The sequence below is a fragment of the Arthrobacter sp. LAPM80 genome, assembly GCF_046736435.1.
Classification (GTDB): domain Bacteria; phylum Actinomycetota; class Actinomycetes; order Actinomycetales; family Micrococcaceae; genus Specibacter.
Map to the genome: position 1 here is coordinate 228,425 of NZ_JBCHVD010000002.1, position 115,343 is coordinate 343,767.

Sequence of the window (115,343 nt, forward strand, 5' to 3'; positions counted from 1 at the left end):
CAAGCGTCGGCCTGTTCACCTACCCTGTGCTTATGGCTGCAGACATCCTGCTGTACCGCCCCGAGGGGGTCCCGGTGGGCGACGACCAGCGCCAGCACGTTGAACTCGCCCGGGATCTTGCCAAGCGCTTCAACCACCGCTTTGGCGACACCTTCACCGTGCCGGAGGCCTTCATCCAGAAGGAAGGCGCGCGCATTTATGACCTGCAAAATCCGACGTCGAAAATGTCCAAGTCCGCGTCGGGCCCCAACGGGCTGATCAACATCCTCGATGATCCCAAGGTCACGGCCAAACGCATCAAGTCGGCCGTCACCGACGCCGGAACCGTCGTTGCGCACGACAGGGAGAACAAGCCGGGCGTCACGAACCTGCTTGAAATCCTGTCCACCCTGACGGACAAGCCCGTTGACGCCCTGGTGGCTGACTACGACGGCAAAATGTACGGCCACCTTAAGGTCGATGTTGCAGAGGCGGTTGTGGCCAGGCTTGAGCCCATCCGCACACGCACCCTTGAACTGCTTGACGACCCGGCGGAACTTGATTCGCTGCTGGCCCGTGGGGCGGAAAAGGCGCGGGAGATTGCCTCCGTCACCCTTGCCGACGTTTACGCAAAGGTTGGTTTCCTGCCTCCCCTTGGGACGGTCCGATAGCCATGCCGGGCATTGGTCAAAGCGGGGGGTCCCCCGCCCCGCACGCCGACAGCCTTGGCGTCATCATCTCCCTTCCGGCTGACCTCGCAGCCGAGCTCAGCGCACGCCGTGACCGTTTCGCAGGCCCGGATGCCGCCGTCGTGCCTCCGCACATCACACTGGTGTCGGGCCGTGCAACGGACTCTTGGGAGGAGGCTGCCGAGCATGTTCGCAAGGTCGCCGCGGCGGGGGAGCCGTTCACGATTTCGCTGCGCGGCACGGGTACTTTTGAGCCCTTGTCGCCCGTTGTCTATCTGAATGTGGAGGACGGCGCCGAGACCTGTTCCCATCTTCACCAGGAATTGGTGGCAGGACCCGTGGAACACCTGCTGGAATATGATTTCCACCCGCACCTGACGATGGCCCATAACCTGGATCCGGAATCCATGGAGCTGGCGAAAGCGGACATGGCAGGTTTCGAGGCCGACTTTGAAGTCACAAGCATTGGGCTTTTTGACTATCTTGCAGACGCCTGGGCCCTGCGTGAGGAGCTGGAACTTGGGGGAGCACGAGAGCAGTAGGCAGGCACAGGCGGTGCACCTGCCCGGGCCGACCGCGCCGGGAGTGATAGCAAGGAAGCCCATGGCTGCGCCGCTGAAGGCACCGCCAAGCCCGTCGTACCTCGACATCTGTGTAGCAGTTGTTGGCCCAAAAACATCGAAAAACACCCAAATCGTTCCAATATCTGCCACACAGATTTCCAATATCTGCCACACAGATTATGAAAAGGGGCAACGGGAACGTAAAAGCGCGGCACCCGCAGCAGGACCTGCCCCGAGTGGTCCGGGGCATCCAAGACCTTGACAGGGGAACTGCCCAAGATGTAAACCGAGAGTGACCTGCGGTCTGTTGGGGCGGCCAGGGCGGCATTCAGTCCGTCCGTGCGGGCCATCGTGCAACACGTACGGAGGTTGGCATGAAATCTCGTACAGGAGTCCGACTACTGTCCATGGCCGGGGGTGCGGCCCTGCTGGCGGCCACCTGCGTGGCCGCTTTTCCCACGCCCCCGGCGCCCCGGGCGGAGTATCCCGCAGTGGTTCCAGCGGTGAGCAACTTTGTTCAGGTCAACAGCTCCGCGACACCGCCCACCCAGGCCCAATGCGCCTCCGTCGGCCGGCGCTGTTTCACCCCGCAGTCCACCAGGGCGGCTTACAACGTGAACCCGCTATATGCCGACGGCCACGACGGCACAGGGATTACCATCGCGATCGTTGACTCATACGGCAGCGACACGATGGCTCACGACCTGCACGTTTACAATCAAGCCTTCAATCTCCGGCCGATGTGCGGTGAGGAAGCAGTGACGTGCACGCCCGGCATGCCAACTTTCAGCCAGCTGCACCTCCAGGGCTCGCCCGCCACGAAGGCGCCGCCGCCCAAGAGCAAGGGAACGGGACAGGAAAACAAGTCGGCATGGGCGCTGGAAGTTGCCCTTGACGTGGAAACCGCCCATTCAATGGCACCGGGGGCGAACATCTTGCTGGTCACCACCCCCACCGCTGAGACACTCGGGGTTCAGGGTTTCCCACTGATGATGGCCGCCGAGCAGTATGTTGTGGACCACCACCTGGCCCAGGTGATCTCCCAGAGCTTCGCCTCGGCTGAGGATGCTTTCGGCAGTGCCAAGTCGCTGCAAAACCTGCGCCACGCCTTCATTGCAGCCGCACAGAATGGCGTTACCGTGTTGGGTTCCTCCGGTGACGGGGGAACAGCCAACGGAGGCAAGTCCCCTGTGCGCGGCCCCAACGCTGGGCAGCCTTTCCCTTTCCCGACCGTTGAGTGGCCGGCGTCGGACCCGCTCGTCACAGGTGTAGGCGGAACGTACCTGTGCACCGATCCCACCGCGACCGCTACTCGTGTTGTGGACAGCGCCAGCCCGCCAGCCAAGTGCCAAGCCAACCCCGGTGTTGCCGAAGTTGGGTGGACGTTCTCCGGTGGTGGATTCAGCCATATCTTTGCCCGCCCCGACTACCAGGTAACGCTGCCGTCCGGGAGTACACCGATCGGGGCCATGCGCGGCGTTCCGGACATAGCCCTGCAGGCGAGTGCCGGCACTGGGGCACTTGTGTACTTGACGCTGCCACCAGATGGACTCAGCGGACTGCGCTGCGGGGACGTGCCCTGCAGCACCGGCTGGTATGACATCGGCGGAACATCGCTGTCTTGCCCGCAATGGGCCGGGCTGGTGGCCATCGCCGCGCAAATGAACGGCGGCGGCCTGGGCCCCATCAACCCTGCACTGTACAAGATCGGGGCGGATTCCGCGGCGTATGCCAACGACTTCTACGACGTCACCACTGGCAACAACACGGCCGACCCAACCATCGCCGGCTACCCGGCAACCACCGGGTGGGATCCGGTCACCGGCCTCGGCACCCCGAATGCGGCGAAATTGCTCCCTGACCTTGTCGCAGCGGTGCGCGCCGGCTGACAGTCAAACTGCCCCACAAGAAATGGGGGAGTGGCCAACGCGGCAGAGCTTAACGTAAAAGCGCCGCCCCCACAAGGGGAGCGGCGCTATCGCGAACAGGAACGACTAGATCTGGCGGGCCAGGATGGCCTGCTTGACCTCTGCGATTGCCTGCGTGACCTGGATGCCGCGGGGGCATGCTTCGGTGCAGTTGAAGGTGGTGCGGCAACGCCACACGCCTTCCTTGTCGTTGAGGATCTCAAGGCGCATGTCGCCTGCATCATCGCGTGAATCGAAGATGAAGCGGTGTGCGTTCACGATCGCGGCCGGGCCGAAGTACTGCCCGTCGGTCCAGAACACGGGGCAGGAAGACGTGCACGCGGCACACAGGATGCACTTGGTGGTGTCGTCAAAACGCGCACGGTCCTCGGCGGACTGCAGGCGCTCCTTGGTGGGGGCGTGATCACGGTTGACCAGGAACGGCATGACCTCGCGGAAGGACTGGAAGAACGGCTCCATGTCCACGATCAGGTCCTTCTCAACCGGCAGGCCCTTGATGGGCTCAACGGTGATGGGCTTGGTCGTGTCGAGGTCCTTCAGCAGCGTCTTGCAGGCAAGGCGGTTGCGGCCGTTGATGCGCATGGCATCTGAACCACAAACACCGTGTGCGCATGAGCGGCGGAAGGACAGCGAGCCGTCCTGCTCCCACTTGACCTTGTGCAGGGCATCCAACACGCGGTCTGTGCCGTACATGGTCATCGTGAAGTCTTCCCACGTGGACTCTTCCGAGACCTCGGGGTTGTATCGACGGACACGCAGCGTGACGTCGAAGGTGGGGATTTCTCCGCCGCCGCCGAGGTGTGCTGGCAGTTCAATCTTTGATGCCGGCTCCGGCAGTTCAGTTTCGGCGCTCATTAGTACTTCCTCACCATCGGCTGGTAACGGGTAACGACAACGGGCTTGGTTTCCAGACGGATACCGGCAATGTGCTCTTCCGAGCTAGCTGCGGTGACACCCGAGTCAAGGTAGGCCATGGAGTGCTTCATGAAGTTCTCATCGTCGCGGTCCGGGAAGTCCTCGCGGTAGTGTCCACCGCGTGACTCCTGGCGGTGCAGTGCCGCAACTGTCATGACCTTGGCCAGTTCAAGCAGGAAGCCAAGCTCAACGGCCTCGAGCAGGTCAAGGTTGAAGCGCTTGCCCTTGTCCTGGACAGTGATGCGGCTGTAGCGCTCCTCGAAGGAGGCGATGTCGGCCAGCACCTTGTCAATTGACGTGGCGGTGCGGAACACCTGCATGTTGGCGTCCATGGTGTCCTGCAGATCCTTGCGGATCAGGGCAACCTTTTCGCCGCCGTCGGAGTTGCGGACGTGGTCAAGCAGCGCGCGGGTGTCTGCTTCGGGGTTCTCCGGGAGCTCAACCCAGTCGGCACCCTTGGCGTATTCGGCAGCGGCCACACCGGCGCGCTTGCCAAAGACGTTGATGTCGAGCAGAGAGTTGGTGCCCAAACGGTTTGAACCGTGGACGGAGACACAGGCAACCTCACCGGCGGCGTACAGGCCGGGAATGATGGTGTCGTTGTCCTGGAGGACCTCGGTGGTGATGTTCGTGGGAACACCGCCCATGGCGTAGTGGGCCGTGGGGAACACCGGAACCGGCTCCGTGTACGGCTCGACGCCGAGGTAGGTGCGGGCGAACTCGGTGATGTCCGGGAGCTTGGCATCGATGTGAGCCGGCTCCAGGTGCGTCAGGTCAAGGAGCACGTAGTCCTTGTTGGGGCCGCAACCGCGGCCTTCGCGGACCTCGTTGGCCATGGAACGGGCGACGATGTCGCGCGGTGCCAGGTCTTTGATGGTGGGGGCGTAACGCTCCATGAAGCGCTCACCGTCCGAGTTGCGCAGGATTGCGCCCTCACCGCGGGCTGCCTCGGAGAGCAGGATGCCCAAACCGGCAAGGCCTGTCGGATGGAACTGGAAGAATTCCATGTCTTCCAGGGGGATGCCCTTGCGGAACGCGATGCCCATGCCGTCACCAGTGAGGGTGTGTGCGTTGGAGGTGGTCTTGAAGACCTTGCCTGCACCACCTGTGGCCAGAATGACGGACTTGGCCTGGAAGATGTGCAGTTCGCCGGTGGCGAGGTCGTAGGAGACGACGCCGGCAATCTTCTTCTGCAGGTAGATGGTGCCATCCTCGCGGGTGGCTTCCTCTTCAACCGTCAGCAGGTCAAGTACGTAGTACTCGTTGTAGAACTCAACGTTGTGCTTGACGCAGTTTTGGTACAGGGTCTGCAGAATCATGTGGCCGGTGCGGTCGGCGGCGTAGCATGCGCGGCGTACCGGCGCCTTGCCGTGGTCGCGGGTGTGGCCACCGAAGCGGCGCTGGTCAATGCGGCCTTCGGGCGTGCGGTTGAACGGCAGGCCCATCTTTTCCAGGTCGATGACGGCGTCGATGGCTTCCTTGGCCATGACCTCCGCGGCATCCTGGTCGACCAGGTAGTCGCCGCCCTTGACCGTGTCAAAGGTGTGCCACTCCCAGTTGTCCTCTTCCACGTTGGCCAGTGCGGCACACATGCCGCCCTGGGCTGCACCTGTGTGGGAGCGGGTGGGGTAGAGCTTGGTCAGGACAGCGGTGTGGGCACGCTGGCCGGATTCAATGGCGGCACGCATTCCTGCGCCACCGGCCCCGACGATTACGACGTCGTATTTGTGGACCTGCATACTGGATGCTCTTTCTCTCATTTACTGCATTAAAAGCTTGTGTTCACTTCGTGCAACCCCGGGCCTAAGCCCCAGAGGATTCCCCTGAAAAAAGTTAGGGAACGGGGCAGAAGGACGGTAGGTCAATGACAGCGCCAGGAGGGCAGGGGTCAAAGGTGAAGATGACCAGGGTGCCCAGGATGATGATGACGGCGGAGGCGATGTACAGGACCGTCTTGAGCGTCATTCGCGTACCGGCACGCTCGGCGTAGTCGTTGATGATGGTGCGGACACCGTTGGTGCCGTGCAACATGGCGAGCCACAGCATGGCCAGATCCCAGAACTGCCAGAACGGATCGGCCCACTTGCCGGCAACGAAGCCGAAGTCGATGGCGTGGATGCCTTCGCCAACCATCAGGTTCACGAACAGGTGCCCGAAGATCAAAACGATCAGGACAACCCCGGAGAGGCGCATGAAGAGCCAGGCAACCATCTCAAAGCTTGAGTTGGAGCCCTTGCCGCGCTTGTACTTGGGTGACTGCGCGCTGTTGGAGCGCGGTGCAGCGATGGAGTCGGTACTCAATTTAGTGACCCCCGAAGAAATTGGAGAAGACAATGGTGAGGTGACGGATCAAGAACGGAATCATGGTCACGGCCCACAGGGCGAGAACACCCCACAGCATTTGACGCTGGTACTTGGGGCCCTTCTTCCAGAAGTCGATCGCAATGATGCGCAGGCCGTTGAAGGCGTGGAACACGATTGCTGCGACAAGGGCGGCTTCGCCCAAGCCCATGATGGGGTTTTTATACGCCCCAATAACTGCTGTGTACGCTTCGGGGGACACGCGCACCAGTGAGGTGTCCAAAACGTGCACCAACAAGAATATAAAGATAACTACACCGGTAATCCGGTGTCCCACCCAGGACCACATGCCTTCTCGGCCGCGGTACAGAGTGCCAGCTGGTTTTGTCGGCACTAGTAAACCTTCCCTGCGTCACCGTTGCGCTAGCGTGGTTCCACGCGGGGAAACGCACACGGCGTGAGCACTCATACTTGAGCCTAAATTTAGGCTTAGCTAACAGCATATTCAACTTAGGCACTCCTTGCTCTATGCGGCAAATCACAGCCGTGTCACAAAAGGCCGGTGTATGGGGGTTTTCGCGGCAGTTTTGGCTGCATTGTTCAAAGTACGACGGCGTGTCCCCGGCCTCCACCTGTGGGTGGAACTTTTTGCTGTCCCCACTTGCGCCGTCGCCGTTCTGACGGGGGCATCGATTATGGTGGAGAGGATGAATACGCAAAATTTGGTTGACCCCGGTCAATTCGCAACGGATCCACTGGACCGCTTTTATGCAGTGATCCCGGCAGGCGGAGTCGGCACCAGGCTGTGGCCGCTGTCCCGTGCCGCCGCGCCGAAGTTTCTCCATGACCTCACGGGCAGCGGCAGCACACTGATCCGTGCCACCTATGACCGGCTCGAACCGCTCAGCGGCGAAAAGGTCCTCCTTGTCACAGGGGAGGCGCATCGGGAAGCCGTGTGCCGCCAGATTCCCGAGATTCTCGACGCGAACCTTGTCCTGGAAACCGAGCCCAAGGATTCAGGCGCCGCCATCGGCCTGGCCGCTGCCATCCTGTTCACCCGGGATCCGGCCACGATCATGGGGTCCTTCGCCGCCGACCAGGTGATCAGCCCGGTGGAGAAGTTCCAGGACGCCGTGCGCGAGGCGATTTACACTGCCGCCACGGGCAAGATTGTGACGATCGGCATCAAGCCGACGCACGCTTCGACAGGATTTGGCTACATCCGTATCGGGGAGCCTTTGACCGTGGATGGGGCACCGCGCGCGCACACGGTGGCGAAGTTCGTTGAAAAGCCCAATGAGGAAATCGCCGAACAGTACCTTGCAAGCGGGGAATACAGCTGGAACGCCGGCATGTTCGTCGCCCCTGTCGAATTGATGCTGCACCACCTCAAGGCCAACGAGTCTCTCCTCTATGAGGGCTTGATGGAAATCGCGCTGGCCTGGGACACCCCTGACCGGATTGCCGTGAAGAACCGCGTCTGGCCCACCCTGCCCAAGATCGCCATCGACTACGTTGTGGCCGAGCCCGCAGCGGACGCGGGCGACGTCGCCGTCATTCCGGCCGACTTCAGCTGGGACGACGTAGGTGACTTTGCCGCGATTGCGCGGCTGAGCAGTGCCAAGGAAAACAAGAACGTCAAGGTCATCGGCGAAGGCGCCCGCGTGTTCACCGAGGACAGCACGGGCATCGTTGTCACGGACACCACGCGCGTGATCGCGTTGATCGGTATCCAGGACGTGGTTGTCGTGGACACTCCCGACGCGTTGCTTGTGACGACCCGCGCCCACTCTCAACTGGTCAAGAAGGCCGTCGACGGGCTCAAGGCGCAGGGCGAAACCGGAGTCCTGTAATCCCCGCCCCTCCCGAAGTGAAGCCGCTGGCGCGTCTTCACTTCGGGCCCCTCGGGCGCGTGGGCCCCGTGGCGGCGCCGCAGCCACGGCGCATTGTGTAATGCGACGCCGTCAATGCCGCCCGGGCGCGCCGACATGGTTAGAGTTTGAACTGTGCGCAATTACTCGCTGGAAACAGAACCGACTGAGCTGGTGGGCCCCTGGCTCGAACCGTTGTTGGAAGAGGTCATCGAATTCCGCCGTGACCTTCACGCCCACCCGGAACTGTCCTTCCAGGAGTTCCGCACCACAGGCAGGATCTACGACAAGCTCGTGGAGGCTGGCCTTTCCCCGCGCCGACTGGAGGGTACCGGCGTCATTGTCGATGTTGGCGAGGGCCCCATTGCAACGGCGTTGCGCGGGGACATCGACGCCCTCCCCATCCTCGAGGAGACAGGACTGCCCTTCGCCTCTCGCAACCACGGGGTGACCCACGGCTGCGGCCACGATTTCCACACAGCCTCCATGCTCGGCATCGCCCTGGTGCTGGCTAAGATGCACCAGGACACCCCGCTGGGCGGCCGCGTGCGGATCATTTTTCAGCCTGCCGAGGAGACCATGCCCGGCGGCGCACTGTCCTGCATCGACCAGGGCGCGCTCGACGGCGTCCCGCGCATCCTTGCCCTGCACTGCGACCCCCGCATCGAGGTGGGCAAGATCGGCACCCGCATCGGGCCGATCACGAGCGCTTCGGACACCATCAAGATTGAACTTTCAGGCCGTGGGGGCCACACCTCGCGCCCGCACCTGACAGAGGACCTTGTGTTCGCGCTGGCCCAAATCGCCATTAACGTCCCTGCCGTGCTGTCCCGGCGCGTGGATGTCCGCAGCGGCGTTTCGGTGGTGTGGGGCCAGATCAACGCCGGTTCGGCACCCAACGCGATCCCGGGCCACGGCGTCATGAGCGGCACCATGCGCTGCCTTGACCGCGAGGCCTGGCACGCGGCAGGGGAACTGCTCGACGACGTGGTGCAGCAAGTTGCCGCGCCCTATGGTGTTGATGTGCACCTGGAGCACACCCGCGGCGTTCCGCCCGTGGTCAACTCCGAACACGAAACAGCCGTGATCGAGGCCGCAGCCCGCGCCGAACTGGGCGAGGACACCGTGGTGCTCGCGCCGCAGTCCATGGGCGGGGAGGATTTTGCCTGGTTCCTGCAGGGCGTCCCCGGTTCTCTCATGCGTCTTGGCACCCACGCCCCCGGCGGTGAGGAGTACGACCTCCACCGTGGCGACTACATTGTCGACGAGCGCGCCCTGTCCGTGGGCATCCGCGTGCTGTGCGCCGCGGCACTGCGCACCTTGCGCGTGGCGCCGGAAGGGGATGCCCGGCAGTAAGGCACACCGCCCATGGGTCCGGCCAGGGAGCGGGGCCTGGGCGGCTCCCCGCGGCACCCGGTGCACCTTTTAGGTAACGGTTCCTCAACGATGACCCCTGCGTGCCCCCGTTAGCTACCCGCTGGTAGTTCGGGCACACTAGGGTGATTAGCAGCACCGCAATGTTGGGGTGCGCCAAGGTATTCGGGTTCGCCTGAGCAGTCGGAGCAACAACGCTCCTCTAACTGCCCAGGCAGGCCCGAGTTTGTGTTTGGCGCCCTTCTGCCACTGCAGCCAAATACCTTATGGAGGAACCTTGAAAAGTTTGTTTCTGAATACCGTCAGGCGCGGAGCCATTGTCGGAACCGTTTCCGCCAGCGCCCTTGCGCTGCTCCTGTCAGGCTGCGGAGCCGCTCCGCCAGCCGCTGGCGGTTCAGGCACCGGATCGGCGAACCCGGCCGCTGCCAACTACCTGAACTGCATCGTCTCGGACTCCGGCGGATTCGACGACCAGTCCTTCAACCAGTCCTCCTATGAGGGCCTCGTGAAGGCCACGAAGGACCTGGGCACCAAGATGAAGGAAGCCCAGTCAACGAGCACCTCGGACTTTGTGCCGAACCTGAGCCAGATGGCCAGCGCAGGCTGCAACCTCACCATCACCGTGGGCTTCCTGCTGGCCGAGGCCACCGCTTCGGCGGCCAAGGCCAACCCGGACCTGCACTACGCCATCATCGATGACAACAGCATCAAGGCACCCAACGTCAAGCCTGTTGTCTACGACACAGCCCAGGCCGCGTTCCTCGCCGGCTACGCTGCAGCGGCGGTATCCAAGACCGGCAAGGTTGGCACCTTTGGTGGCATCAACATCCCCACCGTCACGATCTTCATGGACGGCTTCGCCGACGGCGTGGCGTACTACAACGAAAAGCAGGGCAAGAAGGTGCAGCTCCTGGGCTGGAACGCCGCAACCCAGCAGGGGTCCTTCGCCAACACCTTTGAAATCATCCAGGAAGGCACCAAGATCACCAACAACTTGATCTCGGAAGGCGCCGACGTCATCATGCCCGTAGCCGGCCCGCTCGGCAAGGGTGCAGGCGATGCCATTCTGGCTGCCAACAAGGGAGGCAAGGACGTCAAGCTCGTGTGGGTCGACTCCGATGGATTCCTCAGCGCACCCACCTACAAGTCAATCCTGCTGACCTCGGTCATCAAGACCATGGGCGAGGCCGTGGAGACCATCGTCAAGGACGACCTCAATGGCAAGTTTGATCCGGCACCGTACATCGGCACCCTTGACAACGCCGGCGTGGCACTGGCCCCGTTCCATGACCTGGACAGTTCCGTCAGTGCCGACACCAAGAGCCAGCTCGATGCCATCAAGAAGGGCATCATCGACGGTTCCATCAAGGTCGAATCCAAGGCCAGCCCGAAGTAGTCCCACCCTGTGCCGGGACGCAGGCAGGAAATCTGCCCGCGTCCTGGCACTGGCGTGCAATATCTCGGCTTGAACCTGAAACACCGGCAAAGCCAGCAACTCGCAGACGACTTTAACAGACAGGTCCAACGTTGAAACTAGAACTTCGGGGCATCACCAAAAGCTTTGGTGCCCTGGTGGCCAACGACCACATCGACCTGGTGGTGGAATCCGGTGAGATTCACAGCCTGCTCGGTGAAAATGGGGCCGGAAAATCCACCCTCATGAATGTCCTGTACGGCCTTTACGAGCCAACCTCCGGGGAGATCCTCGTTGATGATAAGCCCGTGAAGTTCTCCGGCCCGGCTGATGCCATGGCCGCAGGCATCGGCATGGTGCACCAGCACTTCATGCTTGTCCCGGTCTTCACAGTGGCCGAGAACGTGGCCCTCGGCGCCGAATCCACAACGTTCGGTGGAATCCTGAACCTCGAGGACACTCGGCGGAAAATCCGCGAAATTTCCGCCAAGTTCGGTTTTGACGTGGACCCTGACGCGCTCGTTCAGGACCTCCCCGTTGGCGTGCAGCAGCGGGTGGAAATCATCAAGGCCCTGGTCCGCAACTCAAAGATCCTCATCCTTGACGAGCCCACCGCCGTGCTCACTCCCCAGGAAACCGATGAACTCATGGACATCATGGGGCAGCTGCGTGACGGCGGAACCTCGATCGTGTTTATCTCGCACAAGCTGCGCGAGGTCAAGGCAATCTCGGACACCATCACGGTGATCCGCCGCGGCAAGGTGGTCGGTTCGGCGCCGCCGTCGACCCCCACCACGGAACTGGCCGCCATGATGGTTGGCCGCGCCGTGAACCTGACCCTTGACAAGGCCGACGCCGAACCTGGCGAGGTGACCTTCAAGGTCTCGAACCTGACAGTCATGAACGACGCCGGGCACCGCCTTCTTGACAACGTCACCTTGGAAGTTGCCAAGGGTGAGATCCTCGCCGTCGCCGGCGTGCAGGGCAACGGCCAGACGGAGCTCACCGAGGCTGTGCTTGGCCTGCACAAGCACGTGCTGGGCTCCATCACCCTGGAAGGGAAGGAACTGGTCGGGCGGAGCGTGCGCCAGATCCTTGATTCCGGCGTCGGGTTTGTGCCCGAGGACAGGCAGGATGACGGTCTGGTGGGGGAGTTCTCCATCGCCGAAAACCTTATCCTCGACCTGTACAAGAAGACACCCTTCTCACGCCGGGGAACCCTGAACCGGGCTGTCATCGCCAAGAACGCGGTTGGAAAGGTCGATGAATACGACGTCAGGGCGCAATCGGAGCAGGACGCGGCTGACACGCTCTCCGGTGGAAACCAGCAAAAGGTGGTGATGGCTCGCGAGCTCTCCCGCCCGCTGAAACTTTTCATTGCCTCACAGCCAACCCGCGGCGTCGATGTGGGTTCCATTGAGTTCCTGCACAAGCGCATCGTGGCCGAACGCGACGCCGGCACGCCCGTCGTCATTGTTTCCACTGAACTTGACGAAGTCCTTGAACTTGCCGATCGCATCGCCGTCCTCTTTGCCGGGCGGCTCATGGGGATCGTGCCCGGAAAATCCAGCCGCGCACTGCTTGGCCTGATGATGGCCGGGCTGGGCGCAGAAGAAGCACAGGAACAAATGAAATCACTGGACACCGGGAATTCCGGCGGTCAACCAGGCGAATCCGAAGGAGGCCGGCCATGAGCGTGGACGTGAACGGGCCGGCCGGCAAGCCGGCAGGAACACCTGAAACCCCTCCGAAGGAAAACAACGGCACCCAGCTGGTGCGCGAGATCATGAGCGGGAACGCGGTGATCTCCTTACTGGCAGTGGTGGTTGCCCTCGTCATTGGCGGCATCCTCATTGCCGTCACCGACGTCCGGGTGACGACCGCGTTTGGGTACTTCTTCAGCGATCCCGGGGCCACATTCCGGGCCATCTGGGCTGCAGTTTCCGACGCGTACGGCGCCCTGTGGCGCGGTGCCACGTACGATCCCGGCGCCCGCACCTGGCAGGGCCGGCTTGGCATCTTTGAAACACTGACGTTCGCCACGCCACTGATCCTTTCGGGCCTTGCCGTGACACTGGCCTTCAGGGTTGGCCTGTTCAACATTGGCGCCCAGGGCCAGATCATCCTTGGTGCCACGTTTGCCGGCGTTGTGGGGTTCATGATGGAACTGCCCCCGGGCATCCATCTGCTCGCCGTTGTTCTGGCAGGCGCCATCGGCGGTGCGCTGTGGGGCGGCATCGCCGGTTTCCTGAAGGCCAAGACAGGCGCACATGAGGTGATCGTGACGATCATGCTCAACTACATCGCCATATCCCTTGTCTTGTACCTGCTCAAGAACCAGCTGCAGGATCCCTCCAGCAGCAACCCGATCAGCCCGTCCATGCACCCGACGGCGATGTTCCCGCTGTTGCTGGGCCCCAACTACCGCGTGCACGCAGGCCTGATTCTTGCCGTGCTGGCCGTGGTCGTGGTGGCCTGGATCCTGAACCGCTCCACGCTTGGCTTTGAATACCGGGCCATCGGCGCCAACCCCCGCGCGGCCCGCACGGCAGGGATGGTCGTCTCCCGCGGGTACATCAGCGTCATGCTCATTTCCGGCGCACTTGCCGGCTTGGCGGGAGTGACCCAACTGGCCGGGACGGAGAAGACCCTTGACTCCAACATCGCCGGAAGCATTGGCTTTGACGCCATCACCGTTGCCCTGCTGGGCCGCTCCAAACCCTGGGGCACGTTCTTCGCAGCACTCTTGTTTGGTGCCTTCAAGGCAGGCGGCACATCCATGGCCATCAACGCCGACGTCTCCATTGACATCGTCGCCGTTGTGCAGTCGCTGATTGTGCTGTTCATTGCCGCCCCTCCCCTCATCCGGTCCATGTTCCGGATCAGGGAAGTCCGCCGTGAAGGAGTTCGAGCATGAGCATCACCGCCAAGGGCGCACCGTCAAAGGTGGCCGACGCCGTCGCAGTCCGCAGTTGGAAAATGCCGATCCTGCTGGGAGCCCTGGCTCTTTTCACCGTCGTGGTCTTCATTGTGCTTGGCCCCAGCGGCACAGCAACCTTCAGGATTTCCCAGGACGGCGACGCCTGGCGGATCCCCAACCTTGTGCTTCCCGCCAAGGCCATGGGCGTCATCGTATCTGTGCTCTGCCTGGCACTGGCCTACATGGCCTACAGCCAAACAAAGGCCACCGGCAAGGCCGCCAAATGGGTTGTCATGACATTCACAGTGGTGTTTGTGGTGGGCCTGATGGTGTGGATCATCGGTGGAACCACCTCGCAAAACATCACCCTTGTGGGCCTGTTTACTGGCGCCATGCTCATTACGACGCCGTTGGTGTTCGGCTCCATGTCCGGTGTCCTCTCCGAACGCGCAGGCGTGGTGAACATTGCCATTGAGGGCCAGCTGCTGGCCGGTGCTTTTACCGCCGCCCTTGTCTCCTCCCTGACCCACAACGCCTTCGCCGGACTGTTTGCAGCCGCCGTGGCCGGTGTGCTGGTTTCGGTGCTGCTAGCCGTATTCAGCATCAAGTATGTGGTGAACCAGATCATCGTCGGCGTGGTGCTGAACGTGCTGGTGTCGGGCCTGACCGGCTTCCTGTTTGAAAAGATCATGAAGACCAAGGTGGACGGGGTGACCATCTACAACCAGCCGGCGCACCTGCCCAACCTGCCCATCCCGTTGCTGTCCGAGATCCCGATCATCGGGCCAACCCTGTTCAGGCAGTCGCTCATCGGCTACTTCATGCTGGTCCTGGTGGTGGCGCTCTGGTACGGGCTGTTCCGCACCCGCTGGGGACTGCGCGTGCGGGCCGTGGGCGAGCACCCCAAGGCAGCGGACACCGTGGGCATCAACGTCAACCGCACCCGCGTGCTGAACGTTCTGGCGGGCGGGGCGGTGGCCGGAATCGGCGGCGCCTACTTCACGCTCGTAGCCGTGAGCAGTTTCAGCAAGGACATGACGGGCGGGTTGGGCTTCATCGCCCTGGCGGCGCTGATCTTTGGCCGGTGGAATCCGATCGGTGCGGCCCTTGCCGCCTTGTTGTTTGGCGTGGCCGGCAACCTGCAAAGCATCCTGTCCCTCGCCGGAACCCCCATCGACGGCCAGTTCCTTGCCATGCTGCCGTACGCGCTGACCATCCTTGCCGTGTCAGGTTTCGTGGGCAAGGCCATGGCCCCCGCCGCCGACGGCGAACCGTACATCAAGGAGTGAGCATGTCCGAGGTCGTTTGGGAACCGCTGCGCGAAGCCGCCACCGCGGCGCTAGCCAGCGCCTACGTGCCGTATTCGAAGTTCCCCGTGGGGGCTGCCGCGAGGCTGGCTGACGGCAGCATCGTCACGGGCTGCAATGTTGAAAACGCCAGCTACGGGCTGACCCTGTGCGCCGAGTGCACCATGATTGGTGCCGCCCGCATGAACGGCGGCGGGCTCATCACCCACTTCTATTGCGTGGACGGCACCGGCGGCATCCTCATGCCGTGCGGGCGCTGCCGGCAGATCCTGTTTGAGTTCAGCACGGCGGAGACGCTGCTGATGACCTCATCCGGGGCGAAAACGATGGACGAGGTCCTCCCGGACGCCTTTGGGCCGCGGGACCTTGACCGGATTGCAGCAGGCACAGACGACAGGACGGACGCACCATGAACAACCAAGCGTATTCAGGCCCGGCGTATGACGCGGTTGACATCATCCGCACCAAGCGGGACAGGGGTGTGCTCAGCGCAGACCAGATTGCCTGGACCATCGACGCCTACACCCGCGGCACCATTGCGGATGAACAAATGGCGGCGCTGAACATGGCCATCCTGCTCAACGGCATGAACCGGGCGGAGATTGCCCAATGGACGGCGGCCATGATCGACTCGGGGGAGCGGATGGACTTCTCCGGCCTGCGCACGCCCTCCGGGGCGTCAATGCCCACTACCGACAAGCACTCAACCGGCGGGGTGGGGGACAAGATCACCCTCCCGCTGGCGCCACTTGTCGCCGTGTTTGGTGCAGCCGTGCCACAGCTTTCCGGCAGGGGGTTGGGGCATACAGGCGGCACACTTGACAAGCTCGAGGCCATCCCGGGTTGGCGCGCAAACCTCAGCAATGAGGAGATGATGCGCCAGTTGTCCCAGGTCGGCGCCGTGATCTGCGCTGCGGGTGCGGGCCTGGCCCCGGCCGACAAGAAGCTGTACGCCCTGCGCGATGTCACGGGGACGGTGGAAGCCATACCGCTGATCGCCTCCTCCATCATGAGCAAGAAGATTGCCGAAGGGACAGGGGCGCTCGTGCTCGATGTGAAGGTTGGCTCCGGCGCGTTCATGAAGAGCGTGGAGATGGCGCGGGAACTGGCCGAGACCATGGTGGCACTTGGCAAGGACGCGGGTGTGAATACCGTGGCCCTGCTCACTGACATGTCAACGCCGCTTGGCCTGACGGCCGGAAACGCCATCGAGGTCCAGGAGTCCGTGGAGGTCCTGGCCGGCGGCGGTCCGGAAGACGTAATCGAACTGACAGTGACGTTGGCGCAGGAAATGCTTGCCGCGGCAGGCATCCGCGACGCCGACCCTGCCGCTGCGCTGAAGGACGGGCGGGCCATGGACGTGTGGCGCCGGATGATTTCGGCCCAGGGCGGGGACCCGGACGCGGCGCTGCCCGTGGCCCGTGAGTCCGAAACCATCCTCGCACCGGCCGACGGCGTGCTTGTAGGTCTGGATGCCATGGCCGTGGGTGTCGCTGCCTGGCGCCTCGGGGCTGGGCGGGCGCGCAAGGAGGACATCGTCCAGGCGGGAGCCGGTGTGCGCATGCATGCCAAGCCTGGCGCGCTGGTGCGGGCAGGCGAGCCGCTCATGACGCTGCTGACCGACACCCCGGAGAAGTTCGAGCGGGCCAGGGAAGCGCTCGCGGGCGCCGTGACCATCGCGCCGGAAGGCTCACGCCCGGCAACGAAGCTCATTATTGACCGTATCGCCTGAGACGCAACGCCGGATTACCCGCCCAAAGCAGCACGGCGGGAGGGAACGCCACCCCGAAGTTCCCTGAATGTTTCGCCCAGGCCGGCTGAAAGCTTCCAGTCAAGAGTCGGGACGAAAAAGCGCGTTATTGCGCGGTGTTCCGAACGCCGGAGCCGTCGGTTGGGTCGAGTCTGTGGATATCCTTCCCAAGATGGATGCCTGGGGCTCCGTGACGTGGGAAACTTAGTGAGTCAACGACCACAGGAGAGGACCCGGCAGCTGTGGACATTTTGCACGTTGTCGGTCAAATCAATAATTTGATCGAACATTCTGCAGCCCAATGGTGGATCATTCCATTGGTCAGCCTCTTTTGCCTGATCGACGGCTTCTTCCTTTTCCTCCCCAGCGAGACGGCGATCGTGGCCCTGGCCGCTATCTCCGCCCGGACCGGGGATCCGAATATTTGGCTCCTGATCATCGGTGCCACCCTTGGTGCAATGATCGGCGACAACATCGCCTACTTCATGGGCAGGACGCTTGGCACCACCCGGTTCAAATGGATGCGCAGGCCGCGCGGGGCCAAGGCCTTTGCCTGGGCGGGCCGGGAACTGGAAAAACGCGGGGCCATCCTGATCTTCACCGCCCGCTACATTCCCGTGGGCAGAATCGCCGTGAACTTCACCGCCGGCGCCACACACTTCCCGTGGCGCCGCTTCGTAGTCCTTGACGGCATCGCCGTGGTGACCTGGGCCGGTTATTCGGTGGCTGTGGGCACCTTTGCCGGCCGCTGGGTCCACCACAACCCCCTGCTGGGTATTGGAATTGCCATCGCCTTCGCCATAGTCATCGGGTTCCTCGTTGACCACGCCATGAAATTCCTGCACAACTACCTGGAAAAACGTGGGAAGGTTGCGCCCCGGGCGGAGCCGGGCCTGGCCGCTGCAACGTTGGCCGCACAGGTTCGCGCCCATGCCCGGGCCGAACAAGAGGCCAAATTTGCCGCGGCCGTCGCGGCAGGCTCCATGGTGGGTCCGCTGGCCGAGGCAGGCAGTCACGATGCCGGAGGTGATGCCGGAGGTGATGCCGGGGGTGATCCGACCGGAGCGGTCCCCGCGTCACGGCAGGGCACGACGTCGGACACCCCCGCCGAAGGCACCCCTGGTGCCAAGACGTCCCCCAAGACGGCGGGCCGCCTTCCGGGCAGTATCCGCAGTTGAGAATAGTGCCGCACGGGAACCAACTACGCCCATAGCGCACCCGGCACCCCTTGACTGGCGCGGGCGGGCCCCGGCTCCCTAGAGTGTTGCTTGTGACTAACCCAACTTCAGAGCACGAAGGCACGTCCATCCCCGTGGTGGACCTCAAATCGTTGCCAAAGGTATCCCTGCACGACCACTTGGACGGCGGCTTGCGTCCGGAGACCATTATCGAGTTGGCGGGCGAAGCAGGACATTCACTGCCCGCCACCGACCCCGAGGAACTGCGCCAATGGTTCCTTGACTCGGCTGATTCCGGCTCGCTCGAACGCTACCTCCAGACTTTTGAGCACACCATCGCCGTCATGCAGACCCACGACTCCCTCGTCCGCGTGGCCCGCGAATTCGTCGAGGACCTTGCCGATGACGGAGTTGTCTACGGCGAAGTCCGCTGGGCACCCGAGCAGCACCTCAAGGGCGGGCTGAGCCTCGACGAGGTGGTCGAAGCCGTCCAGGAAGGCCTTGAGGAAGGCATGGACGCCGTCGACGAAGCCGGCGGCTACATCGAGGTTGGCCAGATCGTCACCGCGATGCGCCATGCGGATCGCGGCGCCGAGATCGCCCAGTTGGCCGTGCGCCACCGCGACAACGGCGTCGTCGGCTTCGACATCGCCGGGGCCGAGGAAGGCTTCCTGCCCTCACGCTTCACCGAGGCCTTCACCTACCTGGCCGAAAACAATTTCCCGGCAACGGTGCACGCAGGCGAGGCAGCAGGCCTGGACAGCATCCAGGACGCGCTTGTCCACGGCCGGGCCCTGCGCCTTGGCCACGGCGTGCGCATCGCCGAGGACATCCACCTCGATGTCGAGGAAGTTGACGGGCACGACGTCGGCACCGTCACCCTGGGCGATTTGGCCCAGTGGGTGCGCGACCGCCAGATCCCGCTTGAGCTGTGCCCGTCCTCGAACCTGCAGACAGGCGCCATCGCACCCTTTGGCACCACGATCGGCGAACACCCGATCGACCTGCTGCACCAACTCGGCTTCAATGTCACCGTCAACACCGACAACCGCCTCATGAGCGGTGTCACCCTGACGGGTGAATTCGGCCTGCTGGTGGAAACTTTCGGCTACGGACTGGACACCGTGCTTGAAATGACGCTGAACGCCGTGCACGCATCGTTCCTGCCGCTTGAATCACGCGAGCAGCTGGCGGATTACATCATCGAACACTTCGAGGATGCCATGGATGCCATCGATGGCTTCAAGGACTCCGAGGGTTTTGAGACGTTTGACGAGGACGATCTCGAGCTTGACGACTGACACACCGCACGAAAACGACAGGCCGGCCATTTCAACCTCGGTGGAGACCACCGAGGTTGAAATGGCCCGCCTTGTCGGCGTGGTCGCGGCCCTGCGCGAACACTGCCCGTGGACCGCGGCCCTGACCCACGACTCGCTCACAACATATTTGCTGGAGGAGTCCTACGAATTCATTGAGGCTATCGAGGGCGGGCACACCCGGGAGGTGGCCAACGAGCTTGGCGACATCCTCCTGCAGGTGGTGCTCCACGCACGCCTCGCCCAGGAGCAGGGCGGGTTCGACCTGGCAGAAGTTGCCCGCGGGATCAGCAGCAAGATGATCCGCCGCAGCCCCCACGTGTTCCACTCCGACGGCACGCTCCGGGACAGTTTCCCTGCGACCATTGCCGAGATCGAGGAGACTTGGGAGCGCGTCAAGGCCGCAGAGCGTGCCGCCGCCGATGCCGCCGGTGATGCCACCGGCACCGTCCGCCCCGTTCCCGGGGACAATCCCTTCGCCGGCATTCCGGGCACCTTGCCCGCCCTCGCCATGGCCCAAAAAACCGTGGAAAGGGCCGCCAGGGCAGGCCTTGACCTGCCAGTTTCAACCGGCGGCCCGCCCGGCCACAGCCACACGGAAGCGGAACTGGGAAAGGTGCTGTTAGACGTGGTCCTTGACGCGCAAAAGCGCGGGCTCAACGCAGAACGTGCACTGCGCGCGGCCGTGCGGGAATTTCAGGGACGCACGGATCGCTGAGCCCGGTATCGGTTCAAGACGCTAGGCTGTTCCTACGGGTTCAACGAGAAAATGAGGGGCGGCACCGATGGCTCCAGCACATCGTGCGTGCATCCTTGGGGACAGCACGCCTGAAAAGGGGTCACCTCTATCTTTGAGGACTTCTTGCTGTGGAAAAAGCGCAGGGTCCTGTGTGAACTGTGCCGCGACCTCTACTCCGAGGCGGATGTGTACCTCTGGGAGAGCAAGCGGGCCGGCCGCTCGGGCCGTGACGGAAATTTGCCGGGTACGCTGATCTGCACCGAGTTCCTGTGCTCCGCCAACGTCAGCAAGGATCCGGCCGCCAATGAGATCCAGCCGGACCCGGCCGTCGTCCTAGAACGCCCGCTCCAGGGGCTGCGTGAGCGAACCTGAAAGTTCGTGGCCCGGGTCATGGGCTAAGGGGTCCGTTAGTTCGCCTGACGGCCAGTGAGTTAGGGACAATAAAGGACCCATGAAGGGAGCGGGTTCCAGTGGTGGATCCTGCCCCCTTCATGGGTTGACTGGCCAAGGTGGTGTGTCGGCCGGCGAGCAGCTTGTAAATTGCGCGGCGGGCGGTGTCGAGGGCCTCTGCGGCACTGTTGATTTGCTCCTCGGTGTCTGCCCTGGCAATCTGCTGGACGGCGCCACCGAGCTTGCCCATGCCCAGCCGAAACTAGATTCCCGCGCCTGGACGTCTTTCGTAACGAGGGCTTCAGTGGAAATCACGGCGCCATGGCCGATGCGTACCCCTGGCATGATCGTTGCGTTCGCGCCGATCCAGACATCGTTGCCGATTACCGTGTCACCGCGCGAGGGTAAATTTGTGACCAGATCACGATATTCGCCCCAAGCGCCTCCCATGATGAACGTCGTTCCGGTGGCAATGGCGCAGAACTCCCCAACCTCAATCAGTGGGCTCTGAATAAGCGGTTTAAGGAAAACCACTCGGTCCTGCCCTGCGATTGGATGGATTTGCATGGGGTCAGGAGCGCCGTCGGAAGACATCCTTTAGCTGAGCCCCAGGTCTGGATCTAGCCATCTGGGAGCCGAAACGATTCAACTTTGACACTTAGCATCGGAACCATCCCGCGAGCAGTAACAGGAATCCAGTCACGATGGGCGATTAGAACGGTTTGGTGGGCAGGTATTTTCCGTCGAGGGTGATCACTGCGCGTGAACCGCCATCGGGGTCTTCGACCTTTTTGATATCCAGTTTGAAGTTGATGGCACTGATGATGCCATCACCGAATTGTTCGTGGACCAGAGCCTTCAGAGTTGAGCCGTAGACCTGCAGCATTTCGTAGAACCGGTAAATAGTCGGGTCGGTGGGGATGCCGCCGGGGATGCTGCCGCGCAGCGGAATGGTCTGCAGCAGCATGACGGCGTCCTCGCCCAGTCCGAGCCGTTCAGCGACGACTTCCGCAGCGGTTTCAGGCAGTGGATGTTGCCCCAGCAAGGCGGCGGTGACGAAGGCAAGACTCAGGCCTGTTCCGTCGGTTAGTTCCTGCCAGGAGAGGTTCTTGCGCATCTTGGCATCGATGATGGCGGCGGTCAGTTCTTCGCGTGGAGCCTGGGTGTTCTGGGAATGAATCATGATGGTTTCCTTTTTTCGGTGGTATCAGATGGTTGGTTTAGGCGGCGAGAGTGGTTGTGACCGGCGTGGCGCAGACTTGCGGGTTCTCTGCCAAGGGGACAAAACGGCCGGTGGTGCCATCAAGGGTGTCGATGGAGCCGGTCTCGATGTCGTAGACCCAGCCGTGGAGGTTTAGCCGGCCTTGATCCAGCGCCAGGGCGACACAGGGATGGGTTTTGATGTTGGTCAGCTGGGCCATGACGTTCCCGCGGACCATAGCCTCAAGGCGCCCTTGAGCCGATACATGGGTGCGGGCGGCGTTGACGGCCTTGGCGGCGTCGGCATGCGCCAGCCAGCTGGCCACGGCTGGCAAGTGGTCCAGGTTCGTGTCGGTCGAGATTGCGGTCATCGCTCCGCAGTCGGAGTGGCCGCAGAGGATGACGTCTGTGACGCCTAGGACTGCCACCGCGTACTCGACGGTCGCGGACACACCCCCGGGCTCCGGGCCGTACGCCGGCACAATATTGCCGGCGTTGCGGATCACGAACAGGTCACCGGGCTCCTGCTGGGTCAGCAACTCAGGCACGATCCGACTGTCCGAGCAGCCAATGAACAGGGCCTTGGGGTTTTGCGCGGTGGCCAGTTCCTTGAAGAGCCCCGATCGCTTGGGGAAGGCCTCCTGTTGGAATTTCAGGAAGCCGTCGATGATGTCTTGCATGTGAGTCTCCTGTGATGTTTTCGGGGATATCTCAAGGATGACGGAAATTAACTATAGTGTCCAATACCTAGATACAATGAATTCAATAGTTAATTCCTATAGTTGGAGAATCGCGATGCTACGCCACATTCGTTACCTGACCGCGGTCGCGGAACACCAAAACTTCACCCGCGCAGCCGAGGCCCTCCATATCTCCCAGCCGACCCTCTCGCAACAGATCAAGCAACTGGAAAAATCGCTGGATGTCCAACTCTTGGACAGATCGGGCAGGACGGTGCGGCTGACCGACGCCGGTGAAACCTACCTGAGGTATGCCCGCCGCGCACTGCGGGAGCTCGACGCCGGAACGCGGGCGATCCATGACGTGCAGGATCTGAGCCGCGGATCACTCCGGCTGGCGATGACGCCCACCTTTACCGCCTACATAATCGGTCCGCTGGTGGAACGCTTCAGTACCCGGTATCCGGGCATTACCTTGAGCGTGCAGGAGATGACACAGGACCGCATCGAGGCGGCGCTGGCCGAGGATACCCTGGATGTTGGTATCGCTTTCGTCGAGGCGCATTCATCCGAAGTCCACGCCCAGGCACTATTCGTGGAAACCCTCAACCTGGTCGTCGGCAGCAACCACCCCCGCGCCGCGGCGCAGGTACCGATGGGACTTCAGGAGTTGGAACAAGAAAGGCTTGTGCTCCTCAGCAGCGACTTTGCTACCCGGCGCCACATCAACAGGCATTTCCATGACCACGGCATCGCCCCCCACATCGCGATTGAAGCCGACTCCATCAGCGCCATCGTCGAAATCATCCGCCGGGGCCAACTCGCCACCGTGCTGCCCGAAGCCATTGCCCGCGAACAACTTGGGCTCCATCCAGTTGAGCTCACCCCGGCTATTCCCCACCGCACAGCAGCTCTCCTGCGAAGGAAAGGCTCCTACATGAGCGCGGCCAGCCAAGCGTTCACCGAGCTGGCATCGGCGTGGAGCTAGTCCCCTGATGCGCCTGCGGCCACCACGGCCAGCCGTAAAAGACCCGCACAACGCCATCCGTGCGTCGTGCACGAAACCTGTCGTGTTGGAAACCATCGCCGCAACCCGGTGGGGCGGAAGCGTGGCCTTGGACTCGTCATTCCTGACGGCTTGCAAAATTAGACGTAGCGGTATCAGCAGCGGTGCTTCTCTGAGCCGTAACTACCGCGGTCATTCCCCGCATAGGCAACGGTGAGTGGGACCTCTGGTCCCAGGGCTAGCATGTGCCGTTCGGAATGCTCGAGCTGGTTTGCGGTTCCTGCTACATTCGTGGTTACAAAGGTGATCGTTCTATGAGGGATTTATATGTCGGAATCACAGGTACTCATGCCAAACACGCTTGAAATTGTGGCGGCATTGGGGTGGATTGCTTCAACAATTCTGTTTGTGTGGGCTCTTATAAGTCTGAGCCGACACGGCAAGGAACTATCGACCAACACAACGGCCCTATGGGCGATAGGGATTATTGTTTTCCCGTTTGTTGGAGCCATCGCATGGTTGATTACTGGCTGCAGATCAGCTCGACGGGACTACGCGGCGGTGACGTTTCCGGACTCCGAAGGTGAAACGGTTTCCCGCTAGGGCTGCTGCACCCTCGCGTCAGGGTGTCCCGCATCGACGCAGCCGAAGTCCCGCAAGAGGGGCCGCCACGGGACGAACATGGCTATGACCACCCGTAACACCCCTCCGGTGATCGGACCTTGTACGGGAAGGCGGACCGTATTCGGGGCCAGCTGGGACCCATTGCATTGCTTTGAGAAGCGTAGTCTGAGCCACTGCCAGATCCCGTTGGAGTTCCGTTGATTTGGTAGCCAGGCCTGGAAAGGCGTGCGCCGATTGATTCGTGCGTCTGCAGGCCGTAAGGCGGTTGAATCAGTGTCGGCAGGCGGTGTGCAGCGCCACAATGCCGCTATGAGCGTAGTAATGAGTGCCCCGTCACGGCGTCGGATAGGATTGAGGCGACAGCGTGGTCGACCTTTAAACTACAAAGCTGACTATCAAGGAGCAACACGTGGCACTTATTGAAGCCATTCATGCACGCGAAATTTTGGATTCCCGTGGAAACCCGACCGTTGAGGTCGAAGTTCTCCTCAGCGATGGAGCAATGGGCCGCGCCGGCGTCCCCTCCGGCGCATCCACCGGTGCCTTCGAGGCAGCTGAACTCCGTGACGGCGACAAGAGCCGTTACCAGGGCAAGGGTGTCCTGCAGGCAGTCGAGGCTGTCCTGGAAGTCATCGCCCCCGAAATCGAGGGTGTTGACGCAACTGACCAGCGCCTGATCGACTCCATGATGTTGGAGCTCGACGGCACCCCGAACAAGGCCAAGCTTGGCGCCAACGCCATCCTCGGCGTTTCCCTCGCCGTGGCAAGCGCCGCAGCCGAGTCCGCAGGCCTGCCGCTGTACCGCTACCTGGGTGGCCCGAACGCCCACGTACTGCCGGTTCCGCTGATGAACATCCTCAACGGTGGCTCACACGCAGACTCCGACGTCGACATCCAGGAATTCATGGTTGTGCCGCTTGGCGCCTCCACGTTCTCCGAAGGCCTGCGCTGGGGCGTTGAGGTCTACCACAACCTCAAGGCAGTCCTGCAGGAAAAGGGCCTCTCCACCGGCCTGGGCGACGAGGGCGGCTTCGCCCCGAACCTGCCCTCCAACCGTGCAGCCCTGGACCTGATCCTTGAAGCCATCACCCGCGCCGGCTACACGCCCGGCAAGGATGTTGCACTGGCCCTGGATGTCGCCTCCTCCGAATTCTTCAAGGACGGCGCCTACCAGTTCGAGGGCAAGGCACTCTCCGCTGCCGAGATGAGCGCCTACTACGCAGAGCTCGTTGCCGACTACCCGCTCGTTTCGATCGAGGATCCCCTGGATGAAGACGACTGGGAAGGCTGGAAGACCCTGACCGACGCCATCGGCGATAAGGTTCAGATTGTTGGCGATGACCTGTTCGTCACCAACCCCGAGCGCCTGGCCCGCGGTGTTGAAAGCCAGACCGCCAACTCGCTGCTGGTGAAGGTCAACCAGATCGGTTCACTGACCGAGACCCTGGACGCCGTCTCCATGGCCCAGCGTGCCGGTTACACCACCATCACCTCGCACCGCTCAGGCGAGACCGAGGACACCACCATTGCCGACATCTGCGTTGCTACCAACGCAGGCCAGATCAAGACCGGTGCCCCGGCCCGTTCCGAGCGCGTTGCCAAGTACAACCAGCTCCTGCGCATCGAAGAGGAACTCGACGACGCCGCACGCTACGCCGGCCGCAGCGCGTTCCCGCGTTTCAAGGGCTAAATAGCAGCAAGGGCCGCGGCGGCTGGCTAAGGTGGAACACACACCTTGGTTGGCCGTCGCGGCCTTGATCGTTTCCGGCCATGTTTTTTCGGAAGCAGGCACCCGCGAACCAACCGCGAACGCAACACTTGATCTGCAGCAGCACCCAAGGAGAAGCATGGCCACGCGACGGCCCTCAGTGCCCAAAGCACAGTTCCCCACCGGAATTGGCAGTGCGCCGGGAAAACCGGCACCCAAACCCGCCGTTGAAAGCGCGACGCCGGGTCCCGGCCACAATGCCACCCCCGCCGAGGGCGGGGGTTCCCCGAGCGCCGAGAAGTCAGGTTCAGCCAAGGCGGCAAGAGCAAAGTCAGGCAAGGGAAAGGCCGCCGGACGGGAACGCCAGCTCGCTTCCGGACCCAACCGCCGCAGCCACCAGGACGGGGTGGTCCACGCAGCCGCCGACAGGCCTGTGCCCGCCCGTTCCTTCTCCGGACGTCTCCTGGTCCTGGGTCTAGTCATGGGTGTTGTCACGTTGTTGCTGGCCCCTAACGTGCACACGTTCTTGGAGCAGCGGGCCGAGATCACCGCCCTGCGTAATGACATCGTCGCGAAGGAAGCCCAACAGAGTGCGAACCAGGCCGAGCTAGCCCGCTGGGACGACCCGGCCTACATCAAGCAGCAGGCACGCGACAGGGTGAGCATGCTCATGCCGGGTGAGACGGGCTACTGGGTCTACGGTTCAAACGGCGTGATGGCCATTGATGGCGCCGCTGCAGCCGGCAAGCAGGCAACTGCCAAGAGCGCCACCGAAATCACCGTCGTTCCGTGGGTTGACAGCCTCTGGTCGGCGGTCCAGGAATCCGCCAAGGTCAAGGCGCCCGCACCGGCCCCGGCAGGCTAAAATAATTGGTTGAACACCCCGAAAATGTTTCATGAAAGGCCCACCGTGTCCACAACTGCAAGCTCCGCCTCAGGCGGGCGCGTACCAACCCAGCTGGACCTTGACACGCTCAGCCGCCAGCTGCACCGCCCCGTGCGCGACGTCGTGGAGATCCCTGCCCGCTGCATCTGCGGCAACCCGCTGGTCGCCGCAACGGCCCCGCGCCTGAGCAACGGGATCCCTTTCCCCACCACGTACTACCTGACACACCCCATCCTCACCGCCGCGGCCTCACGCCTTGAGGCAGCCGGACTGATGAATGAGATGACCGAGCGCCTGGGTTCCGACACGGAGCTCGCCGCCGCCTACCACAAGGCCCACGAGAGCTACATTGCCGCACGCGAGGCCATTGGCGAACGCGCCGGAACCGGTCCCGTGCCCGAAATTGCCGGTATTTCCGCCGGTGGCATGCCCACCCGCGTGAAGTGCCTGCACGTCTTGATCGGCCACTCCCTGGCCGCAGGTCCCGGCGTCAACCCGCTGGGCGATGAGGCACTCGCCGGCGTGGCCGAGTGGTGGACCGCCGACAAGTGCTACTGCACCGGAGCATGGGACAACGAGGCACCCGTGCCCAACAAGGACCTGAGCCGCCACGTCAAGCACCTGAACAAGCAGGAGAGCTAAATCCATGCGCGTTGCAGCCATCGACTGCGGAACGAACTCCATCCGCCTGCTCATTGCCGACGTCGTGGAACTCGACGGGGGAGGGCAGCGGCTGACGGACGTGCATCGGGAGATGCGTGTTGTCCGGCTGGGCCAGGGCGTTGACGTCACTGGCATGCTGGCGGAGGAAGCACTTGAGCGCACCTTCGCGGCGACCGAGGACTACGCCGCACTGATCCGTTCCTCCTCCGTAGAGCGGGTCCGCTTTGTCGCCACCAGCGCCACCCGTGACGCCGGAAACCGGGACGTCTTTGTTGCCGGGATCAGGGACCGCCTGGGCATTGCCCCCGAGGTTGTCAGCGGAGCCGAGGAAGCGGGTCTGTCCTTTGCCGGGGCCGTCAGCGTCCTTCCCGTCCTTGAAGACCACAACGTCCTGGTTGTGGACCTTGGCGGCGGCAGCACCGAGTTTGTCATGGGCAATTCGGTGGGCGTTACAGGCGCCTTGAGCACGGACATGGGCTGTGTCCGCTTCACCGAACGGTACCTGCAATGCGATCCGCCCACCGCAGGGGAAATTGCCTCCGCCGAAGCCGCCATTGAGGACAAGCTCGCCGACGTCCTGGCCGTGCTTCCGCTCGGCGGGGTTGATAGCATCGTCGGCGTCGCGGGGTCCATCACCACCATCACGGCCCACGCCCTCGGGTTGGCGAGTTATCAGAGCGAGGCGGTCCATGGTGCCGTCGTGCCCCTTGAAAAGATCGACGCCGCGGCCACCTCGTTACTTGGCATGACGCGCACCGAACGCGCTGCCCTCGGCTTCATGCACCCGGGCCGCGTTGACGTCATCGGGGCAGGTGCCCTGATCTGGCGCACAGTGCTGCGGCGGTTGGCGCAGCTCAGCGGCGGACGGCTGGAATCGGCAACGAGCAGCGAACACGATATTCTGGATGGAATAGCACTGGGTGCAGCCCGCAGCTGACACCGCCACCTCACGAATCGAGCCTTGATGGAGTTTGTCCCACGGTTGCGTTCCATCGCCGCCGCGCTGATGACCCTTGCCCTGGCCGGTTCGCTCGCCGTCGTGGGCGCCCCCGCGGCCTCCGCCGATGATATCCGCAACCGCGAGTACTGGCTGGAACAAAGCGGCGTGCAAAAGGCGTGGGACGTCTCCCAGGGTGAAGGCGTCAAGGTTGCCATCATCGACAGCGGCATCGACAAGTCCCACCCCGACCTCACGGGTGCAGTGGTGGGCGGCATTGACATGTCAGGTGCCGGCAATTCCGACGGCACCAAGGGAATCGGCGCCGAACCCGAGCACGGCACCCTGGTGGCCACCATGCTGGCCGGCCGCGGACACAATGCAAGCACCGCCAAGACCCAGGCGTCCCCCTCGACAACATCAAGCTCGACGGCGTCGCCCGCCCCCGTGGTCGGTGCAGGACCCGATGGTGTCATCGGTGTGGCTCCCAAGGCCGAGCTGCTGAGCATTTCGGTGTGGCTGGGCAGCGAGAACCCGGCGGGGAAGAACATTGACGACCAGATTCCGGCCGCCGTGACATGGGCCGTGGACCACGGCGCCAAGGTCATCAACATGTCTCTGGGCAGCACCTCGACCGCCTGGCCGCAGAGCTGGGACGATGCCTTCGCCTACGCCGAAGCCAAGGACGTGGTGATCGTCGCGGCCGCAGGAAACCGCAAGTCAGGCAGCGAGCAGGTCGGCGCGCCCGCCACCATCCCGGGGATCCTTGCCGTTGGCGGGCTGGACAAGGACGGAACGGCAAGCGTCGACTCGTCCTCGCAGGGCATCAGCATCGGCGTCAGCGCCCCCGCCGAAGACCTGGCCGGGGGACTGCCCGACGGCGGCTATGCGCGGTGGAACGGCACAAGCGGGGCGGCACCCATCGTCTCAGGCGTTGCCGCACTGATCCGCTCAAAGTACCCGGAAATGAGCGCCGCCCAGGTCATCAACCGCATCATTTCCACCGCCAAGCCCAAGGGCGAGGGCGTTCCCAATGCCATCTACGGGTATGGGATTCTCGACGCCGAAGCGGCCTTGAGTGCTAACGTCCCCGCGGTGACGGCGAACCCCCTGGGCAGCATCTCGGACTGGATCCGCGTGCACCGCCGCGGCGCCGTGACCCCGCCGCCCAACAAGGGCACCCCTGCCACGAACGTGCCGCAGCCGAAACCGACCCGCCTTGATGCCGCGGTCCCTGCCGCCATCCCTGCCGCACAGAGCGCCAGTGCCCTGCCGCAGGCCCTGGTGCTGGGATCCCTTGGCGTCCTGGTGCTGATCCTCGCCGGCGGGTCCACCCACCTGGTCCTGGTCCGCCGTCGTGTGTCAGCCGCCGCCACCCCGGAAGAGCCGCCCACCCGGAGTACAACGCACCACAAGCACTGAAAACCCGGCGGTGCCCGCTCTTTACCTACCCCTGTAAACACCCCTGTAAACCGGCTAGTGAATATTTTCACAAAGAGCTGTATTATGGAGATATGGCAATCACTCCCACGTTTTCAGCTCGTCCGCGCGTCCTTGTAGTTGGTGGCGGTTACGTCGGCCTCTACACGGCATTTAACCTGCAGAAGAAGATCGCGAAGTCAGGTGGCATCGTCACCCTCGTTGATCCCCTGCCCTACATGACGTACCAGCCGTTTTTGCCCGAGGTTGCCGGCGGCAACATCGAGGCGCGCCACGCGGTCGTTTCCTACCGCAGGCACCTGAAGGAGACCGAGCTCATTCAGGGCTCCGTCACCAGCGTCGACCACGAGAACCGCACGGCAGTCATTGCCCCGGCCGACGGTGGCGCCACCTTCGAGTTGCCCTACCACGATGTAGTTATCGCTGCCGGTGCTGTCACCCGCACCTTCCCGATCAAGGGCCTGGCAGAGTCCGGCATTGGCTTGAAGACCATTGAAGAAGCCGTTGCACTGCGCAACCAGGTTCTCTCCCTGATCGAAATGGCCTCCACGGAGACCGACCCCGAGACCCGCAAGCGCCACCTGACGTTCGTCGTGGTCGGCGGCGGCTTTGCCGGCATTGAGACCATCGCCGAGCTCGAGGACATGGCCCGCGCAGCCGTCAAGCTCAACAACCGTGTTGAACAGTCCGAACTGCGCTTTGTGCTCGTCGAGGCCATGGGCCGCATCATGCCTGAGGTCACCGAGAAGCAGGCACTGTGGGTCGTCGAGCACCTGCGCAGCCGCGGCATCGAGGTCCTCTTGAACACCTCGCTGGACAACGCCGAGGAGAAGAACCTCAAGCTCATCAACCTGCCGGACAAGAGTGTTGCCCAACAGTTCGATGCAGACACCCTCATCTGGACCGCAGGCGTCATGGCCAACCCCATGGTCCGCTCCACCGATTTCCCGATCGAGCCCCGCGGCCGCGTTTCGGTGAACGTCAACCTGCAGATCACCGGCGAATTCGGCGTTATCCCCAACGCCTGGGCTGCCGGCGACGTTGCAGCCGTGCCCGATGTCACCGGCGGCCTGCCCGACGGCACCTGTGTGCCCAACGCCCAGCACGCCCTGCGTCAGGCCAAGCGTCTCGCGAAGAACCTGTGGGCCAGCCGCTTCAACAAGTCGCTGACGGGCTATAAGCACAAGAACCTGGGCGCTGTTGCAGGCTTCGGCGAGTGGAAGGGTGTCGCCAAGATCATGGGCATCCAGCTCAAGGGCCCGCTGGCCTGGTTGGCGCACCGCGGCTACCACGGGCTGGCCATGCCCACGGTCGAACGCAAGCTCCGCGTCATCATGGACTGGGTCGTCGCCTTCTTCGCAGGACGCGACCTGGCCCAGCTGGAATTCCTTGACAACCCGCGCAAGGCATTCGTCGCCGCAGCCACCCCGGCACCGAAGCCTGCTGCAAAGCCGGTCGACGCCGCACCGGCAGCACCCGCAGTAGCCGCAGTTGCCAAGGAAGAAGCGGCCGCCAAGTAGCCTGCACTCCCGAACCGCCTACGACGGCGGCCCTCCCCTCAGCTTGCATCAGGCTGACAGCTTGAATCAGGCTGACAGCCTGGTTTCAGGCCAAGGGGAGGGCCGCCGTCGTTTTTTGCTGGCGGGGTCCGCAGTCCCGCCGTAGCTGCGGCACTAGACTGGCCCCATGATCATTCGCCGCGAAGGGCCCGGGGACAGGCCCGAGATACTTGCCGTGGTCGAGGCGGCCTTCCCCGAACCCGTGGAGGCGAAGCTTCTGCGGGAACTTTTTGCCTCGCGGGAATACATTCCGGCGCTTTCCCTGGTGGCGGAGGCTGCCAACGGTGAAATCTTAGGTCACGTGATCACCACCCGGGGATGGATTGGCAAGGCGAATTCACTGGGTTTGGGACCGATCGCCGTCGCCCCCGGATACCAACGCCAGGGTGTTGGCTCGGCCCTGATGCACGCCACCATTGCCGCGGCCAACGGGATGGGGGAGCCCTCGCTCGTCGTGCTCGGCAGCACAGAGTACTATCCGAGGTTCGGCTTCGTGCCCGCGGACTCGATGGGCATCAACCCGCCGGACCCGTCGTGGGGATCGCACTTCATGGCCCTCGCGCTGGATGCGTACGCACCGGGCGTGCACGGCCAATTCAAATACTCGGAGCCCTTCAACCACCTCTGATGCCGGATTCTTCCACCGGCGATCCATCCAGTATTGTTGAGTTCGCGGCGGAGTACATCCGTCGAGCCCCAGTAGCCCAATGGCAGAGGCACCAGACTTAAAATCTGTTCAGTGTCGGTTCGAGTCCGACCTGGGGTACCAATCAGCGCTCAGCCGCCATTCCGCTGTCAGCGGAGAGTGTGTTCGCCGTTACGGCGGCGCCAAGTTTAGACCGGCCCAGGGCCTGTTAGTTCAGAGTTAAGCGAACAGCAGGTGAACGTTTGCTGGGAATGGGCTGTCAATCATGGCCTGCGGGAACAATCCGCGCACTGCCAGCTAGCTACTTGGTACAGTGGATGAACTCATATACCCCCTATTTTGGAGGATTTAGCATCATGGCACTTGGCGGCAATCCGGTTTTTGCGAACAACAAGAACTTTAAGGACACCCCGTCGTCGCAGCGTGGTGGCGCCTACGGCTCTACGGACACCATGCCCGGACAGGCCCAGCTCTCTGCCCAGCAGTTGCAGGAGCTGTACACCAAGCCCTCGGCAGGCCCCGCGCAGACAGGCCGGATGACCTACGACGACGTCATCATGAAGACAGTCCTCACGCTCACGCTCGTGCTTGTCGGTGCTGCACTTGGTTGGATGGTGCCCGTCCTGATGTGGCCAGGCATGATCCTTGGCCTGATCCTTGGCCTGGTGAACTCCTTCAAGAAGCAGCCCTCGCCGGCACTGATCCTTTGCTACGCCGGGTTTGAGGGCATGTTCCTCGGCGGTATCTCGGGCCTGCTTGAGCGGATCTACCCGGGCATCGTCGTGCAGGCCGTCCTTGGCACGCTCAGCGTCTTTATCGTGACCCTGGTGCTGTTCCGCAACGCCAAGATCCGTGCCACACCGAAGATGACCCGCTTCTTCATCATCGCCCTTGCCGGGTACGCGCTGTTCTCGATGATCAACTTCTTCCTCATGATGTTCAACGTCACAAGCACCCCCTGGGGCGTCAACGGCATGGATATCCCGGGCACCAACATCCCCTTCGGCGTTGTCATTGGCCTGCTGGCCATCGGCCTGGCCGCGTTCTCGCTGATTGTTGACTTCACCTCCATTGAAAAGGGTGTCCAGAACGGCCTGCCCGCCAGGTACTCCTGGACGGCCGCGTTTGGCCTGACGGTGACCCTGGTGTGGCTGTACATGGAGATCCTGCGTCTGCTCGCCATCCTGCGCGGCAACGACTAGACCCCTCCCCAGCCCACGACCCCACATTTTCAACTGCGCCCGGCCCTGTAAGGACCGGGCGTTTTTGCCATAGCCACAATCAAGCTCGACCAATTGTTTGAAACTAGCGAAAGCAGCTCATGAACGTTTCCCCTCTGATCTGGGGCATTACCATTGTCGTCATCCTCGGCCTGCTGGCCTTTGATTACTTCTTCCACATCCGCAAGGCGCACATCCCCACCTTGCGCGAGGCTGCCATCTGGTCCTCGATTTATGTTGGCCTGGCCATCGTGTTCGGCATCGTCGTCTTCATCTTCGGTGGAGCCACGATGGGCGGGGAGTATTTCGCCGGCTACATCACCGAGAAGGCGCTAAGCGTTGACAACCTGTTTGTCTTCCTCGTCATCATGGGCAGCTTCAAGGTTCCCCGCGAGGACCAGCAGAAGGTTCTGCTGTTCGGCATCGTCTTCGCCCTGATCGCCCGCACAGGCTTCATCTTCGCCGGCGCCGCGCTGATCAACACCTGGTCCTGGATGTTCTACATCTTCGGCATCATCTTGCTTATCACGGCAGGGAACCTGCTTAAGGAGGAGGACAGCGAGGGCGACGACGCTGACAACTTCATCATCAAGCTTGCCAAGCGCCTGTTCAACACGTCCGAGAAGTACGACGGCGACAAGCTCTTCACCACGATCGACGGCAAGCGAGTTCTGACCCCGATGCTGCTGGTCATGGTCGCCATTGGCGGCACCGACCTGCTCTTCGCACTTGACTCGATCCCGGCCATCTTCGGCCTGACGCAGAACGTGTACATCGTGTTCACCGCGACGGCGTTCTCGCTCATGGGTCTGCGCCAGCTGTACTTCCTCCTTGACGGCCTCCTTGACCGCCTCATCTACCTCTCCTACGGTCTTGCAGCGATCCTGGCGTTCATCGGCGTCAAGCTGGTCCTGCACGCCCTGCATGAGAACAACCTGCCGTTCATCAACGGCGGTGAGCACGTGCCTGTCTTTGAGATCTCCACCGGGCTCTCCCTGACGGTGATCATCGGCGTCCTGGCCCTGACGGTCATTGCCTCCCTTATCAGCAAGTCGGGCAAGGCGCAGACGGTGTTGAACAACGCCCGCCGCCACGCCGAGAACTACCTGGACCTGGACTACACGGCCGATTCCACCGAGCGTGAGCGCGTGTACAGCATGCTCATGGTTGAGGAAAAGACCATCGCCTCTATGGATCCGAAGTACCGTGACAAGCACAAGGACTCCGCGGAGATCCTCGAGCAGGTTGCCCGTGCGCGCACGGCGCACAAGGACTTCCAGGGCTAAAGACCCGCAAGCAATAAATGACCCGCAGTAAACGTCGAAAAACACGTAAAAATCGTGATATTTCGCCGTTTGCTGCGGGTCAGATGCTTAAGATATGCGCCGGGCACCAGGGGCGGGGGAGACGGCGAAGATGTCAGGTGCGCCGAACCCTGCCGCTGCGAAGGCACGCACGACGGCGTCGCCCACCGCGGCTTCCTGGGCTGCCGGGATGAGGGCGATGGCGGATCCGCCGAAGCCGCCGCCTGTCATCCTGGCGCCCAGGGCCCCGTTGGCCAGCGCGGTGTCGACTGCGAGGTCCAGCTCCGGGCAGGAAATCTCAAAGTCATCGCGCATGGAGGCGTGGCTTGCGGTGAGCAGCGCGCCAATGGCGGCCGGTCCGGCGTCGTCCAGCACCCCCACGGTGTCAAGGACGCGCTGGTTCTCGGTCACGATGTGGCGCACCCGGCGGTAGGTTTCTTCATCCAGCAGCCCTGCGGCCTCGGGGAGGTCGGCGGCGGCGACGTCGCGCAGTGCGGGCACGCCGAGCACCTGCGCGCCAAGCTCGCAGGAAGAGCGGCGGGCCGAGTAGCCGCCGGTGGCGTGTGCGTGGGTGACCTTGGTGTCCACGACGAGGATGAGCAGCCCGGCAGCGGCAAGGTCCAACGGAACAAGCCTGGATTCCTGGGTGCGGCAGTCAAGGAAGACGGCGTGGCCGTCGGTGGAGAGCAACGATGCCGACTGGTCCAGGATGCCTGTGGGCGCGCCAACAACCTCGTTCTCGGCACGCTGGCCCACCAGGACGAGCTCGTTCAGGCTCAAACCCGCGGATTCCAGTTCGTTGAAGGCTGTCGCCACGGCGCACTCGATGGCGGCCGAGGATGACAGGCCAGCACCCGAGGGAACTGTTGAATGCAAGAACAGGTCAAAGCCGCCAATGGTGATGCCCATCTCGCGCATGACCCACACGACGCCTAGGGGATAGGCCGTCCAACCCTTCATGGTCTCGTGGGACAGGGTCGAAAGGTCCACGCTCACAACGCCTTGGTCCCCATAGCTGGAAACCAGGCGCGCGGTATTGTCATCGCGCAGGCGGATGGCGACGGCGGCGGCGCGGTCAATGGCGAAGGGAAGCACAAAACCTTCGTTGTAGTCCGTGTGCTCACCGATCAGGTTCACCCGTCCCGGTGCGGCCCATACGCCGTCGGGCTGCGATCCAAAGGTGTCTTCAAAGCCCTGGGCAACCAGGGCTGTGTCGATGGACGCGCTCATGCCTGTCCTGCTTTCAATGCGGCCGATGTGCGCCGCAGCATGGCGGCCGTCTGCTCGGGGGTTGTGTCGTTGATGAAGGCGCCCATGGCAGCCTCGGAGCCGGCCAGGAACTTCAGCTTGTCGGCTGCACGGCGCGGGGAGGTCAATTCAAGGTGGAAGCGTCCGGCCGGGCGCAGGAGCGAATCAAGGGGCGCCTGGTGCCAGGCGGCGATGTACGGCGTGGGGGAATCGTAAATGCCGTCAAGGGTGCGCAGGACATCAAGGTACATGACGGCCAGTTCGTCGCGCTCGGCGTCGTTCAGGGCCGCAAAGTCAGGGACGTGGCGGTGCGGGGTCAGGTGGATCTCCAACGGCATGTGAGCGGCGAACGGCACATAGGCGCTGAAGTGCTTGCCCTGGGCGATCATACGCTCACCGGACTCCGACTCCTTAGCCACGATGTCACCCAGGAGGGTGGCCTTGGCGTTGTTCTCGTCGTAGAACTTGCGGGCTGCGTTGGCCATGACCTGGCTGCGCGGCGGCACGTAGGAGTACGCGTAAATCTGCCCGTGGGGGTGGTGCAGGGTGACGCCGATGTCCTGGCCGCGGTTCTCAAAGGGGAACACCTGCTTGACGCCGGGCAGTGCGCTCAGGGCTTCGGTGCGGTGCGCCCATGCGTCGATGACGGTGCGTGCGCGCTGGGTGGAGAGCCCGCCGAAGGACCCTGTGTGCTCGGGGGTGAAGGCAACCACCTCGCAGCGACCAAAGGCGCGCCCCCGGGTGCCCCACACGGGGTTTTCAGGCACGGGGCCAACGGCGGGGCCAAGGGAGGGGAAACGGTTCTCGAACACTGCCACGTCGTAAGCGGAGTCGGGGATTTCGGACAGGTTCTCGCCCGAGGTGGGGCACAATGGGCACTGGTTTGCTGGCGGCAGGTAGGTGCGCGTCTGCCGGTGCGCGGCAATGGCCACCCAGTCGCCGGTGAGCGCGTCGAAACGTAGCTCGCCCGTGTTCTCCTCCGAGCGGGCATCCAGCGGACGGGTGTCACCGGCCGTGTGGGGATGGGCCATGCCGCCGTCATCAAAGTAAATGAGCTCTCGGCCGTCGGCCATGAGCGTGGATGTAGCGATCGTCATGAAATCTTCCTTGAAGGAGCGCCGGCAGCTGAGGTGTCGGCATGGGTGGAGGCCGGGGCCTTGATGAAGTGGGGGACGCGGGAGGTAAACAGCTCGGCGGTGGCTGGGCTGACCGAGTCGTCTGTGATGATGGTCTCCACGGCGGTCAGGGGCGCAATCGAGGCCAGCGAGCGGAGCTGGAACTTGGAGCTGTCGGCAAGGATCACCAGGCGTGAGGTGGATTCAATGAACGCTGCGTTGGTCTCGGCCTCAAGCCAGTTCGGGCTTGTCAGGCCACGGTCGGCATCGATTCCGTGGACACCCATGAAGCACATGTCGGTGTTCAGGTTATTCAGCGCCATGCGGGCCACGGGCCCCACTAGGGCTTCCGACGGCGTACGCTCGCCACCTGTGACGATGACCTTCAGGTCGGAGTTGCCCTGCTGGCGGTACAGCAATTCCGTGACCTTCAGGGAGTTTGTGACAACCGTCAGGTTGCGCAGCCGATCCAGCTCACCGGCAAGTGCAACGGCAAGCTGGTAGGTGGTGGTGCCCCCTGTCAGGGCAAGAGTCATGCCGGGCTGTACAAGCGAGAGGGCCTGCTGGGCAATGGCCAGCTTGCCCTCAAGCTGCTTGTCGACATTGAGCAGGAAGCCAGGTTCCAGGGCGCTCAGCCGGGCAAGGCGCATGGCTCCGCCGTGGATCTTGCGGGCCAGCCCGTTGTGGTCGAGGGCTTCAATGTCACGGCGGATTGTCATCTCGCTGACATTTAGTGCAGTGGCAATATCGGCCACGCGCACCGCCTCGTGCAGTTGCAACTCCTTGAGTATGCGCGCCTGGCGCTCTGGTGCCAGCATAGGTGATCCCCTTACCCAGTCAACGGAAAATAGACACGGAACACTTGCGGATGGAACAAGCCCTGCATCGAGCAAGTAAACAGTTTCAAACAAAATATTACATTACGGGGTCTCAAATGTCAGCAGTGTGACGCACAATATCAACGGTAACGTTATCAATTGGCGGTACTCTGGTGCCCATGACATCTCCCCTTGAGGTCCGGGAAATCCGGGCCGCCACCGGTCCACAATTCACCCTGCAGCGCGGCGGCGCAACCGCCATCATTGTCTCGCTGGCCGCCGGAATCCGGCAGTACGAGAAGGCGGGGGTGGAACTTGTTGAAGGCTACGCACTTGACTCCATCGCGCCGGGCGCAGCGGGAATCACCCTGGCCCCCTTCGCCAACCGCATCGACGGTGGGCTGTGGATGCTCGACGGCGCATCCCAGCAGATGGACATCACCGAGGTTCCGCGCAACAACGCCATCCATGGACTGCTGCGCAACACCGGATACCAGGCATTGGAAACCAGCGAATCGCACGTTGTGCTCGAGGCCGTCATCCACCCGCAGCACGGCTACCCCTTCCTGGCCCGCCACCGGGTCCGCTACGAGCTTGACGCGAACGGCGACCTGCGCGTCGCCCAGACCTTGGTCAACGATTCCGCCGGCCCTGCCCCCTTTGTCCTTGGCGCCCACCCGTACTTCAAGCTCGGCACGGCGGCACCCGAGGACCTGACCATCCGGGTCAACGCCCACACCGCCCTGACTACAGATGACCGACTGATCCCGATGGGCGCCGTCGAGGTTTCCGGAAAGCTGGACCTGCGCAACGGCAAGCCCGTTCCGCAGTCACTCATGGACACCGCCTTCACCGACCTGGTGACTGACGACGGCGTTGGCCGGCACACGCTGTCCGCTCCCGGCGGGCGCAGCGTGAGCCTGTGGCATGACGGCACAGTAAGCCACGTCCACGTGTACATCACCAACGAATTCCCCGGACGCTCGCTTGCCGTGGCCATGGAACCCATGACCGGGCCCGCCAACGCCTTCAACTCCGGTGACGGGCTGCGCTGGTTGGCGGCGGGGGAGTCTTTCACGATGAACTGGGGCATTGAATCTCAGCTGGGGTAGCGCTCCCAGCACGGAGTGGGTGCGGCGCCACACCGGCAATCAAGGTGGCGCCGCCGCGGCGGGAAATGGACGCCGGTTAACGTATTTTTGCCGGATGGGGAATTATTGGTTTATGACGCCCTCACAGCAGCAATCAGAGCGCTACACCCAGAACGAAACTTCCGCCGTCCCCGTGGGGATGCGGGTTGCTGCTGCCTGGTCCTGGCGGTTGGCCATTATCCTCATCGTTTCGGCCATGTTGATATGGCTTCTTGGCAAGGTCACTATCCTGCTCATACCCATCATGGTGGCAACAATTTTGGCCTCGCTGCTGCGGCCGCTGGTCAGGGGCATGAAGAGCGTCGGTGTGCCTCAGGGCCTGAGCGTAGCGATCGCCGAGGGCGGCCTGATCGTGCTGGTGATCGGCGCCTTGTTCCTTGTTGGGCGCCAAATGGTGGCGGGCTTCTCAGATCTCAGTCAACAAGCCCTCACCGGGTTGATTCAGGTCCAGGAGTGGTTGAACGCCGGCCCGTTGGGGTTGAGCAATGATCAGCTGACCGTGTACCTCAACGACGCCCTTGCCGCGTTGCAAAATAACAGCAGCGCGATCTTCTCCAGCGCCCTCGGGGTGGGCACAGGCGTCACCCACTTTGCCGTTGGCGCCCTGCTGACCCTGTTCATCCTGATCTTCTTCCTGCTCGAAGGGCAGGACATCTGGGCGTTCGTTGTCAAGTTCTTCCCGCGCCGTGCCCGGCCGGCCATTGACGGGGCGGCACGCCGCGGCTGGCAGTCACTGGGCAGCTACGCCCGGGTGCAAATACTCGTGGCCGCCGTCGACGCTGTGGGCATTGGTGCCGGAGCTGCCATCATCCAGGTTCCACTGGCCCTGCCGCTTGGCGTGCTCGTCTTCGTCGGTTCCTTCATCCCCGTGGTGGGTGCCCTCGTCACCGGCGCCGTTGCGGTGTTGCTGGCACTCGTGGCCAACGGCTGGGTCAATGCCCTGATCATGCTCGGAATCGTGCTGCTTGTTCAGCAGCTCGAAAGCCACCTCCTGCAGCCGTTCATCATGGGTCGGGCCGTCTCGCTGCACCCCGTGGCCGTTATCCTGGCCGTTGCCGCCGGATCAGGCGTGGCAGGCATCCTCGGTGCCCTGTTCGCCGTTCCGCTGCTGGCCGTGGCCAACTCCTTCATTCGCTACATTGCAGCCCGGGGTTGGGAAAATGATCCAACCCTGCCCGATGTTTACGGGTTGCCCCAGCTGGTGCCCGACGCCGGATCAATTGCTGGCGCTGATGGCGGCACCACCGAGGCTGCCGGCGCAGCAGATGCAGTCGACCGGCCTTCACAGTAACCGCAGGCATCCTTCGGGACGCCGGCCCCACCCATTTTGTCCCCAGTTACTGTTCCACCGTAGTTTTCCAGAGAAAGAGAAAAGCACCGTGAAAGCAACCAGCAATCTCCCCGTCACCCTCGCAGATGTCCAAAAGGCTCGGGAGCTGTTGACGGAGATTATTGCGCAGACGCCCATTGAGAGTTCGCGGGCGCTGGGGCGGATCACGGGCTCCGAGGTCTTCCTCAAGTGCGAGAACCTGCAGCGCGCGGGCTCATTCAAGGTCCGTGGGGCGTATGTGCGCATGGCAAAGCTCACCGCCGAGGAACGCGCACGGGGTGTGGTGGCCGCCTCCGCCGGAAACCACGCGCAGGGCGTGGCTGTTGCGGCCAAGGCCTTGGGCATTAAGGCACGGATTTACATGCCTGTTGGTGTGGCGCTGCCGAAGCTTGCCGCCACCCGCGGTCACGGCGCCGAGGTTGTCCTGCACGGCTTCAACGTTGACGAATCCCTGGCTGAGGCCGAGCGCTTCGCCAATGAGAGCGGCGCAGTCTTCGTCCACCCGTTCGACAACGTGGATGTGGTGTCGGGACAGGGCACCATCGGCCTGGAAATCCTTGACCAGGTGCCCAACGTCGACACCATCATCATGGGTGTTGGCGGCGGCGGGCTGCTGGCAGGGGTGTCCGTGGCCGTCAAGGCGCGCGCCAAGGAGCTTGGCCGCGAGATCCGGGTCATCGGCGTCCAGGCCGAAAACGCCGCCGCATACCCACCCTCCCTTGCCGCCGATGCGCTGGTGCCGCTGAAGAAGGTCTCTACCATGGCTGACGGCATTGCCGTGGGCCGCCCCGGCCAGCTGCCGTTCTCGATCATCCGCGAGCTGGTTGACGATGTCATCACCGTCAGCGAAGATTCCCTGGCCCGCGCCCTGATCTTCCTGCTGGAACGCTCCAAGATGGTCGTTGAGCCCGCGGGCGCCGTCGGCGTTGCCGCGCTCATGGAAGGCAAGATTGAAAACCCCGGCACCACCGTGGTGATCCTCTCCGGAGGCAACATCGACCCCATGCTGATGCTCAAGGTCATCCAGCGCGGTTTGGCTGCCGCGGGGCGCTTCATGACAGTGCGCATGATGCTCAACGACCGTCCGGGCTCCCTGGCCACCATCTCGCGCATCATTGCGGAGAACGATGCCAACGTCACCGGCGTTGACCACACCCGGGTGGGCGGCTCCATCTCCATGGGCGACGTCTCAATCACCGTGAACCTGGAAACGAAGGGCCATGAGCACTGCGAGCTGGTTCTGACGGCCCTGCGTGCCGAGGGCTTCCAGCCGATCGTCGTGCACTAAACCGCGGCGGAGTTCGTTAAACGGGCGCGGCAACGCCGTCCCTGGCCCGTTTAAAAAACCGACCCGCAGCAAACGCCGAAAAACACGTAAAAATCGTGATTTTTCGCCGTTTGCTGCGGGTCGGTTTGAAAAGGCTATTAGCCCACGTACGGCTTGGCGGAGATGATCTCCACCTGGATTTCCCGGCCGTTGGGGGCCAGGTAGCTGAGCTTGTCGCCCACCTTGGAACCCATGATGGCTGCTCCCAGTGCGGAGCGTTCGCTGTAAATCTCAAGGTCACCGGCGCCGACTTCCCGGCTACCTAGCAAGAAGGTGGTTTCGTCCCCTGCGATGGTGGCGACAACCACCATGCCCTGCTCGACGATGCCGTCATCGGCCGGTGCTTCGCCGACGCGGGCGTAGCGCAGCATTTCGCTGAGCTGGCGGATGCGGGCCTCGATCTTGCCCTGCTCATCCTTGGCGGCGTGGTAGCCGCCGTTCTCCTTCAAGTCGCCTTCCTGGCGGGCTTGTTCGATCTTGCTGACGATTTCGGCGCGGCCGGGTCCTGACAGCTGGGTCAGCTCGACCTGGAGGCGGTCAAAGGCTTCCTGCGTCAGCCATGCAGAGGGCGCACTGTTGGTGGTAGTCACGGAGTTCTCCTTGAATGTACAAAAGCAAAGGCCCCGCTGCAGGTGGTCCGATGAAACTTCAGGGCAGTGTATCCAAGTGAAATACACAAGGTACGCGCTGAAATTTCAACGTCCGGCCTCGCGGGGCAGATGGTAATGGTTTCCACTTTAGTCAATAAGACGGATAAACCCAAGAACAGGGGTGATGAGTGTTACGCGGCCTTGACGATCCAGCAGTTGTCCACCACGCCTGTCACGGCCAGGGAAACGGTGCGCAGCTCTCCGCGCACCGTGGTGGTGCGGCCGTTTTCGGAGCCTGCATCCTTGCCGTTCGGGCCGATGGTGATGATCTTCCAGCCCACCACCGCATAGCTTTCGTTCATGGCCTTGACGGCACATTCGGCGGTGGCCCCTGGGTCCTTGGTCACAGCCAGGTCAACGGTGGTCTGGGTGCCATCCACCACGTTGTAGCCGAGAACCTTTTGGGAGATCCCGGTATTGCCGCCGATCACGGCCCACAAAATCCAGATCAATGACAGGACGGCGGCCACGGCCAGCAGAATTTTTTGAGTTTTTTTGGGCACCTTCCGCTTGGGTGCGCCGTAACGATTGACTAGGCTGGTAGCTGGTGAAGAATCAGAATTTGTCACTGCATCCACTTGTTTCTGTTCCGCGGGCTGCCGCGGCCGGCCGCCCCAATGAAAGGGGCGCTGGACTAGGACAAGTTTAGCGTTCATTTGGTAGTGAGTTTTTGCCCCGCCCTTCCAGGCTGCGGTTCGTCCGCGGTCCCATGCAACGAAAGTTCCACAAGAATTGAAGGTAACCTCCGTGAACACCAATGAGCGCAAGAACAACAAGCGCCCGACAGCGGAGCCGCTGCGTCTTTTGGCGGTTCATGCCCATCCGGATGACGAAGCCAGCAAGGGAGCTGCCATGATGGCCTCCTACGTTGCCGCCGGCGTCAACGTCATGGTTGCCACCTGCACCGGCGGGGAGCGGGGCGACATCCAAAACCCGTCCCTCATGGGCGACCCGCATTCGCTCCGTGACATGGGAGGGGCCCGCCGCCTGGAAATGGCCAAGGCCGCCAGGATCCTCGGCATCAAGCACCAGTGGCTGGGCTTCACCGACTCCGGACTGCCCGAAGGGGACCCGCTGCCGGAGCTGCCTGTGAATTGCTTCGCGCTCAAGCCGCTGGAGATTGCCGCAGCCCCGCTTGTCCGCCTGGTCCGCCGCTTCCGGCCGCAGGTGATTGTTTCCTATGACGAAAACGGCGGCTACCCCCACCCCGACCACATCATGGCCCACAAGATCACGGTAGAGGCGTTCAACGCCGCCGGGGATCCGCAGAAGTACCCCGGAACGGGCGAAGCGTGGGAGCCCGCAAAGCTGTACTACGACCTTGCCTTCAACCCCCAACGGTTCCGTGCCCTGCACTATGCCCTGGAGGATGCGGGCCTTGCCTCGCCCTACGCCGAACGCCTGGCCGCCTGGCTTGAATCCGACTCTGAGGGCCACACCCCGCCGAGAAGCACGCACCCGACAACCACACAGATTGACTGCGGGGACTATTTTGAAACCCGCGACGCCGCCCTGCGTGCGCACGCAACCCAGGTTGACCCTAACGGGTTCTTCTTCGCCGTGAGCCCGCAAATGCAGCGAAAAGTGTGGCCGTGGGAGGACTATTCCCTCATTGAATCGCACGTGCCCACCTCCGAGCCCGAACATGACCTGTTTGCTGGCCTACGATAGGTAGTGGACGTTTCCCGCTGGCACCACGCCTGCCGGGGATGAAACGAAAGACGTAATAATTGTGCTCACACTGATTTTGAATGCCGCCACCGACCCCGCAGTCCCCACGCAGCCAGGCCTGCGCCCGGGATTGACTGAAGACCAGATCACCCCCGGCCTGCTGGGCTTCGTCGTCACCTTCAGCATTGTGGTGATCATGTTTTTCCTGATCAGGGACATGGTCAAGCGGATCCGCCGGGTTCGCTACCGGGCGCAAGTTGAAGAAACCCGCGCAGGCGGTTCACACGGACCAACCGAGCACATGGGCATCCCCATCATGACCGACGAGGTCGCCGCTCCCGTCCCGGAGTCCTCCGGAAATTTGGTACTGGACAAGGATGCGCAGGACGGTTCCGCCGGGGCTGCACCGGAAGAAAAGCAACCCCTGCGATGAACCGGCTGGCAGGTGAGCCCAGTGCCTACCTCCGCCAGCACGCGCAGAATCCGGTGAACTGGCAGCCCTTCGACGCGGCTGCCTTTGCCGAATCCGCGGCACGCGATGTCCCCATTTTTCTTTCGGTGGGGTACGCCGCATGCCATTGGTGTCATGTCATGGCCGACGAGTCTTTCCAGGACCCCGCCATCGGTGCGTACCTGAATGAGCACTTTGTGGCCATCAAGGTGGACCGTGAGGAACGTCCCGACGTGGATGACGCCTACATGGCGGCCACCCAGGCGCTGAGCGGACAGGGTGGCTGGCCCATGAGCGTTTTCCTCACACCTGCCGGCCGGGCCTTCTATGCCGGCACGTATTTCCCGCCACGTCCGGTGCCCGGCCGTCCCTCCTTCACGCAGGTGCTTGCCGCTGTCCACGAGGCCTGGACGGAGCGCCGGGCCGAGGTTGAACAGACTGCCGGTTCCCTGGCCGAGACACTGTCGCAGCCGCTGTGGAAGGTTGGCGCAGCGCCAGCTTCCCCCGCCGCGGTGCCTGCATCCGGCGTCGAACTTGCCGTGGAGGCGGAGGAGGAATTCCCTGATGCGGTGGCGGCCGTTGCTGCGCTCGGTCGTGCCGAAGATGTGCTGTACGGCGGCTTTGGCCAGGCTCCCAAATTTCCGCCCACCCCGGCCCTGGAATTCCTGCTGCGGCATGCAGCCTCAGGTGCCGAAACTGCCGAACAGGCACGTGGACTGGTCGGGCGGACACTGGGCGCCATGGTGCATTCGGCCCTTTTTGACCAGCTGTGCGGCGGATTTTCCCGCTACAGCGTCACGGCCGACTGGTCCGAGCCCCACTACGAGAAAATGCTGTACGACAACGCCGCCCTGCTGCAGGTGCTTGTGCACTGGATCAGGCTCGCCCAGGCCTCCGACGGCGGCAGGGCGTCGCCCGACGGCGACGGGCCGGCCCCTCTGGGGGTTGTCGAGGCGCGGGATGCGGCTGTCGCCCTGATTTCCTGGCTCATGGCCGAAATGCGGCTGCCAGGAGGCGCCTTTGCGTCCTCCCTCGACGCCGACACCGTCATCGACGGAGCCCACTTTGAGGGCGCAAGCTACCGGTGGACCATGGCCGAGCTGCAGTCCGCGGCCCGCGAAACAGTTGCCCGGGAAGTGGCAGCCGGGGGCCGCGGCGGCGACGCCCATGACCTGGCAGCCGCAGTGGCCGCCGCGATGGGCGTTGATGCCGGAACAGGTGGCCACGATGCCGGTTTCGGGGATGCCGCTGCGCGTCCGCTGAATCCGGGCCGGGCACTCCCGGCCGGCCAACGGCTGCAGTGGGCGCGGATCAAACCTGCCCTGCTGGCGGCGCGTGCCCGCCGGGTGATGCCGGCGCGGGATGAGAAGGTGGTGGCGTCCTGGAACGCGATGCTCATGGGGGCGCTGGCTGAAGCAGCCATGGTGCTGGAGGAACCCGCCTACCTTGCGTCCGCCGTCGAGCTTGGCGAATATTTGCAAACGGTCCATTGGGACGGGGAACTATCAAGGGTGTCGCATGACGGCAAGACCCGCGGCATCAAGGGGCTGCTGGAGGACTACGCCGCCTGTGCCCAAGGCTATTTGACGTTGTATGCGGCAACGGGGAATCCCCGGTGGTTTGATTTTGCGTCCCTGCTGGTTGATGCGCTGGAGCAGGACTTCATTGCCGAAGGCACGGTCTTCAACCATGGCGCCCGTGACGGGTCGGCCGGGCCGCTGCAGGGTTCCCGCCACGCGGACCCGTTCGACAATGCGACGGCGAGCCCTGTCGCGCTGCTTGCCGGGGCGTTTGTTTCGTGGGCTGCATACACAGGATCGCACCGGCACAAGGAGATGGCCCGAAGCATGCTCGCCGACGTGCCGGAGCTTTCCCGCCGGGCACCGAGATCCGCCGGGGGACTGCTCGGCGTCGCGCAGGCAGTCAAGGCAGGGCCGCTTGAAACGGCCGTTGTCGGCCCGGCCGGTCCCGAACGTGACAGGCTGCTGCGCGGTGTCTGGCTCTCGGATTCGCCGGGGATGGTGATCGCCGTGTGGGATGGGACCGGGCCCGCACCGGTTCCGCTGCTTGAGGGACGATCCCTTGACGAGCGATCTGGCGGGCACCCGGCCGGATCCGGCACGCCCGGCGCAGTGACGGCGCTGGCGTACGTGTGCCGGCACATGGTGTGTGCGCGGCCCGTCGGAACACCTGAAGAACTGCAGGACTTGCTGCACTGAACAAGTGGGACACGTCACAGGGGCCGTGTCCGGATCGGGTAGATTGTGCAGAACACTTCTCCGTCCGGGGATCTGTGGGGAGATTCCGGAAGGAAACAGGAATGCGTGTACTGCGCCGTGTAATTTTTCCAATTGTCTGGGTGCTGATCTTCGGTGTCATAGCTGTGGCACTGGTCAAGATCGCCTTTATCGACGGGCTCAAGGACCAGGGCGAACAGCCTGTCCCGAACGCTCGGATCCAGGCGCCTGTCATTGCGGCCAGCCGGGCGACCGTGACGAACACAGTTGACCTTTCCGGCACGGTCCAAAGCGATTCCGCAGTGCCGATCCGTTCGACCGCGGCGGGCAAGGTTGTCTTCTTCTTCGTGGAAAAGGGCGCCCAGGTTGCTGCGGGCGAGAAGGTCTTCCAGATCCGCAGCGAAGTGGCACCCGAGGCCGACGTTCGGGCGGACCCTGCCCCGGCCGGCGAAACGCCTGCCGCCCCGCCCGCGCTGCGGCCCGCACCGGGGCCGGTGTACTCCTACACAGATGTCCTAGCCACCTCTGCCGGAACCTTGGACACCCTGACAGTGCTGCTGAACCAGGAAACTTCCGTGGGGGAGAACGTCGGAACCATCGCGCCCGGCACATTTTCAATCACGGGGTCGTTGACCACGGCCCAGCAATTTAGGCTCCTGGGCAAGCCGACAACTGCCACGGGCACAGTCACCAACGGACCTGCGCCCTTTAGCTGCCAGAACGTCAAACTCAGCAACCCCAACAAGCCTGCCACGCCCGACTCGGGCAACCCTGAAGGGGCCGCCGGACTCGGCGCCATGGGCCGGGGTGCCCAGGGCGAAACCGGCAGCGGCCAGGTCAGCTGCGCTGTGCCTGCCAACGTGGCAGTGTTCCCGGGGCTGGGTGCAACCATCACGCTGACGGCAGGAGAAGCGAAGGACGTGCTGACCCTTCCCCTGACTGCCGTGAAGGGCAGCGTCCAGAACGGCGTCGTGTGGATTGCCTCTGCCGACGGCAGCACCCGGCCGGAGGAACGCAAGGTGGTGCTCGGCCTGAACGACGGCGAGAAGGTGGAGATCGCCTCCGGACTGGCTGAGGGTGAGCCCGTCCTGGAATTCGTGCCCGGCGTTGACGCCGTGGTGCCCGAGGGGCAGATGGCCGGTTTCGGCCAGATGGGCGGCTGAACATGACAAGCATATTTGCCGACAAAGACGATGACATCCCCGAAGGCAGCGACCTGGACAGCGTCCTGGAGAGCGAAAGCAGCGGCGCCAACCCGCCGCTCGTGGACCTCCGCAATGTCACAAGGACCGTGCTGCTGCCCGACGACGAAAAGCTGCACATCCTCCGTGGCATCGACCTGCAGGTGCGGGTGGGTGACCACACGGCGATCGTTGGCCGCTCAGGCTGCGGCAAATCCACGCTTCTGAACATCCTAGGCCTGCTCGACGTGCCCAGCAGCGGACAGATGCTTTTTGACGGAACACCCGTTGAAAAGCTGCGCAACAACACCCGTGCCAAACTCCGCGGCTCAAGCATCGGGTTCGTGTTCCAGCAGTTCAACCTGCTGCCTGGGCGCACTGCCCTGGAAAACGTCATGACGCCGCTGATGTATGCGGGGCGGAGGGAATTTTGGCGCCGCAGTGAGATTGCCATGGAAATGCTTGACAGGGTTGGACTTTCAGCCCGCGCCGGCACCCAGCCGCACATGCTGTCCGGCGGTGAACAGCAGCGCGTGGCCATTGCCCGCGCGCTGGTCCGCAGGCCGCGGCTGATCCTTGCCGATGAACCCACGGGAGCCCTCGATGTGGAGACGGGCCAGGTCGTCATGGACCTCCTTGACACCATCGCCACTGAATCAGGGGCGGCACTGGTGACCATCACGCATGACCTCAGCGTGGCAGCACGGGCCCGCACCCGGTTCCGGCTGGATGCCGGCGCCCTCTCAGCGACCGACGGCGTGGAGCCGTCAGCGACCCTTGCGGAGGTTGGCGCGTGACAGCATTCATCTCAACCATCATCGAGGCCTGGTCCGAACTGCGCATCCACAAGACCCGCGTCCTGCTGGCCCTGATCGGCGTCGCCCTGTCAGTTGCCGTGCTGACCACGGTTGTGGGCGTGGGCAACCTGGCCCGTGAGGGCATGCGCCTTGATTCCGAACGAAACGGCGGCCGTGAGGCAACGCTGACGGTCTCGGTCTATGCGGACCCCGGCAGCGCGCTCATTCCAGATAGTGCCCGGACAGCCAGGGTCCTTGACGGGGTTGTCCAGCGCTACGGCTTCACCCACGCATCGCATGTTTCGCGGGCCCAGGGCCGCTTCCAGTTCCCGAACGGGGTGCAGGGCGTGGAGTTGACGGTTGTGGACCCTCCCTATGGTGAGATCCACAGGGTCGACGTCTCCGAAGGGGCTTGGTTTGCCGCGGACGACGCAGACCGGATGGCTCCCGCCGTCGTCGTGAATGACGCGTTTTACTCCGCTGCCGGACGGCCGAACCTCACAACCCAGCCGCAGGTCACGTTGGTGGGCAGTCCCAATGCGACGGCCGTAATCATCGGGGTGATGCCCAACCAGTATCCGGACGCCATGCCGCAGGGATTCATGCTGACCCAGGCGGCGAAGTCCGTGGGCGTCGGTGCGGATCCGTGGGGCGGGGGACCGGGGCAGGAATTGCGTATTTGGGTTCCGACGGCAATGGCCGAAGAACTCGTGTCGGTGTTGAACTCAGACCTGGCCCAACAGCTGCCGGGGGCCCAGGTCAGCGTGTACCGCAGCGACTACGCGGCGTATGGCGACCCGTTCGCGATGGTTCAGCTCATGGTGTCGGGCATCGCAGCGCTGATCCTTTTGCTGGGCGCCGTCGGGCTGCTGAACATATCAATGGTCACCGTCCGTTACAGGGTGCGCGAGATTGGCATCCGGCGCAGCTTTGGGGCCACTTCGGGGCGGATTTTCACCGGTGTGATGATGGAGTCTGTGGTTGGCACGACGGTGGCAGGTGCTGTAGGTGTCATGCTGGCGGTTGCCATCGTGAAGCACCCGTTCGTTGAATCAAAGATCGCACCTGGCCTTGACATCTATCCTGCTTTCCCGGTGGAGGCTGCGCTGCTCGGTCTTGGCTCGGCGGTGCTGGTGGGCGCGTTGGCGGGAGCCATCCCTGCCCTTGTCGCCATACGCGTCAAGGTCATCGACGCGATCAGGTTCTAGGGCTCCGAGGCGGCCCGATCCTCCGAGGCGGCCCGCCAGTGTCCAGATAACGTCGTTATGTGCCGATGTGTGGCTGCATAACGACGTTATCTGCGCTCTCGAGGACGCCGTGGCCTGTTTAGGCTGCGAAAACCACCACGACGACCGCGAGGAAGTGGGTGGCGAAGGCGGCAACCGTGAGTGCATGGAACAGCTCGTGGAAGCCAAAGTGACTGCGGCTGAAGTTGGGTTTTTTGATCCCGTAGATGACGGCACCCGCAATGTACATGACGCCGCCAAAGCAAATGAGCAGCGTAGGCAGGGCCCCGGCGGCCCAAAACTCCGGGAGGAAGAACACGGCAGTGATGCCTAGCAGCACATAGATGGGGACGTACAGCCAGCGGGGGGCGCGGACCCACAGGACCCGGAACAGGACCCCGGCCAGCGCGCCAATCCAGATCATCCACAATAACAAGGTGGCAGTGGGTCGTGGCAGCATCAGGTAGGACAGGGGTGTGTAGGAACCTGCGATGACGAGCATGATGTTGCTGTGGTCGAGCCGCTTGAGCGTGGCCCTGGCTTTCGGCGACCAGTTCCCGCGGTGATATAGCGCACTGGTGCTAAAAAGAAGTACGCCCGTCGTTACGTAGATGGCGCAGGTGACCTTGGCTGCCGTGGTGGGTGCGAGCGCCACAAGAATGACCCCGGCCACCAGGACTATGGGTGCCGTGCCGGCGTGCAGCCAGCCCCGCCATGACGGTTTGAATTCGGCTTCGGGGAGGGCATGCATGGGAAAATCATAACCCCGGACCCGGGTACGCTACTTTCCAATAACGTCCTTGTCTGGTCGGATTGGCGAGAATTCGAGGTCCGGGCGGGTAATCTAGAGCTAGCAATATTCTCAGGCCGCAGGGCCACAATTCGCAAAGGTACGGTGCACTCTTATGCGGTTGCCCACCGTCTCATTGCGGATGCCCAAGCTGTTGTACAACTACTACGAACGGCGCCTGACGAGGTCGCTTGATCCCACCACCGCCCCCGGCCACATCGGCGTCATGGTTGACGGAAACCGCCGCTGGGCGAAGCAGTTCAACGCACCCACGAGCGAAGGTCACCAAGCGGGCGCAGATAAGATCCTTGAGTTTTTGGGCTGGTGTCAGGACCTTGGCGTCAAGGTCGTCACGTTGTACATGCTTTCTACCGACAACATGAGCCGCTCGCCCGAAGAGCTGGATGAGCTCATGGGTATCATCGCTAACACCCTTGACCTGCTCGACGCCGACGCCGACATCAGCGTCCATGCCATGGGTGCCCCCGAACTGCTGCCCGACTACCTGGCCGCACGGCTTTCCTCCCTGACTGCCCGCGTGCCTGCCAAGGAACGCATTCACGTCAACATGGCCATCGGCTACGGCGGACGCCGCGAAATCGTCGACGCCGTCCGCGAGCTCCTGCGCGAGGCTGACACCGCGGGGCGCACCATCGACGAGGTTGCCGACACCCTCACAGTCGATGACATCTCCAAATTCCTCTACACCCGCGGCCAGCCCGATCCCGACCTGGTCATTCGTACCTCCGGGGAACAGCGGCTGTCGGGATTCCTGATGTGGCAAAGCGCCTACAGCGAGTTTTACTTTTGTGAAGCACTCTGGCCAGCTTTCAGGAAAATCGACTTCCTACGTGCGTTGCGGGACTATGCAGGCCGCAGCCGCCGGTTTGGCAGTTAGGGCAGCACCCCGTGCAGAGCCACCGCCGTAGCGAAATCATGCTGGCCGCCGTCCTGTCGGGCGCGGCCGGATTCATTGACGCGGTGGGGTTCATCCACCTTGGCGGGTACTTTGTCTCCTTCATGAGTGGAAATTCAACCCGCGGTGCGACGGCCCTCGCCGAGGGCAACTGGAGCGGCTTCGCGATGGCTTTCGGGCTCGTGGCCGCCTTCTTGGTGGGCGTGGTGAGCGCCGCGATCCTGCGCAGACTCGTCCCGTCCCGCAAACGCATGGCAGTCCTGCTGTACGTGACGGCGGCGCTGGCGTCCGCCGTCGTACTTTTTGAACTAGGCATTGGCGGCTGGGCTGCACCGGCCGTCATGGCATTGGCGATGGGGGCCGAGAACGTTGTCTTTGAGCGCGACGGTGAAGTCAGCATTGGCCTGACGTATATGACGGGCACGCTGGTGAAGATGGGCCAGCACCTTGCCAGCGCCCTGACCGGTGGCGACAGGGGGCTATGGCGGCGGTATGCGCTGCTTTGGCTGTCGCTGACGACAGGATCGATCGTCGGCGGCTTTGCCTACCTTGCCGTGGACCTGAACGCGCTGTGGATTGCCGTTGCCCTATTGGCGCTTGCTGTTGTTGTCAACGGCCGCGAGTTCCAGGTCACGCCAGGTGCGCGTCCGCTCAACGGTACAGGCTGAGGCGGCAGAGCGTTTGTCCAAAGGTTGCCAGACGTTCACCTGTGCGTCGGGCGTGGCGCACCGACAGTGCCCGAATAAGGCGTAATTTGGGCGTAACGGAGGGCAACTCCGCCCGACGTACCGATTGGAATCCGGACGCGCTTGCGCTCCGGAGGGCTGGAGCAGACGTGGTCGACACCAGAAACCTAGAGCAGCATTCATCAAGCCGGCACACCGCGTCGGCCTTGCGCACCTACGTCATTGACACCTCGGTGCTACTCTCAGATCCGCGGGCCATCACACGTTTTGCCGAACATCAGGTGGTGGTGCCGATCGTCGTCGTCTCCGAGCTGGAGGCCAAGCGCCATGATCCCGAGCTGGGGTACTTTGCCCGCACCGCACTGCGCCTGCTTGACGACCTTCGGCTCGAACATGGCGGGCTGGCGTCCCCCGTTCCCCTGGGGCCCGACGGCGGGACGTTCCGAGTGGAACTCAATCACGTGTCCTTCGATGTCCTGCCGACGGGAATGCGAGGCACCGATAATGATTCGCGCATCCTTGCCGTGGCCAAGAACCTCGCCAATGACGGACACAACGTCACAGTGGTGTCCAAGGACGTGCCCATGCGCGTCAAGGCATCGGCACTGGGGCTGGCTGCCCAGGAATACCGCAACGAGCTGGTCCAGGACTCCGGCTGGACGGGAGTGGATGAAATCGACGCCACCGAAGCGGAGATGGCAGCCTTGTACAATCACGAGCCGGTGCCCATCCCCGAAGCGTCCGTGCTGCCCGTGAACACTTCCCTGGTCATCACCAGCAACAGGGGCTCCGCCTTGGGCCGGGTGGGTGCCGACCAGCAGGTGCGCCTGGTGCGCGGTGATAGGGAGGTTTTTGGCCTGCATGGCCGCTCGGCCGAACAGCGGCTGGCACTGGACCTGCTCCTGGACCCCGAGGTCGGCATCGTTTCCCTCGGCGGACGGGCAGGCACCGGCAAGAGCGCCCTGGCCTTGTGCGCGGGGCTCGAGGCCGTCCTTGAGCGTAACGAGCACCGAAAGGTGGTGGTTTTCCGGCCTCTGTACGCCGTGGGAGGGCAGGAGCTGGGGTACCTGCCCGGTTCCGAGAGTGAAAAGATGAACCCCTGGGCGCAGGCGGTGTTCGACACCCTCGGCTCGGTGGTGTCCGAAGCCCTCATGGACGAGATCATGGCACGGGGCCTCTTGGAGGTGCTGCCCCTGACGCACATCCGCGGCCGGTCATTGCACGATTCGTTTGTGATTGTCGATGAAGCACAATCGTTGGAGAAGAACGTGCTGCTGACAGTCATGAGCCGCATTGGCCAGCGGTCCAAGATTGTTTTGACCCACGACGTCGCCCAGCGGGACAATCTGCGCGTGGGGCGCCATGACGGGGTGGTGGCCGTTGTTGAAACGCTTAAGGGCCATCCGCTCTTTGGACATGTGACCCTCACCCGATCCGAACGCTCTCCCATTGCCGCCTTGGTGACCGAGTTGCTCGAGCGGGTCGAGATCTGATCCCTCGCCCCCGCCCGAACGTACAGTTGATGGCAGTGTTTCGCGCGAACATTGCAATCAACTGTACGTTCGGGCGGGGTTCAGGGCTCGGGGAGGGTTCGGGGCGGGGCAGTCAAGGGTTAGGAGTCGGGGCCAAGGTTCCAGGGGATGTGCGCCCGCACGTCAGTCAGACCCATGCTGACCTCCTCAAAAAGGTCATCGAGCATGTACTCGTCAATGCCCAGAAGCACTATCTCGTGGCCGGAGCCGGCTGTGGGTCCGTCAAGTGACTGCGATGCCACACAAATGCCCGTGTCCAGATCGATGCGGACGGCGGTGCGGCCCGGCGATAGCAAGGGTGCGTCGGCAAAGAGCGGCCGGTAGCTGGCGTTGGGTGTCAGCACCGCCTCGAGTGCGGCACGCCCGTGGTGCCGCACTGCGGCGATGTCTGCTATTTCTGCAACGTTGGCAAAAGGGGCTTCAAGGGGAACGGGTCGCTCGCCAGCCAGCTCCACCGGGTCAAGGGCGGCCGCAGCCCGCCCCGAGCCGTAGGCGGGTTCACCATAGCGGGCTTCCGGGCGGCGCACTACAAATCCATGGGCGTCCTTGACAGGATTGACCAGGGCCGGCTGGAGCAACCAGGGCTTGCGGCTGCCACTGATGAACAGGGAATCCCGTGACTCGTTGATCCGGGTGGTGCTGGCTAGCAGTTGGCCATCCAAGGTCTCAACCCGCAGGGCGCCAGGGCGGCGGACCCAGCAGTTCAACGACAGCGTGGACTCCACGGCCCCTACACCAGTGACAGGGGTGGATTCTCCCTCGGCAGGGCTCTGCTGGGCGGTGCCTGCACCGGCGTCGGCCGTGGTGGAAAGCATACGGCGCAGCTCAAACCGGGCCGTCTGCCAGCGCCAGGGTGACGACCGGCAAATGTGGCGAAAAGTATCGACGCTGTAGGAGAAAGTGTAGGCGGGCGTGCTCATGTCCTCAGCTTAGCCCCGGGCTGGCAGAACCGCCCGGGCCGGCGGGCAATGGCGTAGCATCGCTCTATGGTCACGCGACTGTTGGACTTTTGGGATAGCAGCACCCCTGCGCTCCTGTTCACGCTCGCGGCCACAGCGTACCTCATCTGGCTCGCGGTGGTGCTGAGCATCATCGACATCCACACCCACACCCTGCCTAACCGCTATGTGCTGCCCGCGTACCCCATCGCCGGGGCTCTGCTGCTGGCGGCAGCACTCGCAGCCGGGATGCCCATGTACGCGGCCGTAGCCTTGGGTGGTGCCGTGGCTATGGGCGCCCTCTACTGGTTATTGTGGGTGCTGTACCCAGCGGGAATGGGATTTGGGGACGTGAAATTGGCCGGTGTCCTGGGCTTGTTTCTGGGCTTCCTTGGCTGGCAGCACGTTCTGGTGGGCGTGGCTGCCGGTTTCGTTGTCGGCGGGCTGTGGGGCATCACCCTCATCGCCACCCGGCGCGGGACAGCGAAGACCGCCATTCCTTTTGGCCCGTCGATGCTGGCAGGGACGCTGGCCACCATGCTCCTGGTCCCGGTAGCCTGACCGGCCCCGGCCCCGGCCCCGGCCCCTGCACGCGTGCCGCGGCGCTAGGCTGAATCTATGGGATCCCCTGAATTCATTGTCAAGCTCCGTGAAAAAATAGGCCACGACCCGCTCTGGCTGCCCGGCGTGCGTGCCGTTGTATTCGACGACGCCGGCCGTGTCCTTTTGGGCGAACGTTCAGACACCGGTGGCTGGGCGCTCATCACCGGCATCCTTGAACCAGGGGAGGAGCCCGGCCCGGGAATGGTGCGTGAAATCTTCGAGGAAACCGCTGTCGTAGCGAGGATCGACCATCTGATCGGCGTGGCCGCGGTAGGTCCTGTCACGTTCCCCAACGGTGACGTGTGCGATTTTTTGAACATCGAGTTCATCGCCCGCCATGTCAGTGGAACCGCCCGAGTGAACGACGACGAATCCCTCGCCGTTGCCTGGTTCGCGATCGAGGATCTTCCGCCGCTTCGCCCCGGCCATCTCGCGTGTATCCAGCGCGCCCTCGCGTTCGACGGTGAACCCCACTTCGAGCGCTAGGCCCCGCGGGCGCTGTTCGGCCGTGGCCTTTGGATGTGCTGGCGGAGCAAATTCGCCGCGCAAAGCACCATCGAGGTCACCACGCCCACGGCGCCACCGGCCATGGCACCGAACACCATGAACATTCCCCGCAGGCCCGAGAAAGAAAAACCAGGGCAGGCGCCGCTCCGGCTTTTCCAAGCACCACATGCCAGCTGCCGCCACCGCCACGATGGGCACTAGCACCATCACCGCACCCACCGCCAATTCAATGGTGTCGTAATCCATGACTCCCCTTGCCGGGCCCGTCCTGGGTCAGCACCAGGGTGTCGCCGGCTGCGTCCCCAGGGTGGGAAAAGTCCCCAGAGTCGGAAAAGGAGGCTGCTGCGGCGGGCTTGCCGGCAAAACGTTCGGCCTCAAGGCGCTCGGCTTCCTCCCCGCCAATGGCTTCGCCGCGGGCAACCATGCCTGAGGTGTCCGAAAGGGGGATGACCTTCATGAAGATGGCCAGCACCAAGGCGATCGCCATGAACGGGATCAGGTACCAGAACACGGGGGCCAAGGAGTCGGCGTAGGCGTTGATGATGCCCTCCTGAACCCCTTGCGGAAGCTGGTGCAGCGCCTGGGGATCCAAGCTTGCCATGGAACTGCCGGCCTCCGCGGATGAGGAGCCAGCCTCCGTAAAGACCTTGGTCAGCGACTCGGCCAAGCGGGTGGTGAACATGGCACCAAACACTGCAACGCCGAGGGCTGAACCCACCTCACGGAAGTAGTTATTGGTGCTCGTTGCCGTTCCAATCTGGGCCGGAGGGACCGAGTTCTGGACCACGATGACAACGATCTGCATGATGAAACCAAGGCCTGCACCAAAGACGAACAGTTGCGCACAGATGACCCAGATGGGGGTCTCGGCCGACAGTGAAGTCATCCACAGCATGGCGATGATGGTCAGAACTGAACCGATGATCGGGAACGACTTGTACTTTCCGGTCTTTGACATGCGTATGCCGGACCAGATGGAGGTGCCCATGAGGCCGACCATCATGGGCAGCATCAGAAGGCCGGATTCCGCTGCGGAGGTTCCGGAGGACATCTGCAGGAACGTTGGAACGAAGGCCAAGGCGGCGAACATGCCCATACCCAGGACAAAACCAATCGCCGTGGAGTTCAAGAAGATCGGGTTCTTGAACAGGGAGAGCGGGATGATGGGATCTTCGGCGCGGGACTCGGTGAAGATGAACAGTGCCACGGCGGCGATCAGTCCGGCGCCCCACGACCAGGTGGTGGGGGAGGTCCAGCCGTCGCTCTTGCCACCGAAGTCGGTGAAGAAGATCAGGCAGGTCGTGGCGATGGAGAGGAACACCACTCCCAGATAGTCAATTTTTCTGGTGGCCTTTTTGGAGGGCAGCGTCAGGGCGAAGAACGCGACGATGAACGCGGCGATGCCGATGGGAATGTTGATGTAGAAGGCCCATTCCCAGGTCAGGTGGTCAACAAAGTAGCCGCCCAGCAGGGGTCCTGCAACAGCGGAGAGTCCGAAGATGGCGCCCAGCGGGCCCATGTACTTACCGCGCTCATTGGCGGGGACAATGTCGGCGATGATGGCCTGCGAGAGGATCATCAAGCCGCCGCCGCCTAGACCCTGGATGGCGCGGAAGATCACGAAGCCCCAGAAGTCGGTGGCGAAGGCACAGCCGATGGAGGCGAGGGTGAAGATGGCGATGGCCGCCAGGAACAAGTTCCGTCGCCCGAGCATGTCGCCCAGCTTGCCGTAGATGGGCATCACGATCGTGGTGGCCAGCAGGTACGCGGTGGTGATCCACGTCTGGTGTGCGACGCCGCCGAGCTTGCCCACAATGGTGGGCATGGCGGTCGAGACAATGGTCTGGTCGAGGCTGGAGAGCATCATTCCGGCGATCAGCGCGGAGAAGATAATCCAGATTCTCTTTTGAGTGAGCAGGAGCGGTTCCCCTGCTTTGAGTGCGGTACTCATGCAGTTCCTTCGAAAGTTAAGAGCGAAAAAGTAAACAGTTGTTGGGCCGCCACAAGATTGCCCGTGAGCAGATCTCCATAGGGGAGGGTGTTTTGCTCGGAAAAGAACGCCTGGCTGGCCCGGTGCGCGCACGTGCCAAACAGGGCTGCGGCCATGTGGACCACAGGATCTTCCGGGGGCAGATGTTCACGCTGGGCTATAAGTTCGGCAAAATCTTGCTCACGGGCATGGGCGCTACCCATCATCTTCATCATGAGTTGGGGTTCTTTTTTCATGGCCGCGAGGAGTTCGTGGACCTGGTCGCGGCTGAAGTCCATGTGATCTGCCATGGCGCAGGTGAGTTTGTACAAATCTCTCAGCAGCGTGGTGCTCAAGCCGTGGGGCCCACGTGCCACCCCGCTCCCGGACGCCCCTCCGGCGAGAAAGACGGCCGTGGCATCTGCGGGAAACTCGTCCAGAAGGTGGCCGATGATGGCGTCTTCCTTGGACGGGAAGTAATTGAAGAACGTCCGGCGTGACACGCCCACTTCTTCGCACACCTGCTCAATCGTGAAGCCGTTCAGGCCCTGTGCGGCGGTGAAATGCCGCGCCTCGGCCGTGATGGCCTGACGGGTGGCCTCACGCTTGCGGGCACGCAGGCCCTGAGGCTGGCAGGGATTTGCACTTTCGTTCATAAAGTAAAAGTTTGCACTATGAACCCTGGAGTGCAAAATGTTTGGGGTGTGGAATTAATCACACGCCTTAAAGTGCGACGGCGGGAGGCCGCCTCCCGCCATCAGAGGTGGTCTCCCGCCGTCGAACGTTACCGCCAGGTGGTGGTTACTGCGGGGCGATCGTCATGGCCATGACGTCAAGGCCCGCATCCAGCTGCTCAAGGGTCAGTTCGCCGCGGTCGACAAAGCCCAGGCCCAAAACGGCTTCACGGATGGTCAGGCCCTCCTTGATGGCGTACTTGGCGATCTTGGCCGCGTTTTCGTAGCCGATGTACTTGTTCAGCGGGGTCACGATTGACGGTGAGGCCTCGGCCAGGAAGCGGGCGCGCTCGACGTTGGCCTCGAGGCCGTCGATCATCTTATCGGCCATGACGCGTGAGGTGTTGGTCAGCAGGCGGATTGACTGCAGCAGGTTCGCGGCCATGACCGGGATGCCGACGTTCAGCTCGAAGGCGCCGTTCGTGGAGGACAGGGCAATGGTGGTGTCGTTGCCGATGACCTGCGCGGCAACCATGATGGCGGCCTCTGCGATAACCGGGTTGACCTTGCCGGGCATGATCGAGGAGCCCGGCTGCAGGTCGGGGATGGAGATTTCACCCAAGCCTGTGTTGGGGCCAGAGCCCATCCAGCGCAGGTCGTTGTTGATCTTCATGATCGAGTAGGCGATGTTGCGCAGCTGGCCCGATGCCTCGATGAGGCCGTCACGGTTTGCCTGTGCCTCGAAGTGGTTGCGTGCCTCGGTCAGCGGCAGCCCGGTGTCCTGTGCGAGCAGGGCGATCACGCGCTGCGGGAAGCCTGCCGGGGTGTTGATGCCGGTTCCGACGGCGGTGCCGCCGAGGGGGACCTCTGCCACGCGGGGAAGTGAGGACTCGACGCGCTCGATGCCGTAGCGGATCTGGGCGGCGTAACCGCCGAATTCCTGGCCGAGGGTCACGGGGGTGGCATCCATCAGGTGGGTGCGGCCGGACTTGACGATGTCCTTGAATTCGGCGGCCTTGCGCTCAAGGGACTCGGCCAGGTGAGCCAGTGCCGGGATCAGGTCGTTGATCAGGGCTGAGGTGGCTGCAACGTGGACGGAGGTGGGGAACACGTCGTTGGAGGACTGTGAGGCGTTCACGTGGTCGTTGGGGTGCACGGTCTTCTCGGAGCCGGCGGCAACAAGCGCACGGTTGGCCAGTGTCGCCAGGACCTCGTTCATGTTCATGTTGGAGGATGTTCCGGAACCTGTCTGGAACACGTCGATGGGGAAGTCGCCGTCGAACGCCCCGGAAGCCACCAGATCGGCTGCACCCTCGATGGCGCGTGCCAGTTCGGCGTCAAGGACACCCAGTTCGGCGTTCGTGGTGGCGGCGGCCTTCTTGATGCGTGCCAGTGCTGCGATGTGGGCCGACTCAAGCGTCATGCCGGAGATCGGGAAGTTCTCCACGGCGCGCTGGGTCTGGGCGCTGTACAGGGCGTTGGCCGGAACGCGGACCTCACCCATGGTGTCGTGTTCAATACGGAATTCTTGTGCGGAAGCCGCGGCAGTCTCAGTCATGTCTCCACCCTATCGCCGCGGTGGCCGGAGCTAAAAACCGTACCCACGCAAAAGGAGGTCCGACGGCGGCACTCGCGTGCCGCCGTCGGACCTCCTTGTGCAAATTGTTGGCTAAACCCCGAGGGATCCGTTGCTGTAGACGAGGTCCGCTCGGCCGTCATTGAGGCGGTAGGTCAGGCCCACCACGGCGGTCTTCTGACGGGCCACGGCGTTGGCGATGATGGGGGAGTTCTCAACGAGCCTGGCGGCCGTCTGCTTGACGTGCTCCTCGACCATGTCGCCGACGGTGCTGCCGGCATCCCGGCGCAGGGAGGTCAGGACCGAGGGGGTGATGCGCTCGACCAGGTCGCGGATGAAGCCGGCCGGCATGTTGCCCGTGGACACGGCACCCTTCGTGGCGGTGACGGCTCCGCAGTTGTCGTGGCCCAGAACCACGATCAGGGGCACGTTGAGGTACTCGACGCCGTATTCCAGCGAGCCAAGTGCCGTGTTGTCGATGACGTGGCCGGCGGTGCGGACCACAAAGGCGTCGCCAAGGCCAAGGTCGAAGATGATTTCGGCGGCAAGGCGCGAGTCCGAGCAGCCAAAGATCATGACGAAGGGCTCCTGGGTGGACACCAGGGAGCTGCGGCGGGCTGCGTCCTGGTTGGGGTGGGAGGCGCTGGCCTCGACGAAGCGGCGGTTGCCGTCCATGAGGGTCGTCCACGCCTGCGCCGGGGACTTGGGCCCATTGGGGGGCGTGGTGGTGATGCCGTCTTCGCCAGCGTTCATTACTTGCCGTCCTTCGCTTTGGTGGTGCTGTTGCCGGGCTGGACACCGCCGGCGTTAAGCTGCTTCGCGGCGCCGGCGGCCAGGGTGTCGAAGTCCTTGAAGTCCGCGGCACCCGTCAAGATGATGGTGGCGTTGCCGTTGACCAGCACAAGGCTCTTGTTGCCTTTAGGTTTATCACGAAGCTCCCAGTCACGGCCGTCAATTGTGCGGGTTCCCGTAACAGGGGCGTTTTCAGTCTGGCCGGCCGTCCATGTCGGATTTGCCGTAATTGACTGGCGAAGCGCGATGAACGTGTCATTTGCCGTGACATAACCCACATCCCAGAATGCCACGCCGTCGGCCCCTGCGGGGTTCCACCGCGCATAGTTGGCCGACCAGCCCTCGGGCAGTGCCGGGGCAACAGGGGTGAAGCCGGCGGTGTCCGCCGCGTGGCCGGCCACGGCCTGGACGTTGATGTTCTGCCGGTAGGTGTCGGCCTTGTGCTGCGGGTTGAGCCACACAATGGTCAGCACAATTGCCACCGTTGAGAGCATCGCCAGAAGCATGCCGACCACCGAAGCATTGGCACGTTTGGCGGCGCCGGCGGCAATAACGGGCTTGACGGGAGGGGTAGGGCTTGAATCACTCACCTGTCCATCTTCCCAGATCCGGGGCGGCTATTAAACACGTCGGCCCGTCACCTATGATTGAATGCGTAGGCAAAAAAACGTCAGAGTGCGCAACGAAGCGCACAGCTAATTCTGCGCCTACCTGAACAATGGGGTTTTAACGTGGCTGGAAAAGCATCACAGTTGGATTATTCGCAGTTGTCCAGGTCCCTTGCCGTTGGTGACGACGAGCCCGACCGCAACCTGGCCCTTGAACTTGTCCGCGTCACGGAAGCCGCAGCCATTGCCGGCGGCCACTGGGTTGGTTTTGGCGAAAAGAACCTTGCCGACGGTGCCGCAGTCGATGCGATGCGTTCGCTCCTTTCAACCGTCCACTTCAACGGCGTTGTCGTCATTGGCGAAGGCGAAAAAGACGAAGCACCCATGCTGTACAACGGTGAAATTGTGGGCGACGGTTCAGGCCCCGAGTGCGACGTCGCCGTGGACCCCATTGACGGCACACGACTAACAGCCATGGGCATCAACAATGCGCTGTCTGTGCTCGCAGTTGCCGAACGTGGCACCATGTTTGATCCCTCGGCAGTGTTTTACATGGAGAAGCTCGTCACGGGCCCCGAAGCTGCCGACATGGTCGACCTGCGCCTGCCCGTCAAGCAAAACCTGCACCTGATCGCCAAGGCCAAGGGCGTCAAGGTCAACCAGCTCACGGTCATGGTCCTTGACCGCGACCGCCACCAGCAACTCATCCAGGACATCCGCGACGCCGGTGCCCGCACCAAGATCATCCTTGACGGCGACGTGGCAGGCGCCATCGCCGCGGCACGTTCGGGCACGGGCGTTGACGCTCTGATGGGCATCGGTGGAACTCCCGAAGGCATTGTCTCCGCCTGCGCCATCAAGACCCTCGGCGGCGTCATCCAGGGCCGGCTTTGGCCCACCGACGACGACGAGAAGCAGAAGGCGATCGACGCCGGACACGACCTTGACCGCGTCCTGTCAACGAACGACCTCGTCACAAGCGACAACTGCTACTTCGCCGCCACGGGCATCACCGACGGCGACCTGCTCAAGGGTGTGCGCTACGACAAGGGCCGTGTTCTGACGCAGTCAATCGTGATGCGCTCCAAGTCGGGCACCATCCGATTCGTCGACGGTGAACACCAGGCTGCCAAGTGGGAGAGCTACGCCCGCCGCGGCTGACCTCCGACGGCACCGCGGCTCCGCGCCCACCCGGTAGGGTTGAAGCATGACTTTAAGTGTTGTTCCCTGCCTTGACCCCGCCGAGTGGGATGCTGCCGTCGACTCCCAGCAAGGGCACCCCATGCAATTGTGGGGCTGGGGGGAAACGAAGGCCGCCCACAACTGGAGCGTGGACAGGGTCCTGGTGCGCGACGGCGAAGAGCTGGTCGGCTCCGCGCAGATCCTCCTGCGCGACCTTCCCATGCCCTTCCGCTCGCTGGCCTACCTTGCAAGGGGACCACAGGCGCAGGAGGGCCGGGAGATCGACGTGATCAACGCCGTCGGACGCTATGTGAAGAAGACCCACAAGAGCGTGGCCCTGAGCGCGGAACCGGATTGGGACGCCGGCAGTGTTGCCGTGGCTTCACTGCCGGCGACGGGATGGGCGCCGAGCAACACCACCATCTTGATCCCGCGCACACTCATCCTTGACCTGACACGCACCGAGGACGAGCTGCTGGCCGCGATGTCCAAGAAGACCCGCCAGTACATCCGCAAGTCGAGCCGCGAGGCCCTGGAATACCGTGCCGTCACGGAGGCGGAGCTGCCGCAGGTCATGGCCGTGTACAAGGAGACCGCAGCGCGTGCCGAATTCGGCATCCACGAGGACTCCTACTACAGCGATATCCTGCACAACCTTGGTTCCGCATCGCCCATTTACGGGGCGTTCGAGGGCGAAAAGCTCGTCGCCTTCCTGTGGCTTGCCGCGAGCCGTTCAACGGCCTTTGAACTCTATGGCGGGATGAGCGAGGAAGGCAGTCAACTGCGTGCGAACTTCTCCCTGAAGTGGTTCGCGATCCAGGAAATGAAGGCCCGGTCCATCACCCGCTACGACTTCAACGGCCTGCTCAACGACGGTGTCTCCAAGTTCAAGTTCGGCTTCGCCGACCACGAGAACATGCTGGCCGGGACCTGGGACCTGCCGCTGTCGCCGATGTACCGCGTGTTTGCGAGGGTGCTTCCGGTGGCGCGCCGCTCCGCGAAGAGGGCCCGCGGCCTGCTGAAGCGCTAACTCCTTCGCACCTCGCCGTGACTATGCACATCACGCCCTCATTGTGCGCTATAAGGGCGGAATGAGGGCGTGATCTGCATAGTCGCCGGTGTTATCCACAGATTCGCCGGTTTTGCCCCATGGCCGCCCCGCGGAAGGCATTATTCAGCGGTAATGGAGAGATGAAACCTCCAGAGCCGCTGCCTCTCATCCTGGCGCAACGCCCGTTCACGCTGAAACAGGCCCGGTCGCTGGGCCTGTCGGAAAAACGTGCACGGCCGCCGACCCATGTGACGCCCAGCCGGGAAATCCGGATGCCCCGGCTGGCGCACTCGGACCTGCTCGAACGTTGCAGGGCCCATGTCGACGTGACGCCGAACAGCATTGTCAGCCATTTGACGGCGGCTGCCCTCCACGGATTGACCCTGCCGTCCCGCTTTGATGTGCTCCCGGTGATTGACTTGTCCCGCAGGTTCGGCAAACCGCAGCCACGGCGGAAACATGTTCGCGGCCATAACCTGGACCTGGCCCCGGAGGACGTCGTGGTGCGCGGCGGTGTCGCCCTCACCTCCGTCCAGCGCACGTTGGTGGATGTTGCACCGTGGCTGACCCTTGATGAGCTGGTCGTGGTGGTTGACCAGATCGTTTGTGCCCACGACGGAACGTGCGTGCCGTTCAGGCTTCCCATCGTTGGGCTCGACGCATTGCAGGAGTATGTGGTGCGGCACTCCGGCCGGCGCGGCATGCGCCGTCTGAAGGAAGCCATGGTGTTGGCGAGGGTTGGCGTGGATTCGCCGCCTGAGACGCGGCTGAGGTTGATCATTGCCCGATCGCCGCTGCCGGAATTTGAGCCGAACCTTAAAATCATGGACGACGCCGGACGGCCGCTGGTTCAGCCTGATCTGTCCTGTGAGGAGTACCGGACGTGCATTGAATATGACGGGAACCACCACTTCACCGCCGAACAGCAGGTGAAGGACCATGACAGGGACTATCTCACGAAGTCGTTGGGGTGGCACCAGGTGCTGATCAACAAGGAGGGCATGAGGCAGGGCGCCCCCGCCGTGGTGTCGAAGATTGCGCGCATGCTAAAGCTTGCAGGCTGGCCTGACCGGCACAATCTTGCCGGCGGCTCGCTCGCGGACGAGTTCAGGGGCCGACGGCATATCCGGTGAGCGTGCTCCGCACCCGTGACTATGCAGATCACGCCCTCATTATGCCCTTTGAGGGCGGAATGAGGGCGTGATCTGCGAAGTCGCGGCGGGTTACACCTGGCCGGCGACAGTGATGGCGAAGACCACGGCGGGTGTTGCGGCATCGGCTGTGCTGCCTGCGGCGGGGTGGACCATGACGGGGTTTTCGGCGGCCGGAACAAAGACCGAACCTCCGCGGCCTAGGACCATGTCGCCGCGCGGGGAGTCCAGCAGGACGGTCCCCGCAACGGACAAGACAAGCAGGGGACCGTTCTGGACCAGCGGCACGGGTGCCGAATCGGCCGAAATCTCCACGCGCTGCAGCGTAAATTCCGCAAAGGGCGGTTCCCAGACGTGCTGGCCAAGGTCTGTGACACGCGTGGGGACCACGGGAACACCGCTGGGGGCGAAGTCAACTGTTGCCAGGAGTTCGGGCACGTCGATGTGCTTGCCTGTCAGGCCCCCGCGCATCACGTTGTCGGAGGAAGCCATGACCTCAAGGCCGAGGCCGCTCAGGTAGGCGTGGATGTTCCCGGCGGGCAGGTAGATGGCGTCCCCGGGCTTCAGGGACACGCGGTTGAGCAGCAGCGAGATCAGGACGCCCGCGTCTCCTGGGTACTGGCGTGCAAGCTCAACCACACTCTGCAGGGCGGGGGACAGCTCCGTGCCGGCCGCGGCGGAGGCCTCCAAGGCTGTGGCGGCCAGGGCAACCAATGCAGTGGTTTCCCTGCCGCCGCCCACCAGGGTCTCAAACGCCCGGCGCACCGCCATGGGGGCGGCCATGCGCGAGTTGAGTGTCATTTCCACTGTGCCCAGCAGCTCGGGCACATCGGCGCGTGTTGCCTGAATGGCGGTTCCGACGGCGCGGAAGAGCTCGGCTGCCTCGGCGCAGGGCCGGAAGCCGCAGAGCGCCTCAAACGGGGTGAGTGCCAGGATCATCTCCGGCTTGTGGTTCTCGTCCTTGTAGTTCCTGTGTGCAGCATCGCGGGGGATTCCGGCGGTTTCCTCGTCGGCAAAACGTTCCCTGGCCCGTTCAAGGGTGGGGTGGACCTGCAGCGAGAGTGCCTTGTCCGCAGCAAGGAGTTTGGTCAGGAACGGCAGCTTGGCGCCAAAGGCGGCGGCCACTTCCTCGCCCAGGGTTGACCGGGGGTGCTCTGCGATCAGCCGGTCAAGCGGCACGGGACCTTCAGGGGTCTGGGCAATGGAGGGTGAGTCAGGGTGTGCGCCCATCCACAATTCGGCCTCTGGCCCGCCGCTTGGCGTGGTCCCCAAAAGATCCGAAATGGCTGTGGTTGAACCCCAGGGGTAGTCGCGGGTGACATTGGTGAGTGCAAACATACAATATTTCTCCTGGTCCAAGACAAGCTGTAGATCGATTGAAAGAGTAAGCAAATTCCGGCGCGTGCACCGGCTGCCGCCGACCTTGTTTTAGCCCGGTGAGCAGGTCCCGTTGTTGGCCAACAGCGCTGTCAGTGCCGCGTCGTCACCGTTGATCGCAAGCTGCTGCAGGTGCGCTTCGGTGACTTTCGGGGTCTCGCTGGGAGTCTCGGGAGCCGGCTGCGCGGGGGCTTCAGGCGTGGGAGCCGCGGGCGCCTGCGGTGCAGGATCGGCCGGTGCAGGATCGGCCGGTGCCGGGTTGGCCGGTGCCGGTGCCTTCTCGGCGTCGGGCGCCGGATGCAGCAGGGCCTGGACACGCTTGTGGATCACGCCAAAGTCAGGGTAGGTCGAGAAGTCCCGGTCAAAGTCGGGCGGGCCGATGGTCAGCCGTGACAGGGGGAAGTTCTTTGACTTCAACGCCAGGGACACGAAGCTTCCCAGCTGGCCGGCGGGCAGGTCGGATTCCATGACCTTGGCGCCGGCGTCGGCAATGGCACTGAACTTGGTGAACACCTTGCCGGGATCCATCTGGGCCAGCATGGCTGCCTGGATGCACTGCTGGCGCTGGCTGCGGTCGTAGTCGAGCACCCACTGGCGCGAGCGTGCATACCAAAGAGCGTGGTAGCCGTCGAGCTTGTGGACGCCGGGGGAGATCCAGCCGGTGGGCGGCAGGTGGTCGCCCGTGCCGTTGACGTCGTCGCCGCTGAGGGGAACCCAGCCGCCGGCGTTGATTGTCACCCCGCCCATGGCGTCGATCAGCTGGGCGAATCCTGCCATGTCAACCAAGACATAGCCCTGGATCGTCAGGCCCAGGATGCCGCCCGCGGCGTCCATCATGGCCGACGCGCCCGGATCCGGCGCTCCAGGGTACAGGTTCGGATGGTTGTTCGTGACGTCGGTGTACAGGAAGTTGATGATGCAGTCGTTGCCGCAGTTGTACCCATCCGGGTACACACTCCACAGCGGCGATTTCGGCGAGAATTGCGCGTTTTGCAGGTTGCGGGGAATGCTGATGGTCGCGGCCTGGCCGGTCTTTGCGTCCACGCTGATGACGATGATCGAGTCGGGGCGCCGCCCTGAGCGGTTCGCCCCGGCGTCACCGCCCATGACCAGGAAGTTGTAGCGCCCGTCCACGGGAACCATGTCGGGTCCTGCCGCAAAAATGTCAGTGATGGCGTTGCGCCCGGCATTGATCAGGAACGCGCCGTAGCCAAGCGAACCGCTTGTCACCACCATGAGGACAACCAGCGCGCCGCCGACCATCATCCGCATGCCCGGGGCAAGCATGCCCGGCCGGATGATCATCAGCGTGTTCAGGAACATCACTGCCCAGCCCACGGCCGCCGTGGCCATGGCCACGATGATCACGAACGATGTCCACGGGTTCGTGAAAAGGTTCAGCAGCATTTCGCGCTGCACCACGGCAAGGACGACGGCGGCAATCACCAGGGCCCACGCCGCAAAGGTAACGCGCAGGGCAAGGCGGCCAAGGCGCCGGTTCCCGGCGACAATTTGCGCCGATCCGGGCATCAAGAGTGTCAACAGCAGCAGGAACCAGGCCCGTTTTGAGCGTGCTGGTGCCGACGCCGACTCCGGGAACCTGACGGGGTTGGTCAGCACGGGAGGGCGGTCAGAGGGCTTGGATACCTTGGGGCTGCTGAAACTCATGGGTTCCCTACCGCTGTTCCGGCAGGACCGCCAGGGGGTAGGTGGCTCCGGCCTTTTCGCGCAGCGCGGCACCCTTGGCCGAAGCCTGGTCGTTCAATGACTGGGCGAAGACTGCCAGCCGCGCTGCCAGCGAGGCAGCCAAATCATCGGTGCCTGAGGCCAGCATGCGCACGGCCAGCAGACCGGCGTTGCGTGCCCCGCCAATGGAAACAGTGGCCACGGGAACGCCCGCGGGCATCTGCACGATGGACAGCAGCGAGTCCATGCCGTCGAGGGTTTTCAGCGGAACGGGGACGCCCACCACGGGAAGCGTGGTGACCGAGGCCAGCATGCCGGGCAGGTGGGCGGCGCCGCCTGCACCTGCAATGATGACGCGGATGCCGCGGGCTGCGGCGCCCTGGCCGTAGGCGATCATTTCGGTCGGCATGCGGTGGGCCGAGACGACGTCGGTCTCGAAAGGGATGCCGAACTCGGACAGTGCGGCGGCGGCAGCCTCCATGACGGGCCAGTCGGAATCGGATCCCATGACAATTCCCACTAGGGGAGTGCAGTTATTGGTGCTCAAGGCAGTAATTTCCTTACTTTCCGTCACGGATGATGTTGGCCACGGTGGTGGCGCGGGCACGGACTGCGGTGACGTCGTCCCCGGCAGAACCGACCACGTTGACGTGGCCGATCTTGCGGCCCGGGCGGACGGACTTGCCGTAGCTGTGCACCTTGACAGTGGGTTCCGCGGCAAGGGCTGTGGGGTAGGCGCCGAACAGGTCCTGGTTGGCGCCGCCGAGGAAGTTCTTCATGACAACAATGCCGCCCAGGGCGGAGGTGTCGCCCAGGGGCAAGTCGAGCACCGCACGCAAATGCTGCTCAAACTGGCCCGTCACGGCGCCATCCATGGTCCAGTGGCCCGTGTTGTGGGGGCGCATGGCCAATTCGTTGATGAGGAAGCCCGGAGCCCGGCCCGGCGTTTCGAAGAGCTCGGCGGCCATAACGCCTGTGACGCCGAGCTCGTCGGCGATCCGCAGCGCCGCGGCCTGCGCCTGTGCCACAACCTCGGGCGGAAGGGACGGTGCCGGGGCGATGACTTCATCGCACACGCCGTCGACCTGAATGGATTCGGCCACGGGCCAGGGCCGGGACTCCCCTGACGGGGTGCGGGCAACCAGGGCGGAGAGTTCACGGGAGAAGGCGACCATTTCCTCCACCAGCAGCGGATTCATGGCATCGAACCAGTCGGCGGCGGCTTCGGCGTCCTCAACGGTGCGCAGCACCTTCACGCCCTTGCCGTCGTAACCCCCACGGGGCATCTTCAGCACAACGGGCCAGCCGTGGGTCTCGCCAAAGGCGGCAATATCGGCAACCGATGTGACTGCGGCCCAGGCGGGGTTGGGCAGGCCGAGGCGTTCAATGGCTGCACGCATCACCAGCTTGTCCTGTGCGTTGATCAACGCATCGGGGCGCGGCTGGACGTTCACGCCTTCGCCAATCAGTGCCTGCAGGTGTTCGCTGGGGACGTGTTCGTGGTCAAAGGTGAGCACGTCAACGCCGCGGGCAAACTCACGCAGGGTGTCAAGGTCCTTGTAGTTGCCCACGGGTGCCTTGGCCACAACAGCCACGGCACTCACGTCGGGGGCTTCCGCCAAGACACGCAATTCAAAACCAAGGGCCACGGCGGGAGGGGCCATCATACGGGCCAGCTGTCCGCCGCCCACTACGCCGATTACAGGAAAAGTCACAGTCCCCAGCGTACCGAATGACTTCATGGTTCCTTGCTTTGAGGCGTCCCCGACGCTGAATTAACCGGTAAATGTGGGGCAACTGTCAGGGTATTACCGGCTTTTCGGCATTATTGCGCAGCTCAGGGGGATTAGACTTTTTATTTAGGCTGTTGCGTGATTCGTCCGTTCCCGGCCCAACCACGACGGAGGAATATGCACCAAACACTTACCAGCCGCATCACAGGCCTCATGGGCCTGTTTTGGCGCGAAGTTGCTAAATTCGGAGTGGTGGGCGGCGTGGCCTTCGTCATCGACACGGGTATCTACCTGTGGCTGCTCAGCGGCAGCATGGGCGGGCACCCCACCAAGGCCAAGATCATTTCAGCCGCCGTGGCGACCGTTTTTTCCTGGCTGGCCAACCGCTACTGGACCTTCCGCCACCGCCGCCAGGCCAATATGGTCCGCGAAGTTGTCCTGTTCATCATCATGAACGGTGTGGGCATGGGCATTGCCGCGGCCTGCGTGTACATCTCCCACTGGGTGCTTGGCTTCGACTCGACCACCGCCGACTTCGTCTCCGGCTCGGTGATCGGCCTGGTCCTTGGCACCATCTTCAGGTTTTTTGCCTACCGCTTCTGGGTCTTCACCGATGAGCTTGACGCTGAACCCGGCTACTCCGATGACCACAAGCTCATCGAAGTGGATCGCACCGTCTAAAATGTTCTGCAAGACCTCACGTTCGGCTACCCGTGCGTGATGTTTTCGGTGCTGCACAGGTGGTCGGTCGCCTCAATACCCGCATCCAGCAGGACAACCGAGCCTCCGCCTGCCCAAATCATTAGCGCTGATCGTACGACGGCGTCCCAACCGTCGCGCGCCTGCAGCAGCTGGCGCCGGGGTGCTTCGGGCTGCCGATCCCCGGAATCCCGGGCGAACAGCCCCGCATAGCTGGTGGCCGTGGCGTTATGCTGCCAGGCAATGGCCGAAGGCTCGGGGGTGTCCTCGGCGAAGAACACATCGGCGTGCGAGCGCACGTCGCCCGAGTAGTCAAGGGTCCGCGGCGGCAGGTCGCCCATCCAGCGCATCTGCAGGGCCGGCAGTGCGACGGCCACGACAAGCGGGGCGGGGCCGGCGGCTGGGAGGCGTTCGTGCACGGCGGCGGGATCAACGGTGGCGAGAACGTCAACGGTGCCGGCTGCGTCAGGCACGGTGCCTGCGGCACGGTCGCCCGTCACGGCCGTGGCTCCAACGGCCCAGGTGGCCAGCAGCCACACCATGGATCGCCAGTGCAGTGGAAGGTCAAGGGCAACCGTGGTGCCGGGTTCGGCGTCGAGCTCGTCAACAAGGTAGTTGGCGGTCTTTGCCACCCAGTTCTCCAACACCCGACCGGAGAATTCCACGCGCTCTGAATCCGGGCCGTACCAGGAAAGCCTGGGGGAGGTGGGATGGCGGGTTCGGAAGGCGTTCAGGAGTTCGCTCGGGGTGTTCGGGGATGCGTTCATGGTCCAATCCTGCCATGTTCATCCAATAGGGCAATGTGATCCATCGATTGGACAAAAGGCGAATTGTGACGTGATCTGTATTACAACTTGGTCTCGCCGATCCTGGAATCCTTTCGGGAAATCGACAAATCCGCGCGGAATCGCGGGAATTTGTGTGGTCTGGGCAACACATACGGGTGTCGATTGGTATGAAATTGCCGGGCGTGGCGTGCGGGATGAACACCCTCCGCACTGGTTATGATCACCCGCCGCTTGACGTGGCGGTGTTACATGGATGTAATTAGACGCACGAACCGCCGGTACAGGCACTTCAGACCGCACACCGCGGGAACCGGAACATCGGGAAGTATTATCGGCGGCAACATTCAGGAGGACGATGATGGGGCAAGCGCAGCTGAGTGTGCAGAGAATTCACGACGAGTCCGCAGCGGGGAACCCGGCCGCCGACCACCAGTCCCGCAGCGTCCCTTCCGATTGGTACGTTGATCCGGCCGACCCGGGTGCGGCCGCGTTCCATGAACGTGAAAGCCGCACTGCCCTGGAGGATGCCGCGACGGCATTTCTTACCTCGCACGAGGACGACGGGCCCGAATTGCTTCATCGCCAGGAGGCCCCCGGCGACCGCGCCACAGTCGAGAACGCCCCTGTATGGATCGGGCTGCGGAGGCAGCTTGACGACTTCAGCGACGAAGGTGAACTAGGCTGGCAGACTGACGCATTGTGTGCGCAGACCGATCCGGAAGCGTTTTTCCCAGAAAAGGGTGGTTCAACCCGGGACGCCAAGAAGGTCTGTGGCGCATGCAATGTCAAGGCGCAGTGCCTTGAATACGCTCTTGCCAATGATGAGCGGTTTGGAATCTGGGGCGGCCTGTCCGAGCGTGAACGCCGGCGGCTGCGGAAACGAGCGGTCTAATTCTTGAAGCAGTAAAGGTCACGGCCGTTCTGGTTGCACACAACGGCGGTGGCTATCTCACCACGGTCCTGGCGGCGCTGGCCGCACAAACACGCCCTGCCAACCAGGTGTTGGCAGCCGACACGGGTTCCACTGACGACTCGGGGGAGTTGCTGCGCAAGGCCCTGGGTGAGCGCAACGTCATCTCCCTCGACGGGCGCACCGGCTTCGGTTCAGCCGTCAACGCTGTGCTTGAGCATGCATCGCGTGTTCGCCCAGGCGCGCACGCCCCCGCATCCACCGCCAAGGGCTCGGGCAGCTCCGTTGCCGTCCTCGATGACGAAGTTGCCGTGTGCAACGAGTGGATCTGGCTCCTGCAAGACGATGCCGCCCCGGCACCGGATGCCCTCGCGCGGCTGCTGGAAGCCACCGAACGCGCCACCACAGCAACCGTCGTAGGCTGCAAGCAGCTCGACTGGGATAACCACAGGCGCCTCGTCGACGTCGGTCTGTGGGCGAACCCGTGGTTTGACCGCTTCACCCTTGTCGGCATGGATGAGCAAGACCAGGGCCAGTACGACGACCACGCGGACATGTTTGCCGTCAATACCGCAGGCATGCTGGTGCGCAGGGACGTCTTTGAAAAGCTCGGCGGTTTTGACCCGGCACTGCCCGGTCCCGGCGACGACCTGGACTTTTGCGCCCGCGTCCGCCTGACAGGGGACCGTGTGCTTGTAGTCCCCGACGCCCACATGTTCCACGCTGTCCAGAGGACCAACGGTCTGGGTTCAGCGGCGGCCGCCCGCAAGGCCGGGGTCTTCCTCCGGCTCAAGCACGCCCCCTTCTGGGCCGTGCCGTTCCTTGCTGTGGGCACGCTCCTTGCCGCCATCTACTGGCTGATTGCAGGGTTTGTCCTCAAGGCGCCCGGCCACGCGATCCGCATGTTTGCAGCCACCTGCGCCGGAATTCTGCGCCCCTTCACCCTCCACCGCAGCCGCAAGACAATGGCCGCGCACCAAAGCAGGCGCAGGTCGGTCCACAAGGGCGTGGTGGTGGACAGCAAGACCGCGCGCAACCATTTGAAGCTGCTGCGCGAGAGCGTCGGCCCGGATGAGGATACCCCCCAGGAAATCCTTGACGGACCCTCCATCCTTGAACCAACAGGGGAAACGCACCAGGAAAACGTGACGCCGCTGGCTTCACTGAAGACTGCCCCGATCGTCAGCGCCCTGGGCCTGACAGTGCTGCTTGCCGTGCTGTCGATCATCGCCCTTTCCCGCTTCCTGGGCGTTCCCGCGCTGACAGGCGGCGCGCTCCTTCCCCTGTCGGAGCAGGTGGGCCAAATCTGGCAGCACGCGACAGACTGGTGGGTGTCACTCGGCTCCGGCATGCCCGGGCGGGGGGACCCCTTCAACTTTGTCCTGGCCATCCTCGCCGCGCTCGGGGGCACCGGTTCAATCGCCGCGGTGTGGCTTATCCTGCTGGCCCTTCCGCTGTCAGGGTTCACCGCCTGGCTTGCCGCCGGCGCCCTCACCTTGCACCGCTGGCCCCGCATCGTGGCAGCCCTGGCCTGGGCAGGCGCCCCCGTCCTGCTCGTTGCCATGGGCCAGGGCAGGATTGGCGCACTGCTGTCCCATATCCTGATTCCCGTCGTCATGCTGGGCCTGATTCGCGCCGCAGGCGGCGCCGTGACCCCTGCCGCCAAGGCCGCCGGCGCACTGCCCGGCACCGCCACCGTCGCGAAAATGGGACGTCCCGGCGTCGATCGCAACCCCTCCTGGACAGCCGCGGCAGCCGCCGGGTTGGCCCTTGCCGTGGTGACGGCGGCTTCCCCGAGCCTGCTTCCGGTGGCCGTCGTCGGAATCCTGCTGGCAACGATTTTCCTGGGCCGCCGCGGACGGACCATCTGGTGGACGCTGGTGCCTTCCGTTGCCCTCTTCCTTCCCCTGGCCTGGTCTGCCCTTGGGAACCCCCGGGCACTTCTCGCCGATCCCGGGGTGCCCCTTGCCTCAACTCCGGGACCGCTTTGGCAGCAGCTGCTTGGCTTCCCCGCGCAGGTCACCGCGGCTGAGGGTCTGCTTGGGCTTGGCTCCTTCGCCTCCGCTCCCTGGTGGACCTGGCTGGCCATGTTCGTCATTGGGGTGCCGGTTCTTGCCACGGCCGCCGCCGCCCTGCTGCTGCCGCTGCGCCGTGCCTCCACGGTCCGAACCCTCTGGCTCGTGGCACTGCTGGCCCTGGCCGGCGCCTATGCCGGCAAGTTCATTGCCGTGGCGTTCGACGGCGTCACCCTCGTGGCACCGTTTGCCGGACCTGCCGTGTCTGTTGCATTCTTCGCACTGTTGGGCGCGGCCCTGCTGGGGTTCGACGCCGCGTACAGCCGGGCCTGGCACCCTGTGCACACCTTCCGCGGCACCGTATCCGGGGGCCGGGGAGCCGACGGTTCCCACCCCGACCGCACCGAACACCACGGGACAGCCAAGACAACTTCGGTTCTCCTCTCGGTGCTCCTTCTCGCGGCACCCGTGGCAAGCCTGGGCCTGTGGACGGCGCAGCAGTTCTCGGGGCAGCTCGCCGCCCCCGCGCTGACGGGTGCCTTCCTGCCCCAGGGCGTCACCGCAGGCACCATCCCCGCCACTGCCGCCGACCGCGGCACTGGCCCCGAAGCCAGCCGCACCATTGTCCTGGCGGTCCAGCCCGGCGGCGGGGTGCAGGCTTCGTTGATGCAGGGTGCCGGAACAACGCTCGATGCCATGTCGATGATCGCCACGGCCGCACGCATCACGGGCGAGCCCGGTTCCGAAACCGTCCGTGCCAGCGATGCCGCGGCACGAACGCTCGAGGACACGGTTGCGGCCATGCTGTCCAGGTCCGGCATTGACCCGCGTGGCGGCCTGGTTGAGCTGGGGGTCGGCTTCGTTGTCCTGCGCCCCGGCGATACGGCGGCCGAACTGCTGGCCGGGGAACTCGATGCAGTCCCCGGCATGGACACCGTGGGCCCCACCAAGTCAGGCTGGCTGTGGCGCGTGAAGCCCACCTACGCCGACGCCGGCCGGACTGACGTCGTGAACCGGGTCAGGATCGTCGATGCCAAGGGCAACACCGTGGCACCTGTCCCCTCGCAGGGACAAAACGTTTCGGCCGCCATTGCGGCAGGCGGTGCCGGCCGCAAGGTCGTGCTGGCAGAACGCTCGGATCCGGGCTGGCAGGCACGGCTCAACGGCAAACAGCTGACCGCCGCCAGTTCGGGCTGGGCCCAGGCCTTTGAATTGCCCGCGACTGCGGGAACACTTGAAATTCGTTACGTCCATCCGTTCAGCGCCGCCACCGGCCTGGTCCAGTTTGTCCTCTTGGGGCTGACTGTCCTGCTCGCCTTGCCCGTTCGGGCACGACGGGGCCGCACCGGGGCGTACAGGGACGAAGCATCATTGCAAAAGGTTGGTAGAAGTGCCTGAGAACAAGGACAACATCCCGGCCGCGAAGGGCTCCCGACGTACCCGACGCACGAGACGACGCCGGGGATGGCCGGCGGTCATGGCCGGAACCGCAACGCTGGCACTTGCTGTGGCTGTCGTGGGCGCCGGCACGTTGTTCCCCGGGGCCAACGCAACGACCCAGACCAAGCCCGTCCCGCACCTGCTGCCTGTCGGGGAGGCCCTTGCGAACTGCCAGGGCCCCACGCAGCTGTTGGCGGGCTCGGCCGCGGGCACCGATCCTGACTTCTCGGCGAACTCGTCCTCGACCAGGACCCAGCTGAACGCCGTCGTGCTGAGCGGGACGGCCGGGGACCTTCCGGGTTCGGCAGTCCAGTCGCTCAACGGCAAGTTCTCCCCGCTGTTCACAGTGGCCCAGGCCCCGGCAGGTCCGGCGGCGACCCCCACCGAGCTGACGGGCAAGCCAAAGCTGCGCGCGGCACTGGTGCGCCAGAAGTCTGCGGATGGACCTTCGGTGCTGCGTGTGCAGCCCTTGGGGGAGGAGAACCCCCAGGCCTCCGGTTCCGTCGTGGTTGACGCGGGGGACGGGGACCTTGCCGGCCTGGCGGCGGCAACGTGCCAAACGCCGTCGAACGAGCTGTGGCTTTCGGGGGCAAGCACCACGGTGGGCCGCACGGCAATCCTTGCCATCTCGAACTCTTCCGCCAGTCCCGCGACGATCTCCCTGGAACTTTTTGGCCAAGGCGGACCCGTGCAGTCGGCCGGCGGCAGGGGCCTTGTTGTTGCCGCAGGCGCCGTGCGCTCAGTGGTGCTCTCGGGCCTGGCCCCCGACGAGGAAATGCTCAGCGTGCACCTGAAGAGCTCAGGTGCTGCCGTCAGCGCCGTGATCCAGCAGTCGGTGCTGCGCGGGCTCACACCCGGCGGCATTGACTATCTGGCCCCTGTGCAGGCTCCGGCCTCCACCCTGGCCATCCCCGGCGTTCGCGTGCAGGCCCCCGATGCGGCCGCCAGGATTTCCGGCCAGTCCGGTTACGACGACGCCACGACCATCCTTGCCGTCACTGTGCCAGGGGTGGCCGATTCGATGGTTGAGGTCAAGGCCTACGGCCCCGACGGGCAGGTCGCGCTGCCCAACGGGGGAGTGTTCACGGCCGCGGCCGGCAAGGTCAGCCAGCTGCCGCTGGCCGGTCTGCCACAGGGCACCTATTCACTGAGCATCAATGCCGATGCCGCGGTGGCCGCCACCGTCAGGATCGTCAATTCCACGAAGGCCGGCGACGCCGTCGACCTGGCCTTTGCCCCCTCGGCCGGACGCCTGGGCGACACGCACCTTGTGACGCTGCCCCAGGACACGAGCTCCACCCTGGTCTTCACAGCTCCGGAAGGTGCCTCCACGCTTAGCCTGGTGCCGATCTCCGCGGATGGTGTTCCGGGGGCAGGCAAGGACGTTGCCTTGCGGGCAGGAACCACGAAGACCCTGGACCCCGCAGCCTTCCTTGGCTCCGGAACGGCGGCAGTCCTCATATCGGTTTCGGGAGCGCCCACTTACGGGACCCAGCTGCTGGGCAAGCCGGGCTCCGCCGGCATTGCCGTTCTTCCCATCGCGGGCACGGCGGCCGGCACGCACTCGATCAATATCACCACTAGTTACTGACGCGGAAGGCTCCCGAAACGCCTCCTGCGAGGGGTCTTTCGGGAGCCTTTGGAATCAGTGGCCGCGGAAGCGTCGGAACAATGGATCAACCATCTCCGGGTCAAGGTTGAGCAGGCCCGCCACTTGTTCCACGACTGCTTCATGGACCAGTTCGCGAAGCTGCCCGTCGGTGTCGCACAGCACCTCAACAGGGTGCCTGTAGATGGCAATGAGCGCCGGTTCCGCTGGCGCATCGGGTGTGGCCGGAACGGCGCGGGTGAATTTTCCAAACGGTGCGGGTTTGCCCGATGCAATGCGGGCTTCAAGCTGGTCCGGGACTTCCTCCACCAGGTAGTCCACTCCGCCCAGCGCCTCCGGCCACAAAGTGCGAAGCCTCTCTGCCGAGTCAACCACCAGGTCCTCGAATTTTTCACTGCGCGTCCTGGAACCGGGGAGGGCGGCAGGCAGCAATGGTCCCCGCAATCCGCGCCCGTGCCTGTCCCTGCGGCGTTGACCGGACGGCTGTGCGGTTGGACCGGCGTCGGAAATCTCCGGATCCAGCGAGATGTTCAGCGATGGTTCGCCGTCGGTTGCATTGAACTTCATCATTTCACTGTACGTCCGGGAGTGGCCGGGGCGAAATATCCCTGCGGGAAGGGTAGTCTTGGGAACCGTGGGAACCCTTCGTCAATGCACCAGATCCGCCTGCCGTGAAGCGGCCGTGGCCACTTTGACGTACGTATATGCAGATTCGACAGCGGTTTTGGGGCCCCTGGCGACCTTCGCGGAGCCGCATTGCTACGATTTATGCGCCAAGCACTCGGCCCGCCTGACGGCACCCCGGGGCTGGGAAGTCATCCACCTGGCCCGCTCGGACAAGCCGCCCGCACCGGGACCTGACGACCTTCTCGCCCTGGCCGAGGCAGTCCGTGAGGCAGCCAACGCAGGAACAGACGACGCCGGACCCGCAGTCGGTTCCCCTCAACGTGAATTCCGCGGAACCCTTGAACCTCCCGTCCATGGTCCTGGCAGCGGCGCCGGCGGGGCCCGCAGGGGCCACCTTCGCATCCTGCGTGACTAAAGTAAACATACATCCAGGCCGCACGCGTCGGCGTGAATGCCGGCGGAAGCCTGGCACCTACGGGAACGGAAGACCATGATCAGGATCAGCGAGAACCTCATGGCAGTGCTGCGCTGCCCCGTCACCGGATCGGCACTTATCCAGAAGGGTGAGGAGCTTCTCAGCACGGCTAACGGCCCCGAAGGCTTGCCACTGCGGTACGCCATCGACGAGGGTATTGCGTTGTTGCTGCCTCCCGGGCAGACTGCCGGGTAGGAGCCGGAGCCCCGCCCGGGCCTCGAAGCAAGAGCGCAACACAATTTCAAAGGAGATTCCCATGATTGCTCCCACCGAAGTGACGTTGACCGCGGCCGACTACAAGGTCGCCGATCTTTCCCAAGCCGCCGCGGGCCGCCACCAGATCCGCCTGGCCGAATCAGAGATGCCCGGGTTGATGAGCCTGCGCGAGGAATACCGGGGAAGCCAACCACTTCGGGGCGCCCGCATTGCAGGATCCCTGCACATGACCGTGCAGACGGCAGTCCTCATTGAGACACTCACCGACCTGGGAGCCCAGGTCCGTTGGGCCTCCTGCAACATCTTCTCCACACAAGATGAAGCCGCCGCGGCGGTTGTGGTTGGCAGGGGCACCCCCGAAAACCCGAAGGGGGTTCCCGTCTTCGCCTGGAAGGGCGAGACCCTCGAGGACTACTGGTGGACCACCCAGCAGATCTTCGCCTGGCCCGGCGCGGAGCAGGACCCGGCCAGGGGCGCGAACATGATCCTCGACGACGGCAGCGACGCCACTTTGCTTGTCCACAAGGGTGCCGGATTTGAAGCAGCCGGAGCGGTCCCGGACACCACGGCCGAAGACTCCGAGGAAGGTGCGGTGTTGCTCGCGGCCCTGCGCGTCTCGCTCAACGAGGACCCGCACAGGTGGACGCGCATCGCCGCCCAAATCCTCGGAGTCACGGAAGAAACGACGACAGGCGTGCACCGGCTGTACCGCCTGGCTGCCGAGGGAAAGCTGCTGTTCCCCGCCATCAACGTTAACGACTCCGTCACCAAGTCAAAGTTCGACAACAAATACGGCATCCGCCATTCCCTCCCCGACGGCATCATGCGCGGCACCGACGTGCTCATCGGGGGCAAGGTCGCCGTCGTCTGCGGTTACGGCGATGTCGGCAAGGGGGCCGCGGAGGCGCTGCGCGGCCAGGGGGCCAGGGTTATCGTCACCGAGATCGACCCCATCTGCGCACTGCAGGCCGCGATGGACGGATACCAGGTGGCAACCCTGCAGTCCGTTCTGGCCGCCGGGGACATCTTCATCACCACAACCGGTGGCCGGGACATCATCATGGCCGCAGACATGCTGCGGATGAAGAACAAGGCCATAGTGGGCAACATCGGACACTTCGACAACGAGGTCGACATGGCGGGGCTCGCCGCGATCCGGGGCGTTGAAAAAGTTGAAATCAAGCCGCAGGTCCACGAATGGGTTTTTGACAGGGGCGCCGACACCGAACGCTCCATCATCGTCTTGTCCGAGGGGCGCCTGCTGAACCTCGGCAACGCCACTGGCCACCCGTCGTTCGTGATGAGCAATTCGTTCACGAACCAGGTGATTGCCCAGATCGAACTCTTCACTAAGGCAGGCACCGGAGAATATGCCACCGCCGTCCATGTGCTGCCGAAGATCCTTGATGAGAAGGTCGCCCGCCTGCACCTTCCAGCCCTCGGGGTCCAGCTCACCGGGCTGTCGGCCCGGCAGGCGGCCTACCTCGACCTGGACCCGGCAGGGCCGTACAAGGCAGAGAACTACCGCTACTGACATGCCGGCACCACAGGGAACCCCACCACTGCCGGTTCGCATCAGCTTGGAAGGGACACGATGACGGATCGTTGGGAATCCATGGGATCGCTGGTGCGGCGCAGACGGGCCGAAAATCCCGGCCCCATGACGCTCGACGGGACCAACTCCTATGTGCTCGGCGCACCTGGTGCCCCGGGGGTGGTTGTCGTGGACCCAGGGCCCGACCTCGCCCCGCACCTGGCGGAACTGGCCGCGGCCGGTGCCGTCGAGCTCATCCTCATTACCCACCACCACGGCGACCACACCGATGGCAGTGCCGCCCTGCACCGGCTCACGGGCGCCCCTGTCAGGGCCGCCCTGGTCGAATTCTGCCACAGCGCCACGCCCCTGCACGACGGCGAGAGGATCCAGGCGGGCGGCCTCGCCATCGAGGTGCTCGCCACCCCCGGACACACCGGCGATTCAGTGTGCTTTGCGGTGTCAACCACTGGCCAGGCCCCCGGGCAGGAATCATCCGAAAGGATGGTTTTGACAGGGGACACCATCCTCGGCAGCGGCAGTACCGTGATCTGCCACCCGGATGGCAGCCTGGGCGACTACCTGTCCTCGCTGGGGCTCCTGCGCCGATGGGGCCTTGAGCACGGAACGGAAAACGTCCCCGTTCCGGCCCTGCCGGGCCACGGGCCGGTGTTGGGGGACCTTGCCGCGGCTGCCACGGCCTATGAGGCGCACAGGGGTGAGCGGATCGCCCAGGTACGGGCCGCCGTCGAACTTTTGGAAAAGGCAGGGAACAGGTTCCCCTCCGCGCAGGCAGTGACGGCGGCCGTGTACGGTGACGTGCCGGAAAACCTGCAGGGTGCTGCACAACTTTCGGTGGAGGCGCAATTGGAGTACATCCGCGGCGGGGGGACCCTCGGGCTGTAGTCTGCGGGCCGCAGGCCGGTGGAACATGGCGTAAAATGGGTTCACGGCGTGGTGTGCGCAAGACTTGGGATTGTGGATTTAGTCCACCGAATGGGGAGTTTGCATGGCTGATGTGAAAGAGCTCAGGAAACCTCGCAAGACGTGGAAGATCGCCCTGATTTCCTTGGTCGCATTGGGCATTGCAGGCGGAGGGGTTGGCGCGGCAACGGCCAATTCATGGATGCCGGGCGGCCAGGCTGCGCAACAGCCGCAATCACCTGCCCCGTCGGCAACCCCCAAACCGTCACCCGTGCCTGTGGCAGCGGCCATTCCGGCCACGATTGACCTGAGTCCGGCACCGGGGGCGGAATCCGTGAACCCGGCCGCCGCAGTTGCTGCAGAGGTCATGAACGGGACAGTCGTCAGCGCCGTTTTGAAAGAATCAGCCTCCGGCACCGTCACCGAGGGGACGCTCAACGCCAACGGGCGCTCCTGGGTCTCGAATGCCCCGCTGAAGTTCGACACCGCCTACACCTTGGATGTGACTGCCATTGATTCGGCCCGATTCACGTCGAAGAAGGTCAGCACCTTCACCACGATTCCGTCGTCGCATGAGGCCGACGCCGTCATCTTCCCGAACGCGGATGCAACCGTGGGTGTGGCCCAGCCGCTGCAATTCAAGTTCAGCGAACCGGTGCTAAATAAGGAAGCCGTCGAAAAGGCCATCAAGATCACCACCAGCACGGGCCAACCGGGCGCGTTCCGCTGGTACTCGGACACGCTGCTGCGCTACCGCGGCGCCGACTACTGGCCGGCCAACTCAAAGATCAACGTCGACATCCAATTGTTCGGCCTTGACCTGGGCAACGGTATGATCGGCAACTTCAACAAGAACTACAACGTGAACATCGGCAACAAGGTTGTCATGGAGGCCGACACCGCCGCCATGGTCGTGAACATTTACGTCAACGACCAACTCACCAAGACATACCCCGCCACCATGGGTGACGAAGCCTTCCCGTCGGCCTCCGGCTACATCGTGCTCACCAGCGACAAACAGCGCAACGCAACATTCAAGGCCTCAACCATTGGCCTGAAGCCGGGGGACCCCGGCGACTACGGCTCCGTTGACGTTGAATTCGCCACGCGCCTGACTTACAGCGGCATCTTCATCCACCAGGCAACCCCCTCCGCCATGCCGTACCTGGGTGTGAAGAACCTTTCGCACGGCTGCATCGGTCTGTCGGCCGAGGGTGCAGGCTGGGTGTTTGGGAACATGGGTGCCGGCGACATCGTGCACACGGTTGGCACGCCCAACGAAACCATCGCCCCCACCGACGGATTCGGCGACTGGAACATTCCATTCGACCAGTACGCATCACGGTAGGTATGCGGCGGGACTGACGCGCAGCTGCCTGACCGGCAGCTACCGCCCGCCGGCCCCGTGGCGCTCGAGCTGGCCTCGCACCACGGCGGCACGTTCGGCAGCCGCGCTCATGCGCCTGAACTCGCGGTCGCGGCGTTCGGCCATCAAGGATGCGAGGAACACCGCGGGGTCCGTGCCGGGGGCCGGCAGCGGGGCCACGTAGCGGCTCGCCTCGGCGGCAAGTCCCAGGCCCAGGGCATGGCGCGATGCCGGTGCCATGGCGCCACCCTGGCGCAGGAACAGCGAGATGCGGCGCGCCAGTGTGTCGGGCAGGCGCGCAATGTCGGCCAAGGCCGCCCACCCTGCCAGCCGCGGGTCTACTGAAACCTGCAACGGAACGGCCCTGGGCACGCGGTCTCGGATGGCGTACGTGCCGGCCAGCATGTCGCCGAGGCGTTTGGACTTTTCGTTGAACAGGGAGACCAGGCAGGCAATTGAGCCCAGTGTCAGGTAAATCTCCAACACTGCCAGCAGCGCCCGGATCATGGCATGGCGGAACCTGATGGCCCCGCCGTCATCCCGCACGATGCGCAGGCCCATCACGAGTTTTCCCAGCGATTTTCCGCGGCTGAGCGTCTCAACCGTGATGGGCACAATGACAAGCAGCGTCACCAGGGCGGTAATAAGGAAGGCCCGCACGGCAGCCATGTCCAGCACAAGGGGCAGGGCGCCAAGGAGGAGGACAAGCCCGATGCCAACAATCACCGTGGCAAGGACGTCAATGGCACTGGCCAGTGAACGGGCGGCAAATGACGCCGGACGAAGCTCAAGGACAACGGCTTCGCCGGTGATGATTGCGGACATGAAAACAGTCTATCCACGCGCGGGCGCCCGGTGCCGATATGCTGGGTCGGATGGACATGGATGCGTTTACAGCGGTGCACGGCCCCCAATGGGCACGGCTGAATGTTCTGTCCCGGAAACGGCGCCTGAGCGGGGCCGAGGCCGACGAACTTCTTGAGCTGTACCAAAGCGTTTCAGCCCAGCTGTCGCTGATCCGTTCCGTCGCGTCCGAGAGTGCCCTGTCAGCCTCGCTGTCGGCGACCCTGGCCAGAGCACGGACGCGTTTTACCGGTGCGAAGTCCAATGTTTTCCTCGACACCGTACGGTTCTTTGCCGTGTCGCTGCCCGCTGCCTTTTACCGCCTGCGCTGGCTGACACTGATTGTCGGTGCGGCGTTCATCGCCATCGGGGCCCTGTTCGCCCTGTGGGTCGAGGGGAATCCCGCCGTCCTTGCAACGATGGCCTCCGATGCCCAGTTGCGTCAGCTCGTTGACCACGACTTCGTCAGCTACTACTCGGAAAACCCCGCGGCGTCCTTTGCCGGTGCCGTGTGGACCAACAACGCCTGGATCGCGGCCCAATTGGTGGCGTTCGGCATCACCGGCGTCTTCGTTCCGTACCAAATCTTCCTGAACGCCCAAAACGTGGGCATGACGGCGGGCGCCATGTTTGCGTTTGGCCGCGGCGACGTGTTCTTCAGCTACATCCTGCCGCACGGGCTCATGGAACTCACCTCAATCTTCATCGCCGCAGCCGCCGGGCTGAGGATCTTCTGGGCCTGGGTGAGCCCGGGGCCGCGCACCAGGCTCGATGCATTGGCCCGCGAGGGCCGCTCCCTGATGACTGTCGCCGCCGGCCTTGTCCTGGTGCTTTTTGTCTCGGGATTGGTTGAAGCGTTCGTCACGCCCAGCCCGCTGCCGGTGTGGGCGAAGATCAGCATTGGTGCACTCGTGCTCGCCGGCTATTGGACCTACACACTTGTTTTGGGTGGCAGTGCCGTTCGGGCGGGGGAGACCGGCGACCTGGGCGCGGACGACGCCGGAGCCTCCATCCGCTCAACCTGAGGCTTCCGCCGCCCGCTGTCGCGGCACGCAAGGTTGCCAACCAAACAGCCCCCTTGGAGGAGGCAATGCGGTAGGCCGTCGAGCTCTCCGACGTCGAGGTGCCTCCGCCGTTATTCACCAGTCACAAGGGGAGCATACGGGTCTTCAGGTCCTTGACGCGTGTGTGGATGTCGTCGCGCACAAGCTCCATGCGGGCCCGTCCCTGGATGCCGCGCAGGCTCGGTTCGTCGGTGTCCCATGTTTCGATCCGGACGCCGTCGACTGCTGGAACGTTTGCATCCGTGCCCAGGACGATCACGAGCCCTGCTGCCCGCATGTTTTCCTCTGTCAACGGTTTGGGCCGTTCGCCGCTGATGTCGATGCCAAGATCCGCAAGGACCTCGGCAGAGAGCGGGTTGATGGCCGTCCCGGGGTTGGTGCCGGCCGACGTGACTGTGATGTCGTCGCCGGCTTCCTGCTTCATGAGTCCTGCGGCCATCTGGGATTTGCCTCCGTTCTTGACGCAAACGAAGAGGACGGCGGGCTTGGCTGTCGGGGATTCGGTGCCCATCATTGGCCCTTCGGCAGCAAGGTGGCAGCCAGGGAGGTCAGTGCCCCCGGGACCATCGAGTAGTAGGCCCAAACACCGCGCTTTTCGCGGTTCAGCAGGCCCGCCTCCACGAGAATTTTCAGGTGGTGCGATACTGTTGGCTGCCCCAATCCCAATGGTTCCGAAAGGTCGCACACGCACGTCTCCGCCTCGGGGCTGGTGGAGACGATGGAAAGGATGCGCAGTCGGTTGGGATCGGCCAGTGCCTTGAACCGGGCCGCGAGGGCTTCGGCTTCAAGGGCAGGCAGGCAGCCGTGTTCTTGGGCGGGGATGCAACACGGAGCTGCCGATCCACTGCTGGAATCCATGCCTGTCTGCCGGTCTGTTGCTGTGGTAACGGATGTGGGCATGTGCCTCGCCTCGCGTTCCTTTGCCTCCCAACCAGGGAGATTGACAATCATCGATATATGTCATCATACGCGTGGCATCGATGTTCGCCGGTATCCAACGATGCACAGGGATCCTGCCGTGGCAGTCGCCACCTTCGGGTTCGCCACCGGAACCGTGCACGGCAATGCCGAACTGCTTTCGGATCGGAAAAGTTAAGGGAGCGCACTTCGGGCCTCCCGCGCAACCCGGATTGGGTGCAGTATGGGGTCATGGGACTTGAAGCCGGAAGCGGCAGTGGCATCGGGGAACCGGCCAGCGCGCCGCGCCATCCGTGGCGCCGCTTTGTTGTCATGGGTGACTCATTCACGGAGGGCCTTGACGACCCCGATCCGCGCAGCCCCGGTGAATATCGTGGCTGGGCCGATCGGGTCGCGGAGGAACTGAGCGTCGGTGTCCACGACTTTGCCTATGCCAACCTTGCGGTGCGCGGGAAACTGCTGCGCGAGGTGGTCGAGGGCCAGCTCGGCCCGGCCTTGGCGCTCAAGCCGGACCTGGTGTCGATCCAGGCTGGAGGCAACGACATGCTGCACCCGGGCGCCGATCCTGACAAGTTGGCGGCCATTGTGGAAAGGGCCGTGCAAACCTTTCGATTCCAGGGTGTGGACGTGCTGATCTTTGTCGGGCCCGATTCGGGGCGGTCAACAGTCATGGGCCAGTTTCGCACCAAGATTGCCGTGTTCAACGAAAACCTGCGCGGCATTGCGGAACACAACGACGCCCTGATTGCAGACCTGTGGGCCATGACCGAACTTCACGATCAGCGAATGTGGAGCCCTGACAGACTGCACCCCTCATCCATGGGCCACCACGCGGTCGCGGCCATGGTGCTTGAAACGCTGAACGTGCCGCACTCCCTCGAGCCGCTTTCTCCCAAGCCGCTTCCGGAGAAGGGTTGGCGAAAGGCCCGTGCCGGGGACATTTTGTGGGCCAGGGAGTATCTGATGCCCTGGGTGATGCGCGGCATCAGGCACGAGGACCCGACAGGTGGCTTTGGCGCCAAACGCCCGGCAGCCGAGCCCCTCTACGACCGGCCCCTGGAATCAGGTACTGGCGAAACCTGGCAATAGCATAAACCAGCTGGGGATCAGGTGACAGTTTTGCATCGGCGCGGGGTGGCAGCCCCCGGCTGTGGCGGGGTGCCGGTATCCTTTCGAATTGTGAGCGAGAATTCAAAGCCCCAGGACTCAGCCAAGAGCGCCGCCCAGAGCGGCATGCCGCCGGAAGGCGTCGCGGATGCCGCACCGGCAACCGCTCCCGAAAATGCAGGCGTCGACAAGGGCCCCGCCCGCCGGGCCGCACCCCCCGCAGCAGCCGAAACAGCCGCAAGGATCAAGATCGATGCTGCCGCCGGTGAGGAGCCCATGCGCGCCGCCGGCAGGCTGCCGAGCCTACCCAGCGACGCGGAGATTGCAGCAGCGCTGGCCGAAAGCGTCACAGTGGAAGAATCGGCCGATGGCATCCACCTCGAGACCGGCCCCACAAGCATGCTCACCATGCGCCCGCCGGCCGAGGACGTGGCCAGGCGCCAAGCCGCCATGGAAAAGGCCGCCAACACCAAACCGGTACTGACCCGGGTGTTCCAGGTGCTCATAGCCGTGGTCTACCCGATCGTGCTGCTGGTGCTGTCCATCAGGATCGTCACATCCTCGGTTTTCCTGTGGGTTGAATACCACCGCCCGGGGTTCCCCGCGGATTCCTTCGGTTTCAGCACCGATGACCGCATCACGTACGGTTCGTACACCATCGACTACCTGCTGAACTTCGCCGGGCCCCGGTACCTGGGGGACCTCGTCAATGACGTGGGCAACCCGCTGTTCCTCTCCCGCGAGGTGGCCCACATGGCCGACGTCAAGGGCGTCATCGTCATGGCGTTCCTCGTGGGTCTGGCACTGGCCATCGTCATGGTCATCGGCATGATCTACCTGGCCCGCCGCAGCATTGGCGGAATCCGCCGCGCCCTGTTCGCCGGGTCCATCGCAACGCTCGCGCTCGTCATCGCCCTCGGTGTTTTTGCCGCGACAGGCTGGGAACGATTCTTCACCGACTTCCACAAGATCTTCTTCGCCAACGGCACCTGGACGTTCTACACCGATGACACCCTCATCAGGCTCTTCCCCAGCGAATTCTGGCTGGATGCGGGCATCTTCATCGGCGCCTTGGTGCTGGTCGTTTCATCGCTGACGCTGGCCTTCACCTGGCCAACGAAGGACCGCCGTCGGGCCGTCACGTCCGCCAAGCGCCCGGGGCGCAGGACAGCCTAAGAGATCCTTAAACGAAGTACGACGGCGGCCAAGTGGGCCGCCGTCGTAGTTCTTTATAAAGGCCTTGCAACCGGTGCCCGGCTAGATCCAGCCTGGCATCCACATGTGCTGGCGCCAGAATTCCTGCGGAATGATCTCCGCGGCCCAGAGGGGGTAGAAGAACGCGCTCAGCCCTATGGCCACCACAAGGAACAACCCGACGAAGAGCGCACCCTGCTGGCGGCGCCACGGAGGATCCCCGATCCTGCCCATCATCATGCCAAGGACCATGGTGATCGCCAGGATCATGAACGGCTCGTAGGCGATGGCGTAGAAGAAGAAAATGGTGCGCAGCGGGTAGAGGAGCCAGGGTAGGAAGCCTGCGGCCCAGCCGGCAAGGATGGCGCCTGCACGCCAGTCGCGCCTAAAGACCCACACGCCGATGAGGAACAGGATCGCCAGCGACCCGCCCCACCAGATCAACGGGTTGCCAAGGCTGGTGACGGCCGCAGTGCACTTGTCAGCGGCGCAGCCTGGCTGACCGTTTTCGTAGTTCTTCACGAAGAACGATGTGGGCCTGCCCATGACAAACCAGGACCATGCGTTGGCCTTGTACGGGTGGTCGGAGCCGAGGCCCGTGTGGAAGTTGTAGGCGGTGAAGTGGTAATGCCACAGCGACCGCAGGGAGTCGGGGATCCAGCCCCAGGTACTCGAGGGGTTGGAGGCTGCCCAGTTCCTGTCGTAGGCGTCCTTTGACAGGAACCATCCCGTCCACGTGGCCAGGTAGGTGACAGCGGCGACGGGAACCATGCTGGCGAACGCCACGATGCCGTCCTTCCAGACCGCCCCGATGATCCAGTACTTGATGCCGGCGATGCGGCGGGCGTTCATGTCCCAGATGACGCTCATGAGACCGAAGGCTGCGAGGAAGAACAGCCCCGACCACTTCGTGCCAATGCACAATCCAAGGGCCACGCCGGCAGCCAGGCGCCACCAGCGGATCCCCAGCCAGGGCCCGTAGAGCAGTTCCTTCGCCGGAACGACGCCGTTCGCACCGGCGAGAGCCGACAGCCTGGCCGCCAGCCGCCGTCGTCCGTCATCGCGGTCAAGGAGCACCGCGCCAAAGGCCAGCAAGGCGAAGAACATGACGAAGATGTCAAGCAGCGAGGTCCTTGACTGCACAATGGCGTGCCCATCGACGGCGAACAGCAGCCCGGCAATGGCGCCAAGAATGGTGGAACGGAACATTCTCTGGGCGATCATGGCCAGCACGAAGATGGACAGAGTGCCCACCAGTGCCGCAGTGAAGCGCCACCCGAAGGCGCTGTCGGGGCCGAAAAGCCACATGCCAAACGCGATCATCCACTTGCCCACAGGCGGGTGGACGACGTATTCGGCGGTGCTTTCGATGCTGGTGAAAATGCCCTGGTTGAAGAGGTCGTTGGCCTTTTCGGCCCAATTGCGTTCGTAGCCGCTTTGCAGGTAGCTGTAGGCGTCCTTAACGTAGTACGTCTCGTCAAAGACAAGTGACTCAGGCTGGCCCAGCCGAACGAAGCGCAAAATGCCGCCTATGAGAGCCGTCAGCGCTGGGGCAAGCCAAAACCACACGCGTGCGGCCACTGGGGTGGTGAAGAAGGAGAATCTGGTTCCCAGAAGGCTGGCCGAAAGGGCCGCCCGTGTGAAGGCCTTGGCAGGGTCGCGCACCCAGCGCGGGCTGCCTGAAGCCCGCAGGGCCCCTGAATCCGTGGTTGGGCCTCCCGGCGGCAGGGAATGTCTGGCTTCGCTGCCCGTGGGGGAGCCGTCTGGCGCGGCGCTGCCCGCGGGGGGCACATCGAGGGGGGCTCGGTCCGGGGCCGCCGGGGCGGTATCCATAGCGTGGGGTTGCACGGAGTCCATGCTACCCAAATGGGACTGTGTTGCCGCGGCCCACTACGCTGGTGTCATGGAAGATGACTTTGGCCTAGAACCCGATAGTGCAGCAGACCGATCTGAAGACGATGCAGAAATGGCCGAAGGACCCCTTGATTCTTCCCTGGCACCCGCTGCCAAGCCGGGGGAAGGTTACATTGTCCTGGCCGCAACACCCATCGGAAACATGGGCGACGCCTCGGCGCGCCTGATTGCCTGGCTCGGCGCCGCCGACGTCGTGGCGGCCGAGGACACCCGCAGGCTGCACCGCCTCGTGACAAGCCTTGGTGTTAAGGTTGGCGGCCAGATCATCAGCTACCACGAGCACAATGAAGCCACCAAGACGGCAGAGCTGCTGGCCCAGGTCCAGTCGGGGAAGACCTTGTTGATGGTGACCGACGCCGGCATGCCGTCGGTGTCGGACCCCGGCTTCCGCCTCGTGTCCGCCGCCGTCGACGCCGGCGTGAAGGTGACGGCAGCCCCCGGTCCCTCCGCAGTGCTGACGGCTTTGGCATTGTCGGGGCTGCCCACCGACAGGTTCTGCTTTGAGGGGTTCCTGCCGCGCAAGTCGGGTGAGCGCGCCAGCCGGCTCCACGAACTGTCCGTTGAAAAGCGCACCATGGTGTTCTTCGAGGCCCCGCACAGGCTCGAGGCCATGCTGCGGGCCCTGCACACGGCCTTTGGCCCGGCACGCCCGGCCGCCGTGTGCCGCGAACTGACCAAGACGTACGAGGAAGTAGTCCGCAAGCCGCTGTCGGGCCTGCTGGAATGGGCGGAGACAACACAGATCCGGGGTGAGATCGCCATTGTTGTCGGCGGTGCACTTGACGCCGACCCCGGCACACCCGCGGACCAGGTGGCCGCCGTCAATGAGCTCATGGCCCAGGGCATGCGCATGAAGGAGGCTGTCGCCGTGATCGCCCACGACGTCCACGTCAGCAAGCGTGAACTGTACAGCGCGGTCCTGGCAGCCCGCGGCTGATCCGCCCGGCTGGTCCGCCCTGCTCATCCGCCCTGCACTGATATGCGTTGAACCCGCGGTTGGGTTCGCCGCACAACAGTGTGATGCGCCAAGTCCGGCACGGGTTCAGCGCATAACGGTCCGCCCTGCCTGCCAACAAGGTCCGCCCGGCTGGTCCGCCCGGCTCATCCGCCCGGCACTGATATGCGTTGAACCCGCGGTTGGGTTGGCCGCAGAACAGTGTCATGCGCCAAGTCCGGCACGGGTTCAGCGCATAACGGTCCGCCCGGCTGGCCCGCCCTGCACTGATATGCGTTGAACTGGCGGTTGGGTTGGCCGCAGAACAGTGTCATGCGTCAAGTCCGGCACGGGTTCAGCGCATAACGGTCCGCCCGGCCTGCTAACAAGGTCCGCCGGGCTGGTCCGCCCCGGGGTGGCGTTGTACAAATGCACAGCGAAACCGTTGCTGGCAGTGCGTGCAAGCGTAGACACTGTGATTCGCCGAGAACTACCGTGAACTGAACGCATAATACGCCGCCGCCCCGCCCTTGGTTCATGCACAAAACCATGCGGGAAGCACAAGACAAAGGAGTCGTCATGACCATGACAGCCGCCACAGAACTCAACGAGCGTGAGAGCTCCCTGCTGGCAAGTGTTCCCACCGGATTGCTGATCAATGGTCAATGGCGCGAGGCCGCCTCGGGCAGGACCTTCAGCGTGGAGGACCCCTCCACAGGGAAGGTTCTGCTCGAGATCGCCGACGCCGGAGCCCGGGACGGTGCCGACGCCCTCGATGCCGCCGTGGCCGTCCAGGATCAATGGGCTGCAACGTCATCGCGTGAGCGGGCAGAGATCCTGCGCCGCGCCTTCGAGCTGGTCACGGCCCGCGCGGACGACTTCGCCCTGCTGATGACCCTTGAAATGGGCAAGCCGCTGGCCGAGGCCATGGGAGAGGTCAAGTACGGCGCCGAATTCCTGCGCTGGTTCTCCGAGGAGGCCTCACGCTCCTACGGCCGCTACTCCGCCAACCCCGAGGGCACCCAGCAGATCCTTGTGGCGAAAAAGCCAGTGGGCCCGTGCCTGCTGATCACGCCGTGGAACTTCCCGCTGGCCATGGCCACCCGCAAGATCGCTCCCGCCATCGCCGCCGGCTGCACCATGGTGCTCAAGCCCGCCAACCTGACGCCGCTGACGAGCCACCTCTTCGCGCAGGTCATGATGGAGGCCGGCCTGCCCGCCGGAGTGCTCAACGTCCTTTCCACCACCGACGCCGGCGGCGTCACCGGCCCTTTGATCCAGGACAGCCGCCTGCGCAAACTTTCCTTCACCGGATCCACCCCCGTCGGCAAGCGCTTGTTGGCAGACGCCTCCGCCAATGTGCTGCGCACCTCCATGGAATTGGGCGGCAACGCACCGTTCCTTGTCTTCGAGGACGCCGACCTTGACGCCGCCGTCGAGGGCGCCATGGCCGCCAAGATGCGCAACATGGGCGAGGCCTGCACGGCCGCAAACCGCTTCCTGGTGCACGAATCCGTCGCCGACGCCTTCGCCACAAAGTTTGCCGCAAGGATGTCCAAGATGACCACGGGCCGCGGCACCGAATCCACCACCAGCGTCGGCCCGCTGATCGACGCCAAGAGCCGCGAGAAGGTCCACTCGCTTGTCAGCGATGCACTGGCCGACGGCGCAACGGCTGTTACGGGCGGTGCCCCGGTTGACGGCCCCGGCTACTTCTACCAGCCCACTGTCCTGGTAGGAGTTGAGCCGGGTGCCCGAATCCTCAGCGAGGAGATCTTTGGCCCGGTCGCCCCGATCGTCACCTTCAAGAACGAGGACGAGGCAGTCGCCCTGGCCAACGACACCGAATACGGGCTTGTCGCCTACGTGTTCACCCGCGACCACAACCGCGGCCTGCGCATGGCCAACCGCATCGAGACGGGCATGATGGGCCTGAACGCAGGCGTCATCTCCAACGCTGCCGCTCCGTTCGGCGGTGTCAAGCAGTCGGGCCTTGGCCGTGAGGGCAGTCTCGAGGGCATCGAGGAATACCAGTACACCCAGTACATCGGCTTCGCGAACCCTAACAACGCCTAAGCGTTCCAGCCAGCTGCCCGGACCCTTGTGTCCGGGCAGCTGCTTTTAAACGTTCCGTTGAAGGAACGACGCCGGAAGCAGGGTTGCGCGTACGCGCTGCCAGGATGACGCACCGGCCCGCAGACGCGCGGTGACGGTTTCCACGGCATCGGCCAGGTCACCACGTTCCCGGGTAGAGGAGCCCTCCCCGTACACCGTCTGTTCATAGGCGTGCAGCACGAGCGCCAACCCTGGTGGGGTGCCTGGCCCCAGCAGTTCAGCGACCCGGGCGGCCTGCAGCGCCGGTGTCAGTGCGGGGTCGTGGACGTAGCCGTAATCGAGCGCCGCGGCCAGCAGTTCGCGCCAGGCTATGACCTCCGGCGCACGGGCACGCCCTGCCCGGCCAGCTCCGCGTATTTGGGCCAGGTGCCGGCGTCGGACATAACTGCGGGCCAGGGCCGGGGTCGCCAGCAGCAAGAGGATCAGCGCGGCCGCGCCCGTGGTCTGCAGCCATTGGCCTAGCTCGGACCCGGTTCCATTCGATTTTGCCTCCGCCGCAGCCTGGGTGGCGGTGGCCGTGGGGGTCCCAGTCGGCAGCGCCTGTCTGGTCGGTACGACAGCACTGCCGGGGTTGGGGTTGGCGGCCGATTCGTCCTGCGCATAGGCGGGCACGGCACCGCGTGAGGGCGTAGGCTCAAACGGCACCCAGCCCAGGCCCTCGAAGAACAATTCGGGCCACGCATGGGCATCAATCCCCGTGGCCTGGTAGCCGAGCAACTGCTGGCCGTCCTGTTCACCAATTTCCGTGGTTCGACGGCCCGGGGCATACCCCACCACGATGCGGGAGGGGACACCCACCTCGCGGGCCATGACAGCCATGGCTGCTGAGAAATGCACGCAATAGCCGCTCTTTTTTTCCAGGAACTTCGCCAGCACGCTCATGCTGGCACCGTCATAGCCCTCACTTGCCGGCGTGTTCAGGCTGTAGGTGAAGATCGGGGAGCGCAGGTAGTCCTGAATGGCCATGGCTTTGGCATATTGGGTTGTTGCCGATCCTGCCACCTTGCTGGCGGTGTCCTTCACGAGTGCGGGAACATTGTTGGGAAGCTCGGTGTAGATGGGGTCGATGTCGCCCGGGTTTCCGTTGGCGGCCGTCAACACCTGCGCCGTCAACACTGGCATCTCGCTGCGGACCAGGTACTGCTGGCCCTGGGTCGTGGCGTCTTGACCCACCAACGTTTGCGTCGAGGGGTTCCACAACCACCTGCCGGTGAGCCTTTCCACGCTGGTGGCGGACAGCGGTGACGGCAGCCAATCGCTGTCAAGGCCAGCAATGGAAACCTGCGTCAAGGTCACTGCCTGCGGAACACTTGGCAAGGGGCCTGGCGACGGGGCAAGCCCTGTGAGCCCCGGCTTGAGCCCCGACGGCAGCTTGGAGGGACCCCAGGACTTTCCATTGAAGTTCTCCAAGGTTGTCAGCCGGATGTACTGGGGATTCTCGGTGTTGCTTAGGTAGGTGAGGTTGACCTGGTCCGATTGCGCACGGAGGTCGTTGCCGAGCGAAATCAACGTATCAAGTGCCGTTCCCGTGCCCGAGGCGTTGATCCTTGAGCCTTGCGGGAAGGCGCCGTTCGTGAAGCCCGGAACGGCGGCCGGCACCAGCGTCATCAGCAGCACCACTGCGGCCCCCAGCGCGACGGCCCGTGACAGCGTGCCGCTGGCATACGCGCCGGAGCCCGTCCGCAGGCTTCCTTCCGGCGCGTACCAGCGGCAGCACCCCAAAATCAGCAGGAATCCGGCGGCTGCTCCGATAAAACCGAGCGTGCCGACCCCCGACTTTGTCGTCAAGGCCGGCGGTAGCATGATCAGCAGCAGCCCGAGGGCGCCGGCGGCAGGCATCGCCACCGTGATGGCCACAGTGTCGATCAGCAACGCGGCGAAACCCAGCCCCGCGCAGATCAGGAAGACCATTGGCGGCACCGACGGCAGGGGCGTAAAGCTGGTCTTGACGAAATGCGATGCCTCCGCCGACATGTCCAGGACCGCGGAGACCGTCCCTGTTGTGGGAATGACTCCCAATATTGCGGTTGCGGGGAAAAACACCAGCGTCAGGCTCATGCACCAGCCCGCCAACGCTCCCACGGGGGCAAAGGACCCCAGCGCCGGCCAACGCCGCAGGACGGCAGGGATCACCAGGGTCCCGGCAACGACGACGGCGGCCTGTGGCAGCCAGCTGAAGTCCTCCAACACCCCCTTCAGGCCAAGCGAGGCACCCATGACGGCGCCGAACACCGCCACCGCCAGCATCCACGGGGCCGGACCCGTCCGGTGGTTTGCGAAAAGTTTTCCCCGGGACGGACGGTTGACAGGAGGACCGGGGTCGCCCCTGTCCTGCACATTGCCGCGGCCGGGCAGGGGCCCGGTCATCGCTGGTTTCCCGTTGTTGCCCAGGGCTGATCCAATTGCGTCCAGACATGGGCCAGGTGGGCAGTTGGCGTCAGTGCCGCAGCCTGCCAGCCGGCGCGGCGCAGGATCGCCAATGCCGGGGCTGCCTCGTCAGGGTCCTGGCACAGCAGCAGGGCGTAGGCGCTTTGGGTGGATTCAGATATGCCGGCCAGCAGCAGGGCGTCGGCGGCGCTGAGCAGCCCGGTCACCGCCACCAGGGGCCCGCGCCGCCGACCTCCGTGAAGTTTGTGTGCCAAGGGATCGGCAAATGCGGTTTCCTGCGTGGAGGATGCATGGCCCTGCGCCTCCCCGGGCTCCCCGGTTCCTGCCCCGGCGGCACCGGGGGCGGCCTCGGAAAGTTCCTGGGCTGCCAGCGCCGCGGCAATGTCGATAACGCCCTGGCTGCCGCTGAATTCTTCACAGCCCGGGACAACGGCGGAGGCCGAGGAGGCGAAGCCCGGCTGCCCCTGGTGGTCAAGGATGCGCAGCGTGTAGCCGTGCTCAAGCAGGTGTGCCGCAACGGACATGGCCGCGACAACGGCGGCCTCAAAGGCCGGTGTGGTCCGCAGTTCCGGCAGGCTTGTGGCGCTGCGCCCGGCAATTTGGAACAATTCCCGGCTCCGCGGGACAGGTCCGAAGGCCCCTGCTCTTCTGTCAAGGACAAGCGCGGCCTCCGGAGTCGTGACCGACTCGTCGGCACGCACCATGAGTTTGCCCTGCCTGGCCGTCACTGCCCAGTGGACGCGCCGCAACGGGTCGCCGTAACGGTATTCGCGGGTCATGGCGTCGTCGCTGCTTGCGTGCGCGAGCTCCTTGATGCTCCGGGAGCCGTCCTGCCCCCTGCCATCGGTGAGGGAAATCGGGGGCAGTTCCACGGCGGCCGGGGCGATGGTGAGGCGGGTGCCACCGTCAAGGAGGCGGGGGACAAAGGCAACGTCGAAGGGGTCGGCGAACAGGCCCCGCAACGGGCCAATGGTAAACACGCCCCGATGGGAGGGGTGAAGGGTGTAGTGGTAGCGGCTGAGCAGTCCGCGCGGCACCACCGGCTGCGGGTGGTTGAACGATGGGGCGTCGCGGAAGCTGAACGGCAGTTCCTCCACCAGGCGGGTGCGGGAGCCGCCGGGGCTGCGCCCATGAACGTCAAGGGTCGCCTCCACCGGACTGCCAACCCTGCCAAGGGTGGGGGAGAGCCTGCGTTTGACGGTGAATCCCGGCTTGACAAGGTACAGGGCCCCACAGGCGACCGCAGGGAGGGCAAAACAAAACACCGCCAGCGTCAACAGGTCACGGCGGCCCAGGACAAAGGCCAAAAATAGGGCAAGCACGCCGATCGCGAGCAAAAGCCAGCCGCGAGGACGCAGGGGACGGAAGGAATACACGGCGCCCCCTAGTGGCCTCGGGCGTTCCTTGCGCCGCGCCCGTCCATCCCGACGCGGATGGCGCCGGCTCCTGACAGGCCGGCTCCTGACAGGCCGGCCCCTGCGGCACCGGTGCCGGCCCCACCGGGGACCGGCACCTCGAAGCCGGGAACGGCAACCGTGGCGAGCAGTTCCTGAACAACGGTGGTGGCGGTGACGCCCTGGCTGGCTGCGCTGCGCTCAACGAGCAGGCGGTGCGCCAGGACGGGTGTTGCCAGGCTGCGGATGTCATCTGGGAGCACAAAACCCCGCCCTGCCAACGCGGCAGCGGCCTTGGCTGCCCGCAATAATTGCAACAGTGCGCGCGGGCTGGCCCCGAGTCGCAGGTCTGGGCTCGACCGGGTCGCCTGGCCCAGCGCGACAGTGTACGCACGGACGGCGGGCGAGACGTGGACGGCAGAGACGGTCCTGATCATCGCCGTGACTTGTTCCACCGTCGCAACGGCCTCCACTGCGTCAAGCGGATTCACCGATTGGTGGCTTTCAAGCATGGCCATCTCGGCCGCCGCGTCAGGGTAACCGAGCGAAATCCGCGCCATGAAACGGTCCCGCTGCGCCTCGGGCAGCGGATAGGTGCCTTCCATCTCGATGGGGTTCTGGGTGGCGACAACCATGAACGGCTCACCGAGGCCATAGGTTGTGCCGTCCACACTGACCTGGTGCTCGGCCATGGCCTCAAGCAGCGCCGACTGGGTCTTTGCGGAGGCCCGGTTGATCTCATCGCCAATGACAATGTTGGCAAAGATGGCCCCGGCGCGGAATTCGAATGACTGCGATGACTGGTTGAAGATTGATACACCGGTGATGTCGCTGGGCAACAGGTCCGGAGTGAACTGGATCCTGTTGACAGAGCAGTCGACAGCGCGTGCCAGGACCTTTGCCAGAAGGGTCTTGCCCACGCCGGGAACGTCCTCAAGGAGCAGGTGGCCGCCGGCGAGCAGCACTGTCAGGGCGAGCCGCACGGAGTCCTTCTTGCCGTCAATGACGGTGTTCATGACCGCCATGATTTCCTCGCTCAGCAAGGCAAAGCCCTCTGTGTCCATGGCTGGAATCCCATCCTGTGCGAACCCTTTGGCGGCTGGCAACGTCTCCTGAAGGTGCATGCCCCACCTTTCGCGTCGGTGCCCGGCACGATCCACCGGCTGTTGTGACCTACGCTACTATCCCTGCGCCCGAATGGCGCCACTAAACCGGTAAAATGGGCAACCATGTGCACTGACGACGTTCCCCGCCCCTACCGTCCAGAAACGCCCAAGCACGACGGCGGGAAGCACAAGGGTGCCTTCGCCCCCGCCCCGGCGGCGCTCGCCGTCCCGGTATATGACAACCACACGCATTTTGACTTCGGTGATTCACCCGTTGAGCTCAAGGCAGCCCTGGATGCGGCCCAGGCAGTGGGAATTGCAGGGGCCGTGCAGGTGGGCTGCGATCTTCCCTCCTCACGCTTTACCGTTGCCGCCGTCGAAGCGGATCCGCGTGTCCTTGGCGCGGTGGCCATCCACCCCAACGATGCCCCCGAACTCGCTGCCGCCGGCGGGCTCGATGATGCGCTGGCAGAAATTGATGCCATGGCCGCCCACCCCCGCATCCGGGCCATTGGGGAGACAGGCCTTGACTACTTCAGGACGGGTGAGGACGGCCTCGCGGCCCAACACCATTCCTTCAGGGAGCACCTTGAGATCGCCAAACGCCGGGAGCTTGCCCTGCAGGTCCACTGCCGCGACGCCCACGAGGATGTGCTGGCCACGCTGCGCGAGGTGGGCGCCCCGTCGCGCCTGGTCTTTCACTGCTTCTCGGGGGATGCCGAACTGGCCCGGATCTGCAACGATAACGGCTGGTACATGTCATTTTCGGGCACCGTCACGTTTAAGAATGCAGATAATTTGCGCCAGGCCCTTGCCGTCGCCGACCCCGCACTCATCCTTGCCGAAACCGACGCGCCATTTTTGACCCCGCACCCGTTCCGGGGGCGGTCAAATGCCAGCTACATGCTGCCGTACACGGTGCAAGGCATGGCGCAAATGCGCGGCACTGAGCTGGATGAGTTCTGTGCTCTGCTGAGCAGAAATACCGAATCCGTGTACGGTTCCTGGGCCGACTGATCCTGTAGGAATAATCACTTTTCCGTTATGAACCCTTGTCCATCAGGTCACGATTGGGTTACGCTGAGGGACTATTAGCCGTGGTCGGGGAAGGCCAACGGATGACATGCCGGTAATTCCACCGTTCAAAAGGGGTTTTCGGCAACCGTTCGCAAGAACAATTTTCGTACGTTTTTGCCCACAGGATTTCTGCGGTCAAAAACGGATTGGACGTTGCTCTTTTCTTCTCCGTGCCCGGGTGCTCTAGTAGTTACGGGATCTCGTGTCTTCAATATTCACCGTCAATGGCAAATTGAGCTATATGAAACTTGCCTGCCAGGCCGCCGTCCTTTTGGCGCTCGTCGCAGGCCTCATGGCCTTCGTCTCGGCCAACAAAACACTCACCCTGGTGGTTGATGGCCACAGCAGCTCAGTTCAGGCCTATGGCGGGTCCGTGGCAGATGTGCTCCAGCGTGCAGACCTCACCGTCAGCCCGGGAGACAAGATCACACCAGCCCTGGACTCGGATGTGAAAGACGGCGGAACCATCACCGTCAACACAGCCAAGGAAATCACCGTAAAGCTCGATGGTGCCGAGCAGACCGTCACCACCACCTCCACTAAGATCAGTGGCTTGATCAGCCAATTGGGCATCGCCGCGAATGCAAGGATTTCGGCTCCTGCCGATGCACTTCTGGCCACCTCCGGCGACATCAGCATCATCACACCCAAGCAGGTCACGATCGTGGCCGACGGGAAAAAGACCGTCAAGACCACTACCGCACAGGACGTCGCCGGCGTCTTGAACGAGACAGGCCTGAAACTGGACAAGACAGACCACGTCTCAGCACCCGGCGTGGCGACTGTCGTTGAAAACATGGTCATCAAGGTCACCCGCGTCAACACCAACGGGACCGCCAGCACCACCGAAGCCGTTCCGTTCAGCACCGATCAAAGTGTTGATGCGGGCATGTTCAAGGGCGAGACAAAGACCGTCAGTGCAGGCGTTGCCGGTTCCCTGGAGAAGAGCTTCCGCACCGTCTCCGTCGACGGGGTTGTTGTCAGCCGCACCGAAACCGGTTCAAAGGTTGTTGCCGAGCCCGTTGCCGAAAAGGTTGTCGTGGGTGGCAAGGACCGCCCCGTGGAAACCCCGGCACCGGCACCGGCCCCGGCACCCGCCCCCGCACCGGCAGCCGGCGCAAACACCGGCGCCTCAGCGCCGGCCATGTCCAACGAAGCCATGTGGGATGCCATTGCCCAGTGCGAATCAACCGGCAACTGGTCCATCAACACCGGCAACGGCTACTACGGCGGCCTGCAGTTCGACATCCCCTCATGGCTGGCCAACGGCGGCGGAGCCTATGCCCCCAACGCCAGCCTCGCCACCAAGGCACAGCAGATTGCCGTGGCAAACACGTACTACGCCAAGGCCGGACTTTCGCCGTGGGGCTGCGCCCACGCCGCCCGCTGATCCAGCCTCATGTCAGCACTGTTAATACAGTGCACATCGCACACTCCCCTGACGGGTTCACCATCGCCAGGGGAGTGTGTGCGTTAATAGCGGATACCATTGTTCCGTGACCTCACCTGTACCAAGCCCCGCAACCCAGCCCCTGCTGGGTGCCACCGAAATCCGCCGCCTCGCGGAGGAAATCGGTGTGCGTCCCACTAAGACCCTGGGGCAAAACTTTGTCATTGACGGCAACACCATCCGGCGCATCGTTGCAGCAGCCAACCTCGACCCCGGTGAAACGGTGCTGGAGGTGGGCCCCGGCCTTGGCTCACTGACCCTTGGCCTGCTCGATGCCGCCGCACGCGTGGTTGCCGTGGAGATCGACCCCGTACTGGCGGCGAAGCTGCCATCGACAGTGGCCGCGTTCCGCCCCGCCAAGGCTGGCAACCTCGACGTCGTACTGTCCGACGCCATGAGGGTCACCGAACTGCCTGCCGAGCCCACCGCGCTCGTTGCAAACCTGCCGTACAACGTTGCGGTGCCCGTGGTGTTGCACTTGCTTGAACATTTCCCGTCGCTGCAGCACGGCCTTGTCATGGTGCAGGACGAGGTGGCCGATCGGATGGTGGCCGGGCCCGGTTCCAAGACGTACGGCGTGCCGTCGGTCAAGGGCGCCTGGTACTCCCAGATGCGCAAGGCCGGTGTCATCGGCATGAATGTCTTCTGGCCTGCCCCGAAGATCTCCTCCGGACTTGTGGCCTTCACCCGGCACGAACCGCCCGTGACGCGGGCCTCAAGGGTCGAGGTCTTCGCCGTCATCGACGCCGCTTTCGCCCAGCGCCGCAAGACCCTGCGAGCCGCACTGGCTGGCTGGGCAGGCGGTGCCGCGGAGGCCGAGACCTACCTGCGCATGGCAGGCGTCGATCCGGGCGCACGCGGGGAAGTCATTGACGTGGCGGCCTACGCTCGCATTGCCGAAGCCAAACTCGGGTTCACGGCCTGAGCATGGAACCCCTGTCGAATGACCTCCTGTGGGCGGCAGCGCCGCGCCGTGTGAAGGTCCGGGCCCCGGGGAAAATCAACGCCTATTTTGAGGTCGGCCCGCTGCGCGGGGACGGCTACCACTCGGTGGCAAGCACCTATCTGGCAGTCTCCCTCTATGAGGAAGTGGCCGTCACGGCCAGGCCGGGCACACCACCCACCGACATCACGGTAAGCATCAGCCCCGACAGCACCCTGGCCCCGGAACAGCTGGCAGGCATCCCGCTTGACGCCGGCAACCTGGCCGTCAGGGCGGCGCTGCTGGTGGCCGACATTTCCGAGAACCCCACCGGCATCCACATCGAGATCACCAAGCACGTCCCGATCGCCGGCGGCATGGGCGGGGGCTCGGCGGATGCCGCAGCCACGCTCGTGGCCTGCGACTCGCTGTGGCATGCGGGGCTTTCCCGCGAGGAACTTGCCCAGCTTGGCTCGGAACTCGGTGCGGATGTGCCGTTCGCACTGTTGGGGGGAGCCGCCGTCGGACTGGGCGTGGGGGATCAGCTGACAGCTGCCCTGGCGCCAACTCCGCTGCACTGGGTCCTTGTGCCGGCAGGCTTTGGGTTGTCGACGCCTGTCGTGTACGGTGCCCTTGACGCGCTGCGGGCGGCGGAGGGCGCACAGCCTGCCGAGCCTGCGGAGGTTGCCGCCGGGGTCCTGACGGCGCTGCGGGCGGGGGATGCGCACGCGCTGGCACCCTGCCTGCACAACGACCTGCAGGCGGCGGCGGAGTCACTTGAACCGTCCCTGACACTCGTTTTGGCGCAGGGAGCCGAGCTCGGCGCACTTGCCTCGCTTGTGTCGGGATCCGGACCCACTGTGGCATTTTTGGCCGCCGATGCGGAGCATGCGAAGGAACTTGCGGCAGCCCTGGCCGAAAGGGGCCACGAGGCGTGGCCTGTCGAGGGCCCCGTGCACGGCGCGCACCTCGTGCCGTAAAGAAATTATTGTCAGTTTTCACATACGTCTTTTAGAAAGTGGTACCACGTGGCTCATTTGCTCGGCGGGGAAAATCTCAGCGTCGCCTTCGCCACCCGAACCGTCCTTGACGGCGTCAGTGTCGGCCTGGAAGAAGGGGACCGCATTGGCATTGTCGGACGCAACGGCGACGGCAAGTCCACGCTGATGCGCCTGTTGGCCGGGCGGCAAACGCCGGATTCCGGGCGCGTGACAGTGCGCGGCGGCGTTCAGGTCAGCTACCTGGACCAGACCGACGTGCTCGACGGGGACGACACCGTCGGCTTCGCGATTGTGGGGGAGGCCGCCGACCACGAATGGGCGTCCAACCCCAAGATCCGCGAGATCATGGGAGCCCTGGTCGGCGAGGTCGACTGGCACGCCAACATCCACTCGCTCTCGGGCGGGCAGAAGCGCCGCGTGGCCCTGGCCAAGCTGCTCATCGGCGATGACGATGTCATCATGCTCGATGAGCCCACCAACCACCTTGACGTCGAGGGCGTGGCCTGGCTGGCACGGCACCTGAAGGCCCGCTGGCGGGCCAACGAAGGCGCGTTCGTCGTTGTCACCCACGACCGCTGGTTCCTCGACGAGGTGTGCACGCGCACCTGGGAGGTCCACGACGGCATCATTGACCCGTTCGACGGCGGTTACGCCGCCTATGTCCTGGCGCGCGCCGAGCGTGACAGGTCCGCCTCAGTGATGGAAAGCAAGCGCGTCCAGCTGGTCAAGAAGGAACTGGCCTGGCTGCGCCGCGGCGCCCCGGCTCGCACTGCAAAGCCCAAGTTCCGCATCGAGGCAGCCAACGAGCTCATTGCCGACGTCCCGGAACCCCGCGACACCGTGGCCCTGTCAAAAATGGCCACAGCCCGCCTGGGCAAGGACGTCATCGACCTGGAAAACGTCTCCCTGAGCTTCGGCGAGGGCGAGAAGGCCAAGGAGATGTTCAACAACATCACCCTGCGCCTGGCCCCGGGCGAACGCCTCGGACTTGTCGGCGTCAACGGTGCGGGCAAGACCACCCTGCTGCGCCTGCTCAACGGTGAGGTCGCGCCGTCGTCCGGAACGGTCAAGCGCGGCTCAACCGTGAAGACCGCCGTGCTCACGCAGGAAGTGCGCGAGCTCGAGGACGTCCTGACAATGCGCGTCATCGAGGTCATCGAGCGGGAAAAACGCTCCTTCGACGTCGGCGGGAAGGACATGACGGCAGGGCAGCTAGTGGAGCAGCTCGGCTTCACGAAGGACAAGCAGTGGACCATGGTCAAGGACCTCTCAGGTGGTGAGCGCCGCCGCCTGCAGCTGCTGCGCCTGCTGGTGGGGGAGCCGAACGTGTTGATGCTCGATGAGCCCACGAACGACCTCGACACCGACACGCTAGCGGCCGTGGAGGACGTGCTCGACGGCTGGCCCGGCACGCTCGTGGTCGTCTCGCACGATCGGTACCTGCTTGAGCGCGTCACCGACCACCAGATGGCGCTGCTGGGCGACGGCAAGATCCGCGGACTGGTCAGGGGCGTGGACGAGTACCTGGAACTGCGTGAGAACGCGGGCCTGGCTCCCTCAAGCCCTGCGCCTTCCCCTTCTGCCGCCGCATCGTCGGGTCCCACCGAGGGCCAGAAGCGTGACGCCCGCAAGGTCCTGAACCGTTTGGAGCGCCAGCTGGGCAAGAACTCGGCTGCCGACGCCAAGATCCACGCGCAGATGGCGGACAGTGTTGGCGACTATGACACCCTGGCAGTCCTGCAGGCGAAGCTGAGCAAGCTCGCAACCGAGCGCGAGGGACTTGAGCTTGAGTGGCTTGAGGCCTCGGGCGTCCTGGAGTAGCTTCCGGCTGCACTGTTCTGCGTTGAACCCACGTCTGGACTTGGCGCAGAACAGTGTTGTGCGCCAAGTCCACGAGTAGGTTCAGCGCAGAACGGAACATGGCCGGACAAGTCTTTGTGTGACCTTTCACACCTCATGGTGTGGATTTCGGCCACCCGGGCCGTCTCAACTCGCGAAAGATGCCATGCCCGTGGCACACTATATTCTCGTGAGCTTCCGGCGAGAGCGGGAAGCGCATGGTCCGCCCTGGTGTAATGGCAGCACCCCAGCCTTTGGAGCTGTGGAGTATAGGTTCGAATCCTATGGGCGGAACCACTTTTGAAAAATCCGGCATGCCAGCCGAGCGGGTACCATTGAGTTGTTTCCCATTGCGTACGTTTGAAAACGGACTTTCGTCCGGGCAGGAGTGCCACTTAGTGAGCCCCCAAGACATCCCCACCGACAACCCGGCAGCAGTCATTATTCTCGCTGCAGGCGCAGGCACCCGGATGAAATCACGCACACCCAAGATCCTGCACACCATCGGTGGAATTTCCATGGTTGGTCACGCTCTTGCTGCAGCGCAGGGTTTGAACCCCGGCAAGCTTGCCGTTGTTGTCCGTCACGAGCGTGACCTTGTCGCCGCGCATGTGGGCGGACTCGACGCCGGCGTGATCCTTGTGGACCAGGACGAGATTCCCGGCACCGGCCGCGCCGTCCAGCAGGCCATGGACGCCCTTGACGCACGGGAAACCCTCAACGGCACTGTTGTTGTGACCTACGGTGATGTTCCGCTGCTGACCACCGATCTCCTGCAGGAACTCGTCGCCGTGCACAATGCCGACAACAACGCAGTCACGGTCCTGACGGCAGTCCTCGATGACGCCGCCGGCTATGGCCGCATCCTGCGCGATGCAGCCGACGGCACGGTCCTTGGCATCCGCGAGCACAAGGACGCCACCGACGCCGAGCGTGACATCCGCGAGATCAACTCCGGCATCTACGCCTTCGACGCCGCCGTGCTGCGCAGCGCACTGAAGCGTGTCACCACCGAGAACAGCCAGGGCGAGATGTACCTCACCGATGTCCTGGGCCTGGCAAGGAACGACGGCGGCAGGGTCGCCGCAGTCTCCACAACCGACCGCTGGCAGGTTGAAGGCGCCAACGACCGCGTGCAGCTTGCCGCCCTGGGCGCCGAGCACAACCGCCGCATAGTTGAAGGCTGGATGCGCGCAGGCGTCAGCATCGTCGACCCGGCCACCACATGGATCGACTCCACCGTCCAGCTTGAGGCGGACGTCACCATCTTGCCGGGCACCCAGCTGCACGGCACAACAACCGTGGCGCGCGACGCCGTCGTCGGTCCTGATTCGACGCTGACCGACGTGCAGATCGCGGCAGGTGCAGAAGTCACTCGCACCCACGGCACCGGAGCCATCATCGGCGAGGGCGCCCACGTTGGCCCGTTCACGTACCTGCGCCCCGGCACCGTGCTGGGTGCCGACGGAAAGATCGGCGCGTTCTACGAGACAAAGAACGTCACGATCGGCCGCGGCTCCAAGCTTTCCCACCTCGGCTACGCCGGAGACGCCGAAATCGGCGAGGACACCAACATTGGCTGCGGCAACATCACAGCCAACTTCGACGGAGTGAACAAGCACCGCACGAAGATCGGCTCGGGCGTCCGCACGGGTTCCAACACCGTGTTTGTTGCCCCCGTGAACGTCGGCGACGGTGCCTTCACAGGCGCGGGCGCCATCGTGCGCAGGGACGTGCCTGCCGGTGCGTTGAGCCTGACAGTTGCCCCGCAGCGCAACGCCGAGGGCTGGACAGCAGCCAACCGGCCCGGCAGCATCTCAGCAGATGCCGCCGAACAGGCCGCCGCCACGGCAGCCAACTAAAACTTCTCACTTCCACCACCACCGCGAGAAAGAAAATCATGAGCGAACTAAGTCATAACGTCGACAAAAAGCTGGTGTTGGCAACGGGCCGGGCCCACCCGGAACTGGCTGAGGAAGTGGCGCGCTGCCTCGGGACCGAGTTGCTGCCCATTTCCGCTTACGACTTCGCCAACGGTGAAATCTACGTGCGGTCCGGGGAAAGCGTGCGCGGCAAGGAAGTCTTCATCATCCAGTCTCACCCGGCACCCTTGAACAACTGGCTCATGGAGCAGCTGATCATGATTGACTCCATGAAGCGTGCCTCCGCCCGCGGCATCACCGTGGTCTCCCCGTTCTACCCGTACGCCCGGCAGGACAAGAAGGGCCGCGGCCGCGAGCCCATCTCCGCCCGCCTCGTCGCCGACCTGTACAAGACTGCCGGCGCCGACCGCATCATGAGCGTTGACCTGCACACCGCGCAGATCCAGGGCTTCTTCGACGGCCCCGTTGACCACCTGTTCGCGATCCCGCTGTTGGCCGATCACATCCGCGAGATGGTCGGGGACGACGCCGTCACCGTCGTCTCACCCGACACCGGCCGTGTACGCGTGGCTGAGCAGTGGGCCGAGCGCCTCGGTGGCGCGCCTCTGGCCTTCGTGCACAAGTCCCGCGACTTGACGGTGCCCAACCAGGCCGTTTCCAAGACTGTGGTGGGTCAGGTGGAAGGGCGCACCTGCGTGCTGATCGATGACATGATCGACACCGGCGGAACCATTGCCGGTGCCGTCCGCGTCCTGAAGGATGCCGGTGCCAAGGACGTCATTATCGCCGCAACGCACGCCGTGTTCTCCGACCCGGCCGCCGAGCGCCTTGCCAACTGTGGTGCCCGCCAGGTTGTTGTCACCAACACCCTGCCCATCCCGGAAGATAAGCGCTTCGAGACCCTGACGGTGCTCTCCATCGCCCCGTTGCTGGCCCAGGCCATCAAGGAAGTCTTCGAGGACGGCTCGGTCACGAGCCTCTTCGACGGCAACGCCTAACAACGCACGCTGGCCGGCCCGCCACAACCGTGGCGGGCCCGCGGCCGTCGTTCTGGTAGTATTGAGCAGTAAACCTTGGCGAGGGACACCCGAAAAGTGTCCGTGATCGACTGGGTCTTCTACGCTCCTTGCATTCGTGTTGTGGATTGTGTTGACCTGTTTAGTCCACGCCCACACTAAAGAATGAAGGAGCTTTTTTCATGTCTGATTTGAACCTGACCGGCGAAGCACGCAACGAATTCGGCAAGGGCGCTGCACGCCGCATCCGCCGCGCCAAGCAGATCCCCGCAGTCATCTACGGCCACGGTGTTGCCCCCTTGCACATCGTTCTGCCTGAGCGCGAAACCAGCCGCGCCATCCGCAGTGCCAACGCACTGCTGAACGTCACAGTTGACGGCGTCGTGCACCTCGCCCTGGTGAAGGATGTCCAGAAGGATCCCGTACTGCAGATCGTCGAGCACATCGACCTGTTGACCGTCCAGAAGGGCGAGAAGGTCATTGTTGACGTTCGCGTCGTACTGGTTGGCGAGCCTGCTGCAGCCGTTGTTGTCAACCAGGAAGAAATGGTTGTCAGCGTCACCGCCGATGCAACCAACGTTCCTGTCAGTGTTGAGGTCAGCATTGCCGGCCGCACAGCCGGCCAGCACATCTACGCCACCGACCTGGTCCTCCCGGCCAACACCGAGCTGGCCCTTGAAGGCGTCATGCTGATCGCCCACTTGGCTGAAGCAGCAGTTGCCCCTGAAGCAGTTGCAGAGTAGCACTCACCACTTATGAGTGAAACGTGGCTTGTAGTCGGGCTCGGGAACCCCGGGCCCGGCTACAGCCGTAACAGGCACAATATTGGCTACATGGTGGTTGAGGAACTTGCGTCCCGCATGGATGCCACCTTCAAGACCCACAAGGCCAAGGCGCTGGTGGCCACAGGCCGGATGGCCATGGGCGGGCACAAACTGATCCTGGCCAAGCCATCGGTCTTCATGAACCTCAGTGGAGGCCCGACGGCGGCACTCGCCAAGTTCTACAACCTGACGCCCGATCACGTGATTACCGTGCATGACGAGATCGACATCCCCTTTGACACCGTCAAGCTCAAGCTTGGCGGCGGTGAGGGCGGGCACAATGGTCTGCGCGATATTTCCCGGACGCTGGGCACCAAGGATTACTACCGTGTGCGTGCCGGAGTTGGACGTCCCCCCGGCCGCGCGGACGCGGCCAGCCATGTGCTGCGTGATTTCTCGACAGCAGAAAACAAGGACCTGCCTTTTCTGATCGACAATGCAGCGGACGCCGTCGAGCTGCTTGCCGCCGAAGGCCTGCTGACAGCGCAGGAGAAATTCCACGAGTTGCGTTCCTAGCCCAAAGGTTTAACGTTCCTAGCCTAAAGGTTCAATTTTCCTGACCATGCTGTTAGTATCGCAGCAAGGTGGTAAGCGGCTCTGTGGGACCGCCCGCCGCAGGAAAAATGGGGTCTCGACATGACAATTTACAATGATGTCGCTGCTCCCACATGGTTGAGGCCAGCCCGTTCGGGGACCTTTGGAGCCATGGGGGCGGCGGAACGCAAGCTGTGGTCTTCTTTCGTTAGGCAGGCCGAGATTGACGTCACGGTCAAAGCCATCAACGAGCCTGCCACCTATGGCGTCGTGGTTTTGGGGCCATGGGGGGTCGGCAAGACCTCACTGGCTCACGCTGTAGAAGAGGCATTGTCTGCCACCACTCATATTGAACGGCTGTTTGGCTCGCCCGCCGAGACCCTCATTGCCTATGGTCCGCTGTCAATGTTGATGGCGCGGCTAACGGCCACCTCCCTTGAATCTCCGACCGGCATCATTCAAGGCATCGACGAGCTCATCCGGGCCGACGCTGCCGGCAGGGATGTTCTGCTCGTGGTGGATGAGCTGCCAGGATTGGACACCATGACGGTGGGTGTCCTGATGCATCTGCTCATGGGCGGCACAGCGAAGCTGTTGGTCTTGGCGCGCGAGTTGGGCCAATTGCCGGAAGACCTTGTCTGGCTGGCTAAGGACGGAATGCTGGGTGAAGTTCGGCTCGATCGCTTTACTCGCGCCGAAGTAGGGGAACTGATCGCCAAGGCCACGGGAACTTTTGTCTCCGAGTCGGCAGTGACGGCGTTGCATAAGGCCAGTAACGGCATTCCCCTGGTGCTGCAGGCACTTTTTAGCGAGCAGGTGGCCAAGGGCAGCATCAAAAAACATCTCGGCGGCTGGGTTCTCAAGGATCCGATCAACATGGATGCCAGCAGCACACTGGCCGAGATTGTCCGTGCCAGGCTGGCTCGGGAGGAAACCTCGGTGCGCCTCGGGGTGGAGAAAATGTCGCTGCTGGGCAACGCGCCCCTTCATGTGGCCTCATCCGTCCTGGGAGAGGATGTGCTGTGGCAGCTTGAGGAGCGCGGTTATGTCCAGATCAGTGGTGACGGCCGCCATCGCGCATCCTTGACGGAGGGGTATGTAGGGGACATCGTGCGCAGCGTGCTGACGACCGAGCGCAAGGCTGAGTTGCTCGCCGAGATTGCCATGACGTTCGACAGGGAACTGGATTCACTTGACTGGCGAGAAACAATGTCTCTTGCCGCCTGGACCCTGGACGCCGGGATGGTCCTGGAACCCCGTTTCGGCCTCGCCGCGGCAATAAGCGCACTGCGGCACTTCGATCCCGTGCTTGCGTTGCGCTGCACGGCACAAATCCCAATAGATCACCCTTTGCGGGTCAAGGCGGCGCAGGCTCGCAGCACCGCCTATAGGCTATTGGCCGACTACGGATCTGCCGTGGCCGAGTTGGACACCGTCCCCGCCACCGTCATCTCTGCCCTCACCGCCGAGGAATTGGGCTCCTGGACACTTGCCCTGACAGGGGCCCTTTTGTGGGTGCCCGAGGGCAAACGGCGCATTCCGGGATTGCTGGAGGCAGCCGGGGCGCGCGTAACCGCGGCCTGGGAGGCGGACCATTCCGGAAGTGCAGGGCGGGCCCGGAGGATGGTCGACCTCGCCCGTTGTGAATTCCAGGTTTACCACGGTGAGTTCTTGGCTGTTGTGGAGGACCTGGAAGCGGCAGTCAAGGACAGCGATGTTGAGTACAGTCTTAACAGTGCCTGCCTGCTCGTCCCCACGCTGGCCGCTGTCGGGCGCGAAGTGGAATCCGCAGCACTGGGCCAGCGGATCGCTGCGGAAATAGCACAAAGGGGCTTCACACCGCTTTTCAGCGACTACTACCGCAACGGCCTGGCGAACGCCCAGATCTGGAGCGGATTGTGGGTGGAGTGTGTTCAGCGGCTGCGCCGCGAACTCGAAGGAATGCACACACTGGTCCCTTACCGGGGCGGCCTGATTGAACTGGACCTCGGCCTGGCGCACGCCTATGCGGGGCGAGGGGCAGAGGGGGTCCAGGTGCTTATGTCGGCGGCTGCGCAGCTTGAAGCCCGAAACTGCGACAACGCTCTCGGGCTGGCATATTCGGCGCTGGCATTCTGCTTTGCCCAGGTCAACAACGCCCAGGAGGCACAAAGCTACCTTGCCATGGCCAGTTCAGTTCCTGGCCCCACTTTATGGACCAACACTGCAATGTCTGAATTTTTCAAGCTCATGGCACTGCGGTGGCTCGATGATCCCCGGGCTGCCGAACAATTGCACAGCTCGGCCTTACTCGATATTGCCAAGGGTCGGTTTACCACAGCTTCGATGGCTCTTTTTGGTGGAAGTATTCACGCCACGGACAAGCAGTACGCCTTGTTGGAGGAAGTGTCGCTGCGGCGCCAGGGGCCCATGGCAACAGTGAACGTGCTGATTGCCCGCAGTTGCCGCACCCGCAGTGCTGAAAAGGCGTTGGAAGCGGCCGAAATTGCCGAGAGTTTAGGGCTCGACGCCGTCGAATCCCGTTGTGCGGTCCTCGCCTTGGACTTCGCCAGGGAAGCGGGGAAATCCATTTTGGCCCGATCAGCATCCCAGCGCCTTGAACGGCTTCACCGGAACCTTCCCAACTTGCCGCTCAAGCCTCAAAGCGCCGGAGTCAAGCTCACACCAAGGGAAGTCCAGGTAGCCAAATTGGCAAAACGAGGTCTGGGGAACCGTGCCATAGCCGACAGGATTGGCGTTTCGGTGCGCACGGTGGAAGGACACCTTTATCAGTTGTACAGCAAACTTGGCATCACCAACCGCCATGAGCTTCTTGAAGATCAGGATATTTAGGTGATGGTGGGGGAGAACCGCAGCTCATCCACAACCAGCGGTGCCACACTCCACACATCGTTTTGCCGCAAGGCGGAACTAGCGAAAATAGTCGGCCAGCTGCAAAGTGTTGACTGCAGCGCGATTTTTCTCAGTTCGGAGATGGGGTTGGGGGCCACATCCCTGCTACGTGAGCTAGCCGCCCTGGCGTCCGGGAAGGGTGCTGTTATTGCGCTGCATGGAACTCCCTCCCTGGCAACCATCCCTTTTGGCATCCTGGCCCCCTACCTGAGACGCACCTCGTCGTCCTTTGTCGAGTCACATGTCGATGCCATTAGAAAGACTTTGGCACTGTTGGAGGAGCAGCAGGGGGCCCTCGTGGCTAAGCTGGGAATGGGTGCCAGTCTCGGTCACCCGCTGATGATTATCGACGAAGCCGACTACCTGGACAGGGCAACGGCCGAAGTTGTCGTCAGCCTTACCCAGGCAGGAAAGATCAAGCTTGTCATTGCGCACCGTGCCGCAAATGAGCCTGTCAGTCCACTTCCGCGTCTCTGGGATACCGGTCTGGCCGAGAAATTCCGCCTCCAGCCCCTGTCTCGGGGCGAAGGCAACGCATTTTGTGCAGGTGCCCTAGGTGGGCAAACCACGACGAACACCAGCTGGTACTTCTGGAACACTGCCGGAGGCAACCCCCTGCTCATGAGGCTCGTCATGGAGGACGCACTGAGCCGAGGCAAGCTGCGCCAAATAGATGGTGTCTGGGTCATGGACATGGAGGCCGTGCCGGCAGGGCACCAGCTGCAAGAGGTCGTCAGGGAACAACTCCGCGGGCTTTCGGCCCCTGCACGGGAAACACTGGACCTTGTTGCATTGTCCGAACCAGTGCCGGCTGAAACCGTCAGTAGCCAGCTTGGCAGCGCTGCCATCGGCGATCTTTTCGAAAGGAACCTTCTCCAAGAAACTTCCCAAGGGTCTGGCATTTTGCGTCTCGTCAACCCCGTCTATGGTGAAGTCATCCGGGAGATGGTGCCACATTCGCGGAGCAAGCAGTTGCACAGCCGTCTCATCAGCGACCTCGAGGCTGAACCGTCAACCCCGGAGTCCCTGCTGCGCATCGTCATCTGGACGCTGGAAAGCGGCCGCCACGTTCCTGACGAGAAGTTGTTGCCGGCAGCGATTTTCGCCTGCAAACTCTACGAGTCCGGGGTTGCGTTGAGGCTTGCCGGGGAGGTTTCTGGTGCCGGGAATCTACGGAAGGCACATGCCGTCAAGGCCCGAGCAAAATTCAATATGGGCCAGTACCTGCAGGCCGCACAGCTCCTTGAGCTCGATTCCGGGCATGCCGAGAGCATTTCAGAGATGCTGTTTGGCAGCCTGCTGCGTGCAGCCACACATTCGGCACTGGGACTTTCCACGGATGTCATCCATACGGACGCCGCCAAGCTGCGTTTCGAGGGGGAACGGCTGGCACGGCTGGATCCGGGGAATGCTGCTGAGATTCTGTGGAGGGCAGGAGAGCGGGCTGATGTCATCGACCTGATGGCCCTCTCGCGAGCGGGCCGGTATGTGGCCATGGTGCCGCACATCGAGCGTGTGCTTGGCAACGCCATGGACCCAACGGACCTGGACCACCTGTGCAACAGGTCCATAGCCTTGGCGATGGATGCGGAACGCCTCAGCGCCATAGGATTTCCCCTAGCCGCTAGGGAAAGGGCGGCTGCGGCATTTGCCATCAAGCAGGCTGAAGACCACGACGTGTATTTTGTGCCTGAAATGATCATCAGCCGGGCCCAGATTGCCTCGTTGACGGCTGGGGAGTGGGATGAATCGGAACAATTGCTCCAATTCCTTGCCGTCGACGTGGGCAAGGCAACCATATCTTTTGGCGGCAGCGTAGGAGTTGCCCGCGGCATGTTGATGCTTCGGCAGGGGAACATCACGAACGCACTTGCGGTGCTGCTCGAGGGCCTCGACGCCCTGCAGCACAGCGACCCGCAACAACTATTTGGATATTGTGCCGCAATGGCTGCCTATGCGGCTGCACGGACCGGCCAGGATGAAATCGCAAGGAAGTTGGTGCGCCAATACCGCGAAGACGCCAGCATGTTCATAGTCGTGGCCCACGAGCGAGCTTTCATTGCCGCCGCCCGCGAGCACCTCGACGGCGATGGCACCGGTCTGGCCGAGCTCCTGACTATAGCCGACGATGCCGCGGACCGCGGGCTCGTGACCGCTGAGCTCAATGCCCTGTCCCTTATGCTGGACTTTGACACGAACCAGGTCATACCGCGGATCCTGCCCGTTGCCCACAAGGTGGAAGGCCGCTGGGCCGCTGGGCTGGCCGTGTACGCCCAGGCACTGGGCCTAAGGACGGCGTCGGAAGTGGTGAATGCTGCTGAACAGCTCTTGGAAGCACAAATGTACCAACATGCCGGCAAGGTGCTGAGGTTCGCTTCTTCTCTGGTGGGCAAGGACCGCGAGGGCAACCTGTTCGCCAAGGTGCGCCAAGGCCTTGACCTGGTTGAGCTTGCACTGACCACGGATGGGGAATTCTTGGAGGGGTTCTCAAAAAGCCAACGGAGGACCCGGGAGATGCTGACGTCCAGGGAAATGGAAATTGGGCTGATGGCTGCACAAGGCCTCACTGACAAGGTCATTGCCGCCCAGCTTCATGTCTCAGTGCGCACCGTGGAGGGGCACCTTTACAGGGCCTATGCGAAGCTCGGGATCACCGATCGCAAAGACCTCGCCTTTGTACTTTCGGACTAGCTAAAAGTCCGCGAAAGTCCTAAATCAACCCGCCTTGCACACCTGTGCAGGGCCTATTTTGTGTGCCCTGAGGGGACCAAACCAAGTAGCAATAGGTACTTGCACAAGTACACCCTCGAGTAATTCCCGGTAAAACCACAGGGCCGCCACTGGCCATTAGGGTAGCGCCCACTCGTGTGTCCAGCGCCGTCAGGAAGTTAGCTGGAAGCATCCCACCGGACGTTAAGTGCAGGAAGGTCTCAATGTTTCATCCAACGCACGCGGTGGTGCACCTTAGCGGGGTAGTCGCGGACCGCCTCGGAGAGCACCTAAGCATAATGATCACTCGCTCCTCTGACTCAACCGCAAAAGGTCAGCCCGGTTCCACATGCCGGGCTCCCCATTCGGAGCCGGCGGCGGATAAGCCTTCTGAGACCAAGGCTTTCCCCCAGCCGTCGTCGGCTCCCCACAACTTCTCACACCTTGGTACCCAGCGCCTCGTTGGTGCAGGCCAGTCATGAGCATCCTGAGGAATCACTCCACCGCATGGTCGGCTGGGCCCCTGGTGGCACCCGGTAAGCGACAGGCACCCGGAACGCGACAGGGTTTCTGGCCGCCGCGGCCAAAGCACTCCGTCTGGGACAGCAAGCCAAGGACTCCGGCCGGCGGCACCAAACCGGTGACGGCAGCCAGCTGGTCCAGCTCCTACGCCCGAAACATCCGGCTCACCGACCTGTTTGTAACGTGCTTCGTTATTACGGTTGCCTTCATGGGGCGATTCTTCCTGGATCTTCCTGGGGATCCTGCCGCATCGCTTAATGGATACATTCCCCTAAGTCTGCTGCTCTTGGTGGTGTGGAATGCCACCCTGGAGATATTCAGTTCACGTGAACGACGTATCTTTGGTTTAGGTGCCACGGAATACAAGAGGATCATTCATTCGACGCTGAGTGCATTTGGCCTGCTCGCCATTTTTATGGTCGTCTTCAAACTTGACGTCGTCCGCGGTTTCTTTGCCATAGCGCTGCCACTAGGCATATTCCTGCTGATGCTGTCCCGCTGGCTATGGCGACGGTGGCTGGCCAGACGGCGGACCGCCGGAGGTTGCTTTTCCAACGCTGTGGTCATGGGCACCACAGAGGATGCGCAGTATGTCATCTCCCAGCTGCGGTCCAACCCGGCCACCGGGTACCGGGTTGCTGGTGTAGCACTGACGTCCCTGGCAGCTGGAACGGAATTGAACCCCCCGTGGTACCGTCTCCCGGTTTTTTCCAGCAGCGCACGGATTGAGAACGTGCTTGCCGCCACGGGCGCCGACACCGTCATCGTCGCAGGAAACCTCCCTGGCGGCCCCGCCACCATACAGCAGCTGGGCTGGGACCTCGGCGAACTCCACACCGAGCTGGTTCTGGCCTCGAGCCTGACAAATGTTGCCGGCCCCAGGGTGCACTTCCGTCCCGTGGAGGGGCTTCCGTTGATGCATGTGGAACTTCCCCAGTACTCAGGTGGCAAACACCTGTACAAGAGAGCGATGGACGTGGTCCTATCGGCCACGGGGCTACTGTTCCTTTCACCCGTTTTGCTGCTCTTGGCCCTGATTGTCCGGATGGACAGCGCAGGTCCCGCCTTGTTCCACCAGGAACGGGTTGGCCGCAATGGGGAAACGTTCAAAATGTTGAAGTTCCGGTCCATGGTGGTTGACGCAGAAAAGCTTCTTGACGGCCTTGCCGGCAAGAACGAAGGCGCAGGGCCGTTGTTCAAGATGGCCCGGGACCCCCGGATCACCGGGTGCGGGCGGTGGATGCGCAAGTACTCCCTTGACGAGCTTCCCCAGCTGTGGAATGTCCTTATCGGGGACATGAGCCTTGTTGGCCCCCGGCCCCCGCTTGCCAAGGAAGTGGCCGAATACCAGGCCCCCGCAGGGCGCCGCCTGCTGATTAAGCCAGGCATTACCGGACTGTGGCAGGTCAGTGGACGGTCGATACTCCCGTGGGAAGAGTCGGTCCGGCTTGACCTCTACTACGTAGAGAATTGGTCCCTGACCGGCGATTTCATCATTCTGTGGCGTACTGCCAAGGCCGTCTATTCCCCGGAGGGGGCCAGCTAGCCCACCTTTTGCAATGAGGCACAACTTCACATAGAAATGGAATGAATCATGGTCTCAAATTCAGA

Annotated in this window: 101 protein-coding genes, 2 tRNA genes and 2 pseudogenes (2 of these 105 running past the window's edge); 72 read left to right on the top strand and 33 right to left on the bottom strand. The window is 63.6% G+C overall.

The genetic code is table 11. From position 1 onward, the window contains the following. The 3 genes from trpS to AAGW05_RS03395 all read left to right on the top strand — a co-directional run. Positions 1-650: the 3' portion of a tryptophan--tRNA ligase gene (trpS, locus tag AAGW05_RS03385; protein ID WP_411803058.1), read on the top strand. Its footprint begins 379 nt before the window's first position; the window shows 650 of its 1,029 coding nt (coding positions 380-1,029); the start codon falls outside the window, past its left edge; the stop codon is at positions 648-650. 2 nt (positions 651-652) lie between these two features. Further along, a complete protein-coding gene (locus tag AAGW05_RS03390; protein WP_411803059.1) occupies positions 653-1,210 on the top strand; it encodes a 2'-5' RNA ligase family protein in 558 nt (185 codons plus the stop codon). Between the two features lie 395 nt (positions 1,211-1,605). Continuing rightward, positions 1,606-3,120, top strand: a complete 1,515-nt coding sequence (locus tag AAGW05_RS03395; protein WP_411803060.1) for a hypothetical protein — start codon at positions 1,606-1,608, stop codon at positions 3,118-3,120. Between the two features lie 105 nt (positions 3,121-3,225). On the opposite strand, the gene AAGW05_RS03400 is transcribed toward AAGW05_RS03395, so the two are convergent. The 4 genes from AAGW05_RS03400 to sdhC form a co-directional block, all read right to left on the bottom strand. Next, positions 3,226-4,014, bottom strand: a complete 789-nt coding sequence (locus AAGW05_RS03400) for a succinate dehydrogenase iron-sulfur subunit (protein ID WP_411803061.1) — start codon at positions 4,012-4,014, stop codon at positions 3,226-3,228. After that, complete coding sequence (gene sdhA / locus AAGW05_RS03405; RefSeq protein ID WP_411803194.1) at positions 4,014-5,813, bottom strand: succinate dehydrogenase flavoprotein subunit; 1,800 nt, start codon at positions 5,811-5,813, stop codon at positions 4,014-4,016. Before sdhA ends, AAGW05_RS03400 begins: the two co-directional genes overlap by 1 nt. Before the next feature lie 94 nt (positions 5,814-5,907). After that, complete coding sequence (locus AAGW05_RS03410; protein ID WP_411803062.1) at positions 5,908-6,375, bottom strand: succinate dehydrogenase hydrophobic membrane anchor subunit; 468 nt, start codon at positions 6,373-6,375, stop codon at positions 5,908-5,910. A 1-nt stretch (position 6,376) separates the two neighbouring features. Further along, entirely contained in the window at positions 6,377-6,769 is a 393-nt protein-coding gene (gene sdhC / locus AAGW05_RS03415; protein WP_411803063.1) for a succinate dehydrogenase, cytochrome b556 subunit, read from the bottom strand. Between the two features lie 313 nt (positions 6,770-7,082). Between sdhC and AAGW05_RS03420 the strand changes: the two genes are divergently transcribed. The 12 genes and pseudogenes from AAGW05_RS03420 to AAGW05_RS03475 all read left to right on the top strand — a co-directional run. Continuing rightward, complete coding sequence (locus tag AAGW05_RS03420) at positions 7,083-8,228, top strand: mannose-1-phosphate guanylyltransferase (protein WP_411803064.1); 1,146 nt, start codon at positions 7,083-7,085, stop codon at positions 8,226-8,228. Positions 8,229-8,381: 153 nt separating this feature from the next. Further along, a complete protein-coding gene (locus AAGW05_RS03425; RefSeq protein WP_411803065.1) occupies positions 8,382-9,602 on the top strand; it encodes an amidohydrolase in 1,221 nt (406 codons plus the stop codon). A 295-nt stretch (positions 9,603-9,897) separates the two neighbouring features. Then, positions 9,898-11,016 carry a BMP family lipoprotein gene (locus tag AAGW05_RS03430; protein ID WP_411803067.1) on the top strand — a complete coding sequence of 373 codons (1,119 nt, stop codon included), beginning with the start codon at positions 9,898-9,900 and terminating at the stop codon, positions 11,014-11,016. Positions 11,017-11,147: 131 nt separating this feature from the next. Further along, positions 11,148-12,728 carry an ABC transporter ATP-binding protein gene (locus tag AAGW05_RS03435; protein ID WP_411803068.1) on the top strand — a complete coding sequence of 527 codons (1,581 nt, stop codon included), beginning with the start codon at positions 11,148-11,150 and terminating at the stop codon, positions 12,726-12,728. Beyond that, positions 12,725-13,951, top strand: a complete 1,227-nt coding sequence (locus tag AAGW05_RS03440) for an ABC transporter permease (protein WP_411803069.1) — start codon at positions 12,725-12,727, stop codon at positions 13,949-13,951. The genes AAGW05_RS03435 and AAGW05_RS03440 overlap by 4 nt, the downstream gene beginning before the upstream one ends. Beyond that, positions 13,948-15,243, top strand: coding sequence for an ABC transporter permease (locus tag AAGW05_RS03445; protein WP_411803070.1), 1,296 nt, complete (start codon positions 13,948-13,950; stop codon positions 15,241-15,243). The genes AAGW05_RS03440 and AAGW05_RS03445 overlap by 4 nt, the downstream gene beginning before the upstream one ends. A 2-nt stretch (positions 15,244-15,245) precedes the next feature. After that, positions 15,246-15,674, top strand: a complete 429-nt coding sequence (locus AAGW05_RS03450; RefSeq protein WP_411803071.1) for a cytidine deaminase — start codon at positions 15,246-15,248, stop codon at positions 15,672-15,674. Then, a complete protein-coding gene (locus tag AAGW05_RS03455; protein WP_411803072.1) occupies positions 15,671-16,993 on the top strand; it encodes a thymidine phosphorylase in 1,323 nt (440 codons plus the stop codon). The genes AAGW05_RS03450 and AAGW05_RS03455 overlap by 4 nt, the downstream gene beginning before the upstream one ends. 260 nt (positions 16,994-17,253) lie before the next feature. After that, complete coding sequence (locus AAGW05_RS03460) at positions 17,254-18,189, top strand: DedA family protein (RefSeq protein ID WP_411803073.1); 936 nt, start codon at positions 17,254-17,256, stop codon at positions 18,187-18,189. A 92-nt stretch (positions 18,190-18,281) separates the two neighbouring features. Then, positions 18,282-19,490: an adenosine deaminase gene (locus AAGW05_RS03465; protein ID WP_411803074.1), complete on the top strand. Its 1,209-nt coding sequence runs from the start codon at positions 18,282-18,284 to the stop codon at positions 19,488-19,490. Continuing rightward, complete coding sequence (locus AAGW05_RS03470) at positions 19,480-20,226, top strand: MazG nucleotide pyrophosphohydrolase domain-containing protein (RefSeq protein WP_411803075.1); 747 nt, start codon at positions 19,480-19,482, stop codon at positions 20,224-20,226. Before AAGW05_RS03465 ends, AAGW05_RS03470 begins: the two co-directional genes overlap by 11 nt. A 153-nt stretch (positions 20,227-20,379) precedes the next feature. Then, a pseudogene (locus AAGW05_RS03475) lies at positions 20,380-20,619 on the top strand (FBP domain-containing protein); the annotation flags it as partial. A gap of 16 nt (positions 20,620-20,635) precedes the next feature. On the opposite strand, the gene AAGW05_RS03480 reads toward AAGW05_RS03475, so the two are convergent. The 4 genes and pseudogenes from AAGW05_RS03480 to AAGW05_RS03495 form a co-directional block, all read right to left on the bottom strand. Next, complete coding sequence (locus tag AAGW05_RS03480) at positions 20,636-20,887, bottom strand: hypothetical protein (RefSeq protein ID WP_411803206.1); 252 nt, start codon at positions 20,885-20,887, stop codon at positions 20,636-20,638. Positions 20,888-20,913: 26 nt separating this feature from the next. Continuing rightward, positions 20,914-21,036: pseudogene (locus AAGW05_RS03485) on the bottom strand (DapH/DapD/GlmU-related protein); the annotation flags it as partial. 313 nt (positions 21,037-21,349) lie between these two features. After that, positions 21,350-21,820, bottom strand: a complete 471-nt coding sequence (gene cynS / locus AAGW05_RS03490) for a cyanase (RefSeq protein WP_411803076.1) — start codon at positions 21,818-21,820, stop codon at positions 21,350-21,352. 37 nt (positions 21,821-21,857) lie between these two features. Then, on the bottom strand, positions 21,858-22,517 hold the full coding sequence (locus AAGW05_RS03495) for a carbonic anhydrase (RefSeq protein WP_411803077.1): 660 nt from the start codon (positions 22,515-22,517) through the stop codon (positions 21,858-21,860). A 37-nt stretch (positions 22,518-22,554) separates the two neighbouring features. Between AAGW05_RS03495 and cynR the strand changes: the two genes are divergently transcribed. The 12 genes from cynR (at position 22,555) to AAGW05_RS03555 (ending at position 34,492) form a co-directional block, all read left to right on the top strand. Continuing rightward, positions 22,555-23,505: a transcriptional regulator CynR gene (gene cynR, locus AAGW05_RS03500; RefSeq protein WP_411803078.1), complete on the top strand. Its 951-nt coding sequence runs from the start codon at positions 22,555-22,557 to the stop codon at positions 23,503-23,505. A 366-nt stretch (positions 23,506-23,871) separates the two neighbouring features. Then, positions 23,872-24,126, top strand: a complete 255-nt coding sequence (locus AAGW05_RS03505; RefSeq protein WP_411803195.1) for a PLD nuclease N-terminal domain-containing protein — start codon at positions 23,872-23,874, stop codon at positions 24,124-24,126. Positions 24,127-24,556: 430 nt separating this feature from the next. Continuing rightward, positions 24,557-25,837, top strand: a complete 1,281-nt coding sequence (gene eno / locus AAGW05_RS03510) for a phosphopyruvate hydratase (RefSeq protein WP_411803079.1) — start codon at positions 24,557-24,559, stop codon at positions 25,835-25,837. Between the two features lie 157 nt (positions 25,838-25,994). Then, positions 25,995-26,720: an FtsB family cell division protein gene (locus AAGW05_RS03515; RefSeq protein WP_411803080.1), complete on the top strand. Its 726-nt coding sequence runs from the start codon at positions 25,995-25,997 to the stop codon at positions 26,718-26,720. A 45-nt stretch (positions 26,721-26,765) separates the two neighbouring features. Then, the gene (locus tag AAGW05_RS03520) at positions 26,766-27,383 is read left to right on the top strand and encodes a DUF501 domain-containing protein (RefSeq protein ID WP_411803081.1); all 618 of its coding nucleotides are present in this window, start codon (positions 26,766-26,768) and stop codon (positions 27,381-27,383) included. A 4-nt stretch (positions 27,384-27,387) separates the two neighbouring features. Beyond that, entirely contained in the window at positions 27,388-28,341 is a 954-nt protein-coding gene (locus AAGW05_RS03525) for an exopolyphosphatase (protein WP_411803082.1), read from the top strand. Between the two features lie 27 nt (positions 28,342-28,368). Beyond that, positions 28,369-29,763 carry a S8 family serine peptidase gene (locus AAGW05_RS03530; protein WP_411803196.1) on the top strand — a complete coding sequence of 465 codons (1,395 nt, stop codon included), beginning with the start codon at positions 28,369-28,371 and terminating at the stop codon, positions 29,761-29,763. Between the two features lie 92 nt (positions 29,764-29,855). Continuing rightward, complete coding sequence (locus AAGW05_RS03535; protein WP_411803083.1) at positions 29,856-31,301, top strand: NAD(P)/FAD-dependent oxidoreductase; 1,446 nt, start codon at positions 29,856-29,858, stop codon at positions 31,299-31,301. Between the two features lie 166 nt (positions 31,302-31,467). Further along, complete coding sequence (locus AAGW05_RS03540; RefSeq protein WP_411803084.1) at positions 31,468-31,968, top strand: GNAT family N-acetyltransferase; 501 nt, start codon at positions 31,468-31,470, stop codon at positions 31,966-31,968. A gap of 65 nt (positions 31,969-32,033) precedes the next feature. Continuing rightward, positions 32,034-32,109, top strand: a tRNA-Leu gene (locus tag AAGW05_RS03545). A 233-nt stretch (positions 32,110-32,342) separates the two neighbouring features. Next, positions 32,343-33,188 (top strand): Bax inhibitor-1/YccA family membrane protein, encoded by an 846-nt coding sequence (locus AAGW05_RS03550; protein ID WP_411803085.1) that lies wholly within the window; start codon positions 32,343-32,345, stop codon positions 33,186-33,188. A 119-nt stretch (positions 33,189-33,307) separates the two neighbouring features. Continuing rightward, positions 33,308-34,492, top strand: a complete 1,185-nt coding sequence (locus AAGW05_RS03555) for a TerC family protein (protein WP_411803086.1) — start codon at positions 33,308-33,310, stop codon at positions 34,490-34,492. Positions 34,493-34,579: 87 nt separating this feature from the next. Here the strand turns inward: AAGW05_RS03555 and galK are convergent, their stop codons facing one another. Genes galK through AAGW05_RS03570 form a run of 3 tightly spaced genes read right to left on the bottom strand, consistent with a single transcriptional unit; the run spans position 34,580 to position 37,691 of the window. Continuing rightward, positions 34,580-35,740 (bottom strand): galactokinase, encoded by a 1,161-nt coding sequence (gene galK, locus AAGW05_RS03560; protein ID WP_411803087.1) that lies wholly within the window; start codon positions 35,738-35,740, stop codon positions 34,580-34,582. Further along, positions 35,737-36,855: a galactose-1-phosphate uridylyltransferase gene (gene galT, locus AAGW05_RS03565; protein WP_411803088.1), complete on the bottom strand. Its 1,119-nt coding sequence runs from the start codon at positions 36,853-36,855 to the stop codon at positions 35,737-35,739. The genes galK and galT overlap by 4 nt, the downstream gene beginning before the upstream one ends. Next, positions 36,852-37,691, bottom strand: coding sequence for a DeoR/GlpR family DNA-binding transcription regulator (locus tag AAGW05_RS03570; RefSeq protein WP_411803089.1), 840 nt, complete (start codon positions 37,689-37,691; stop codon positions 36,852-36,854). Before AAGW05_RS03570 ends, galT begins: the two co-directional genes overlap by 4 nt. A gap of 179 nt (positions 37,692-37,870) precedes the next feature. On the opposite strand from AAGW05_RS03570, the gene AAGW05_RS03575 reads away from it, so the two are divergent. The 3 genes from AAGW05_RS03575 (at position 37,871) to ilvA (ending at position 41,460) form a co-directional block, all read left to right on the top strand. Next, the gene (locus AAGW05_RS03575; protein WP_411803090.1) at positions 37,871-38,803 is read left to right on the top strand and encodes an aldose 1-epimerase family protein; all 933 of its coding nucleotides are present in this window, start codon (positions 37,871-37,873) and stop codon (positions 38,801-38,803) included. A 112-nt stretch (positions 38,804-38,915) separates the two neighbouring features. Continuing rightward, entirely contained in the window at positions 38,916-40,133 is a 1,218-nt protein-coding gene (locus tag AAGW05_RS03580; protein ID WP_411803091.1) for an AI-2E family transporter, read from the top strand. A gap of 88 nt (positions 40,134-40,221) precedes the next feature. Further along, positions 40,222-41,460, top strand: a complete 1,239-nt coding sequence (gene ilvA, locus AAGW05_RS03585; protein ID WP_411803092.1) for a threonine ammonia-lyase — start codon at positions 40,222-40,224, stop codon at positions 41,458-41,460. A 137-nt stretch (positions 41,461-41,597) separates the two neighbouring features. On the opposite strand, the gene greA is transcribed toward ilvA, so the two are convergent. Both greA and AAGW05_RS03595 read right to left on the bottom strand, forming a co-directional pair. Further along, the gene (gene greA / locus AAGW05_RS03590) at positions 41,598-42,089 is read right to left on the bottom strand and encodes a transcription elongation factor GreA (RefSeq protein WP_411803093.1); all 492 of its coding nucleotides are present in this window, start codon (positions 42,087-42,089) and stop codon (positions 41,598-41,600) included. 191 nt (positions 42,090-42,280) lie between these two features. After that, positions 42,281-42,652, bottom strand: coding sequence for a DUF4307 domain-containing protein (locus AAGW05_RS03595; protein WP_411803094.1), 372 nt, complete (start codon positions 42,650-42,652; stop codon positions 42,281-42,283). 244 nt (positions 42,653-42,896) lie between these two features. Between AAGW05_RS03595 and mca the strand changes: the two genes are divergently transcribed. From mca to AAGW05_RS03625, 6 genes are all read left to right on the top strand, one after another. Continuing rightward, the gene (mca, locus tag AAGW05_RS03600) at positions 42,897-43,820 is read left to right on the top strand and encodes a mycothiol conjugate amidase Mca (RefSeq protein ID WP_411803095.1); all 924 of its coding nucleotides are present in this window, start codon (positions 42,897-42,899) and stop codon (positions 43,818-43,820) included. 61 nt (positions 43,821-43,881) lie between these two features. Then, positions 43,882-44,253, top strand: a complete 372-nt coding sequence (locus tag AAGW05_RS03605) for a hypothetical protein (protein WP_411803096.1) — start codon at positions 43,882-43,884, stop codon at positions 44,251-44,253. After that, on the top strand, positions 44,250-46,490 hold the full coding sequence (locus AAGW05_RS03610) for a thioredoxin domain-containing protein (RefSeq protein WP_411803097.1): 2,241 nt from the start codon (positions 44,250-44,252) through the stop codon (positions 46,488-46,490). Before AAGW05_RS03605 ends, AAGW05_RS03610 begins: the two co-directional genes overlap by 4 nt. Before the next feature lie 101 nt (positions 46,491-46,591). Further along, positions 46,592-47,671, top strand: coding sequence for a hypothetical protein (locus AAGW05_RS03615; protein ID WP_411803098.1), 1,080 nt, complete (start codon positions 46,592-46,594; stop codon positions 47,669-47,671). Positions 47,672-47,673: 2 nt separating this feature from the next. After that, positions 47,674-48,486, top strand: coding sequence for an ABC transporter ATP-binding protein (locus AAGW05_RS03620; protein WP_411803099.1), 813 nt, complete (start codon positions 47,674-47,676; stop codon positions 48,484-48,486). After that, entirely contained in the window at positions 48,483-49,694 is a 1,212-nt protein-coding gene (locus AAGW05_RS03625; RefSeq protein ID WP_411803100.1) for an ABC transporter permease, read from the top strand. Before AAGW05_RS03620 ends, AAGW05_RS03625 begins: the two co-directional genes overlap by 4 nt. Positions 49,695-49,812: 118 nt before the next feature. Here AAGW05_RS03625 and trhA read toward each other — a convergent pair whose 3' ends face one another. Beyond that, positions 49,813-50,463: a PAQR family membrane homeostasis protein TrhA gene (trhA, locus tag AAGW05_RS03630; protein WP_411803101.1), complete on the bottom strand. Its 651-nt coding sequence runs from the start codon at positions 50,461-50,463 to the stop codon at positions 49,813-49,815. A gap of 154 nt (positions 50,464-50,617) precedes the next feature. Here trhA and AAGW05_RS03635 point away from each other — a divergent pair, with 154 nt between their 5' ends. From AAGW05_RS03635 to AAGW05_RS03645, 3 genes are all read left to right on the top strand, one after another. Next, positions 50,618-51,400, top strand: coding sequence for an isoprenyl transferase (locus AAGW05_RS03635; protein WP_411803102.1), 783 nt, complete (start codon positions 50,618-50,620; stop codon positions 51,398-51,400). 11 nt (positions 51,401-51,411) lie between these two features. Beyond that, positions 51,412-52,086 carry a YoaK family protein gene (locus AAGW05_RS03640; protein ID WP_411803103.1) on the top strand — a complete coding sequence of 225 codons (675 nt, stop codon included), beginning with the start codon at positions 51,412-51,414 and terminating at the stop codon, positions 52,084-52,086. A 167-nt stretch (positions 52,087-52,253) separates the two neighbouring features. Then, complete coding sequence (locus tag AAGW05_RS03645; protein ID WP_411803104.1) at positions 52,254-53,597, top strand: PhoH family protein; 1,344 nt, start codon at positions 52,254-52,256, stop codon at positions 53,595-53,597. Between the two features lie 119 nt (positions 53,598-53,716). On the opposite strand, the gene AAGW05_RS03650 is transcribed toward AAGW05_RS03645, so the two are convergent. Beyond that, positions 53,717-54,556, bottom strand: a complete 840-nt coding sequence (locus tag AAGW05_RS03650; protein ID WP_411803105.1) for a hypothetical protein — start codon at positions 54,554-54,556, stop codon at positions 53,717-53,719. 66 nt (positions 54,557-54,622) lie between these two features. On the opposite strand from AAGW05_RS03650, the gene AAGW05_RS03655 reads away from it, so the two are divergent. Next, positions 54,623-55,135, top strand: a complete 513-nt coding sequence (locus tag AAGW05_RS03655) for a prepilin peptidase (RefSeq protein ID WP_411803106.1) — start codon at positions 54,623-54,625, stop codon at positions 55,133-55,135. A 57-nt stretch (positions 55,136-55,192) separates the two neighbouring features. Continuing rightward, complete coding sequence (locus AAGW05_RS03660; RefSeq protein WP_411803107.1) at positions 55,193-55,663, top strand: NUDIX hydrolase; 471 nt, start codon at positions 55,193-55,195, stop codon at positions 55,661-55,663. 247 nt (positions 55,664-55,910) lie between these two features. Here AAGW05_RS03660 and AAGW05_RS03665 read toward each other — a convergent pair whose 3' ends face one another. From AAGW05_RS03665 to AAGW05_RS03685, 5 genes are all read right to left on the bottom strand, one after another. Continuing rightward, positions 55,911-57,635 (bottom strand): MDR family MFS transporter, encoded by a 1,725-nt coding sequence (locus tag AAGW05_RS03665; protein ID WP_411803108.1) that lies wholly within the window; start codon positions 57,633-57,635, stop codon positions 55,911-55,913. Further along, complete coding sequence (locus AAGW05_RS03670; protein WP_411803109.1) at positions 57,632-58,309, bottom strand: TetR/AcrR family transcriptional regulator; 678 nt, start codon at positions 58,307-58,309, stop codon at positions 57,632-57,634. Before AAGW05_RS03670 ends, AAGW05_RS03665 begins: the two co-directional genes overlap by 4 nt. A 145-nt stretch (positions 58,310-58,454) precedes the next feature. Then, positions 58,455-59,885: a class II fumarate hydratase gene (locus AAGW05_RS03675; RefSeq protein WP_411803110.1), complete on the bottom strand. Its 1,431-nt coding sequence runs from the start codon at positions 59,883-59,885 to the stop codon at positions 58,455-58,457. A 111-nt stretch (positions 59,886-59,996) separates the two neighbouring features. Beyond that, positions 59,997-60,656 (bottom strand): carbonic anhydrase, encoded by a 660-nt coding sequence (locus tag AAGW05_RS03680; protein WP_411803111.1) that lies wholly within the window; start codon positions 60,654-60,656, stop codon positions 59,997-59,999. Then, complete coding sequence (locus AAGW05_RS03685; RefSeq protein ID WP_411803112.1) at positions 60,656-61,285, bottom strand: DUF4245 domain-containing protein; 630 nt, start codon at positions 61,283-61,285, stop codon at positions 60,656-60,658. Before AAGW05_RS03685 ends, AAGW05_RS03680 begins: the two co-directional genes overlap by 1 nt. Positions 61,286-61,426: 141 nt before the next feature. Here AAGW05_RS03685 and glpX point away from each other — a divergent pair, with 141 nt between their 5' ends. The 3 genes from glpX (at position 61,427) to AAGW05_RS03700 (ending at position 64,669) form a co-directional block, all read left to right on the top strand. Next, complete coding sequence (gene glpX / locus AAGW05_RS03690) at positions 61,427-62,464, top strand: class II fructose-bisphosphatase (RefSeq protein ID WP_411803113.1); 1,038 nt, start codon at positions 61,427-61,429, stop codon at positions 62,462-62,464. Between the two features lie 46 nt (positions 62,465-62,510). Further along, entirely contained in the window at positions 62,511-63,515 is a 1,005-nt protein-coding gene (locus AAGW05_RS03695) for a lipid II:glycine glycyltransferase FemX (RefSeq protein ID WP_411803114.1), read from the top strand. A gap of 161 nt (positions 63,516-63,676) precedes the next feature. Beyond that, positions 63,677-64,669, top strand: a complete 993-nt coding sequence (locus AAGW05_RS03700) for a DUF559 domain-containing protein (protein WP_411803115.1) — start codon at positions 63,677-63,679, stop codon at positions 64,667-64,669. A gap of 90 nt (positions 64,670-64,759) precedes the next feature. Here the strand turns inward: AAGW05_RS03700 and manA are convergent, their stop codons facing one another. The 4 genes from manA to AAGW05_RS03720 all read right to left on the bottom strand — a co-directional run bounded on the left by manA (position 64,760) and on the right by AAGW05_RS03720 (position 69,465). Further along, positions 64,760-66,025, bottom strand: coding sequence for a mannose-6-phosphate isomerase, class I (gene manA, locus AAGW05_RS03705; RefSeq protein WP_411803116.1), 1,266 nt, complete (start codon positions 66,023-66,025; stop codon positions 64,760-64,762). Positions 66,026-66,115: 90 nt separating this feature from the next. Next, entirely contained in the window at positions 66,116-67,732 is a 1,617-nt protein-coding gene (locus tag AAGW05_RS03710) for an LCP family protein (RefSeq protein ID WP_411803117.1), read from the bottom strand. A gap of 7 nt (positions 67,733-67,739) precedes the next feature. Then, positions 67,740-68,258, bottom strand: coding sequence for a 5-(carboxyamino)imidazole ribonucleotide mutase (gene purE, locus AAGW05_RS03715; protein ID WP_411803197.1), 519 nt, complete (start codon positions 68,256-68,258; stop codon positions 67,740-67,742). 52 nt (positions 68,259-68,310) lie between these two features. Beyond that, complete coding sequence (locus tag AAGW05_RS03720; RefSeq protein WP_411803118.1) at positions 68,311-69,465, bottom strand: 5-(carboxyamino)imidazole ribonucleotide synthase; 1,155 nt, start codon at positions 69,463-69,465, stop codon at positions 68,311-68,313. A 195-nt stretch (positions 69,466-69,660) separates the two neighbouring features. Between AAGW05_RS03720 and AAGW05_RS03725 the strand changes: the two genes are divergently transcribed. Next, on the top strand, positions 69,661-70,164 hold the full coding sequence (locus AAGW05_RS03725; protein ID WP_411803119.1) for a GtrA family protein: 504 nt from the start codon (positions 69,661-69,663) through the stop codon (positions 70,162-70,164). A gap of 26 nt (positions 70,165-70,190) precedes the next feature. On the opposite strand, the gene AAGW05_RS03730 is transcribed toward AAGW05_RS03725, so the two are convergent. Then, positions 70,191-70,949: a TIGR03089 family protein gene (locus AAGW05_RS03730; RefSeq protein WP_411803120.1), complete on the bottom strand. Its 759-nt coding sequence runs from the start codon at positions 70,947-70,949 to the stop codon at positions 70,191-70,193. A gap of 379 nt (positions 70,950-71,328) precedes the next feature. Here AAGW05_RS03730 and AAGW05_RS03735 point away from each other — a divergent pair, with 379 nt between their 5' ends. From AAGW05_RS03735 to AAGW05_RS03745, 3 genes are read left to right on the top strand one after another with little or no spacing between them, the layout of a single operon-like run. Continuing rightward, complete coding sequence (locus AAGW05_RS03735) at positions 71,329-71,862, top strand: WhiB family transcriptional regulator (RefSeq protein ID WP_411803198.1); 534 nt, start codon at positions 71,329-71,331, stop codon at positions 71,860-71,862. A 29-nt stretch (positions 71,863-71,891) separates the two neighbouring features. After that, on the top strand, positions 71,892-75,293 hold the full coding sequence (locus AAGW05_RS03740; RefSeq protein ID WP_411803199.1) for a glycosyltransferase: 3,402 nt from the start codon (positions 71,892-71,894) through the stop codon (positions 75,291-75,293). Then, positions 75,286-76,926, top strand: coding sequence for a DUF5719 family protein (locus AAGW05_RS03745; protein WP_411803121.1), 1,641 nt, complete (start codon positions 75,286-75,288; stop codon positions 76,924-76,926). The genes AAGW05_RS03740 and AAGW05_RS03745 overlap by 8 nt, the downstream gene beginning before the upstream one ends. 54 nt (positions 76,927-76,980) lie before the next feature. Here AAGW05_RS03745 and AAGW05_RS03750 read toward each other — a convergent pair whose 3' ends face one another. After that, positions 76,981-77,511, bottom strand: coding sequence for a metallopeptidase family protein (locus AAGW05_RS03750; protein ID WP_411803122.1), 531 nt, complete (start codon positions 77,509-77,511; stop codon positions 76,981-76,983). A 67-nt stretch (positions 77,512-77,578) separates the two neighbouring features. Here AAGW05_RS03750 and AAGW05_RS03755 point away from each other — a divergent pair, with 67 nt between their 5' ends. The 5 genes from AAGW05_RS03755 to AAGW05_RS03775 all read left to right on the top strand — a co-directional run bounded on the left by AAGW05_RS03755 (position 77,579) and on the right by AAGW05_RS03775 (position 82,068). Further along, positions 77,579-77,986 (top strand): DUF3499 domain-containing protein, encoded by a 408-nt coding sequence (locus AAGW05_RS03755; protein ID WP_411803123.1) that lies wholly within the window; start codon positions 77,579-77,581, stop codon positions 77,984-77,986. A gap of 75 nt (positions 77,987-78,061) precedes the next feature. Further along, positions 78,062-78,241, top strand: coding sequence for a hypothetical protein (locus AAGW05_RS03760; RefSeq protein ID WP_411803124.1), 180 nt, complete (start codon positions 78,062-78,064; stop codon positions 78,239-78,241). A 61-nt stretch (positions 78,242-78,302) separates the two neighbouring features. Further along, positions 78,303-79,796 (top strand): adenosylhomocysteinase, encoded by a 1,494-nt coding sequence (gene ahcY / locus AAGW05_RS03765; protein ID WP_411803125.1) that lies wholly within the window; start codon positions 78,303-78,305, stop codon positions 79,794-79,796. A 60-nt stretch (positions 79,797-79,856) separates the two neighbouring features. Continuing rightward, on the top strand, positions 79,857-80,702 hold the full coding sequence (locus tag AAGW05_RS03770; protein ID WP_411803126.1) for an MBL fold metallo-hydrolase: 846 nt from the start codon (positions 79,857-79,859) through the stop codon (positions 80,700-80,702). Between the two features lie 103 nt (positions 80,703-80,805). Next, positions 80,806-82,068, top strand: a complete 1,263-nt coding sequence (locus tag AAGW05_RS03775; RefSeq protein ID WP_411803127.1) for an Ig-like domain-containing protein — start codon at positions 80,806-80,808, stop codon at positions 82,066-82,068. 39 nt (positions 82,069-82,107) lie between these two features. On the opposite strand, the gene AAGW05_RS03780 is transcribed toward AAGW05_RS03775, so the two are convergent. Continuing rightward, complete coding sequence (locus AAGW05_RS03780) at positions 82,108-82,911, bottom strand: RDD family protein (RefSeq protein ID WP_411803128.1); 804 nt, start codon at positions 82,909-82,911, stop codon at positions 82,108-82,110. Positions 82,912-82,961: 50 nt separating this feature from the next. Between AAGW05_RS03780 and AAGW05_RS03785 the strand changes: the two genes are divergently transcribed. After that, complete coding sequence (locus AAGW05_RS03785; protein ID WP_411803129.1) at positions 82,962-83,954, top strand: stage II sporulation protein M; 993 nt, start codon at positions 82,962-82,964, stop codon at positions 83,952-83,954. Between the two features lie 121 nt (positions 83,955-84,075). Here AAGW05_RS03785 and AAGW05_RS03790 read toward each other — a convergent pair whose 3' ends face one another. Together AAGW05_RS03790 and AAGW05_RS03795 are read right to left on the bottom strand one after the other, a co-directional pair. Next, a complete protein-coding gene (locus AAGW05_RS03790) occupies positions 84,076-84,507 on the bottom strand; it encodes a low molecular weight phosphatase family protein (protein WP_411803130.1) in 432 nt (143 codons plus the stop codon). Next, on the bottom strand, positions 84,504-84,851 hold the full coding sequence (locus AAGW05_RS03795; protein ID WP_411803200.1) for an ArsR/SmtB family transcription factor: 348 nt from the start codon (positions 84,849-84,851) through the stop codon (positions 84,504-84,506). Before AAGW05_RS03795 ends, AAGW05_RS03790 begins: the two co-directional genes overlap by 4 nt. Positions 84,852-85,142: 291 nt before the next feature. On the opposite strand from AAGW05_RS03795, the gene AAGW05_RS03800 reads away from it, so the two are divergent. Both AAGW05_RS03800 and AAGW05_RS03805 read left to right on the top strand, forming a co-directional pair. Continuing rightward, on the top strand, positions 85,143-86,000 hold the full coding sequence (locus AAGW05_RS03800) for an SGNH/GDSL hydrolase family protein (protein ID WP_411803131.1): 858 nt from the start codon (positions 85,143-85,145) through the stop codon (positions 85,998-86,000). A 90-nt stretch (positions 86,001-86,090) separates the two neighbouring features. Beyond that, on the top strand, positions 86,091-87,194 hold the full coding sequence (locus AAGW05_RS03805) for a TIGR01906 family membrane protein (protein ID WP_411803132.1): 1,104 nt from the start codon (positions 86,091-86,093) through the stop codon (positions 87,192-87,194). Between the two features lie 81 nt (positions 87,195-87,275). On the opposite strand, the gene AAGW05_RS03810 is transcribed toward AAGW05_RS03805, so the two are convergent. Further along, the gene (locus AAGW05_RS03810) at positions 87,276-89,069 is read right to left on the bottom strand and encodes a phospholipid carrier-dependent glycosyltransferase (RefSeq protein WP_411803133.1); all 1,794 of its coding nucleotides are present in this window, start codon (positions 89,067-89,069) and stop codon (positions 87,276-87,278) included. A gap of 109 nt (positions 89,070-89,178) precedes the next feature. Between AAGW05_RS03810 and rsmI the strand changes: the two genes are divergently transcribed. Both rsmI and AAGW05_RS03820 read left to right on the top strand, forming a co-directional pair. Next, positions 89,179-90,063: a 16S rRNA (cytidine(1402)-2'-O)-methyltransferase gene (rsmI, locus tag AAGW05_RS03815; protein WP_411803201.1), complete on the top strand. Its 885-nt coding sequence runs from the start codon at positions 89,179-89,181 to the stop codon at positions 90,061-90,063. A gap of 576 nt (positions 90,064-90,639) precedes the next feature. Continuing rightward, a complete protein-coding gene (locus AAGW05_RS03820) occupies positions 90,640-92,136 on the top strand; it encodes an NAD-dependent succinate-semialdehyde dehydrogenase (RefSeq protein WP_411803134.1) in 1,497 nt (498 codons plus the stop codon). A gap of 45 nt (positions 92,137-92,181) precedes the next feature. Here the strand turns inward: AAGW05_RS03820 and AAGW05_RS03825 are convergent, their stop codons facing one another. The 3 genes from AAGW05_RS03825 to AAGW05_RS03835 are packed head-to-tail and all read right to left on the bottom strand — an operon-like array spanning position 92,182 to position 97,081. After that, positions 92,182-94,542 carry a DUF3488 and DUF4129 domain-containing transglutaminase family protein gene (locus tag AAGW05_RS03825; protein WP_411803135.1) on the bottom strand — a complete coding sequence of 787 codons (2,361 nt, stop codon included), beginning with the start codon at positions 94,540-94,542 and terminating at the stop codon, positions 92,182-92,184. Then, a complete protein-coding gene (locus AAGW05_RS03830; protein ID WP_411803136.1) occupies positions 94,539-95,939 on the bottom strand; it encodes a DUF58 domain-containing protein in 1,401 nt (466 codons plus the stop codon). Before AAGW05_RS03830 ends, AAGW05_RS03825 begins: the two co-directional genes overlap by 4 nt. An 8-nt stretch (positions 95,940-95,947) precedes the next feature. Further along, entirely contained in the window at positions 95,948-97,081 is a 1,134-nt protein-coding gene (locus tag AAGW05_RS03835) for an AAA family ATPase (protein WP_411803137.1), read from the bottom strand. Positions 97,082-97,186: 105 nt separating this feature from the next. Here AAGW05_RS03835 and AAGW05_RS03840 point away from each other — a divergent pair, with 105 nt between their 5' ends. The 14 genes from AAGW05_RS03840 to AAGW05_RS03905 all read left to right on the top strand — a co-directional run. Continuing rightward, on the top strand, positions 97,187-98,080 hold the full coding sequence (locus tag AAGW05_RS03840; protein WP_411803138.1) for a TatD family hydrolase: 894 nt from the start codon (positions 97,187-97,189) through the stop codon (positions 98,078-98,080). A 301-nt stretch (positions 98,081-98,381) separates the two neighbouring features. Then, the gene (locus AAGW05_RS03845) at positions 98,382-99,530 is read left to right on the top strand and encodes a transglycosylase family protein (protein ID WP_411803202.1); all 1,149 of its coding nucleotides are present in this window, start codon (positions 98,382-98,384) and stop codon (positions 99,528-99,530) included. Between the two features lie 106 nt (positions 99,531-99,636). Further along, complete coding sequence (gene rsmA / locus AAGW05_RS03850; protein ID WP_411803139.1) at positions 99,637-100,515, top strand: 16S rRNA (adenine(1518)-N(6)/adenine(1519)-N(6))-dimethyltransferase RsmA; 879 nt, start codon at positions 99,637-99,639, stop codon at positions 100,513-100,515. 2 nt (positions 100,516-100,517) lie between these two features. After that, complete coding sequence (locus AAGW05_RS03855) at positions 100,518-101,492, top strand: 4-(cytidine 5'-diphospho)-2-C-methyl-D-erythritol kinase (protein WP_411803140.1); 975 nt, start codon at positions 100,518-100,520, stop codon at positions 101,490-101,492. Between the two features lie 48 nt (positions 101,493-101,540). Next, a complete protein-coding gene (locus AAGW05_RS03860; protein WP_411803141.1) occupies positions 101,541-103,334 on the top strand; it encodes an ABC-F family ATP-binding cassette domain-containing protein in 1,794 nt (597 codons plus the stop codon). A gap of 240 nt (positions 103,335-103,574) precedes the next feature. Further along, positions 103,575-103,649: transfer RNA gene (locus tag AAGW05_RS03865), tRNA-Gln, on the top strand. 101 nt (positions 103,650-103,750) lie between these two features. Continuing rightward, on the top strand, positions 103,751-105,214 hold the full coding sequence (gene glmU / locus AAGW05_RS03870) for a bifunctional UDP-N-acetylglucosamine diphosphorylase/glucosamine-1-phosphate N-acetyltransferase GlmU (RefSeq protein WP_411803142.1): 1,464 nt from the start codon (positions 103,751-103,753) through the stop codon (positions 105,212-105,214). A 38-nt stretch (positions 105,215-105,252) separates the two neighbouring features. Then, positions 105,253-106,233, top strand: coding sequence for a ribose-phosphate diphosphokinase (locus tag AAGW05_RS03875; RefSeq protein ID WP_411803143.1), 981 nt, complete (start codon positions 105,253-105,255; stop codon positions 106,231-106,233). Positions 106,234-106,433: 200 nt separating this feature from the next. After that, positions 106,434-106,994 (top strand): 50S ribosomal protein L25/general stress protein Ctc, encoded by a 561-nt coding sequence (locus AAGW05_RS03880; protein WP_411803144.1) that lies wholly within the window; start codon positions 106,434-106,436, stop codon positions 106,992-106,994. 12 nt (positions 106,995-107,006) lie between these two features. Next, positions 107,007-107,591: an aminoacyl-tRNA hydrolase gene (pth, locus tag AAGW05_RS03885; protein WP_411803145.1), complete on the top strand. Its 585-nt coding sequence runs from the start codon at positions 107,007-107,009 to the stop codon at positions 107,589-107,591. A 120-nt stretch (positions 107,592-107,711) separates the two neighbouring features. After that, complete coding sequence (locus AAGW05_RS03890) at positions 107,712-110,441, top strand: LuxR C-terminal-related transcriptional regulator (RefSeq protein ID WP_411803146.1); 2,730 nt, start codon at positions 107,712-107,714, stop codon at positions 110,439-110,441. A gap of 147 nt (positions 110,442-110,588) precedes the next feature. Continuing rightward, positions 110,589-113,192, top strand: coding sequence for a response regulator transcription factor (locus AAGW05_RS03895; protein WP_411803147.1), 2,604 nt, complete (start codon positions 110,589-110,591; stop codon positions 113,190-113,192). A 496-nt stretch (positions 113,193-113,688) separates the two neighbouring features. Beyond that, positions 113,689-115,278, top strand: coding sequence for a sugar transferase (locus AAGW05_RS03900; protein ID WP_411803148.1), 1,590 nt, complete (start codon positions 113,689-113,691; stop codon positions 115,276-115,278). 48 nt (positions 115,279-115,326) lie between these two features. Next, positions 115,327-115,343 carry the 5' portion of a Gfo/Idh/MocA family protein gene (locus tag AAGW05_RS03905; RefSeq protein ID WP_411803149.1) on the top strand. The gene runs 1,093 nt beyond the window's last position, so 17 of the gene's 1,110 nt are visible here — the first part of the coding sequence; the start codon lies at positions 115,327-115,329; its stop codon lies off the right edge, out of view.

Excerpts from the sequence above, each read along its gene's own strand:
- AAGW05_RS03710 (WP_411803117.1), bottom strand. The coding sequence starts at position 67,732 with ATGAGTTTCAGCAGCCCCAAGGTATCCAAGCCCTCTGACCGCCCTCCC.
- AAGW05_RS03650 (WP_411803105.1), bottom strand. The coding sequence starts at position 54,556 with ATGAGCACGCCCGCCTACACTTTCTCCTACAGCGTCGATACTTTTCGC.
- AAGW05_RS03855 (WP_411803140.1), top strand. The coding sequence starts at position 100,518 with ATGGAACCCCTGTCGAATGACCTCCTGTGGGCGGCAGCGCCGCGCCGT.
- AAGW05_RS03660 (WP_411803107.1), top strand. The coding sequence starts at position 55,193 with ATGGGATCCCCTGAATTCATTGTCAAGCTCCGTGAAAAAATAGGCCAC.
- purE (WP_411803197.1), bottom strand. The coding sequence starts at position 68,258 with ATGGGATCCGATTCCGACTGGCCCGTCATGGAGGCTGCCGCCGCCGCA.
- AAGW05_RS03790 (WP_411803130.1), bottom strand. The coding sequence starts at position 84,507 with ATGATGGGCACCGAATCCCCGACAGCCAAGCCCGCCGTCCTCTTCGTT.
- AAGW05_RS03825 (WP_411803135.1), bottom strand. The coding sequence starts at position 94,542 with ATGACCGGGCCCCTGCCCGGCCGCGGCAATGTGCAGGACAGGGGCGAC.
- AAGW05_RS03615 (WP_411803098.1), top strand. The coding sequence starts at position 46,592 with ATGCGTGTACTGCGCCGTGTAATTTTTCCAATTGTCTGGGTGCTGATC.
- AAGW05_RS03665 (WP_411803108.1), bottom strand. The coding sequence starts at position 57,635 with ATGAGTACCGCACTCAAAGCAGGGGAACCGCTCCTGCTCACTCAAAAG.
- AAGW05_RS03700 (WP_411803115.1), top strand. The coding sequence starts at position 63,677 with ATGAAACCTCCAGAGCCGCTGCCTCTCATCCTGGCGCAACGCCCGTTC.
- cynS (WP_411803076.1), bottom strand. The coding sequence starts at position 21,820 with ATGATTCATTCCCAGAACACCCAGGCTCCACGCGAAGAACTGACCGCC.
- galT (WP_411803088.1), bottom strand. The coding sequence starts at position 36,855 with ATGACGATCGCTACATCCACGCTCATGGCCGACGGCCGAGAGCTCATT.
- AAGW05_RS03535 (WP_411803083.1), top strand. The coding sequence starts at position 29,856 with ATGGCAATCACTCCCACGTTTTCAGCTCGTCCGCGCGTCCTTGTAGTT.
- galK (WP_411803087.1), bottom strand. The coding sequence starts at position 35,740 with ATGAGCGCGTCCATCGACACAGCCCTGGTTGCCCAGGGCTTTGAAGAC.
- AAGW05_RS03750 (WP_411803122.1), bottom strand. The coding sequence starts at position 77,511 with ATGAAGTTCAATGCAACCGACGGCGAACCATCGCTGAACATCTCGCTG.
- AAGW05_RS03395 (WP_411803060.1), top strand. The coding sequence starts at position 1,606 with ATGAAATCTCGTACAGGAGTCCGACTACTGTCCATGGCCGGGGGTGCG.
- AAGW05_RS03670 (WP_411803109.1), bottom strand. The coding sequence starts at position 58,309 with ATGAACGAAAGTGCAAATCCCTGCCAGCCTCAGGGCCTGCGTGCCCGC.
- AAGW05_RS03840 (WP_411803138.1), top strand. The coding sequence starts at position 97,187 with ATGTGCACTGACGACGTTCCCCGCCCCTACCGTCCAGAAACGCCCAAG.
- AAGW05_RS03820 (WP_411803134.1), top strand. The coding sequence starts at position 90,640 with ATGACCATGACAGCCGCCACAGAACTCAACGAGCGTGAGAGCTCCCTG.
- AAGW05_RS03555 (WP_411803086.1), top strand. The coding sequence starts at position 33,308 with ATGAACGTTTCCCCTCTGATCTGGGGCATTACCATTGTCGTCATCCTC.
- AAGW05_RS03445 (WP_411803070.1), top strand. The coding sequence starts at position 13,948 with ATGAGCATCACCGCCAAGGGCGCACCGTCAAAGGTGGCCGACGCCGTC.
- AAGW05_RS03400 (WP_411803061.1), bottom strand. The coding sequence starts at position 4,014 with ATGAGCGCCGAAACTGAACTGCCGGAGCCGGCATCAAAGATTGAACTG.
- AAGW05_RS03540 (WP_411803084.1), top strand. The coding sequence starts at position 31,468 with ATGATCATTCGCCGCGAAGGGCCCGGGGACAGGCCCGAGATACTTGCC.
- AAGW05_RS03780 (WP_411803128.1), bottom strand. The coding sequence starts at position 82,911 with ATGTCCGCAATCATCACCGGCGAAGCCGTTGTCCTTGAGCTTCGTCCG.
- AAGW05_RS03530 (WP_411803196.1), top strand. The coding sequence starts at position 28,369 with ATGGAGTTTGTCCCACGGTTGCGTTCCATCGCCGCCGCGCTGATGACC.
- AAGW05_RS03515 (WP_411803080.1), top strand. The coding sequence starts at position 25,995 with ATGGCCACGCGACGGCCCTCAGTGCCCAAAGCACAGTTCCCCACCGGA.
- AAGW05_RS03440 (WP_411803069.1), top strand. The coding sequence starts at position 12,725 with ATGAGCGTGGACGTGAACGGGCCGGCCGGCAAGCCGGCAGGAACACCT.
- ahcY (WP_411803125.1), top strand. The coding sequence starts at position 78,303 with ATGATTGCTCCCACCGAAGTGACGTTGACCGCGGCCGACTACAAGGTC.
- manA (WP_411803116.1), bottom strand. The coding sequence starts at position 66,025 with ATGTTTGCACTCACCAATGTCACCCGCGACTACCCCTGGGGTTCAACC.
- AAGW05_RS03795 (WP_411803200.1), bottom strand. The coding sequence starts at position 84,851 with ATGGATTCCAGCAGTGGATCGGCAGCTCCGTGTTGCATCCCCGCCCAA.
- AAGW05_RS03610 (WP_411803097.1), top strand. The coding sequence starts at position 44,250 with ATGAACCGGCTGGCAGGTGAGCCCAGTGCCTACCTCCGCCAGCACGCG.
- AAGW05_RS03845 (WP_411803202.1), top strand. The coding sequence starts at position 98,382 with ATGAAACTTGCCTGCCAGGCCGCCGTCCTTTTGGCGCTCGTCGCAGGC.
- AAGW05_RS03735 (WP_411803198.1), top strand. The coding sequence starts at position 71,329 with ATGGGGCAAGCGCAGCTGAGTGTGCAGAGAATTCACGACGAGTCCGCA.
- AAGW05_RS03725 (WP_411803119.1), top strand. The coding sequence starts at position 69,661 with ATGCACCAAACACTTACCAGCCGCATCACAGGCCTCATGGGCCTGTTT.
- AAGW05_RS03675 (WP_411803110.1), bottom strand. The coding sequence starts at position 59,885 with ATGACTGAGACTGCCGCGGCTTCCGCACAAGAATTCCGTATTGAACAC.
- AAGW05_RS03580 (WP_411803091.1), top strand. The coding sequence starts at position 38,916 with ATGACGCCCTCACAGCAGCAATCAGAGCGCTACACCCAGAACGAAACT.
- AAGW05_RS03455 (WP_411803072.1), top strand. The coding sequence starts at position 15,671 with ATGAACAACCAAGCGTATTCAGGCCCGGCGTATGACGCGGTTGACATC.
- sdhA (WP_411803194.1), bottom strand. The coding sequence starts at position 5,813 with ATGCAGGTCCACAAATACGACGTCGTAATCGTCGGGGCCGGTGGCGCA.
- AAGW05_RS03635 (WP_411803102.1), top strand. The coding sequence starts at position 50,618 with ATGCGGTTGCCCACCGTCTCATTGCGGATGCCCAAGCTGTTGTACAAC.
- rsmI (WP_411803201.1), top strand. The coding sequence starts at position 89,179 with ATGGCCGAAGGACCCCTTGATTCTTCCCTGGCACCCGCTGCCAAGCCG.
- AAGW05_RS03480 (WP_411803206.1), bottom strand. The coding sequence starts at position 20,887 with ATGGGCAAGCTCGGTGGCGCCGTCCAGCAGATTGCCAGGGCAGACACC.
- AAGW05_RS03450 (WP_411803071.1), top strand. The coding sequence starts at position 15,246 with ATGTCCGAGGTCGTTTGGGAACCGCTGCGCGAAGCCGCCACCGCGGCG.
- AAGW05_RS03900 (WP_411803148.1), top strand. The coding sequence starts at position 113,689 with ATGAGCATCCTGAGGAATCACTCCACCGCATGGTCGGCTGGGCCCCTG.
- AAGW05_RS03890 (WP_411803146.1), top strand. The coding sequence starts at position 107,712 with ATGACAATTTACAATGATGTCGCTGCTCCCACATGGTTGAGGCCAGCC.
- cynR (WP_411803078.1), top strand. The coding sequence starts at position 22,555 with ATGACGGAAATTAACTATAGTGTCCAATACCTAGATACAATGAATTCA.
- AAGW05_RS03695 (WP_411803114.1), top strand. The coding sequence starts at position 62,511 with ATGACTTTAAGTGTTGTTCCCTGCCTTGACCCCGCCGAGTGGGATGCT.
- AAGW05_RS03800 (WP_411803131.1), top strand. The coding sequence starts at position 85,143 with ATGGGACTTGAAGCCGGAAGCGGCAGTGGCATCGGGGAACCGGCCAGC.
- AAGW05_RS03835 (WP_411803137.1), bottom strand. The coding sequence starts at position 97,081 with ATGCACCTTCAGGAGACGTTGCCAGCCGCCAAAGGGTTCGCACAGGAT.
- AAGW05_RS03785 (WP_411803129.1), top strand. The coding sequence starts at position 82,962 with ATGGACATGGATGCGTTTACAGCGGTGCACGGCCCCCAATGGGCACGG.
- AAGW05_RS03875 (WP_411803143.1), top strand. The coding sequence starts at position 105,253 with ATGAGCGAACTAAGTCATAACGTCGACAAAAAGCTGGTGTTGGCAACG.
- AAGW05_RS03760 (WP_411803124.1), top strand. The coding sequence starts at position 78,062 with ATGATCAGGATCAGCGAGAACCTCATGGCAGTGCTGCGCTGCCCCGTC.
- pth (WP_411803145.1), top strand. The coding sequence starts at position 107,007 with ATGAGTGAAACGTGGCTTGTAGTCGGGCTCGGGAACCCCGGGCCCGGC.
- AAGW05_RS03680 (WP_411803111.1), bottom strand. The coding sequence starts at position 60,656 with ATGAACGCTGGCGAAGACGGCATCACCACCACGCCCCCCAATGGGCCC.
- AAGW05_RS03880 (WP_411803144.1), top strand. The coding sequence starts at position 106,434 with ATGTCTGATTTGAACCTGACCGGCGAAGCACGCAACGAATTCGGCAAG.
- AAGW05_RS03525 (WP_411803082.1), top strand. The coding sequence starts at position 27,388 with ATGCGCGTTGCAGCCATCGACTGCGGAACGAACTCCATCCGCCTGCTC.
- AAGW05_RS03575 (WP_411803090.1), top strand. The coding sequence starts at position 37,871 with ATGACATCTCCCCTTGAGGTCCGGGAAATCCGGGCCGCCACCGGTCCA.
- AAGW05_RS03730 (WP_411803120.1), bottom strand. The coding sequence starts at position 70,949 with ATGAACGCATCCCCGAACACCCCGAGCGAACTCCTGAACGCCTTCCGA.
- AAGW05_RS03570 (WP_411803089.1), bottom strand. The coding sequence starts at position 37,691 with ATGCTGGCACCAGAGCGCCAGGCGCGCATACTCAAGGAGTTGCAACTG.
- AAGW05_RS03505 (WP_411803195.1), top strand. The coding sequence starts at position 23,872 with ATGCCAAACACGCTTGAAATTGTGGCGGCATTGGGGTGGATTGCTTCA.
- AAGW05_RS03770 (WP_411803126.1), top strand. The coding sequence starts at position 79,857 with ATGACGGATCGTTGGGAATCCATGGGATCGCTGGTGCGGCGCAGACGG.
- AAGW05_RS03775 (WP_411803127.1), top strand. The coding sequence starts at position 80,806 with ATGGCTGATGTGAAAGAGCTCAGGAAACCTCGCAAGACGTGGAAGATC.
- AAGW05_RS03495 (WP_411803077.1), bottom strand. The coding sequence starts at position 22,517 with ATGCAAGACATCATCGACGGCTTCCTGAAATTCCAACAGGAGGCCTTC.
- AAGW05_RS03810 (WP_411803133.1), bottom strand. The coding sequence starts at position 89,069 with ATGGACTCCGTGCAACCCCACGCTATGGATACCGCCCCGGCGGCCCCG.
- AAGW05_RS03550 (WP_411803085.1), top strand. The coding sequence starts at position 32,343 with ATGGCACTTGGCGGCAATCCGGTTTTTGCGAACAACAAGAACTTTAAG.
- trhA (WP_411803101.1), bottom strand. The coding sequence starts at position 50,463 with ATGCATGCCCTCCCCGAAGCCGAATTCAAACCGTCATGGCGGGGCTGG.
- AAGW05_RS03655 (WP_411803106.1), top strand. The coding sequence starts at position 54,623 with ATGGTCACGCGACTGTTGGACTTTTGGGATAGCAGCACCCCTGCGCTC.
- AAGW05_RS03390 (WP_411803059.1), top strand. The coding sequence starts at position 653 with ATGCCGGGCATTGGTCAAAGCGGGGGGTCCCCCGCCCCGCACGCCGAC.
- AAGW05_RS03420 (WP_411803064.1), top strand. The coding sequence starts at position 7,083 with ATGAATACGCAAAATTTGGTTGACCCCGGTCAATTCGCAACGGATCCA.
- AAGW05_RS03620 (WP_411803099.1), top strand. The coding sequence starts at position 47,674 with ATGACAAGCATATTTGCCGACAAAGACGATGACATCCCCGAAGGCAGC.